Origin of the sequence: Pseudoalteromonas sp. SG45-1 (assembly GCF_014164135.1) — a bacterium.
GTDB lineage: Bacteria > Pseudomonadota > Gammaproteobacteria > Enterobacterales > Alteromonadaceae > Pseudoalteromonas > Pseudoalteromonas distincta.
The window spans coordinates 1-115,343 of sequence record NZ_JACJEP010000008.1; the positions used below are offsets into that span (position 1 = coordinate 1).

At 38.3% G+C, this 115,343-nt stretch carries 101 protein-coding genes and 1 pseudogene (1 of these 102 running past the window's edge); 28 read left to right on the forward strand and 74 right to left on the reverse strand.

Annotation, left to right across the window (positions count from 1 at the left end):
- The 5 genes and pseudogenes from H5117_RS08955 to H5117_RS20855 form a co-directional block, all read right to left on the reverse strand.
- Positions 1–581 (reverse strand): immunity 49 family protein (locus H5117_RS08955; RefSeq protein WP_182737296.1); only part of this gene is annotated, 581 nt, incomplete at its 3' end.
- 15 nt (positions 582–596) lie between these two features.
- Positions 597–1,544 (reverse strand): hypothetical protein, encoded by a 948-nt coding sequence (locus tag H5117_RS08960; protein ID WP_182737299.1) that lies wholly within the window; start codon positions 1,542–1,544, stop codon positions 597–599.
- Positions 1,541–1,807: an RHS repeat-associated core domain-containing protein gene (locus H5117_RS20845; protein WP_310737166.1), complete on the reverse strand. Its 267-nt coding sequence runs from the start codon at positions 1,805–1,807 to the stop codon at positions 1,541–1,543. The genes H5117_RS08960 and H5117_RS20845 overlap by 4 nt, the downstream gene beginning before the upstream one ends.
- 6 nt (positions 1,808–1,813) lie before the next feature.
- Positions 1,814–1,921: pseudogene (locus H5117_RS20850) on the reverse strand (hypothetical protein); the annotation flags it as partial.
- Positions 1,922–1,942: 21 nt separating this feature from the next.
- Positions 1,943–2,518: a hypothetical protein gene (locus H5117_RS20855; protein ID WP_220491778.1), complete on the reverse strand. Its 576-nt coding sequence runs from the start codon at positions 2,516–2,518 to the stop codon at positions 1,943–1,945.
- A gap of 987 nt (positions 2,519–3,505) precedes the next feature.
- Between H5117_RS20855 and H5117_RS08970 the strand changes: the two genes are divergently transcribed.
- The 3 genes from H5117_RS08970 (at position 3,506) to gloA (ending at position 5,450) form a co-directional block, all read left to right on the forward strand.
- On the forward strand, positions 3,506–4,285 hold the full coding sequence (locus H5117_RS08970) for a hypothetical protein (RefSeq protein WP_182737301.1): 780 nt from the start codon (positions 3,506–3,508) through the stop codon (positions 4,283–4,285).
- A 19-nt stretch (positions 4,286–4,304) separates the two neighbouring features.
- Positions 4,305–4,790 (forward strand): hypothetical protein, encoded by a 486-nt coding sequence (locus H5117_RS08975; protein WP_182695688.1) that lies wholly within the window; start codon positions 4,305–4,307, stop codon positions 4,788–4,790.
- 132 nt (positions 4,791–4,922) lie between these two features.
- Positions 4,923–5,450 (forward strand): lactoylglutathione lyase, encoded by a 528-nt coding sequence (gene gloA, locus H5117_RS08980; protein ID WP_182695687.1) that lies wholly within the window; start codon positions 4,923–4,925, stop codon positions 5,448–5,450.
- 110 nt (positions 5,451–5,560) lie between these two features.
- Here gloA and H5117_RS08985 read toward each other — a convergent pair whose 3' ends face one another.
- From H5117_RS08985 to bioB, 7 genes are all read right to left on the reverse strand, one after another.
- Positions 5,561–5,794, reverse strand: a complete 234-nt coding sequence (locus H5117_RS08985; protein WP_259395086.1) for a hypothetical protein — start codon at positions 5,792–5,794, stop codon at positions 5,561–5,563.
- A 198-nt stretch (positions 5,795–5,992) separates the two neighbouring features.
- Positions 5,993–6,856, reverse strand: a complete 864-nt coding sequence (gene htpX, locus H5117_RS08990) for a protease HtpX (protein WP_033031868.1) — start codon at positions 6,854–6,856, stop codon at positions 5,993–5,995.
- 212 nt (positions 6,857–7,068) lie between these two features.
- The gene (locus H5117_RS08995) at positions 7,069–8,652 is read right to left on the reverse strand and encodes an FAD-dependent oxidoreductase (protein WP_182719840.1); all 1,584 of its coding nucleotides are present in this window, start codon (positions 8,650–8,652) and stop codon (positions 7,069–7,071) included.
- A 122-nt stretch (positions 8,653–8,774) separates the two neighbouring features.
- Positions 8,775–9,458: a dethiobiotin synthase gene (gene bioD / locus H5117_RS09000; RefSeq protein WP_182737303.1), complete on the reverse strand. Its 684-nt coding sequence runs from the start codon at positions 9,456–9,458 to the stop codon at positions 8,775–8,777.
- An 86-nt stretch (positions 9,459–9,544) separates the two neighbouring features.
- Positions 9,545–10,423: a methyltransferase domain-containing protein gene (locus tag H5117_RS09005; protein ID WP_182737305.1), complete on the reverse strand. Its 879-nt coding sequence runs from the start codon at positions 10,421–10,423 to the stop codon at positions 9,545–9,547.
- A complete protein-coding gene (locus H5117_RS09010) occupies positions 10,420–11,571 on the reverse strand; it encodes an 8-amino-7-oxononanoate synthase (RefSeq protein WP_182737307.1) in 1,152 nt (383 codons plus the stop codon). Before H5117_RS09010 ends, H5117_RS09005 begins: the two co-directional genes overlap by 4 nt.
- Positions 11,572–11,581: 10 nt before the next feature.
- The gene (gene bioB / locus H5117_RS09015) at positions 11,582–12,622 is read right to left on the reverse strand and encodes a biotin synthase BioB (protein WP_002961242.1); all 1,041 of its coding nucleotides are present in this window, start codon (positions 12,620–12,622) and stop codon (positions 11,582–11,584) included.
- Between the two features lie 94 nt (positions 12,623–12,716).
- On the opposite strand from bioB, the gene bioA reads away from it, so the two are divergent.
- The 6 genes from bioA to H5117_RS09045 all read left to right on the forward strand — a co-directional run bounded on the left by bioA (position 12,717) and on the right by H5117_RS09045 (position 19,238).
- Positions 12,717–14,018, forward strand: coding sequence for an adenosylmethionine--8-amino-7-oxononanoate transaminase (gene bioA, locus H5117_RS09020; protein WP_182737310.1), 1,302 nt, complete (start codon positions 12,717–12,719; stop codon positions 14,016–14,018).
- 171 nt (positions 14,019–14,189) lie between these two features.
- Complete coding sequence (locus H5117_RS09025; RefSeq protein ID WP_002961238.1) at positions 14,190–15,002, forward strand: hypothetical protein; 813 nt, start codon at positions 14,190–14,192, stop codon at positions 15,000–15,002.
- Entirely contained in the window at positions 15,003–16,043 is a 1,041-nt protein-coding gene (locus tag H5117_RS09030) for an extracellular solute-binding protein (RefSeq protein ID WP_024606722.1), read from the forward strand. It abuts the gene before it with no gap.
- Positions 16,043–17,542, forward strand: coding sequence for an iron ABC transporter permease (locus H5117_RS09035; protein ID WP_024597048.1), 1,500 nt, complete (start codon positions 16,043–16,045; stop codon positions 17,540–17,542). Before H5117_RS09030 ends, H5117_RS09035 begins: the two co-directional genes overlap by 1 nt.
- A gap of 14 nt (positions 17,543–17,556) precedes the next feature.
- Positions 17,557–18,573 carry an ABC transporter ATP-binding protein gene (locus H5117_RS09040; protein ID WP_024604310.1) on the forward strand — a complete coding sequence of 339 codons (1,017 nt, stop codon included), beginning with the start codon at positions 17,557–17,559 and terminating at the stop codon, positions 18,571–18,573.
- Positions 18,574–18,608: 35 nt separating this feature from the next.
- Positions 18,609–19,238 (forward strand): Vat family streptogramin A O-acetyltransferase, encoded by a 630-nt coding sequence (locus H5117_RS09045; RefSeq protein ID WP_024604311.1) that lies wholly within the window; start codon positions 18,609–18,611, stop codon positions 19,236–19,238.
- Positions 19,239–19,242: 4 nt separating this feature from the next.
- Here H5117_RS09045 and H5117_RS09050 read toward each other — a convergent pair whose 3' ends face one another.
- Positions 19,243–19,677, reverse strand: a complete 435-nt coding sequence (locus tag H5117_RS09050) for an ATP-binding protein (RefSeq protein WP_002961231.1) — start codon at positions 19,675–19,677, stop codon at positions 19,243–19,245.
- A 297-nt stretch (positions 19,678–19,974) separates the two neighbouring features.
- Between H5117_RS09050 and asnS the strand changes: the two genes are divergently transcribed.
- On the forward strand, positions 19,975–21,372 hold the full coding sequence (asnS, locus tag H5117_RS09055) for an asparagine--tRNA ligase (protein WP_024596826.1): 1,398 nt from the start codon (positions 19,975–19,977) through the stop codon (positions 21,370–21,372).
- A 139-nt stretch (positions 21,373–21,511) separates the two neighbouring features.
- On the opposite strand, the gene H5117_RS09060 is transcribed toward asnS, so the two are convergent.
- Positions 21,512–22,438, reverse strand: coding sequence for an electron transfer flavoprotein subunit alpha/FixB family protein (locus tag H5117_RS09060; protein ID WP_182737312.1), 927 nt, complete (start codon positions 22,436–22,438; stop codon positions 21,512–21,514).
- Positions 22,439–23,188, reverse strand: coding sequence for an electron transfer flavoprotein subunit beta/FixA family protein (locus H5117_RS09065; RefSeq protein WP_154903072.1), 750 nt, complete (start codon positions 23,186–23,188; stop codon positions 22,439–22,441).
- A gap of 221 nt (positions 23,189–23,409) precedes the next feature.
- Here H5117_RS09065 and H5117_RS09070 point away from each other — a divergent pair, with 221 nt between their 5' ends.
- From H5117_RS09070 to H5117_RS09095, 6 genes are all read left to right on the forward strand, one after another.
- Positions 23,410–25,056, forward strand: a complete 1,647-nt coding sequence (locus tag H5117_RS09070) for an electron transfer flavoprotein-ubiquinone oxidoreductase (protein ID WP_182737314.1) — start codon at positions 23,410–23,412, stop codon at positions 25,054–25,056.
- A 132-nt stretch (positions 25,057–25,188) separates the two neighbouring features.
- Positions 25,189–25,653, forward strand: a complete 465-nt coding sequence (locus H5117_RS09075; RefSeq protein WP_002961226.1) for an acyl-CoA thioesterase — start codon at positions 25,189–25,191, stop codon at positions 25,651–25,653.
- Positions 25,654–25,912: 259 nt separating this feature from the next.
- Positions 25,913–26,482: an outer membrane beta-barrel protein gene (locus tag H5117_RS09080; protein ID WP_002961225.1), complete on the forward strand. Its 570-nt coding sequence runs from the start codon at positions 25,913–25,915 to the stop codon at positions 26,480–26,482.
- A 286-nt stretch (positions 26,483–26,768) separates the two neighbouring features.
- Positions 26,769–27,473: a tRNA (N6-threonylcarbamoyladenosine(37)-N6)-methyltransferase TrmO gene (gene tsaA, locus H5117_RS09085; RefSeq protein WP_182737317.1), complete on the forward strand. Its 705-nt coding sequence runs from the start codon at positions 26,769–26,771 to the stop codon at positions 27,471–27,473.
- Between the two features lie 89 nt (positions 27,474–27,562).
- Positions 27,563–29,287 carry a proline--tRNA ligase gene (locus H5117_RS09090; RefSeq protein ID WP_182715517.1) on the forward strand — a complete coding sequence of 575 codons (1,725 nt, stop codon included), beginning with the start codon at positions 27,563–27,565 and terminating at the stop codon, positions 29,285–29,287.
- A gap of 217 nt (positions 29,288–29,504) precedes the next feature.
- On the forward strand, positions 29,505–30,350 hold the full coding sequence (locus H5117_RS09095) for a UDP-2,3-diacylglucosamine diphosphatase (protein ID WP_024596856.1): 846 nt from the start codon (positions 29,505–29,507) through the stop codon (positions 30,348–30,350).
- Positions 30,351–30,369: 19 nt separating this feature from the next.
- Here H5117_RS09095 and H5117_RS09100 read toward each other — a convergent pair whose 3' ends face one another.
- The 15 genes from H5117_RS09100 to H5117_RS09170 form a co-directional block, all read right to left on the reverse strand.
- Positions 30,370–33,429, reverse strand: coding sequence for an ATP-binding protein (locus tag H5117_RS09100; RefSeq protein WP_259404303.1), 3,060 nt, complete (start codon positions 33,427–33,429; stop codon positions 30,370–30,372).
- Positions 33,430–33,612: 183 nt separating this feature from the next.
- Positions 33,613–33,825, reverse strand: coding sequence for a hypothetical protein (locus tag H5117_RS09105; protein WP_010552728.1), 213 nt, complete (start codon positions 33,823–33,825; stop codon positions 33,613–33,615).
- Positions 33,822–34,616, reverse strand: coding sequence for a hypothetical protein (locus tag H5117_RS09110; protein WP_182737319.1), 795 nt, complete (start codon positions 34,614–34,616; stop codon positions 33,822–33,824). The genes H5117_RS09105 and H5117_RS09110 overlap by 4 nt, the downstream gene beginning before the upstream one ends.
- A gap of 88 nt (positions 34,617–34,704) precedes the next feature.
- A complete protein-coding gene (locus H5117_RS09115; protein ID WP_182737321.1) occupies positions 34,705–35,868 on the reverse strand; it encodes a hypothetical protein in 1,164 nt (387 codons plus the stop codon).
- An 80-nt stretch (positions 35,869–35,948) separates the two neighbouring features.
- Positions 35,949–36,386, reverse strand: a complete 438-nt coding sequence (locus H5117_RS09120) for a hypothetical protein (RefSeq protein WP_182737323.1) — start codon at positions 36,384–36,386, stop codon at positions 35,949–35,951.
- Positions 36,383–36,802, reverse strand: coding sequence for a hypothetical protein (locus H5117_RS09125; RefSeq protein ID WP_182737325.1), 420 nt, complete (start codon positions 36,800–36,802; stop codon positions 36,383–36,385). Before H5117_RS09125 ends, H5117_RS09120 begins: the two co-directional genes overlap by 4 nt.
- Before the next feature lie 20 nt (positions 36,803–36,822).
- Positions 36,823–38,877: a hypothetical protein gene (locus H5117_RS09130; RefSeq protein WP_182737327.1), complete on the reverse strand. Its 2,055-nt coding sequence runs from the start codon at positions 38,875–38,877 to the stop codon at positions 36,823–36,825.
- 125 nt (positions 38,878–39,002) lie between these two features.
- On the reverse strand, positions 39,003–40,037 hold the full coding sequence (locus H5117_RS09135; RefSeq protein WP_182737329.1) for a hypothetical protein: 1,035 nt from the start codon (positions 40,035–40,037) through the stop codon (positions 39,003–39,005).
- Positions 40,038–40,167: 130 nt separating this feature from the next.
- A complete protein-coding gene (locus H5117_RS09140; RefSeq protein ID WP_182737331.1) occupies positions 40,168–40,860 on the reverse strand; it encodes a hypothetical protein in 693 nt (230 codons plus the stop codon).
- Positions 40,861–40,899: 39 nt separating this feature from the next.
- Complete coding sequence (locus H5117_RS09145) at positions 40,900–41,523, reverse strand: hypothetical protein (protein ID WP_182737334.1); 624 nt, start codon at positions 41,521–41,523, stop codon at positions 40,900–40,902.
- A gap of 313 nt (positions 41,524–41,836) precedes the next feature.
- Positions 41,837–42,262, reverse strand: coding sequence for a hypothetical protein (locus H5117_RS09150; RefSeq protein WP_182737336.1), 426 nt, complete (start codon positions 42,260–42,262; stop codon positions 41,837–41,839).
- A 64-nt stretch (positions 42,263–42,326) separates the two neighbouring features.
- The gene (locus H5117_RS09155; protein WP_182737339.1) at positions 42,327–44,330 is read right to left on the reverse strand and encodes an IPT/TIG domain-containing protein; all 2,004 of its coding nucleotides are present in this window, start codon (positions 44,328–44,330) and stop codon (positions 42,327–42,329) included.
- A 139-nt stretch (positions 44,331–44,469) separates the two neighbouring features.
- Entirely contained in the window at positions 44,470–45,678 is a 1,209-nt protein-coding gene (locus H5117_RS09160; protein WP_182737461.1) for an ABC transporter permease, read from the reverse strand.
- The gene (locus tag H5117_RS09165) at positions 45,671–46,459 is read right to left on the reverse strand and encodes an ABC transporter ATP-binding protein (protein WP_024596859.1); all 789 of its coding nucleotides are present in this window, start codon (positions 46,457–46,459) and stop codon (positions 45,671–45,673) included. The genes H5117_RS09160 and H5117_RS09165 overlap by 8 nt, the downstream gene beginning before the upstream one ends.
- Complete coding sequence (locus H5117_RS09170) at positions 46,456–47,268, reverse strand: DUF3025 domain-containing protein (protein WP_182737342.1); 813 nt, start codon at positions 47,266–47,268, stop codon at positions 46,456–46,458. The genes H5117_RS09165 and H5117_RS09170 overlap by 4 nt, the downstream gene beginning before the upstream one ends.
- A 113-nt stretch (positions 47,269–47,381) precedes the next feature.
- On the opposite strand from H5117_RS09170, the gene H5117_RS09175 reads away from it, so the two are divergent.
- Both H5117_RS09175 and H5117_RS09180 read left to right on the forward strand, forming a co-directional pair.
- Positions 47,382–49,007 carry a M28 family metallopeptidase gene (locus H5117_RS09175; protein WP_182737345.1) on the forward strand — a complete coding sequence of 542 codons (1,626 nt, stop codon included), beginning with the start codon at positions 47,382–47,384 and terminating at the stop codon, positions 49,005–49,007.
- Positions 49,008–49,133: 126 nt separating this feature from the next.
- Positions 49,134–50,303 carry a putative manganese transporter gene (locus H5117_RS09180; protein ID WP_182737348.1) on the forward strand — a complete coding sequence of 390 codons (1,170 nt, stop codon included), beginning with the start codon at positions 49,134–49,136 and terminating at the stop codon, positions 50,301–50,303.
- Positions 50,304–50,364: 61 nt separating this feature from the next.
- On the opposite strand, the gene H5117_RS09185 is transcribed toward H5117_RS09180, so the two are convergent.
- The 7 genes from H5117_RS09185 to seqA form a co-directional block, all read right to left on the reverse strand.
- Entirely contained in the window at positions 50,365–50,730 is a 366-nt protein-coding gene (locus H5117_RS09185) for a DUF805 domain-containing protein (RefSeq protein ID WP_182737351.1), read from the reverse strand.
- Between the two features lie 415 nt (positions 50,731–51,145).
- Positions 51,146–52,732 (reverse strand): dihydrolipoyllysine-residue acetyltransferase, encoded by a 1,587-nt coding sequence (locus H5117_RS09190; protein ID WP_182737355.1) that lies wholly within the window; start codon positions 52,730–52,732, stop codon positions 51,146–51,148.
- Positions 52,733–52,740: 8 nt separating this feature from the next.
- Complete coding sequence (locus H5117_RS09195) at positions 52,741–53,718, reverse strand: alpha-ketoacid dehydrogenase subunit beta (RefSeq protein ID WP_182737358.1); 978 nt, start codon at positions 53,716–53,718, stop codon at positions 52,741–52,743.
- Positions 53,718–54,932 (reverse strand): thiamine pyrophosphate-dependent dehydrogenase E1 component subunit alpha, encoded by a 1,215-nt coding sequence (locus tag H5117_RS09200; RefSeq protein ID WP_182737360.1) that lies wholly within the window; start codon positions 54,930–54,932, stop codon positions 53,718–53,720. The genes H5117_RS09195 and H5117_RS09200 overlap by 1 nt, the downstream gene beginning before the upstream one ends.
- A 265-nt stretch (positions 54,933–55,197) precedes the next feature.
- Entirely contained in the window at positions 55,198–56,250 is a 1,053-nt protein-coding gene (astE, locus tag H5117_RS09205; RefSeq protein ID WP_182737362.1) for a succinylglutamate desuccinylase, read from the reverse strand.
- A gap of 120 nt (positions 56,251–56,370) precedes the next feature.
- Positions 56,371–58,008, reverse strand: coding sequence for a phosphoglucomutase (alpha-D-glucose-1,6-bisphosphate-dependent) (gene pgm, locus H5117_RS09210; protein WP_182737364.1), 1,638 nt, complete (start codon positions 58,006–58,008; stop codon positions 56,371–56,373).
- Positions 58,009–58,017: 9 nt separating this feature from the next.
- Positions 58,018–58,614 carry a replication initiation negative regulator SeqA gene (gene seqA, locus H5117_RS09215; RefSeq protein ID WP_182711206.1) on the reverse strand — a complete coding sequence of 199 codons (597 nt, stop codon included), beginning with the start codon at positions 58,612–58,614 and terminating at the stop codon, positions 58,018–58,020.
- Positions 58,615–58,834: 220 nt separating this feature from the next.
- Here seqA and H5117_RS09220 point away from each other — a divergent pair, with 220 nt between their 5' ends.
- The 5 genes from H5117_RS09220 (at position 58,835) to fur (ending at position 61,372) form a co-directional block, all read left to right on the forward strand.
- Positions 58,835–59,602 carry an alpha/beta fold hydrolase gene (locus H5117_RS09220; RefSeq protein ID WP_182737366.1) on the forward strand — a complete coding sequence of 256 codons (768 nt, stop codon included), beginning with the start codon at positions 58,835–58,837 and terminating at the stop codon, positions 59,600–59,602.
- A 95-nt stretch (positions 59,603–59,697) separates the two neighbouring features.
- Positions 59,698–59,919, forward strand: coding sequence for a DUF2788 domain-containing protein (locus H5117_RS09225; protein WP_002962930.1), 222 nt, complete (start codon positions 59,698–59,700; stop codon positions 59,917–59,919).
- 2 nt (positions 59,920–59,921) lie between these two features.
- Positions 59,922–60,200, forward strand: a complete 279-nt coding sequence (gene ybfE, locus H5117_RS09230) for a LexA regulated protein (RefSeq protein WP_002962928.1) — start codon at positions 59,922–59,924, stop codon at positions 60,198–60,200.
- Positions 60,201–60,214: 14 nt separating this feature from the next.
- Entirely contained in the window at positions 60,215–60,742 is a 528-nt protein-coding gene (fldA, locus tag H5117_RS09235) for a flavodoxin FldA (RefSeq protein ID WP_007586856.1), read from the forward strand.
- Between the two features lie 186 nt (positions 60,743–60,928).
- On the forward strand, positions 60,929–61,372 hold the full coding sequence (fur, locus tag H5117_RS09240) for a ferric iron uptake transcriptional regulator (protein WP_182737368.1): 444 nt from the start codon (positions 60,929–60,931) through the stop codon (positions 61,370–61,372).
- A 110-nt stretch (positions 61,373–61,482) separates the two neighbouring features.
- Here fur and glnS read toward each other — a convergent pair whose 3' ends face one another.
- The gene (gene glnS / locus H5117_RS09245; protein WP_182737371.1) at positions 61,483–63,141 is read right to left on the reverse strand and encodes a glutamine--tRNA ligase; all 1,659 of its coding nucleotides are present in this window, start codon (positions 63,139–63,141) and stop codon (positions 61,483–61,485) included.
- Between the two features lie 218 nt (positions 63,142–63,359).
- On the opposite strand from glnS, the gene H5117_RS09250 reads away from it, so the two are divergent.
- The gene (locus H5117_RS09250) at positions 63,360–64,430 is read left to right on the forward strand and encodes a DUF3083 family protein (protein ID WP_182737373.1); all 1,071 of its coding nucleotides are present in this window, start codon (positions 63,360–63,362) and stop codon (positions 64,428–64,430) included.
- 58 nt (positions 64,431–64,488) lie between these two features.
- Here H5117_RS09250 and sucD read toward each other — a convergent pair whose 3' ends face one another.
- From sucD to sdhC, 8 genes are all read right to left on the reverse strand, one after another.
- Positions 64,489–65,361 carry a succinate--CoA ligase subunit alpha gene (sucD, locus tag H5117_RS09255; RefSeq protein WP_002961811.1) on the reverse strand — a complete coding sequence of 291 codons (873 nt, stop codon included), beginning with the start codon at positions 65,359–65,361 and terminating at the stop codon, positions 64,489–64,491.
- A complete protein-coding gene (gene sucC / locus H5117_RS09260) occupies positions 65,361–66,527 on the reverse strand; it encodes an ADP-forming succinate--CoA ligase subunit beta (RefSeq protein ID WP_002961809.1) in 1,167 nt (388 codons plus the stop codon). The genes sucD and sucC overlap by 1 nt, the downstream gene beginning before the upstream one ends.
- A gap of 177 nt (positions 66,528–66,704) precedes the next feature.
- Positions 66,705–68,222 (reverse strand): 2-oxoglutarate dehydrogenase complex dihydrolipoyllysine-residue succinyltransferase, encoded by a 1,518-nt coding sequence (gene odhB, locus H5117_RS09265; protein ID WP_039487977.1) that lies wholly within the window; start codon positions 68,220–68,222, stop codon positions 66,705–66,707.
- Between the two features lie 3 nt (positions 68,223–68,225).
- The gene (gene sucA, locus H5117_RS09270) at positions 68,226–71,045 is read right to left on the reverse strand and encodes a 2-oxoglutarate dehydrogenase E1 component (RefSeq protein ID WP_033021680.1); all 2,820 of its coding nucleotides are present in this window, start codon (positions 71,043–71,045) and stop codon (positions 68,226–68,228) included.
- A 91-nt stretch (positions 71,046–71,136) separates the two neighbouring features.
- Entirely contained in the window at positions 71,137–71,853 is a 717-nt protein-coding gene (locus tag H5117_RS09275) for a succinate dehydrogenase iron-sulfur subunit (protein WP_002961804.1), read from the reverse strand.
- Between the two features lie 10 nt (positions 71,854–71,863).
- Complete coding sequence (sdhA, locus tag H5117_RS09280) at positions 71,864–73,636, reverse strand: succinate dehydrogenase flavoprotein subunit (RefSeq protein ID WP_002961801.1); 1,773 nt, start codon at positions 73,634–73,636, stop codon at positions 71,864–71,866.
- On the reverse strand, positions 73,637–73,984 hold the full coding sequence (sdhD, locus tag H5117_RS09285; protein WP_002961798.1) for a succinate dehydrogenase, hydrophobic membrane anchor protein: 348 nt from the start codon (positions 73,982–73,984) through the stop codon (positions 73,637–73,639).
- The gene (sdhC, locus tag H5117_RS09290) at positions 73,975–74,352 is read right to left on the reverse strand and encodes a succinate dehydrogenase, cytochrome b556 subunit (protein WP_122975019.1); all 378 of its coding nucleotides are present in this window, start codon (positions 74,350–74,352) and stop codon (positions 73,975–73,977) included. The genes sdhD and sdhC overlap by 10 nt, the downstream gene beginning before the upstream one ends.
- A gap of 420 nt (positions 74,353–74,772) precedes the next feature.
- On the opposite strand from sdhC, the gene H5117_RS09295 reads away from it, so the two are divergent.
- The 3 genes from H5117_RS09295 to H5117_RS09305 all read left to right on the forward strand — a co-directional run bounded on the left by H5117_RS09295 (position 74,773) and on the right by H5117_RS09305 (position 77,850).
- A complete protein-coding gene (locus H5117_RS09295; RefSeq protein WP_002961796.1) occupies positions 74,773–76,059 on the forward strand; it encodes a citrate synthase in 1,287 nt (428 codons plus the stop codon).
- Positions 76,060–76,173: 114 nt separating this feature from the next.
- On the forward strand, positions 76,174–77,400 hold the full coding sequence (locus H5117_RS09300; protein ID WP_182737376.1) for a SufS family cysteine desulfurase: 1,227 nt from the start codon (positions 76,174–76,176) through the stop codon (positions 77,398–77,400).
- A gap of 33 nt (positions 77,401–77,433) precedes the next feature.
- Positions 77,434–77,850: a SufE family protein gene (locus tag H5117_RS09305; RefSeq protein WP_182671593.1), complete on the forward strand. Its 417-nt coding sequence runs from the start codon at positions 77,434–77,436 to the stop codon at positions 77,848–77,850.
- Between the two features lie 6 nt (positions 77,851–77,856).
- On the opposite strand, the gene tcdA is transcribed toward H5117_RS09305, so the two are convergent.
- From tcdA to H5117_RS09340, 7 genes are read right to left on the reverse strand one after another with little or no spacing between them, the layout of a single operon-like run.
- Positions 77,857–78,654: a tRNA cyclic N6-threonylcarbamoyladenosine(37) synthase TcdA gene (tcdA, locus tag H5117_RS09310; protein ID WP_182737378.1), complete on the reverse strand. Its 798-nt coding sequence runs from the start codon at positions 78,652–78,654 to the stop codon at positions 77,857–77,859.
- Entirely contained in the window at positions 78,655–79,335 is a 681-nt protein-coding gene (locus tag H5117_RS09315) for a TIGR01621 family pseudouridine synthase (protein ID WP_182737380.1), read from the reverse strand.
- Positions 79,332–80,093 carry a 3-deoxy-manno-octulosonate cytidylyltransferase gene (kdsB, locus tag H5117_RS09320; protein ID WP_002961791.1) on the reverse strand — a complete coding sequence of 254 codons (762 nt, stop codon included), beginning with the start codon at positions 80,091–80,093 and terminating at the stop codon, positions 79,332–79,334. The genes H5117_RS09315 and kdsB overlap by 4 nt, the downstream gene beginning before the upstream one ends.
- Positions 80,081–80,278 (reverse strand): Trm112 family protein, encoded by a 198-nt coding sequence (locus tag H5117_RS09325; protein WP_182681254.1) that lies wholly within the window; start codon positions 80,276–80,278, stop codon positions 80,081–80,083. Before H5117_RS09325 ends, kdsB begins: the two co-directional genes overlap by 13 nt.
- A complete protein-coding gene (lpxK, locus tag H5117_RS09330) occupies positions 80,268–81,248 on the reverse strand; it encodes a tetraacyldisaccharide 4'-kinase (protein WP_182694183.1) in 981 nt (326 codons plus the stop codon). The genes H5117_RS09325 and lpxK overlap by 11 nt, the downstream gene beginning before the upstream one ends.
- Positions 81,245–82,990, reverse strand: a complete 1,746-nt coding sequence (gene msbA, locus H5117_RS09335; protein WP_182715531.1) for a lipid A export permease/ATP-binding protein MsbA — start codon at positions 82,988–82,990, stop codon at positions 81,245–81,247. The genes lpxK and msbA overlap by 4 nt, the downstream gene beginning before the upstream one ends.
- A gap of 60 nt (positions 82,991–83,050) precedes the next feature.
- On the reverse strand, positions 83,051–85,318 hold the full coding sequence (locus tag H5117_RS09340) for a DNA internalization-related competence protein ComEC/Rec2 (protein ID WP_182737382.1): 2,268 nt from the start codon (positions 85,316–85,318) through the stop codon (positions 83,051–83,053).
- Here H5117_RS09340 and H5117_RS09345 point away from each other — a divergent pair.
- A complete protein-coding gene (locus H5117_RS09345) occupies positions 85,298–85,804 on the forward strand; it encodes a DUF2062 domain-containing protein (RefSeq protein ID WP_024595571.1) in 507 nt (168 codons plus the stop codon). The two genes, H5117_RS09340 and H5117_RS09345, sit on opposite strands and share 21 nt — an antisense overlap.
- A 102-nt stretch (positions 85,805–85,906) precedes the next feature.
- Here H5117_RS09345 and H5117_RS09350 read toward each other — a convergent pair whose 3' ends face one another.
- From H5117_RS09350 to H5117_RS09450, 21 genes are all read right to left on the reverse strand, one after another.
- Complete coding sequence (locus tag H5117_RS09350; protein ID WP_182695654.1) at positions 85,907–87,664, reverse strand: DUF3466 family protein; 1,758 nt, start codon at positions 87,662–87,664, stop codon at positions 85,907–85,909.
- A gap of 11 nt (positions 87,665–87,675) precedes the next feature.
- On the reverse strand, positions 87,676–89,589 hold the full coding sequence (locus H5117_RS09355; protein ID WP_024595573.1) for an ABC transporter ATP-binding protein: 1,914 nt from the start codon (positions 89,587–89,589) through the stop codon (positions 87,676–87,678).
- 15 nt (positions 89,590–89,604) lie between these two features.
- A complete protein-coding gene (locus H5117_RS09360; protein ID WP_002961779.1) occupies positions 89,605–89,844 on the reverse strand; it encodes a glutaredoxin family protein in 240 nt (79 codons plus the stop codon).
- Complete coding sequence (gene rlmKL, locus H5117_RS09365; protein WP_182737393.1) at positions 89,837–91,954, reverse strand: bifunctional 23S rRNA (guanine(2069)-N(7))-methyltransferase RlmK/23S rRNA (guanine(2445)-N(2))-methyltransferase RlmL; 2,118 nt, start codon at positions 91,952–91,954, stop codon at positions 89,837–89,839. The genes H5117_RS09360 and rlmKL overlap by 8 nt, the downstream gene beginning before the upstream one ends.
- A gap of 91 nt (positions 91,955–92,045) precedes the next feature.
- Positions 92,046–92,576 (reverse strand): cell division protein ZapC domain-containing protein, encoded by a 531-nt coding sequence (locus H5117_RS09370; RefSeq protein WP_182692355.1) that lies wholly within the window; start codon positions 92,574–92,576, stop codon positions 92,046–92,048.
- Positions 92,577–92,693: 117 nt separating this feature from the next.
- Positions 92,694–93,704 carry a quinone-dependent dihydroorotate dehydrogenase gene (pyrD, locus tag H5117_RS09375; protein ID WP_165743190.1) on the reverse strand — a complete coding sequence of 337 codons (1,011 nt, stop codon included), beginning with the start codon at positions 93,702–93,704 and terminating at the stop codon, positions 92,694–92,696.
- A gap of 120 nt (positions 93,705–93,824) precedes the next feature.
- Entirely contained in the window at positions 93,825–98,666 is a 4,842-nt protein-coding gene (locus H5117_RS09380) for an NAD-glutamate dehydrogenase (protein WP_182737395.1), read from the reverse strand.
- A gap of 208 nt (positions 98,667–98,874) precedes the next feature.
- Positions 98,875–101,196: an RND family transporter gene (locus tag H5117_RS09385; RefSeq protein WP_165723487.1), complete on the reverse strand. Its 2,322-nt coding sequence runs from the start codon at positions 101,194–101,196 to the stop codon at positions 98,875–98,877.
- Positions 101,196–102,191 carry a YCF48-related protein gene (locus tag H5117_RS09390; protein WP_182692351.1) on the reverse strand — a complete coding sequence of 332 codons (996 nt, stop codon included), beginning with the start codon at positions 102,189–102,191 and terminating at the stop codon, positions 101,196–101,198. The genes H5117_RS09385 and H5117_RS09390 overlap by 1 nt, the downstream gene beginning before the upstream one ends.
- Before the next feature lie 126 nt (positions 102,192–102,317).
- Positions 102,318–103,682: a DUF1329 domain-containing protein gene (locus H5117_RS09395; RefSeq protein ID WP_165721954.1), complete on the reverse strand. Its 1,365-nt coding sequence runs from the start codon at positions 103,680–103,682 to the stop codon at positions 102,318–102,320.
- Between the two features lie 13 nt (positions 103,683–103,695).
- A complete protein-coding gene (locus tag H5117_RS09400; protein WP_154903039.1) occupies positions 103,696–105,795 on the reverse strand; it encodes a DUF1302 domain-containing protein in 2,100 nt (699 codons plus the stop codon).
- 252 nt (positions 105,796–106,047) lie between these two features.
- Positions 106,048–106,269, reverse strand: a complete 222-nt coding sequence (locus H5117_RS09405; RefSeq protein ID WP_010552655.1) for a DUF2835 family protein — start codon at positions 106,267–106,269, stop codon at positions 106,048–106,050.
- Entirely contained in the window at positions 106,270–108,864 is a 2,595-nt protein-coding gene (gene pepN, locus H5117_RS09410; protein ID WP_182737397.1) for an aminopeptidase N, read from the reverse strand.
- A gap of 47 nt (positions 108,865–108,911) precedes the next feature.
- Positions 108,912–110,375 carry a Na+/H+ antiporter NhaC gene (nhaC, locus tag H5117_RS09415; RefSeq protein WP_002961908.1) on the reverse strand — a complete coding sequence of 488 codons (1,464 nt, stop codon included), beginning with the start codon at positions 110,373–110,375 and terminating at the stop codon, positions 108,912–108,914.
- Between the two features lie 181 nt (positions 110,376–110,556).
- A complete protein-coding gene (gene prc, locus H5117_RS09420) occupies positions 110,557–112,581 on the reverse strand; it encodes a carboxy terminal-processing peptidase (RefSeq protein WP_154903037.1) in 2,025 nt (674 codons plus the stop codon).
- A 26-nt stretch (positions 112,582–112,607) separates the two neighbouring features.
- Positions 112,608–113,258 (reverse strand): RNA chaperone ProQ, encoded by a 651-nt coding sequence (gene proQ / locus H5117_RS09425; protein ID WP_002961909.1) that lies wholly within the window; start codon positions 113,256–113,258, stop codon positions 112,608–112,610.
- Positions 113,259–113,273: 15 nt separating this feature from the next.
- The gene (locus H5117_RS09430; RefSeq protein ID WP_002961910.1) at positions 113,274–113,552 is read right to left on the reverse strand and encodes a hypothetical protein; all 279 of its coding nucleotides are present in this window, start codon (positions 113,550–113,552) and stop codon (positions 113,274–113,276) included.
- Positions 113,552–114,010: a GAF domain-containing protein gene (locus tag H5117_RS09435; protein WP_002961911.1), complete on the reverse strand. Its 459-nt coding sequence runs from the start codon at positions 114,008–114,010 to the stop codon at positions 113,552–113,554. Before H5117_RS09435 ends, H5117_RS09430 begins: the two co-directional genes overlap by 1 nt.
- A 128-nt stretch (positions 114,011–114,138) precedes the next feature.
- Positions 114,139–114,519, reverse strand: a complete 381-nt coding sequence (locus H5117_RS09440) for a hypothetical protein (RefSeq protein WP_182737399.1) — start codon at positions 114,517–114,519, stop codon at positions 114,139–114,141.
- A 173-nt stretch (positions 114,520–114,692) separates the two neighbouring features.
- On the reverse strand, positions 114,693–114,941 hold the full coding sequence (locus tag H5117_RS09445) for a hypothetical protein (protein ID WP_182737401.1): 249 nt from the start codon (positions 114,939–114,941) through the stop codon (positions 114,693–114,695).
- Between the two features lie 13 nt (positions 114,942–114,954).
- On the reverse strand, positions 114,955–115,343 hold the 3' end of the coding sequence (locus H5117_RS09450) for a CPBP family intramembrane glutamic endopeptidase (RefSeq protein WP_182737403.1). It continues 424 nt past the right edge of the window; only the last 389 of its 813 coding nucleotides appear in the window; its start codon lies off the right edge, out of view — the gene reads right to left on this strand; its stop codon occupies positions 114,955–114,957.

A 115,343-nucleotide genomic window follows, 5' to 3' on the forward strand; every position in this document is an offset into this window, starting at 1 on the left:
CAGTCATCATTTTGCTTAACAGCCATTCCCATACACTCGTCAAGCAATTTTGGGTAATCGGCTTGATGATGGTGATAAGCTTGAAATACTTCAACGAGCTTATAAGAAACGGGGCCTGCTTGTGTCGCACTTTGTTTCATCGTTTCTACAGGGAAATTTGCCAAGCTATCCATACTTTCAGTATCGCGAGTAATGACCGCTAAAAAATAGGCATCAAGCCATTCTGATGGCGCTGCATAACCAGCTTCTAACATACCTTTACCATTCCATGTCACTTCAGGTAAATCATATATTTTAAAAGTTTGCTCTTGCTCGGGTGTTTCTGCAAGTTTGAGGAACGCGGCGTACATTTTTGATGCATAACGTAGCCCTGTTGCAGATTCTTTTTCTATCTCGGGGGTTTGAACTTCCCAAGTGAGCCAGCTGGATATATTAATATAAAGCCCAGAGAATCTTATTAAGTTACCTTTTTTCTTAATCAGATTTTCTGAAATTTTTTTTCTTCTTTTCTGTAGAGGTTCTAACCATTCATCTACAGACACTTGTTTTAAATTAGGCTTATATGCTCTTTCAATTTTCATTTATTAACCTACTAATTATAATAATTCGATATCAAACTCTGAAATTTCCACTTCACCGACTACAGAACCACCGTCAGTTTTAATAATAGGAGTTTTAATATGTAAATATTTTATGTTGTTGTCGCTCTCTATAGCTACTTCGATTGCATTAGCCGCTTTCTTATCTGTTGTATTTGGTGAAGCTTTAGCCATGTTTTTAGTAATGGCTTCTGCATACTTCGTTGTACCTTGCTGATAATATTCATCACCTATTTTCATTTTACCTAATGGACTACTGCCCCCCTTGGCTTCAACAATAATTACATCACCATTGGCATTATGATAAACCATATCAAAGTTACCCTTTTCCGATGTGGAACTATCTAAGCTCGTTGGGTGAATGCGAGTATAACCAGGGTACTGTATTTTAATCGCTGCATCAGCAGCCTTTTCACCAATTTTGGCTGATTCATTGTTAATCTTTGGTATTTGGTCGTTATAACTTTTTGTTTCTTCTGGTGAAGTTTTTGCCTTGTGCTTATCACGCTCATCCATTTCTGTATCATGAGTATCTACATGCTTTTTCAAATGCACTGGAAGAGAAGAAACAACCTTTTTACTGCCTGCCTTTTTAGTTGCTTTATTAAGTTTTAACTCATTCTCAGTCAGCGTTCCTGTTTCACGAGACCATTCTTGATTTACCACTTTGCCATCAATAACATGCCCACCAACAAACTGTTCAATGCTCATCGTAGTTTCAATCACTTTATCGCCCACTTCTCGTGTTAAAGTAATTTTACCGTTATCAACATCCATAGATTCGATACTGTATTCATGCTCTAATCTGTTTTCACCATTAGGTCTTGTTACTTTAATATTACCCGTTCTGGCATCTGCTGGAGAACTGTCTTCAGCAATTTTTAATATTTTGTCTTTTGTTGCTGGGTCAACGATGTCGCCTATCATCTTAGAAAGCTTTTTCACACCCTCTTTACACAATAACCCCATTGGTCCACCCAATTTACCGGATTAGGCGCATATTGATAGTGGTTTATCCCACCCACTAACCCTATTGGATCTTGATTTATAGAGCGCTGTTGTTTGGGGCTGTAGTAGCGGTTGTAATGTAAGCCACTCTCTTCATCTAAATACTGACCCTGAAAACGGATTGGCTGAGTAAAAGTATTTGTAGTGCTTACCTCTGACTCTACGTAACCATAAACATCGGCTTGGTTTTCCCATACCACTTCTGCTTTGTTGTTGGTTACAAAACGTGGGGTGTTAAGCTGGTCTAGGTGGTAATAATAAACTTCGCCTTGTTTAATCAGCGCGACTGGGTGAAATTGATTTGGCAGGTTAATATACCAGGTATATTCACCGTGTTAGTATTCACCAATTAACTGGTCGTTATCCCAAATGTAGTCAATTTTACCCTGCTCAGTGTGCTTGGCGATACGACGCCCTAGTGGGTCGTAGTCGTATTGGGTAAGCGTGCCGTTGTTGTTAAAACAGCTTAACTGGTTAAACGCGTTGTATTCACGACGGGTTTTAATGCCTTTGCCGGTTTCGCGTATTTGGTTACCAAACTCGTCGTAGTAAAAGTCGCTGTCGCCAAAGTGTGTTAGGCGGTCGGCGTCGGTGGCACTGTTTATTGTGGTGTTGTTAGTGCCTTCATTGTTTGCTACTGAGTCAGCGTTGCTACTATTTTTACTACTATTTTCACTACTATTTTCACTACTATTTGCTGCTAACTCATTGTATTCGCTATGGGTGGCGCGCGTTAAATCAATAGAAGAGCTGGCTGTATACTCGTTGCTGGCTGCATCATGTTCTATCCCCTGCTCGCCTGTATCTCTAAGGTCTGCATCGCTTGTGTTTGATTTAACTGTTTGGCTTTGTGGGTTACCAAAGCTATCCCACTGATAGTGTGTGATTTTATTGTTCTGCTCGCCTGCCAATGTTTGTTGTATTAACTGGCCGAGGCTGTTGTATTCAAAATTGATATTCTGGCTGCTTACGCCTTCATTTTTGCGGGCAATAAGCTGGTTTACACTGTCGTAGTTGTACGTACAGGTATCAAATAATGTTTGCGATGGATGTGTAAGCTGCTGCTGCGTTAAGCGGTTAAATACATCAAACTGTTGAGTAAGAGTTATGCTGTTACCAAACTGCTGGGTTTTAATATTGCCTTGGCTGTCGTAGCTTAATGTTACAAGCGGCTTTGCGAGCTCAATCTCTTTGCTATTGGTTTGCAGTAAGTTAATACTGCTTAGCTGGCCAAACTGGTTGTAGCTGTATTTAAGCGTTGTTGAGTCTGGCAGCGTAAGGGTTTGCCTTCTGCCGTATTCGTCGTAGCTGTACTTTAGGGTATGCGCTTGTTGCTGGTTATTAACTTGCTCGGCGCACAGTAGCCTGCCGCCTTTATCAAAGCGTTGTTTAAGTGTTGATTGCGCATTATGTGCACGCGCAATTTTACCTTGCTTTGTGTAGCTGTAGTAATTGGCGTTATTAACGATATGTGAGTCGCTTGCAAGGCTTGCATGCTGCGCAGTTACGCGGCCAAGGCTGTCGCGCTCTATTTTTACATGGCGTTTATTGCTTTGCGTTACTGAGGCTAAGCGGTTACAGGATAGTGAGGTTAATTTTGTATGTTGACTGCTTACGTCTTCGCTTTTTTATGTTAAGAGCTGTTTTCACTTAGGGAATCACTAGAAGTAAATAATCCTCGTGTCAGTAGTTTAAGCTCTTGCTAAACTGATAAGGTGAAATAGATAAGTCAGTTTAAATAGCGACCACTTATTGCTTTTTTACACTAATTATGAATGTAAATAATATTAATAAAATCTATTACTGTAAATTTTGACGCAAATAAAAGAGTGCAGTATAGTACTGCTAAATTACTGGATGTAATATTTTATTTAATATTTACCTTAAAGGACTAAAACATGAAATTACCACTAATTTTATCTGCTTTTTTGTTATCTACCAACGTATTATCTGCCACCGAAACATCCAAAGTTTATTACAGTTATGACTCAGAGCGTGAAGCACAGCTATTCATTGTACCTAATGAAAAACAAGATACATACTATGTTAACTACCGAGGATTCGAGCATCACTTCGATGAGCAGACTTTATTATATAAAAGGTTCAAAAACGATATTGGAGAAGGCTATTACCTAAAACTAATTGGCATGCCTAATGTTAATTTTAGAAACGATAAAGACCAAACAATAATATCTGGCACTCTAGTTTCTTATTCAAATGTATATTTAGACGATGGTACTGTAACTAAAGTTATTTATCAGGGCTCTATAGACAAAGCTAAAGAAAGAAGAATTATTGAAAAATACAAAGAACGACAATTTGAAACCTTTAGCAAAATTGAAGCTAAAAAGTTGTATAAAAAACATTTAAAAAGCCTTAATGAAAAGTGTGGTACGCAAATTGTCCTTGATGTCGCTTGGTCTAACTTTGGCAAAAACAATTTGAAGACTACCCCATCTAAACTTTCAGCTTATTTACAATCATTAGAAAAAGTATGTTTAATTGACAATGATTATGCCTTAGCAGTAAAAGATATAAAAAGTGTTAAGGTTTTACCATCGAGCACTCCCGATACTCAAAGTGCAGAGTTAAATAAAAGCGAACTCACGATTCAATTAGGTAACCAGGTAGAGAATCTGCCTGAAGTTAGTTATGAAGCAATATATAATATTTTTTAAACACTAAAAGGAAGAAGTTATGAAACAAAAAATTTTAGCCGGACTTATTATTGCTGTTTTCAGCTCATCTGCTTATGCATCTATCAAAGACAAAAAAGCAATTAGAGCTGCAGATGCAAGTATTGCAGAAGAAGTTGCAAAAGTTAAAGCTTCTTGTGGAAACGCTAAATTAGATGTAAATGTTGATTGGGATGACTTTAAGAAAATGGCTGCTGCTAATGAAGCTAAGCTTGCTGATGATAGATACCAAAGCCAATGGATTATGTCTCATGCGGGTCAACGCACAGTAGCTGTTTTAGAGGCTGTTTCTGAAATATGTAAAGATGATGCTGATTATAAAGAAGAGTTAGCACTGTTGACAAAGGTTACTGTTTCAGCAAAACAAGATTTTAAAGATTCAAAGAGTGAGTTTTCACTTGATGATACTGTTTTAAAAGTTAAATCAGGTCATAAAATGACAAGACGAGCATCTGACTTTACTAAAAGTATCAAAGAATTATACTAATAGTTTAATATGACTATTGATATGGGCCAGCTATAAGCTGGCTTTTTTATAATATTTACTTTATGTGGGTTAATAAAATTTTTAAGTGTATTAGAATATATTGATGTAATACCAATCATTAAAAGGATCACCATGTCTAACTATAACGAATCTCCAGAACAAGTTGAACAGGCCACTCAGGGCTTTGTTATGCAACAAACTATGTTACGTATTAAAGATCCAAAGCCGTCGCTTGAATTTTACCAAAATGTATTAGGTATGAAGCTGTTAGGTAAGTATGATTTTCCTGGTATGAAGTTTACGCTTTACTTTTTAGGCTACGAGCAAGAATTACCACAAGGTGATGATAAAACTAAAGCAGAATGGGTGTTTCGTCGCCCTGCGCTAATTGAGTTAACCCATAACTGGGGCACTGAAAGCGACGACAGCTTTGAGGGCTACCACAGTGGTAACCAAGAACCTAAAGGATTTGGCCATATTGGTATTAGCGTACCGGATGTTTACGAAGCCTGTGAGCGCTTTGTAAAATACGATGTTGAGTTTGTTAAAAAACCAGATGATGGCTCAATGAAAGGCTTAGCATTTATTAAAGACCCTGACGGCTACTGGATTGAAATACTATCTGCCGAAGGAATTACTGAGATTATTCTTTCTCAGTAATCACTGTTTATATCAGAAAACCAGCTTAAAGTTGGTTTTCTTAATTATTTTTACTCACTAATTTGACACTTTAAATAGCTTTAAATAACTACAACAAGTAATTTATAAGCCTAGGCATCGGTTATTGTTACTTGGCAATTGTTATAACTGGCCGCTTGTTTTTGCGCAATATCTCTTACTCTAAAGTTTGTTGAGTCATTAGGAAGTATAATTAGGTCTTCGTCGGTTATTGATAGCGTATCGACTAGCGTGTTTTGATCTGTTAAAAAATCGACCTTAAACTTTATATTTTTAAAGGTGAAGTTTGATTCGTTTTTTACCTGCCCTATGCATGTAACATACAATGCATCGTTTTCATTTTTAGTGTTAATTTGGCTTACATTAGCGATTAAGTTTTTTTGTGCTAGCTTAAAAAAGTAACGATTTTATAACGCAATACAAATAACTGTATATAAATACAGTGCGTGCGATTTTAGCATTTTAACGTAAACATAAAAAAGCCAGCGGTTAAGCTGGCTTAGAATATTTACTAACTTACATAGTTACTTGCCTAGTGCGTCTATTCGCGCATCAAGCGGTGGGTGCGATGAAAACAGCTCAGCAACACCTTTGCCACTTGCAATACCAAAAGCCATCATTGAGCCTTCTAATTGCGAAGGATGGTTTTGCTTTAATCGCTCAAGGGCGGAACGCATTTTGTCAGCACCAACTAATTTTGCTGCGCCGCTGTCGGCTGCAAATTCACGTTTACGGCTGTAACTTGCAACCACTATGCTTGCTAGCACGCCAAATAATACTTGGAATAACATATCGAATAAGAAGTATGTCCAGCTACTGCCGCCCTCTTCTTCATCGCTATTAATAAAGTTATCTACAATGCCTGCCAGTACTTTTGCGGCAAATATTACAAAGGTATTTACCACGCCTTGTATTAGCGTAAGCGTTACCATGTCGCCGTTAGCCACGTGCGATACTTCGTGGGCGAGCACGGCTTCGGCCTGATCTTTGGTCATGTTGTGCATTAAGCCTGTGCTTACTGCCACTAACGAGTTGTTTTTACTTGGGCCCGTTGCAAACGCGTTCATTTCTGGGCTGTCGTAAATAGCCACTTCTGGCATTTTGATACCTGCTTTTTGTGCTTGCGCAGATACCGTTTGTACAAGCCAATGTTCGGTTTCGTTTCGAGGCTGCGTAATTACGTGCGCGCCTGTTGATTTTTTAGCGATCCATTTCGACATAAATAACGAAATAAACGATCCACCAAAACCAAATACTGTGGCTATAAGTAAAATTCCGCCAAGGCTACGATGGCTTAAGCCCAGCGCACTCATTATTATTGAAAGCACTACACCTAATACCAACATAACCGCTAGGTTAGTTAATAAAAACAAAAATATACGTTTCATATTGTCCTCACAAAAATAGGTTTGATCACCGAACATAAAATTAAATTAGGTTAAAGCAACCACTGCGTCATGACACACTATGTCATAACGTTAGCGCTATTCTGTGACAAACTATGTCATAACACAAGTGTTATTTATGTGTTTATTGATAATTTTTTTAGGAAGAGTTTTACAGCAAATTTAAGACTAAAGTTTCTTTATAAATCAGCTTATTACAAGCTGTTATTAAGCTCTGCCATATCAATCGGAAAACCACGCTCGTGTGCCAATATGCGTGCAACTTCGTCAATTTTTTCGCCGCTATTATGTTTAAGGTACGACCATTGGTGGGTACTTCGGTGATGATTTACAGCAGGATCGCTACTTATTATTCCTAATTTTATAAACTCACCCACTATTTGATCTGCCGCTATTAACGTTGACGATGCTTTAACATTTTCGGCCCGTGCGTAACTAATATGCGAATATAAACTTACATCGGCTACGCGCAAAGTGTCGTCATCCCCTGGGATTTGTTGCCCGCCATACAAGGCATTATTTTGTTTATTAGCAGTTTTAAACGCAGGGACAAACTCGGCTACATAATCAATTGCTGTTTGGGTACGTGTTTGCAATGCTGCTTTGTCCCAGCCATCTTTAATATAATGCAGGTATTTATTGGGAAGTTTAGGTTGTGCGCTCATTGGCGTGGCATCAGCTAACCCATCATTAAACAATGTAATGTTGTTAGTCATGCCATGTATTTGAAAGTATCCGTTAGGGTAAGGGGTTAGCTGCGCCATACCTTCTGGCGTACCTCGGTTACCATAAATAATTATTTCGGGTATTTGCCCACCAGCACCTTGCCAATGAGTAATGTAAGAGGCTTTAAATTCGACCATGCGTTTTACATCTACCCCAACGAGGTCGTCAATAATACCGGTTTGAAAACCACACGCATTAATTAGGTAATCTACCTCAATGGTTTGTGAATCGGCTTGTGTATTGGTTGAATTATCAGGTTGTTCATCAAGGCTTGGCTCTGATTGATACCCAATGCGCCACTTAAGTGTTTGCTTATCATTATTGGTATTTATAACTGGCGATACATTTTTAACACTGGTGCTTGTTAAAACATGAGCGTGTTTGTACTGTGCAAGTGCTAGTTGTGCACTGGCCGATAAACGAAATATATTCCAACCATATTCTTGTGCAACAATTAGCGGAAACTTTAGCTTGTCTAAATCTAAATGCTTAGCAACGGGTATCATCCACTCATCTAACGACGTGGGCTTGGCTACTTGTTTTTGCTTGGCAAGCTTTAGCATTTGCTCATAACTATATAACTGATAATAATGCTCTGGCTCGCCTAATACTTTATTAGCGCTATCTTGCTCAACAAGCTCGCTATAGGCTTTTACTAATTTATTTAAACGCGGAAATAAATCTTCCGGTGAGTCGTCATCGCGTTTAGGCACTGCAAATACTGTGGGGCGAACATCGATGGTGTAAGGATAAAGGCGCGCAATATCTATACATTGCTTGAGTAAATCTATGCAGTCTTCGTCGGGTATTTCACGATATAAGTTGCCACCCGCATGCAAATGGCACATTGGAGGGCCATCAATTAACGACTTTTTCTTTTCAAGCACATAAGTTTCTAGCCCTAACGCAGCAAGTCTAATGGCTATTGTGGCGCCAGCTGTGCCTCCACCTATTATACCTACGCGTTTTTTAGGTAAGCCATAGTTTAGTGCTTTTGGCTCAGCGCTTACGTGCGCATCTGGGGCGTAGTTTTCAATAAATGGGTGCGTCATATAGTCGTTATGTCCTTAGTAACATTGTCTTTAAAGCAAGCTATGTATTTATAAACGTTTATATGTGTACTAAGGTTGACTATTTCAAGATTTACCTAAAAAAGTAAATCTTTTTAAACCACTTAAGTGTTTATAGATAACGCACTAAGCAAGCTTTTGTATATTTGTAACTTAGGCGTTTGCTGGCTGTATGGGCTTATGGCAAGTATTGGAAACGGTAAACGTGCTTTTAGTGAGTCAAGGTTTGCTTGGTACTCGTCCATGTTTTTATCTACTTGGTTTGCAATCCAGCCAACGCAGTTTATTCCCATACTTTGCATATGCGCAGCGGTTAGTAATGCATGATTTAAGCAACCTAGCTTCATGCCAACAACGAGTATTACCGGCATTTTTTCTGCTTTAACCCAGTCGTATAAATAATCGTTTTTATTAATAGGTAATGCCCAACCACCAGCGCCTTCGGTAAGTATAATGTCAGCGCCCTGTTGTTTTACGTTTTTATAAGCATCACTTAGTTTATCTACAGTAATACTCACTCCAACTTTCTCAGCGGCTATGTGAGGTGCAATAGGCGGTGCAAACGCAAACGGATTTACTACGTCGTATTTAGCGCTCACTGTTGCGCTTTCCATTAGTATAAGGGCATCGGCGTTTACTAGTTGATCGAACGCCATTTCGCAGCCAGCAGCAAGGGGTTTAAAGCCAATGGCTTGTTTTTTATGTTGGGCAAGTAATTTTAATAGCAAACTGGTAACGTGGGTTTTTCCGGCATCGGTGTCGGTGCCTGTTATAAAAAATTCTTTCATGCGTTGCCTTATGATCTGAATCTAAGTTTGGTTTAATTTTAAGTTTTAACTTAAGCAATTAATCGCTTTTTTGTAATGGCTTTTTTCTAATGGCTTTTTTCTAATGATAACAGCACCACATGATAAGACACACATGCTTTATTATTTATAAGCGGATACGCACTGCATACTTTTTGTAGCGCCGATTTGGTAAGTAACCCTTGGCGCGTATTGGTATGATTTTGCGTTGTTGCGCCAATGGCTTTAATAGAGGCAATAGCTTTTAAAGGTGCTGTGTATTCATCGGTATAAATACGTTTTTTAGCGCTGTTAATAGTAAATCCTGCATTTTGGACTGATTGGTTTATATACAGTTCACTATTAAAGGTATTTATGTGGCTGTTTGAATCAAGCGCTGCAAAAGCTGTTTTTATTTCATTTAGTGAGCCCTCTACCAAAGTGCTTATGTACGCCTGCCCGCCTGGTTTTAATATGCTGTAAAGTGATTGCATTAAAGCCGAAAAATTAGCAGACCACTGCACTGCAAAGTTACTGTAAATAACATCAACACTGTTTGCTTGTAGCGGTAAGTTATCCATATCGGCGCATATTTTGGGTGTGGTTAAATCACTACTTTGCAGCATGTTTAAGCTCAAATCCATGGCAATAACGCTTGCAAACATACTTTGTAAGGTATGCGTATTAACAAGCGGGCCTGCGCCTAAATCAACACAAAGCTTATTTTTATTAAAGCCTGGTTTTATGAGTGAAAATAGATCGCTCGCAGCATGTTTTTGTACATTTGCATGGGTGTTATAACTCGCCGCCGCTTTTGAAAACTTACTTTGTGTAGACTTTTTAAGCTCCTTGTTTAGCTCTCGATTTGGCTCCTTATTTAATTCTTTATTTGAATCGCTACTCACTAGGCACGGTTTTACAAGTTGTGTTTGCACTAAATCTGTTTTTAATACTGGCTGAGCAGTCATGCTATTGCACCAACTAAATGCTTAACTAAGTGCGTTATGTCTTGCTCGGTATGTGCGGCGGTTAAAGTAATGCGTAAACGTGAGGTGTTATGTGCAACCGTCGGCGGTCTAATTGCAGTGAGCCAAATACCCTGTTGTTTAAGTTTATCTGCCGCTTGTAACGTTTGCTCAGCACAACCTAATACAATGGGCTGTATGGCTGTATTTGATTCCATTACTGCAATATTATGGGTTTTAGTGAGTTGCTTAAATAATGCAATATTGGCATGTAGCTTATCGCGTTTATCATTGGCTGTTTTTATGTTTTTAATACGCGCAAGAGTGTGACTTGCCATAAGCGGCGACATGGCGGTTGAATACGTGTAATCGCGATTAAACTGCAGCATGTAATCAATAAACTGTTTACTTCCTAATACACACGCGCCACTACTAGCCACTGCTTTACCAAAAGTAATGACTAATATATCTGGCAGCGTTTGAGTAATAAACGCTTCGCAACTGCCTAAGCCTGTTTTACCTAATACACCAAAACCGTGTGCGTCATCAATCATTAGCCATGCGTTATGCTGTTTTGCAAGTGCGAGTAATTCTTTAAGAGGCGCGGTATCGCCATCCATCGAAAATACGCCTTCGCTTATAATTAGCTTGTTTTGCGCTTTTGATTTTTCGAGCCGTGAACGTAAATGATTCATGTCGTTGTGATTAAAACGCACTAATGCCGCGTTTGAGTGCATAGCACCGTCAATCAAGCTTGCATGATTTAACTTATCTTGAAAAATAGCGCTGTTTTGCGCAGCGGCTTTATCTTGAAACAACGCTTTAATTACGCTGCTATTAGCGCTAAACCCTGAGTTAAATAGCATTGCTGCGCCATAACCAAATTGCTCACATAAGTATTGTTCAAGCGCTTTTTGCTGGGCCTGATAACCCGTAACCAATGCTGAGCTGTGACTCCCTAATGCGTGGGAGTCATTAAGATTAACAGCCACATCACCAAAGCCTAAGTAGTCGTTACTGGCAAAGTTAAGGTAGGTTTTATTATTAACCGTTATGGTGCGCGCTGTAGCGTGATGTACTACGTGGCGTTTACGAAGTAACGCACCTTGCTGGCGAGCCTGCAGATGCGTATTTATAAAATCAAAAGGCATTGATATAAGCCTACGCTTCGTAAAACAATTCAGAGGTTGCTTTGTCGGCTACTTGCGATGAAAGCGAGGCTTCAACTGCTTCGTCTGAATAGTCGTGACGTTTTTCTGGGTTCATACCTAATTTTTTAATTAGGTTCATATCGGCATCAGCGTCTGGGTTTTCGGTGGTAAGGAGTTTATCACCATAAAATATTGAGTTAGCGCCTGCAAAAAAGCACATCGATTGCATTTGCTCGTTCATGGCGTTACGCCCTGCCGATAAACGTACATAACTGTGTGGCATCATAATGCGCGCTGTTGCTATGGTACGTATAAATTCAAAGTGATCTAAATCGTCTACGTTTTCAAGCGGAGTGCCTTTAACTTTAACGAGCATATTAATAGGCACACTTTCTGGCTGTTGTGGCAAATTAGCTAGTTGCATAAGTAATCCAAAACGGTCGCTTGCTTGCTCACCCATACCGACTATTCCGCCCGAGCATACTTTCATACCGGCATCGCGTACGTGGTCAATGGTATTTAATCTATCTTGAAAAGTACGGGTTGAAATAATTTGCTCGTAATACTCAGGTGACGTGTCAAGGTTATGGTTGTAGTAATCAAGCCCTGCGTCTCTAAGCTCATGGGCTTTTTCGTTTGTGAGTTTACCTAGCGTCATACAGGTTTCTAACCCTAGCTCTTTTACTTCTTTAACCATTTGCGAAATGTATGGCATGTCTCTGTCTTTTGGATCTGACCATGCAGCCCCCATACAAAAACGGGTAGCGCCTTTTTGTTTTGCAAGGCGTGCTTGCTCTACTACTTTTTCTACTTCTATTAAGCGTTCGCGTTCTAAATCTGTTCGGTAATGCCCCGACTGCGGACAGTACTTACAGTCTTCTGGGCAAGCGCCTGTTTTAATTGATAACAACGTAGAAATTTGCACTTCATTTGGGTTGAAGTTAGCACGGTGAACCGATGCGGCTTTAAAAAGTAAATCGTTAAATGGCATTTCAAATAATGCTTTAACTTCAGCGTGGGTCCAATCGTGACGAACAGGTGCAAGTTCCATAATACTCTCTTATTTTTTTCTCAGCGGTGATATTGGCTTAGTCTACGAGTTGAAGTACCATTGTCAACGAAGCCCACCAAGTTAAAGTTTACATATGATTAAAAAGAATACGATTGACCTTGATTTTGATCGTGAGCACATTTGGCACCCATATACATCGATGACTAAGCCAATTCCGGTATACCCTGTTACACATGCTAATCAAAATATTATTCACCTCGAAACTGGCGAGCAATTAATCGATGGCATGGCCTCGTGGTGGAGCGCAATACATGGCTATAACAACCCTGTTATAAATAACGCCATGATTGAGCAAATCAACTGTATGAGCCACATTATGTTTGGCGGTATTACGCATAACAGCGCGGTAGAGCTGTGCAAAAAAATAGTAAATATAACGCCGCCTAGTTTAACTAAAGTGTTTTTAGCCGACAGCGGATCGGTAAGTGTTGAAGTAGCAATAAAAATGGCGCTGCAATATTGGTTAAGCCAAGGCATTACAACAAAACAAAAATTAATGACGCCTTACAAGGGCTACCATGGCGACACCTTTGCAGCCATGAGCGTATGCGACCCAGTTAATTCAATGCATAGTTTATATTCAGGCTTTTTACCTGAACACGTTTTTGTGCCTGCACCGGTTAGTCAATTTGGGTTCGAGTTTAACCAAACTGAAGCCCAAGAGCTTGAAGAATACTTTAAAGCAAACCACAGCCAAGTAGCCGCCTTTATCATTGAGCCTATTGTACAAAACGCAGGTGGTATGAACTTTTATCACCCTGATTATTTAGCCTGCGTGCGTAAATTATGCACCCAATATAACGTACTGCTAATTTGCGACGAAATTGCCACAGGCTTTGGCCGTACAGGTAAATTATTTGCTGTAGAGCACGCCAATATAGAACCCGATATAATGTGTATTGGTAAAGCATTAACCGGCGGTTCAATGACGCTATCGGCCACTATCACTAGCGATAAAATAGCCATTGGCATAAGCGAAGGTGAAGCCGGTGTTTTAATGCACGGCCCTACGTTTATGGGTAACCCGCTTGCCTGTGCAGCGGCCTGCGCAAGTATTGATTTATTACTTAAGCAAAACTGGCAACAACGAATAAAGCAGCTAAACACCCAGCTACAACAACTTAATAAATGCAGTGAACTAGATGCGGTTGCCAATGTGCGTACCTTAGGAGCAATAGGCGTTGTTGAACTGAACGAGGCTGCGGGCAATGTTGATGTTGCTAAAATTCAGGCTTATTTTGTAGAGCAAGGTGTATGGATACGCCCATTCGGTAAACTAATTTACCTTATGCCACCGTATATAAGTGACGACACAAGTATAAAAACACTGTGTGATGCCATTTATAATGCCATTAAAGGCAAGCATTACGCTTAATAGTCGGTCTCAATAACTAATCCTAATACAGGTTATAGCGCTATTTGCTGTAACCTACCGCTACATTTAGTGTTTTTATCTATTAAGCGAGTTTGTAGTTATTGATCTCGTTAACCATTAGCTATATGATAATGTCTATCATTTACAATTACCTTTTTGGACTTCTTTGCTATGAAATTACTATTTAAACCAGCCAAAACTTTAGGTGCAAGCCTTTTACTAGCCTCGGCGTTTATGGCTCAACCAGTATTAGCTAACGGCCCTATTGGCGAGCATGTTAATCATCTTCAAGCTAACCTTAAAAGTTACGCAGAAGAAGTAGAATGGATGGTAGGCAAAGTTGATACCATGGTAAGCGACTACGATACTAAAGGCGCAAAATCTGTAAAAACTGATGATTTAATTGAATATTGGGAATCAGTTAAGTTTCACAGCGCAATAGAAACTAACTTTGTACCAGTATACGCTTCTATTTGGCAGGGTCTTTATGGCGTAAAAATGGCCATTGATAATAAAGAGCCTGCTGAGGAAGTTCGTAAACAGCAAAAAGCGATGAACATAGCCTTGTGGCAAGGCCTTGGGGCTGTTAAGCTTGCTGCAAAATTCCAGCAAAAAGGCTTGTTAGACACTGTAAAAGCAACCGCTACAACTCAAATGACACAAAGTGCCACAATTGATGAAATTAAGCACAAATTAGACCGTGTAGTAGCAAAATTTGCTGAGCGTTTACGAGACGAAGCAACTGAAATTGTTCACGATACTTATCTGCACCTGTTTGAAGGCGTTGAAGGTACACTTATTGAACAAGATGCAAAACTAGTTGAAGTGCTGGAAAAAGACTTTAACGTAACACTGCCACAAGCCATTAAAAACAGCAAAAGCGTAGACGAAGTACGCGATGTGATCAGTGATATGCAAACAAAATTAGACCGCGCTAAGGTTTTAATAGAAAAAGCCGAAAAAGCACGTAAGGATGTATTTTAAGTGAAGCGTAGGACCTTTATTCAAGGCCTAGCTGCGTTAGGGGTGGTTGGCTCATTGCCACTGCCTCTTTCTCGTGCGCTAGCCGCTGATATAGCAAACCCTGTTTCTGTTGACGATTTACCAAAGCTTAAAGGCGAGTTAACGCTTTATTTAGGCCGAGGCGAAGGTGGTTTGTATGAAAACGTATTACAAGCAATCCAGAAAAAAAATCCAGACTTTAAACTCGGTATACGCCGAGGTCCTACTGCTGCTTTAGCAAATACCATTGTTGCAGAAGCTAAAGCTGGCGTTCGCCGCGCTGATTTATTTTGGGCAGTTGATTCAGGCGCAATTGGTTTAGTAACCGATGCTGGCCTTGCACAACCTATCCCAGGTGATTTATCTGCTCAGTTACAACCACAATTTAGATATAAAGAGTGGGCACCTGTAACTGGCCGTATTCGTACATTGCCATATAACACGTCGCGTTTGACTAAAGATCAAATTCCAACAAGTATTATGGAAATTGCCGACAGCGATTTAAGTATTGGCTGGGCGCCCGCCTACGCTTCTTTTCAATCGTTTGTAACCGCAATGCGAATCTTAGAAGGCGATGACAAAACCGCTAAGTGGCTTAAAAAGATTCAAAAACGTGCTAAAACATACGCCGGCGAGCTAGGTGTTGTTATGGGCGTTGAACGCGGTGAAGTTGATATTGGTTTTGCTAATCACTATTACACTTTGCGTTTAAAATCAGGTAAACCTAATGCCAAGCTAGATTTAGCATTTACACAAAATGATGCGGGCTGTTTAGTTAATGCATCGGGTGTATTAGCGCTTAACGACGATCCGCTTGCAACTAACTTTATGCGTTACTTACTAAGTAAAGAAGTACAAGGTTACTTAGCCAGTGAAGCGTACGAAATTCCGTTAGTAAATGGTATTACCCAACCTGAGGGTTTACCGTCACTTGCTAATATTTCTCCACCTAAAGTAGATTTAACACAGCTAGCTGATTTACGCCCTACTATAGATTTGATGCGAAGCAGCGGCGTATTGTAATGAAAATACCTGCCTCTTATCCAATGGCGCTGCTTGCAGCGCTTGTTGCGCTTACCCCTGTTTATGTATTAATTGTGCTTGCAAGCGATGCGAGCTCAGTGTTTGACACCCACAACCTGCAAATTTTAGGTAACACGTTATCGTTAATGGGTTTAACGGTACTTGGGTCTATTTTAATTGGTGTGCCACTGGCGTTTATTAGCGCGTATGTGCATTTACCATTTAAAAAGCTCTGGCTGGTTGTATTTGCAGCCCCACTGGCAATTCCCAGTTATATTGGCGCATTTACACTTTATGCTGCTTTTGGCCCCGGTGGCGAAATAAATACCTTAACAGGAATAGAAACACCATCAATGTATGGCCTAACAGGTGCCGCCATTGTAATGACGCTTTATACTTTCCCGTTTGTAATGATGACAACTCGCTCATCCCTACTTAGCCTTGATGCGAGTATGGTTAATGCAGCACGAACGCTGGGCATGTCGATGACGCAAAGTATATTTAAAGTGATATTACCGCGCGTAGTTAACGGTATTGCAGCAGGCTCTTTGTTAGTCGCGCTTTATACGTTATCAGACTTTGGCACGCCGGCAATGATGCGCTTAGATACCTTTACCCGCGTAATTTACGTTGAATACAACGCCTTTGCGTTAGGGCGAGCTGCCATGCTTTCACTTCAACTGATGGTTATTGTCGGTTTTTTACTTTTAGTTGAATCACAAATAAAAACAGCGCCTGAGCGCCATGGTCGCCCGTTAATTTTATTTCCAAGTAAAGTACAATTAAGTGCGATGTTTGTTACGTTTGCGCCTGTTTTACTACTCGCTATTGGCTTGCCTTTGGCTATATTTTCGCTTTGGTTAGCTCGCGATGGTTTTAGCTCATTTGATTTTAATATTGCATGGAACTCAACGTATGCATCGGGTATTGCGGCAATTGTAGCCGTTATCGTTGCTATCCCCGTTGCACATGCTGCACTGAGTGGAAAAGCGGGTCGTATAATGGAGCGTGTTACTTACTTTGGTTTTGGTATTCCAGGTATAGTAATGGGCACAGCGCTTGTTTACGGTGGTTTGCAGTTGCCGTTTTTATATCAAACACTGGGATTGCTTATTATTGCTTACATGCTGCGATTTTTACCACTTGCTGTAGGCTCTGTTAGAACAAGCACCGAACACTTAGACCCAAGCTTAGTGAAGTCTGCGCGCGTATTAGGGGCAAGCCCACGTGAAGTATTTACTCGCATAACACTACCTTTAACTATGCGCGGTATTATTGCCGGTGCAGCACTGGTGTTTTTAGAGTCAATGCGTGAACTCGAAGCCACGCTATTACTTGGTCCTACAGGGTTTGAAACCCTCTCTACTTATTTATGGCGTGTATACGAAGCGGGCTATTTTGGTCGCGCCGCTATTCCTGGATTATTGTTAGTAGTGATATCTGCCTGCGGGTTAGCTATTATGATGTCTGGCGAAAAACGCAACCAGTTTGAACATTAAGGATTTAAGAAACAATGCTATCTGTAAGTCAGTTGTCTATAGATTATGGCAGTAACCGCGTAGTAAGCGATTTAAACTTTTCGCTGGGTGAAAACGAAATCCTTATGCTTGTAGGGCCAACAGGTTGTGGTAAAAGTACAATTTTACAAGCCCTTGCTGGCCTTATACCTATTAGCGAAGGCGAAATAAACACAGGTAAATGGCGCGCTACACCCAAATTAACAATACCTCCTGAAAAACGCAGTGTAGGCATGGTATTTCAAGATTTTGCGTTATTTCCGCACTTAACCGTACAGCAAAACATTTGCTTTAGATTAAAAGATACAGCCCCTGCTGAGTATTGGATAAACCTACTTGGGTTGAGCGATTTTAGAGACAAAAAACCAGCAACGCTTTCTGGCGGACAAAAGCAGCGCGTTGCACTTGCGCGTACCCTTGCCCACCAACCTGACTTTGTATTACTTGATGAGCCGCTTTCAAACTTAGATGCCGCTCTTAAAGACATGCTTCGTTGGGATATTAGAAACGCACTTAAAGCCGCTGGCGTACCGGCGATTTGGGTAACACATGACCAAGAAGAAGCACTCTCAGTTGGCGATCGTGTTGGTGTGCTTAAAGGCGGTAAAATTCAGCAAATCGATACACCCGAGCGCTGCTTTAGTACCCCAAACAATCGCTTTGTAGCACGTTTTTTAGGTGAAGCCAGCTTTATTAGCGGCCAATTTAGCCAAGGACAAGCCACTACCTCAATTGGTAATGCGCCAGCTCATGGCGTTGACTGTGAAAGTGGCGACGTTGATGTACTACTACGCCCTGACGATGTATTGCTTGTACAAAGCAGTGTTGGTAATAACGGCGAAGTGATTTGGGTACGCTTTGAAGGTGGCAGCCGCTTGTGCGCTGTAAAACTTGCGTGTTCTACGGTGGTAACTAGCCGAGTAAGCCATGAAGTTGTGGTAAACCCAGGCGACGAAGTGCATGTATCACTAAGCACATCGCACCCACTAGCCGTTTATAAATCTATAGATTAATATCTATACCTAACTCAAAGTTAAGAGGAAACCCCATGAACGGACCAAACCCCAATAATCCTTCACCAATGGAAGGTTTTCCTCAAGTAGGTTTTTTAAAAAACTATATTACTTCTATCAATATTGAAGTAGGCGATTATACATATTATGACGATCCTGATGGCCCTGAGAATTTTGAAAAAAATGTGCTTTACCATTTCGATTTTATTGGGGATCGTCTGATCATAGGTAAGTTTTGTGCGATAGCTAAAGACGTTACTTTTATAATGAATGGCGCTAACCATCAAACTTCTGGATTTTCTACTTATCCATTTTTTATATTTGGTAATGGCTGGGAAAAATTTGTACCAAAATCAAATGATTTACCCTTTAAAGGCAATACAGAAATTGGTCATGATGTTTGGATTGGTTATAACGCTACAATTATGCCCGGGGTAAAAATTGGCAGCGGCGCTATTATTGCCAGTAAATCAGTTGTTACCTGCGATGTACCTGCTTATAGCGTTGTAGGTGGAAATCCCGCTAAAGTGATAAAAACCAGATTTGACGATAAAACAATAAATACGCTGCTAGATATAGCTTGGTGGGATTGGAGCAATGAAAAAATCACTGCTCATTTAGATGCCATTACACAATGCGATATAAAAGCCTTATCTAATCTCTAAGTGATTACCACTCAAACATGTAGGCCATTTTACTTATAGTTTTTAGCGGCACATTATGTGAGTTTCGTTTAGCGTATAGGTGCTGCATAGCTTTGTCTTTTACTTCACCCACTATCACTTCTTTTACTTGATAACCTAAAGCAACGGCAGCTTGAGAGTAAGCTATAAATTCCCACTTTTTAATATTGGTGTTATCTACAATCACCAATGGAATGCCTTGAGCAAGTGCATTTATAAAGCGCGCCAAATTTAAATTATGAAATTGTGGTAACTTAAATTTATCAAAATGATATTCGCCCTGCTCATTATTAAAGTAATCATCAGTTGAGCAAATTAGATACTGACTTTCGTCGGCTCCACCTAATTCGTCAGCAAGGCTTTGCGCGTAGTAAGACTTACCACTTCCTGGTAGTCCTCGTAAAATAAAAACTTGTTTCATAGCATCGATTTTTTAAGGGTGAATAAATATTAATTTAGTTTGGATGTTAATAATGCCACAAAATCATTAAATTTCAGAGCAACAAATCATAATAGTGGCAATTAAACTCTAAAAACTGTTTAAAAATAAACCGCATGCATAAAAACTTTTAAAGAGTTGCCCACAATAGTTTTTTTATTTAACTTTACTAGGTAAGATACAGGGTTCAAGTGCAGCGCCGTTTATGTGCAATTTATGCCCGAGTGTTGCGCACAGTTAAAATAAAATAGTTAGGCAACTTATATCATTGGAGTGAAGATGAGCCATTTAGCGATTTCAGAGCTATTAAAAGGCAATGTTGCGGTAGACAGCCAAGTAACAATTAAAGGCTGGATCCGTACTCGCCGCGATTCAAAAGCAGGAATTTCATTTTTAGCCGTTCATGACGGTTCGTGTTTTGATCCTATTCAAGCGGTAGTTCCTAATTCACTGAATAATTATGATGAAGTTACTAGCTTAACAGCCGGTTGTTCTGTGTCGGTTACTGGTGTTTTAGTTCAATCTGCTGGCCAAGGTCAATCTTACGAAATTCAAGCTAACTCAGTGACTGTATTAGGTTGGGTAGAGAACCCAGATTCATACCCAATGTCGGCAAAACGCCACAGCATTGAGTACTTACGTGAGCACGCTCACCTTCGCCCTCGTACAAATATGATTGGCGCGGTAACTCGTGTACGCAACTGTTTAGCACAAGCTATTCACCGTTTTTACCACGAGCAAGGCTTTTACTGGATCAGCACGCCAATCATTACGGCAAGTGACTGTGAAGGTGCTGGCGAAATGTTCCGTGTATCAACGCTTGATATGCAAAACTTACCACTTACAGACAAAGGCGAAGTTGATTACAGCGAAGATTTCTTCGGTAAAGAAGCATTCCTTACTGTATCTGGTCAGTTAAATGGCGAAACTTACGCGTCTGCAATGTCAAAAATTTATACATTTGGCCCTACATTCCGCGCAGAGAATTCAAATACATCTCGACACCTTGCAGAATTTTGGATGGTAGAGCCTGAAGTAGCGTTTGCAGATTTAGAAGACATAGCAAAACTTGCTGAAAACATGCTTAAGTATGTGTTTAAAGCCGTACTTGAAGAGCGCCGTGATGACATGGAATTTTTTGCACAACGTGTAGAAAAAACCGCAATTACGCGTTTAGAAGAATTTGTAGATAAAGACTTTGCACAAGTTGACTACACAGACGCTGTAGAAATCCTTAAAAACTGTGGCAAAAAGTTTGAGTACGCTGTTGAATGGGGCGTAGATTTACAGTCTGAGCACGAGCGTTACTTAGCTGAAGAGCACTTTAAAGCACCGGTAGTTATTAAAAACTACCCACGTGATATTAAAGCATTCTACATGCGCCAAAACGAAGACGGTAAAACCGTTGCCGCAATGGACGTTGTAGCACCTGGTATTGGTGAGATCATTGGTGGTTCACAACGTGAGGAACGCCTTGATGTGCTTGATGCACGCTTAGAAGAAATGGGCTTAAACAAAGAAGATTACAGCTGGTACCGCGATTTACGTAAATACGGTAGCGTGCCACATTCAGGCTTTGGTTTAGGCTTTGAACGCTTAGTTGCTTATGTAACAGGTATGGGCAACGTACGTGACGTTATTGCCTTCCCTCGTACTAAAGGCAGCGCAACTTACTAATACTAAGTTAGCCGTTTATAAATACTAAAAACCAGCCAATTGGCTGGTTTTTTTGTGTCTTTAATTTACCGAATAAAAAAGCCGCAGCACTCAAAGAGCACCACGGCTTTCAACCAGAATAAGTTTGTTTAGTTAAAGACTATAAAGCACTCTCTAACTGTGGCAGTACTTCAAATAAATCTGCCACTAAACCGTAGTCAGCTACCTGAAAAATAGGTGCGTCAGGGTCTTTATTAATCGCGACGATTACTTTTGAGTCTTTCATACCCGCTAAATGCTGAATAGCACCGCTAATACCTACTGCAATGTATAAATTAGGCGCTACAATTTTACCTGTTTGCCCTACTTGCATGTCGTTAGGTACAAAGCCTGCATCAACAGCTGCACGCGATGCACCAATAGCTGCACCTAGTTTATCGGCAATACCATTAAGTAATGCAAAGTTTTCGCCGTTTTGCATACCGCGACCACCCGATATAACGACAGTGGCAGCCGTGAGCTCAGGGCGTTCTGATTCTGTTTGTTCAACACTTACAAAGCTGCTTAACTGCGAATCTGATACTGTATCTACATTTGTTATAGCAACAGCTGATTGCTCACCTTGTAAATCAAAGCTACTGGCACGTACGGTAATTACTTTTTTACTGTCGAGTGATTTAACCGTGGCGATTGCATTACCTGCATAAATAGGTCGTTTAAATGTATCTGTGTCCACTACTGCGATAATTTCAGAAATTTGCGCAACATCTAATAGCGCGGCAACGCGTGGCATAAAGTTTTTGCCTGTTGTCGTTGCACTTGCAACAATGTGGCTGTAGTCATCGCTAAGCGATAAAACTAAATCGCTCATGCTCTCAGCTAACTGATGTTCATAAACGCTATTATCAGCAACTAAAACATTAGCTACGCCATCAATGCTGGCCACTTGTGAGCTCATTGCGCTTAAGTTGTTACCTGCAATTAGTACATCAATAGGAAAACCCATTTTTACTGCGGCGTTAATAGTTTTTGAGGTTTCTGGTTTTAAGGCACCGTTGTCGTGCTCTGCAATTACGAGTGTTTTCATTTAAATCACCTTTGCCTCTGTTTTTAATTTTTCTACAAGCTGCGCTACGTCTTCTACAATAATTCCTGCGGTGCGTTTAGCTGGCTCTTCTACACTTATTAATTGCATACGCGGTGTTAAATCAACACCAAGCGAATCTGCTGCTATTACTTCAAGCGGCTTACGTTTGGCTTTCATAATATTTGGCAGTGATGCATAGCGAGGCTCATTTAAGCGTAAATCAGTTGTAACAACTGCCGGTAAATTAAGTGCTACCGTTTGCAGCCCGCCATCAACTTCGCGTGTTACGTTTACTTTGCCATTTTCAATAACTACTTTTGATGCAAATGTACCCTGCCCGCGATTAGTTAATGCAGCAAGCATTTGACCTGTTTGATTATTATCTGAGTCAATTGACTGCTTACCTAAAATGACAAGTTCAGGCGTTTCTTGCTCTACAATTTTAGCGAGTAGTTTTGCAATATGAAGTGACTCGAGCTTTTCATCGGTTTCGATGTGAATGGATTTGTCAGCGCCCAATGCTAATGCTGTGCGTAATTGTTCTTGTGATGCTTTTGGACCAATAGTTACGGCAACCACTTCAGTGGCGGTACCGGCTTCTTTAAGGCGAATTGCTTCTTCTATAGCAATCTCACAAAACGGGTTCATTGCCATTTTAACGTTGGTTAAATCAACGTCGCTGTTATCACTTTTAACGCGTGCTTTTACGTTGTAATCAATCACTCTTTTTATTGGTACGAGAACTTTCATAGGAACTCCATAATTATTTAAACCTACAAGGTAACGTGCACGTCAACCTATTTATTTTATGAAATTAGACTACTTCCTGTTGACGTAAACGTCAACCTAAAATAACCTTTAACTATTCACAGTCTGTAACGTTTAATTTGCAAGGTTATAAATAGGCTGTACACCTTATTTAAATGCGTAGTAAACATTCAAATAAGTCCGTCATAGATAAAGAGGTTATTATGGTCGAACGTGAAACCATGGAATTTGATGTAGTAATTGTTGGTGCAGGCCCTGCTGGGCTTTCAAGTGCAATTAAACTCGCGCAATTAGCACAAGAAAAACAACAAGAGTGCATGATTTGCGTAGTCGAAAAAGGTTCTGAAGTAGGTGCACATGTACTCTCTGGTGCTGTTTTTGAAACCAGAGCTTTGGATGAACTACTACCTAATTGGCAAGAGCTTGGCGCACCGGTTACAACCAAAGTAACTAATGATGAAATTTATTGGTTTAATAACGAGCAAAAAGCGACATCAATCCCCCACTTTGCTACACCAAAAACATTTCATAATGATGGTAACTTCATTGTATCTATGGGCAATGTATGTCGATGGCTTGCAGAGCAAGCTGAAAGCTTAGGCGTAGAGATATTTCCAGGATTTAGCGCACACTCTTTAATAATTGAAGATGAAGCAGTAAAAGGCATTATTACTGGCGATATGGGTGTAGACAAAGATGGTAATGAAAAAGACGGTTACATGCCAGGCATGGAGCTTCGTGCAAAATACACTATTTTTGCCGAAGGTTGCCGAGGTCATTTAGGTAAACAACTAATCAATGAGTTTGCACTTGATGCAGATTCATCGCCGCAGCATTACGGTTTAGGCTTTAAAGAAATCTGGCAAATAGATGAAAGTAAACATGAGCTTGGCAAGGTAGTTCATGGTACAGGTTGGCCACTTAGCGGCGATACTAATGGTGGTGCATTTATGTATCACAGTGAAAACAATCAAGTTGTTGTTGGTTTAATTGTTGATTTAAATTACTCAAACCCACATTTGAGCCCGTTTGATGAGTTTCAGCGAATGAAGCACCATCCAGTATTTAAAAACGTACTTGAAGGCGCTGAACGTATTGCTTACGGTGCGCGTGCTATTGCTAAAGGTGGCTTGCATTCATTACCAAAAATGCATTTTGCTGGTGGTTTACTTGTAGGGTGTGATGCAGGCACTCTTAATTTTGCAAAAATTAAAGGTAATCACACTGCAATGAAATCGGGAATGATTGCCGCTGAGGTTATTTTTGAAGCATTGCAAAATGAGTTAGCAAATACCGATTTAACTCATTATCAAACTGCGTTTGAGCAATCGTGGGCATATAAAGAGCTATATCAATCTCGTAACTTTGGCCCTGCTATGCACAAACTCGGTAAATTTTTAGGTGGTGCGTACAATACGCTTGATCTAAACATCTTTAATGGCGCTTTACCCTTTACGTTTAAAGATAATACGCCCGATCACTCTACCCTTGTTGATGCTAACGCCGCTGACAAAATTGCATATCCAAAACCAGATGGACACCTTAGCTTTGATAAACTCTCAAGTGTATTTTTATCAAATACTAACCACGAAGAATCACAGCCGTGTCATTTAAAGCTTAAAGATGCGTCAATTCCTATTAATGTAAATTTAGTCAAATTTGATGAACCCGCACAACGTTATTGCCCAGCAGGCGTTTACGAAGTACAAGAAATTGCAGGCAATAAAGAGTTTGTTATTAATGCCCAAAACTGTGTGCACTGTAAAACCTGCGATATTAAAGATCCAAGCCAAAACATTACATGGGTAACACCTGAAGGTGCAGGTGGGCCAAACTATCCTAATATGTAACTAAATTATGCGCTGTATAGCTATATAACTACGTTTTTTACATATAAATTATAAACATATCCTAAATTGCAGGGGCTTCGGCCCCTTTTTTACGTTATGCTAATAGTAGTTTTAATAATAAGAGTGTTATTTATGCCGTCGTCAAAAGTTATTTTTCGTTTTTTAGCAGAGCCTACTGATGTTAATTTTGGTGGTAAAGTTCATGGTGGGGCCGTCATGAAGTGGATTGACCAAGCAGGTTATGCGTGCGCTGCAGGTTGGAGTGGTCATTACTGCGTAACTGTTTCGGTTGCGGGTGTTAAATTTAGACGCCCTATTTTAGTGGGTCAAATAGTCGAAGTAGAAGCTAAAATTGCCCATACGGGTAGAAGTAGCATGCAAATATTTATTCAAGTTAGGTGTGGCGATCCAAAAACGCAAAATATGGTTGAAACAAACCATTGTGTTATCAGCTTTATTGCAATGGATGAAACGGGCTACCCAATAGAAGTGCCTTCGTTTAAAGCAGTGACAGATGAAGACATTAAATTAGAAAATTACGCTATAAAAATGAAAGAAATAGCAATTGAAACAGAAAACTTACTTCACGAAGTCTAATTAGTAATTTGAATAAAGTAAGGCTATGTAAAAAACTCATTATACTTTGTAAAACATACAACTTATTTTAGAGTACACGATTACACAAAAGTTCACTTTGATTATAAAACACGCTAAACAATGCAAAAACCAATACAAAAGAACTAATTGTGGCGTGTTTTTAATCCATTTTAATATTGGCACGCTCGCTGCAAGTAGATAATTGAAGTTTGATTAATGAAATCAAGCATTTGATTATTTTTTGTAAAGGAGCTATTCAATGATTAAAACACTTTCTCTTTCAGCTATTGCACTAGCAACACTGGGTTTTAACTCTGCAGCACACGCTGACATTTCTGATTTCGATTCTCCACGTATTTATACTGGTATCGGTTACGGTCAATATTCTTTTGAATTTGAAGACAGTGACAACGACACTGACTTTGACGACGATGCACAAATGCTTAAAGGCTATATTGGTACTCAGTTTAACGAATACCTAAGCTTAGAACTTGCTTATCAAAACTTTGATGAAGTAAGTGATATAGACAGCAAAGCTGAAATTGATGGCGTATCGCTTGCCGCACGTTTGGGCTACCCAATAACAGAGAGCTTTTCTGTATATGCAAAAGGCGGTTGGCTTGAGTGGGATGCAGATTACACACAAGATTTACCAGTAGGTGGTGTAACAGCTTCTACAGATGGTGGTGATGCATTTTACGGTGCGGGTATTGAATACGCACTTACAACAAATGTACAGTTTCGTTTAGAGTACGAACGCTACAAACTTGATGACGATATTGATCCAGACATGGATGTAGCATCTGTATCAGTTCAATACATGTTTTAATTAATCTTTAACATGTTTGAAAAGGGTAAGCTTATTAGCTTGCCCTTTTTTGTTTTAGGTCCTTTTTAAATATATTAATACAAAATATAAACCACTCAGTCTAATAATTGATTTTAAACTAGATGGTCTATATGAATAATTTTTAACGAAGTAAGTGCGCTATTTAATGCGCTTGAATAATCATATTTTTAATAAAATTGGTATACGCAATAAACTTACTTACACTAATGCCATAAATACTAAATGCAGGTAGAATAGCGCTCTATTTTATTTGTACCCGAGTACTATGAGCGATTATACCATTTCGGCTATTGGCCACATTGAATCTCCTTATAAACAAAAGTTTGCAATACCTAGGCAGCCTCGTTTAGTGCCACAAGCTAAGGCAAAACTTATTTTTGCACCTGATTTTAATCGCGAAGAGTTTATACGTGGTTTAGATGAATTTACTCATATTTGGTTGTTATTTCGTTTTCATGAAACGGCCGATAAAGGTTATTCTGCTATGGTGCGCCCACCTCGTTTAGGTGGGAATGAGCGAAAAGGTGTATTTGCTACCCGGGCTACATTTAGACCAAACGCGATTGGTATGAGCGCAGTAAAACTTGAAGGTATTGAATATAAAAACGGACAACTTAGTTTATTACTCGCTGGCATTGATTTACTTGATGGCACACCCATTATCGATATTAAACCGTACTTACCCTATTCAGATGCAATGCTTGACGCCAGTGCTGGCTTTGCAGATACACGCCCAGAAACACAAATGACGGTTGAATTTAGCCCTCAGGCAATTGAGTTTGTTAATGCGCAAACACAATACCCAGATTTACATGATTTTATAGCTAATGTTTTAAAACAAGATCCCCGCCCTGCCTATAAAAAACAAAAAGACGGCGAGCAAAGCTATGGTATGACTTTGTACAATTATAATATTCGCTGGCAAGTCAATGGCGAGCATAACGTAGTAACAAACATAGAAAAAAACTAAATAACTCACTTAGCGCTTTAGTGTAAAAGCATCCGCTGTTAAACTTAAGCTCTATTAAAAGAACATAATTACTCTATTTCGGAAAAAACATGCGTACAAGCCAATATATACTCGCAACACTTAAAGAAACGCCATCAGATGCTGAAATCGTATCGCATCAGTTAATGCTTAGAGCCGGTATGATCCGTCGCGTCGCTTCGGGTTTATACACTTGGTTACCCTCTGGTTTACGTGTGCTACGTAAAGTAGAAAACATTGTACGCGAAGAGATGGACAAAGCAGGTGCTATTGAAATGCTAATGCCTGTAATTCAACCCGCTGATTTGTGGGAAGAGTCTGGCCGTTGGAATGAATTTGGTCCTGAGCTTATGCGCTTCACAGACCGTCATAACCGTACGTTTGCACTTGGTCCAACACACGAAGAAGTAATAACTGATTTCGTACGTAAAGAAATAAGCAGCTACAAGCAGTTACCAGTTACTTTATATCAAGTACAAACTAAAGTACGCGACGAACGCCGCCCTCGCTTTGGTGTGATGCGAGCTCGTGAATTTACAATGAAAGATGCCTACTCTTTTCACTTAAGTGAAGAATGTTTAGATGCGACTTATCAAGCAATGCATAAAGCATACTGTAACATTTTTGAGCGTTTAGGCCTTGATTACCGCCCTGTACTTGCTGATACTGGGTCTATTGGTGGTAGCCTATCGCACGAGTTTCATGTACTTGCTGAGTCGGGCGAAGATGCCATTGCATTTAGTGATGGCAGTGATTACGCAGCTAATATTGAAAAAGCAGAAGCACTAGCGCCAAACGATCCACGCCCAGAAGCAAGTAAAGAGTTAAAAGCATTCCCTACTCCTGACGCTAAAACAATTAATGAGCTTAAAAAGCATTACGGTGTAAAACCTCATCGTGGTGTTAAAACCTTAATTGTTTACGGTGCACCTGATGAAAACGATGTACGTGGTTTAGTGGCGCTTGTACTTCGTGGCGATCATGATTTAAATGAATTAAAAGCTGAAAAGCACCCATTAGTAGACTCTCCGCTTGAAATGGCAACAGAGGCAGATATTGTTGCTGCTATTGGTGCAAAACCTGGTTCATTAGGCCCTGTGGGCTTATCTATGCCTATTATTGTTGATAGAGCCGCTAATATCCTTGCTGATTTTGTTGCCGGTGCTAATAAAGACGACGAGCATTACAGTGGTATTAACTGGGATCGTGACGTAACTGATTACGAAGTTGCTGATATTCGTAATATTGTTGAAGGCGATATGAGCCCATGTGGCCAAGGCGTTTTACAAATAAAACGCGGTATTGAAGTAGGTCATATATTCCAACTTGGCACTAAATACTCAGAAGCAATGAAAGCGGGAGTATTAAACGAAGGTGGTAAAAACCAAACCATGACCATGGGTTGTTACGGTATTGGTGTTTCACGTATTGTTGCAGCTGCTATTGAACAAAACAACGATCAATACGGGATCATTTGGCCAAAATCAATCGCGCCATTCGATTTAGCGATTGTTCCAATGAACATGCACAAATCGCATCGTATTCCTGATATTGCAAATAACCTTTACCAGGGTTTAAAAGATGCAGGTCTTGATGTGTTATTTGATGACCGTAAAGAACGCCCTGGTGTTATGTTTAATGACATGGAGCTAATTGGTGTACCTTACACGCTTGTAATTGGTGAGCGTAACCTTGACGAGAATAAAGTTGAGCTTAAAAACCGCCGCACCGGTGAAAAGCTAATGATTGATATTGATACAGCAATTGATGCAATTAAAGCGGCTGTTAAAGGTTAATAACACGCACGCTCAAAATAAACTAAAAGGCCGCATTTAAAATGCGGCCTTTTTTATGCGTAATAATAGCTGCTCAAAGACTCACCTTTCGTAGCTTTATAGAAATCTTTTAATTACGTGCCTTGGTATAAATTGTCATGGAGGCTTCGCTAAAGTGTCTCATAAGTGTCATTAGATTTATCTACAGTGTTTAATTATTACACTATGGATGACGGGCATGACAAACAATCAACTGCGTAAAAAACAACATTATCCAGCCATTTGGATATCTGATGTTCATTTAGGTTACAAAGATTGTAAAGCTGATTACTTACTTGATTTTTTAAACTCGGTAGAATCTGACACACTTTATTTAGTGGGTGATATTATTGACTTATGGTCAATGAAGCGACAGTTTTATTGGCACCCTTCTCATTATGAAGTATTAAACTGCATACAAACAAAAGCAGCTAGCGGTACACGTGTCATTTATATTCCCGGTAATCATGATGAAGCGTTTAGAAACTATATAAATCAAACATTATTTGGTGTTGAAATCCACCAGCAGTTTATTCACACCACTAAAGCTAATAAACGGTTTTTACTTATACACGGCGACGACTTTGATTCAGCGACTCGTTATAACAAACTTGTTAGTATTGCGGGGGATGCAGGATACGACTTTTTATTATTTTTAAATCGCTGGACCAATCGTATACGTAAAATATTTGGTGGTAACTACTACTCGCTTGCATCGTGGATAAAAGCTCGGGTACACAAAGCTCGAGAAGCGATTAGTGCCTTTGAAGATGCCGCAGTTCATGAAGCTAAAAAACAAAACGTAGACGGTATTATTTGTGGACACATTCACCATCCCAAAATTAAAGTGGATGACGGTATTATGTACTGTAACGATGGTGATTGGATTGAGAGCTGTACTGCGCTTGTAGAGCAGCAAGATGGAAAGATAGAATTACTACATTGGTCAGATACACAATTTATACTCGATAGCGCAGACATAGCTATTCTTAACACGCCTTTAAATACGTCAACAAATACCAAACCAAAAAAATCAGCTGCTTAGCAGCTGATTTTCAAAACGATTAACTTAACCAAGTAATTAGCTTGTCTTTTAAAGTTTGTGGTTTAATTGGTTTAGTAATGTAGTCGTTCATTCCAGCAGCTAAACAACGCTCTCTATCACCTTCCATCGCACTCGCTGTCATAGCGATAATCGGTATGTGAGTATAATCTACCCCTGCCTTACTATTTCTAATTTCACTTGTGGTATCGTAGCCATTTAAATTGGGCATTTGGCAATCCATTAATATAACATCAAAAGCTTGCTCTTCGTTTTCTCTCAGTGCTTCTAAGGCTTCTATACCGTCTGACGCACAAGTGATTTTTACTTTAGTACGTTTTAATATTGCCTTAGCTACTTCAATGTTTATCATATTATCGTCAACTAATAATACATGATACGCAGATAGGTCAGGCTCTACTTGTTCCTCTTCCAAGCCTTTAGGTGGCGCTATAATACAGTCACTACTAGCACCAAATAAGCTGGCTAACTTATAGCTAAATTGATCTTGAGTGAGTGGTTTATTTAAAATATGGCTGCCTTCAGGTAATACCGTTTTGATTGGCTTATCTGTCACCATATCTCGTAAAATTAAAACATACTTTTTATTAAACTGTTTACAGTAATCAATTAACGCATCAATTTGAGGATGCTCATCATCAATTAATAATAAATCAGCTTCAAACTCTTTGTGCTCACTAAAATAGTCAAGTCGTACAATGTTTTCTGCTTTTACTTTGCAGGTTAATAACAATAAGTCGCACACGTTTTTGTAAACGTTATCGCGCGCTATTAATGCCGCTACGTTAATACTTGTAGCAAGCTCAATACCTGTGTTTAGTTTTTTCTCTTGTGCTACATGTAGCTCAACCGTTGCGGTAAAGGTACTACCCGCGCCCTTTTTACTTATAACCGTAATATTACCACCCATTAACTGAGCAAGTTTTTTACATATAGATAAACCTAAGCCTGTACCACCAAAATGGCGGGTCGTACTTGAATCTTCTTGTGTAAATACTTCAAATAGTTTGTCTATGTTTTCAGGCGCTATACCAATTCCGGTATCTTTTATTGTAAAGCTCATTAATAACTTTGAGTCAGTAATGTACTTAGAGCCAACAGTTAAACTTACTTCACCTCTATGAGTAAATTTAAACGCATTATTAACTAGGTTAATTAAAATTTGTTTAAGTCGATGGCTGTCGCCAATAACCATTCTGTCTACTACATCTTTAGTATCTAAAAATACTTCAAGACCCTTTCGTTGCCCTTGTAACGCTAAAGAGCTAATCATATCGCTACATACTGTAACAACATCAAATGTATGATTATCAATATCAAGCTTACCAGCTTCTATTTTAGAAAAATCAAGGATATCGTTTATCAAATTCATTAGTGAATTAGCACTGCTATTTGCTAGTTTTAAATAATGGTATTGTTGTTCGGTTAAGCCATCTTCTTTGAGCATTTCAAGCATACCCAAAACGCCATTCATCGGTGTGCGTATTTCGTGAGAGATATTTGCTACAAAGTCACTTTTTGCATGGCTTGCTGCTAATGCTTGGTCAATTGCACGTTCTAGTTCAATGGTCCTTTGTGAAACCTTTAGCTCCAGAGTACTGTTTAACGCTTCGAGCTCTGATTGCGTATTTTTTAATGAGCTAATATTTCTTAAAATAGCCGCTACCTGATAACGGTTAGTATATACGTCAAAAATACTACTAAGCGTGATAGAAAAGTATTGTTTGTTGCCATAACCATCTGTGTAGATAGCTTCAAACGGCATTTTTGAACCGTTTGTAATAGTCTCTTGAATACAATTAGTGTCTGCGTTGTTTAAATTAAACAGCGAGACAAAATCAGGATTAGTGCCTGTAATTGAACTACCAAAAACCTCTTTAGCGGTATTATTAAAGTGAACAATTTCGCCGTTTTGCTCAATTGTAAAAATAGCATCCAAAGAATTTTCTATTACTTTATTGTTTTGCTCTTTTAGAGAATTAATTAACAGCTTACGGTTTATAAAACGTTGGTATAAAAAAGCAATAACTAAAAATATGCTAAAAAATACCACTAACATTGCAATAAAGTTTTGACGTCTCTCATTCACCTTTGCAAACAATGTTTTTGTATCAACACTTACACCAAGCTCTAAAGGTAGCATGGCTATATCACCCTCAATCGAAATTCGTTTTTTTAAAGTGTAAGCCACTGGATAATTACTTATTGGTAAAGTGCCTTGCTCTGTCATGGTGGTTGCAGTAGAGAATTCTTCAGACCATGTTTTAGTTTTATTAAATTCAAAACGGAATCGAAGTTGAGGGTTTGGATGATATAAAAATTCACCTTCATTATTCATAAGGTAAATCTGCGTCCCTTGTGGAGATTCAACTGTTAAATCTTCAAGTAATTTATCCGCGAAGTAATTAGTAACTAATATTGCAAATATTTTATTATTTTCATCAAAAACAGGCTTAGCAACACGAAAAGTGCTTATATAAGGTTCTTGTATCTGTCCATTTTCACGGTTGTAGTTAATTGGAGAAATATAGACACTTTTCTTATCAAGCATGCTTGCTTTGATTATGTAATCGCGTTGACCTTTTTTTTGTAATTGCAGACCTTGCAGTCGATTAATCTCTCCAAGTTGATTTCGGTCAACTCTAACAATCTCTTGCCCACCATCTTCGAGCATAATATAGCGAGCTTGCAAAATACTGTCATCGGTCTGCATAAAACCAGTAAAAATACTTGCTAAGCGCTCTTGCCAAACATCTATTGGCGTACCGAGAACAGGATCAATTAGTTTATTTTCTTTAGCGCGGGTAATGCCTTGTATTGGTGGTGTAGCATCTAAAAAACGAATGGCGGTAACACTGTCTTTAAGATGTTTTTTTAATGAATAGCTCTTTGTTTCAAGTTCACGCTTTAATTCTATTTGAGCTGAATTATAAACATCACTTCTTACTTTTTGATCGAACATGTATAGAGAAGGCAAAGCTATAAGAACAAATATTGTTGTTGCAACGAGCATTAATTTATTATTTTTTGTTACATTCAACAAAATATTTCTTTTTAACATTTACCTTCACCATAAATTTTTATTGTTATTAGTATAGAGCATTATAGGAATAATTGGACCATCTAACTAATCAGTTATCCTTATTAATTCTAATGTTTTTACATAATTAAGTACTAATGTACTACCTAAAAAGCTGCATTTGCAAAAGGTTAATTCAAATTAACAAACGTTGGACCTAAAGGACTATTTAGGAATGCTCTGATTGTTCAGACCTTCTTTCACAACAAATATGACTATAACCATGCAGAAAATAAACCCTCCTCCTATACAGATATAGTTGATTATTGGATTAGACTCAGTATCAAGAGTCATTGCTAAGAGCCCATAACTCAAAAGCATTAAACCAATAAGTGACGCAGCCATTAATCTAATAAGTTTTTTTGTGGTTTTTTTCATTCTATTACTCCTTGTTCCCTAGCAATACTCTCTAAATTCTTCAAAAATTGAACCGATTCATTAGTTATGTCTTTAATCATAAACTGAGGCTCTATTTCAACTTCGCTTTCATCTATTTCACTGTTACTAACAGTCTTTAAAAAAACAGCTTTGCCTTCATTATGCAATGATATTTCTGTCGGTATTTGATTTGTTTCGTACTTAAATTTACGCATAAAATCTATTAAAGGCACATCTAAAAAACCAACAAACGTTTTTCCAAAATAAGTATCTTCTCGTGCTCGTTTTAAAAGCCAAGTATATTCAGCAGATGATAGAAATTGGTTTGGGAATGAGCTCGTTTTTACTGTTTGGATTTTTTCATCATCAAAATACCCTATAAATATGTTTTCTCCTTCATTTTCGTAAGCGATATAATTATTAGGGTCGTTTTTAGGATCTAAGCTCATTTCATAAATTTGTTCTTTAGTAAACCCTGGCGCGTGTTTCATCATATCAGTAAAAGCTTTATCACTATTTTCTTTATTTAAAGCATAATCTAATCTGTATGCGATATTTTTTTGATGATCTAAAATATATTGACCATCATCTTTAATAGTCATTTCTGTAAAGGTTTTATTTGGCAAAACATAGTCTGTACGGAGGTATTTATCGGTGACTTTTATTTTAATGTATGCAAAATGATTTAACTCTTTAGTGACTTGATAATTAAGTGTTAGGTTATTTTGTGCGTGTGCATAACCACACAAACTTGCGGTAAGAACGACTATAAATTTAAATATATTTTTCAAAACTTTATCCTTAAAAGTTAGCAACCTAAAAACGGCGTGACCACGCTGCATTGAACTGTAATCAGCGCCTATACAAAAGTACCTATCATTAAGTAGATATAATTTTTGGCAGGCTCATAACAAGTATAATGAGTATAAACAAAAAAACGAATAGCCCTACGTGAAGTTTAAATGGGTAAACCATTTGGCTTGTTCTGTCTAACGATACTGGATATTTATATTTTAATAATGAAAACACAAGTGTTTTACTATCAACACTCCAATGAGACAGTGGGATACTCTGCCCCTTTGTTGTATTAAATACTAGTGAGATTAAATGCGACCTTTTAGTTGTTCTTCCAATTGCTCCTTCAACTGAGTCGTAATCGTAATTCCACTTAGCCTCAATGCTAATAATATCCTGCTTAGTTAATGTACGCGGTTTTTGATCGGTAAATAATAATGCAGGTAAATAAAGCTCATCATCGTTTATGATAATGGAGCTTAAGGGCGCTGTTTTTATAAAATAGTATTTATTACAAACAATAACCCTAGCGAAGTAATAACTTGCATAAGTTATTACTAAAAATGCAAAAGAAGGTTTCCAGTTTTGTGATGAGAACGCAATAAATAGCGAAAGCAAAGCAAAACACACAACAATGAAATGAACTAAGTTTTTCTTACTATCAGGGAGTGGTAGCGCGCATCTAAGTATAGGAATATTATTTTTAGCCTCAGCATTACCTAAAATAGTATTTTGTGGGAATATTTTTGAAAATTTGTTTACTGTTGCTGAGTTTGTTTTTTCAGCCTCGGCCTCTTCACGTTTAGCAGTATAAACGCGCTCAACGGTTGAAAGCTTATTCACTAATAGCTGCGCTTGTTTGTCTTGCTTGAAACACCTAAACGTATAAGTGCTCAATTTGCCTTGTGCTGAGGTGTAATTGATATCTATGATATTTACAGCTTTATCTGCTCTAAACGATATTGTGTTTATACTGTTTGTATCAATGGAGTGGTGACTATACGTAAAGATTTCTTTCTTAAAAAAATAAGCCCCCAACTTTATATCTATTTGATTATTGTGTTCATCAGACTTTAACCGATGTTGAAACATCAAAAGCACAATAATTAATAAAACGTCAAGCCCATCGCTTGTATCAAAAATAAAGCCTTGGCTTAAAACACCTAGTACAAGGCCTGCTACAGTTAGCCAAATGAATAGCCATTTAATCGTTTCTAATAGTGATTTTAATATAATTGAATTAGCCAAAATTCCCTCTTTGAATAAAAAAGTATGCTTAGTTACATACTCTCATAATATATAAATACTTAAAGTAGTCGAAAAGCTAATTAACTAGACGCAACAATGATTATCCAACCGTCAGCTTTTGTTTTTTCAAAAGCGCAACCCGAAGAGTAACTACGTTTATCACCTGATTTAGCTTCAATCCTAACGGATGCATTTTTTTTAGGTGCTTTAGTAGATATTTTAATAGAGCTAATCTCAAAATTAGGATCTTGTGCATACTCCTGAAACTTCTCAGCTTCTTTACTCAAATATGCAATAGCTCGTTTTTTTTCGTCTTCCGTATCTTTAAAATGCTTTGGTACAAAAGACATCAAAGTATCAATGTTTTTATCCGCTTTTGCTTGTCTAAACTCTTCGCATTTTTTTATAAATAATGGATCTTGATTATCCTTGGCAGGAAAATTTACGTTAGATTCATCAGCAAAAGCTGCTGTGCTTAAAAATATGATGCTAGAAAGCGCTATTAATTGTGATTTCATTTCAAATCCTTTGTTAACGGAACAAATATGGAGGACGTTGTGTAAATATTAAGCTTTTCCTCATCTACACTGATTGCTGTGGCATCCATAGTAAAATTAAATCCACCATCAGCCTCTGTCCAAGTAAAACTACTAACGTCAGGTGCTTGAGCAAATAACTTTCGTTTATTATTAAAACAAGAAACTCCCTGTAACATTTTTTGTTGATCTTCTACATGCCAAAAGTCGTTACCTGGTTTAGAGAGGTATATATAACAACCACGCTCTAGACCTTCAACACTGACTTTATAATTTAACAGTCCAATATCGGGATTTAGTTCGACAGAACCTTCAATAACATCATTAACTGAATATGAGTCTACACACCCTTGCAAAACTAATGAACAGAGCAATACACACATTGTTTTTTTTAACATAACGTTCCTTTTATATACTCTTAATTATTATTTTTACGTTCACTTTTTAGCTTTTTATATAAATCATCTGCCACTGCTGTGGCCTTCCCAATAATGTTATAAGAGTCATCTTTTAAAAATGCGTCAAGCGACTCTTTCCGCAAATTTTCTTCGTACCAATCTTTAAACGCTTTGTATGATGCTAAATCACTTATTTTATTTTTTAATTGCGGCACGTCGTCAACTTTATTTTGATACACAAAAGCACGTAAAACAAAAGATTTAAGCGTACTATCAACACTTAGCTCTATTTGGCTATCATCGGCTATGTAACTTTGGAATAATCGAATGCCGTCTTTGTAATAAAGAGAAATATAATCAGTGGTTGAGCTTATTTGTACCTGTTTGTTATTAAAAGCATTAATGCCATAAAACTCTCCGTCTAAATTATCTACATAAAAAGGTCCCTTAATATGTAAGTAATCAGGCATTACAACCTTTAGCGATATAACTTGTTCTTTTTTGATACTTGAGTAGTTACTTTCACCATATACATTTTGTAAGCTCAACCAGCCTGTACCAACATCGCTAGGTACAATAAAACTAGCATTAGTATCATTTATATAATCCAACTGTATTGTTGGGCCATCTGCAAAAACTAATGAAGTTCCACTTTCTAAATTTGCACCAGTTATTAATACTTTATCGCCTTCGACTACATTTCTAGTCGGAATGCCTGTAATAAGTGGTGTTTTTGGATGCAGTAATGTGGCATCAATACTGTTGGTTTTATAGCCATCTATAGCTAGAAAAAATGTAATGGGTTCTCCGCCCAACGCTACCTTTGGATAATTAGGTATAACAAATTCAATTTTATTCTCTGATGTAATCGTCACTGGTAAATTAACGACTGGCTGTTTGTCATCCCCTTTTAACATTACCAAATGTGCCGCATCACCTTTTAGGTTTTCTGCATTTAAATTAGCAGGGAAAAACGGCCTAACTTTGTTAATAAATACTGCTTCGTCACTATGAGAATATGTTGCAGAGCTAATGACTGGGGTATTTGATGGGTATAAGTTATTTATACCAATTAGTTTTTCTAGTGGCTGCGGATCATTTTCATCAAACAAAAAGTCGCCATCGTCGTCAGTATCTAAAAAATTAGGAATGCCATCACCATCAAGATCATAACGGATAAATTCAACTAAGTTTAATTCATCTGAATCTAAAACTGCATTATTGTCACTATCTAGGTCTACAAAGGCTGGTTTTTTATCGTCATCTAAATCGTAGGTTGATTCTATATCATCAGTAATGCCATCATCATCACTGTCTAAATCATGCCAGTTTGGAGTACCATCACTGTCGACATCATGACTATAGCTAAAGTTAGCTGTATAAATATGGTACTCATTTCCATCTGGTATTTTATCATCATCTGTATGTTGCCCGAGGTGGTTCATTCCTAAAGCAAGCTCTTTGTTTGTAGGGACTGCGTCTTTGTCAATATCAATAAATGCATGTACTGTATACGTAAAGCTATCTGCTCCTAAGTTGTTTCTATCAGTAATACTTAAATTATATTCACCCGCTTGCTTAGGTGAGAAAGTAATAGCTTGACCGACTTTACCAACGTGCTTAATGTTTGTTGGTATAGAAGAAATAACATCGCCATTATTATTAATGATGGTTAAAGACGGTGTGAAACGCTTATTATCTTTAAAAAGTATTAACGTCACTGATAAGTCTTCAAATAGCATTAAGCTGGGGATATTAAATTTAAAATCATCTATATCTACATTTTTATCAATAACCCCCGCAGCTTTAAAAGGTATATTCCCAACTGGGTTTGCTTGGCCAACGTTGTTATTAAACTCTTGTTCTTGAACAACCGACATTGTGGTTTTATCGGCATCAAACGGATAGTCATCCTGCTCATCAAGCACGCCATCACCGTCTTCATCTTTGTTTTGCCACGTGCCTACAGGTGGTGGCGATTGGATTGTTTTTGCTTGGATGTGTGATGTATACGTTAGCGAGCTAAAAGCGCTGCTTACGCTCAATAGCGAGAAGTAAATAAGGGGTAGTTTCAAGAATCCATCCTTGTTGGTTAATCCATTAAAGTATTTATTATTTGCCTAAAGTTTATTCTTTTTAGTTAATTAGGACATCGTACCTAAATTAATACAGCCATTCAAGCTTACACATCTATAGCCACCTATGTATCGATAGATTTTGCAAACCAATCATGTATGGCGATACTGTATTTTCTTGGTAAGTTGTAACCTAAACAAATCGCGCCAGATTTAGTTAACAGGTAAGTCCTTCGCGCGACTTTGGCAGCGCCCCAAACATCGTTTAACTTTATAATATTATTTTTGGCCCCAGTAGCTTTAACTATTAAAGCGCCATTGCTTACGCTAAACCGCTTACGGCCCATAACTAATGTACTTAAATACCCCCCAAGCACAATGAGTATTACTGATAAAACTGACTGTAGAGCGGCTGGTAAATATTGAGCTCCTACAAGGTCTGCATGATTAAATAAAAACCAAATAGTAAATAATGTAAACAACCAAATTAGCATTAATAGCGAGCAAAATTGCGGGGATGTTACGGGTCTGGCAGTTATTATTAACTCACCACCGTTACTTTGTTTAAAGTAACGGTCATTAGGAATATCAGCTGACTCTGTGCTTTTAGTTTTTAAACCATCAATACTTAATTTATGCCTACGATTTCCAGCAACTAGCGCCAAATCAGTGTCAAAATGCGCCTCTAAAAAAGCAGCTGATTTTAAAATATCTGAAAGTGTCGCAATGTTCATTGTGAGCTCTGGATAACTAAAAAACTTCATTGAAAAATGCTCTAGTACTGGCTTTTCTGTATCAAAAAATTTTTCAAACTCACCAGTTGTAAAGCCACTTACTTCAACCAGAGATAACTGTGAATTAATAATATGTTTTTTTTTAGTAACAAAGCCAAGCCAAGAGCGTGTACTCACAATATCTTTATTTTTAGCGCTTAGTATTACTTTATTGACTTTCAATACCGGCGTGCACAGCACCAAACCCAATAAAATTATTATACTGGACCAAACTAGCTCGCCTGTTTCATATATACCTATAACACTAATATAAATTAGCCATGCGCCTAAGCATATTAACAAAAAGTGAAATATAACCCCTGAGACTCCGCCATTATCTGTAAATATTAGCTGCTCATTGCTTTGTTTTTGTAATTTATAACTCATTAATACACCAATACGACAAATGACTTTTCATGATAAAAAAGGAAGGTTAAGCCTACCTTATTGAGTTTAAGGTTTTTGACCTAAATACCAACGGCCAATTTAACTAAGTTAAAGTAACAATTAACGCTTATTAAGCTAAGTATGTTTGCATAATTATTATGCTTGTAAGTACTGTTAAAAACAGCGCTACAAACATAATTGCAATAGCCTTTATAAGAGGTGGGAACAAATAAGATACTTCAACAGCTGTTCTTTTGACCATTACTTCTATTATTTCAGGCAGCATAAAAAGGTTTATTCGATTAATACTCAGCGTGTCTTTATTAGTAAATAAAAATGTAGCATGAGTAAAAAATGGGAGTTTAATATTTTCATGGCGACTAACCGTTCCACGAATACGCTTTACTATGGTGTAATCAAACTTACCCACGGTTACCTCTTCAATATCCCGATAGTAAAACTTTTTATTTACACTACCAGTGCCTTTAAATTCAAAATAGTCTTGATACAGAATAATTGATTGTTTGTTGCCACGTTTAAAAAACAAAACTGCAATTAAAATAGCAAAGTAAAAGCCGATAAAATAAAGTACAACATATTCAGGCCTATTATTAGTATCGTACACCCTACCTTCACTTATAAAAAAACAGGTTAATAAAAACCCAACAATGTAAGCTACTACACTGTGTAGGTAGACTTGCTTTTTAGTGAAGTTTTTTAATAAAGGGTACGTTGTTAAATCGGCCTTACTATCTTTCTCAAGGCGTTCATCCGCGCTATATGAGTTAGTAAATCGCCTAAATTTGTTACACAAAAAGTCCATAAAGCCTCTTTTATAAAATCAAAGTTCCCCTTTGACGGATTAGATAAAAAATAAAAAAATCATTAAGAAGAAAGTAATTAACAATAAAAAATACAGTGGGAATTTTGTAATTAATGAAGTTTTGAAATCAATACTTACACCATGCTTCTCTTTTAACCAATCTACAAATTCAGGAAGCTGTAATATCGATAAGCGATTAAAAACCTGTTTTTTATTGTTCTGGTATTCAATTACTGCCCCGGTAATAATTTTAAAATCAGTACTTTTAGTCGGAAATATTTTTACCGTTACTTTAACCGGTTTGGTTAATTCAATGGGTTCTACACTGCCTGTGTGTTTATCTACGGTTAAATCTTTGGCACATTTAATACTGTTATTAACCCATATAACAAAGCGGATTGTGTTTATGAGTAATAAATTTAAAACTATTGATTGGATCAGTTGTGGAGATGAATAAGTGGGATACTTGTTCGGTGTAAGGTCTATGCCAATTAACCCAAGAATAACAGCAACAAGTGTATTAATTACAAAAAATATCAACCACTGTTTTGTTGTTTTTTGTGGCCAGCGCCCCGTATTTTTTAGTTTATAATTATCATTATGTGCAAAAACTGGCATGTTTTTTACATTATTGTAAATAGAGTACGAGAGTGAGTCTTTCACGTTTAAAAGTTCCTTCTTTTTTGTGTATTGCGGTACGCCCAAAAGCTATTTAGTAAACCAATTTACAATGATTATTCAAACTCTACAGGTCCAACAGTTCTTGCTTCATAACTTACACCATGATCCGCCACTAATTCACCATGAAAATTAAACGTGGCTTTATTTTCGCCAAGAATCTTAAGCGCTCAAATTAAGTACTTTATTAAACTCCAGCATGTTATTGTTTTTTTATTGTTATTTTTCTCGCCGTTGGAAAATCACACAATTAAATTGTTCTTGTACAATAAGCTATGTGCTTAATATAAGAAACTGATTAAAGACTAGTTTTATACCACTGATTAGTTTCTTTATCTAAGCCATAGTCACAGAGAAAATGGGAACTTCCTGTTTCTATGTTTAAAAACCCAATTTCAACTTGAACTTTTGTTTCAATGTTAAATAAAAAGTCTTTATCTTTTTCATCTATCAACATAAACAATGTACGTTCGTAATCAGCTGTTTTAATCGAATCATCATATCTAGCTGCTTTTTTTAGAAACTTCTTTTTCATATATGAAAATGAATTAGCCTTATTTACAGCTTTAACCTTTGGATGAAAATCTTCTATATAGGAATCGAAATCCTTATTTACAATCTTCATAGCATTGTCGTAGCACATTTTAGTAATTAAATCTTTATCCAACTCAGCATAAGCAAGGTTAGATAATAAAAAAAATGGTAAAAATTTATAGAGTTTCATAATTATCCTTAACTAAGTTTTGGTTTTTACTGTTTGAAAATAAATAACTTATTGATGCTGCTTATCAGTTTGATATTGAGTCTTTTGAACTCGCTATTGCTTTATTTAAAAGTGAGCGGTACTTGGCTGAATTATCATCAATATAACGAGGGTTACTTAAATTTGCTTCAATAAAGTTGGCAAATACTTTAACGTCTTCGTTAGAACTAAGCGCGTTAAACTCTTCTTTCCAATTAATTTGTTCTATATTGTTACCTAAAGCACCGCTATACCATACAGAAGATGCTGCTATATGAATTAGCGTAATCAAAATATTTTTATCTGATTGAAAAACCATAGTATTAATAAATTCATAGGGCTCTTTGTTCTCGTCAATATAAAGCGCCATAACAACATCACTATCACCGCCAAAAATATAATTAACGTTTAAATCATCACCAAGCTGCTCTTCTTGATTTATCGGTGATTTTAGAGAGGCAACTAATAATGATGCTAATACCTTATTGGGTATGTTCAATTGGCTGTAATCTAAAAGTACTTCATCACCAATTTTAACTGTGACTGTATTACTTGTACCATAAGTTGTTTTGGCTGTTAATTTAGCTTGAGAACTGACGCCGTCAGGAACAACAAAGGTCAACTTTTCGGTATTTATAATTGAAGGTTTAGTTTTTATATTATCAATAAAAACAAGCGTATCATCAGAAAAATGTTGTCCCGATAGACTTACGGTGTCACCCACCGAATAGTAATCAAGTTCTGGTTTTAATATTAATGGAAGGTTACGGTTTGATTTAATCACATTAATTGAGTTGGAACGTTTACCCTTAGCAAAAAAATACATAGATTGGGTATGCTCAGGCAGCACAAAGGGAACATCTTGCAATGATGATACTTTTTTATTGATAGGTGGTAAATTATTAGTTCGTTTGAATACGAGTATGCCCTCGGTTTCAAGTCCTCTACCCTTTACTTTGTGCGTCCCATTCTCTACAAAAAGCCCATTATACGACTGGCCCTTAAAAATATAATTTATAGTGCTTATTTCTTTATAATCAGCTTCGCCAGGGAAAGTTGAATCAATTATTTTTAAATGTTCAGAGTCATTTCCATCAAGTAACCCGTCGTTATCGTCATCAACATCGGCGTAATTTGGTACTCTGTCACCGTCAGTATCTGCGGGAAAAGAAGTAAGAATATCCTTAACTTCATTTTTGTCGACATTGCCATTGCCATCTGAGTCAAGATCTACAAAGTTACCCAAACCATCTTGATCTTGATCTGAAATGCCTTCTATTTTATCTGGTATTCCGTCTGCATCACTATCGTCATCCAACCAATTAGGAATACCATCCAAGTCAACATCGTGTGAATATGTATTACCATCTAAATAAACATAAAATTCTGTACCGTCAAAAATTCTATCTCTATCTGAGTCTATATCGTCAACAATTAAGCCAAAAGCAGACTCTAGACCATCATCTATGTAATCTATATCTACATCAAAAAAGAGTTTTGCTTTATATGTAAAATCAGTATCCCCTCGCGCATCATCATCAGTAATAGCTAAGTAATAAGTATCTGCAGTAGGAAGCGTAAAATTAGCTGCGGCTCCAATATTTCCAATAGCAGTAAAATTTGATTTAATTTTTTCTACCGACGAACCTTCTGAATTGAGGATAAAAATGTTTGGTCTGAAAATTGTGTTTGTAGTATTGAGTACAACAGATACACGCTCAGCCTTATTTGTTGTGAATTTAAATAAATCTAAATCAGCTGTATGCTGCACTAGACCTGAAACAAAGTATGGGATCTCTGAAGTCAGATTATCTGCTTTGGCTAAATTGTCGTTTAACTCCGTTTCTTGATAATACTTCGCTTTAACTAAGTTTGCATCAAACGGATAATCGTCCTGCTCATCAGGCACACCATCGCCGTCTTCATCTTTGTTTTGCCACGTGCCTACAGGTGGTGGCGATTGGATTGCTTTTGCCGGAGTTGTATAACTTAACAAGCTGAAAGCGCTGCTTACGCTCAATAGTGAGAAGTAAATAAGGGGTATTTTCAAGAATCCATCCTTGTTTTTTTAATCCGTAGTTCAGCTCATAAATCTAAACTATTTAATGACTTAATACAAACTGCTTTGAAACAAATAGCTTAGAAACAAAAAAGCACCACTACAGCGGTGCTTTTTATAATTAACAATTTTATCTAAAAAGAACGTCTTCTCTATTAAACCACTTAACACAAAATGCCAATAGTCCAGCAGCAATGATTGCAGTGGCTAAAAATATTAAGCCTACAAATGTGTAATCAACAGTCCCTTTTACTATTTCTTTAATTGCTAATGCTACGTTTGTAACAGGAATGAATGCTGTTTTAGCAGTGAGTTCCATATTTGGCATGATTGAAATAATAATCGGGAAAAATACGCCCATACTAAGTGGTGCCATATAATTTTGTGCTTCTTTAAACGTGCGAGCATAGATAGATATAGCCAGAGCTAAGGCCGAAAATATAGCTGCAACAGGTAGTAATAGTACAAATATCATTAGTAAATCGGTAACTGCTAATGTACTAAATGCGGCTTTAATAAAATCAAGATCGGCAAATGCGAGCGCCAATGCTATCCAGCAGCCCATACTTAAGACGGTTATGGTTGTGGAGGCAATGGATGTAGTTAACAAGGTTATAAATTTACCAAGCACCAACTCTGTACGCGTAATAGGTGTAAGTAGGAGTGTTTCTAGCGTGCCGCGTTCTTTTTCGCCAGCGCCTAAATCAATAGCGGGATAAGTTGCCCCCATCAATACTAATGGAATAAGTAAATAAGGTAAAAACCCGCCAATTTTTTCGCCAAGGTTTTCACGTTTATCGGCTGTATCTACTTTTATGACTTCAATTGGATTAATAATAGATTTTTGAACAGACTCTTCAATACCAAAACTGATTAGCTTTTGAGTTTGCAGCACGTCACTGTATTCTTTTGCGAGCTCTTTAACGCGTTCGAATAAAAAGTTGATAGATTTTGAATCGTTAAAAACAACCTGCCACTGGCTTTGTTTTCCATCGTCCAATGTTTGCACAGCATGACTTGGTAAATAAATACCCATATCAATATCGCCAGCGATTACACCTGCTTTAAGCTCATCTATATTGTTAAAGGTTTTATCCCCTTTATAAAGCTCAAAACTTTTGTGATAAAACACTTTATCTGTAAACTCTTGTGCGTAGTCACCGTTGATAATCGCGTAAGTGTTTACTTTTTGCTCAGCGTCCATTGCAGCTTGCGAGCTTATAAATGCCATTACGGCAAACAATAACGGAAATATAGCAACAGGGAGCGCGACTACAAATAATAGCGTTTTTTTATCGCGTAATAACTCTCTTAATTCCTTTTTAAATACCTCAAACATCATGTTTCTCCGTTAATATATTCATAAACGCTTGGTTAAGCTCATCACTATTACCTGCTTGTTTAAACTCTTCTACTGTCCCGTCAAAACAGCTAATACCTTCGTTAATTACAGCGACACGGTCACATAAAAGAGCTACTTCATCTAGATGATGGGTTGAGAAAATAACAGGCGTCCCTTGCGCCTTTAAACCTTTGATAAATTTAATAACGGTTTGTGTTGTCATTATATCAAGACCCGTTGTTGGCTCATCAAGTACCACAACTGCTGGGCGATGAACAACTGCACGCGCTATATTTGCTTTTTGCTTCATACCTGTTGAAAGGTTTTCTGCCCGTTTATCTACAAATTTGTGCATGTCTAGCAATGTAAATAGCTCATCACAACGCGATGCAATATCGCTTTTGTTCATGCCATGAAGCTTTGCAAAATACTCTATGTTTTCTTTTACAGTTAAGCGGCCATACAAACCCGTAGAGCCTGATAAAAATCCAATAGACTTACGGCCCAGTAGCGGTTTTTTTACAATATCGTTTCCGGCAATCGTTATTGAGCCTTCATCGGGCTTTAACGCGGTTGAAATCATTCTCAGTGTCGTCGTTTTACCCGCACCATTTGGGCCGAGCAATCCAAGTACCTCACCTTTAGCGCAACTAAAACTAACGTCTCGTACTGAGTGAAAGTAGTCTTTATCTTCACGAGGATCGATGTCGTCTATTTTATTTTTTTTGTGATCTTTAGTTAGCTTAAATTTCTTTTTAAGCCCAGCAACTTCTATCATGTTCGCATCCTTCGTTTCGCTCTAAAATAATCTGTATTGTTGTAAAAAGAGTCATCTTTGTTTTCGTCATGCCAGCCTGGCACACCTAATAAAGGCAGTGGTGAAAGCTTTTTGTTATCGGCTAAGCAGTTATCTGTATCAATCATCTCATAAAGGGCTTGGTCAAGGTACTGGTATTGAGTTACTAAATCTTTACAAAATATTTCATTCGGTACACAAACAAATAACGCTTTACCCGTTAAACCTATATAAGGCTTTGTTAGCATTTCATAATTAGCATGACCAAACATAAAAGGTTTTATTGTTTTACCCCACTCATGTTTGTGTTCAACGAATGCAGTTTTCCATTGGTGATCGCAAAGCCACTGCTGCCATTTACTCTCACTTATAGCTAATACAACACCACACTCATCAAAAAGCGTTAGTGCATTACGATGCTTAGTACGCTGTTGCAGTCCATGCTCAGCTATATCTTGCACATGTCTATGGTTTATTAACGCTTTGGTTTTTGGAAATAAACACCATATAAACCCACCAAATAAGTCATGCCAATTTTCACTTCGTGTAGGTACAACACCCGTTTCAAAAATTACTTGCTCGTAATACCGCTCGCCAAAGTCTACCTTTGCATCATCTTCAAAAGTAATAGGAATACTATTCTCATTAATAGCAGTTAAAAATGGAGAAAACCACTGCGGCGCCGGCCAATCTGTTAGTTCGTTAACTTTAAATAGCTCACGTAAATGCGCAAATGCACCTGTTTCTAAACTATTGATTTGCCACTGCTCGGGGGGAGTAAAACGCTTCATTTAAACCTTTAACAATTTATGCCTATAATTTACGAGAAGTTTACCGCAAAAACTGGTTCTACTTAATAGAAGTTAATATACTAATCACAACTTAAAACAAAAAAAGAGCTGACATGAAACATTATTTCTCTCTCACACTCCTCGCTACTGCTGTTTTAGCAGGTTGCGCAACAACAAGTATTACACCTACTGATGTAACAAATGGTTATAACAGTATTCAAGCTGATGAATTGGCTATACATGTAAAAGTACTCGCATCGGATGAGTTTGGTGGCCGTGCTCCTTCATCACCTGGCGAAAAGCTAACGCTTGATTATTTAACTGCGCAGTTTAAAGCTTTAGGCTTAAAACCAGGTAATGGCGACAGCTACTTACAAGAAGTTCCACTTGTGTCGCTTGAGGCTGATGCAAACATGGTATTAAGTATTGGTGGTAAAGACTATCAATATAAAAAAGATATGGTTATGGGTAGCAGCCGCATTAGCGCACAAGAAGGCATAGAAAATTCTGAACTTGTTTTTGTGGGCTACGGCGTTAATGCACCTGAATACAATTGGAATGATTACGAAGGATTAGACATTAAAGGTAAAACGGTTGTAATGCTGGTTAACGATCCGGGCTTTGCAACAAAAGACCCTACTTTATTTACTGGCGACGCGATGACTTATTACGGTCGTTGGACATACAAATATGAAGAAGCAAGTCGACAAGGTGCAGCTGGAGCAATTATTATTCATGAAACAGCACCTGCGTCATACCCATGGTCAGTAGTTGAAAACTCGTGGAGCGGTGAGCAGTTTGGTTTTCAAAAAGAAAACAACAATATGGACCGCGTAGCCGTTGAAGGCTGGATTACAACTGACGTAGCAAAAGAGCTTTTTACTAAAGCAGGTCTAGATTTTGATACCGTTAAAACAAATGCTGCTAAAGGTGCTTACCATGTTGATATGGGCGATTTAACTGCTTCTGTTAATGTTAAAAACACGATTAAAAAATCAGTGTCGTATAACTTTATCGCTACGTTACCAGGAAGCGAGCAACCAGATGAGCATGTTATTTACTCGGCGCATTGGGATCACTTAGGTACAGATAAAACACGTAAAGGCGATCAAATTTACAACGGTGCTCACGACAACGCAACGGGTACCGCTGGGCTTATTGAAGTAGCTGAAGCCTTTACTAAATTACCTAAGCATCCTAGCCGCTCAATGACATTTTTAGCGGTAACTGCTGAAGAGCAAGGCTTACTAGGTTCTAAATACTATGCAGCTAACCCAGTGATTGCAGCTAATAAAACAGTCGCTAACATAAACATGGATAGCTTAAATTTATTAGGCAAAGTAAAAGACATGAATGTGGTCGGTATTGGTAAGTCACAAATGGATGAGTTTTTAGCAACTGCAGCTAAAGAGCAAGGCAGAACAATATCAGGCGATCCTAAACCATCATCTGGTGGCTATTACCGCTCTGATCACTTTGCATTTGCTAATATGGGGATTCCAGCCATGTACGCAGGTGGCGGCACAGTCGCAGCTGACGAAGTGACAGCTAATTACCGTAAACGCATGAGTTTAGTACTTCGCGGTTGTTATCATCAACCGTGTGATCGTTACCGTGACGAATGGGATTTATCGGGTGCTGTTCAAGACTTACAATTGTTTTATAAAGTAGGTTTTGATATTTCGGAGCAAGAGCAATGGCCAACGTGGAATGCAAACTCAGAATTTCAGCGTAAGTAGCCCTATTTGAGTTTACTTATCGAAAAATTCAAAGTGAGTAATCGATTTAAATAGATGCAAATGATATTGATTATCATTTAATTAAAATATACAGTGTTACTAAGTTTATTTAATTGGTAACACTGTATGATTTTACTCTCTCAAATAGGATTTATTACGCCCGCTTCTAAACGCTTTGTTAGCCAAAATAAACGTTTATTATTACCACTTTTTTTGCTGGTATGCTTAGCTGTGCCATCATTTCGTGAAATTACAATAACAGCACTAAGCGATGCTTTTTTTCAAGTTAGCGTATTTGTTGCTGCTACATTATTAATTTATTACTACGCCATAGAGCATTTACCTCAATTAGAGCTTAGTTATTTAAGTGCTAAATCGCCGGTATTAGAAATATTTTTTGCTGCCGTTTTAGGTGCCCTTCCTGGATGTGGTGGTGCAATAATAGTGGTTACCCAGTTTACAAAAGGCCAAGCAAGTTTTGGGGCTATTGTTGCTGTTTTAACAGCTACAATGGGAGATGCCGCATTTTTACTCCTTGCCACTCGCCCTACTGAAGGTTTAACCATAATGGCCATTGGCTTAGTAGTAGGCGCGCTTTGTGGTGTTATAGTAAACGCCCTTCATGCAAAAGACTTTTTACGCCCAACAAAGCAAGAACAAAAACACCAAGTTAAAGTATTGCCAACTAGTATAATTAAAATAAGCAAACCCGTTTGGATGTTCGCTATTATTCCAAGCCTCATTATTGCTTTTTTAATTGCATTTAATGTCGACTTTGATCAATTTGGAAAATACACAGGCACAAGTATTAGTATTTTTGGTGCTGCAATGGCGTTATTTACTGTAACTATATGGGCGTATTCTTCTAAAGGTGAAAGCTATAAAGAAGTAACCTCAGAAGACGATGAATATAATCCACCTTCTAAAATTATTAAAGTACTTCAAGACACACACTTTGTGACCGCATGGGTAGTGGCATCGTTTATGTTGTTTGAGATTTTAGTAAATATTGCAGGGCTTGATTTAAAAAACTGGTTTGCACATTATGCTTATTTGGCGCCACTTATTGCTGTGGTGATTGGTTTTTTACCCGGTTGTGGTCCGCAAATAATTGTTACTACGTTATATATTCAGGGGATCATTCCATTTAGCGCATTAACTGCTAATGCAATATCTAACGATGGTGATGCGTTATTTCCTGCAATTGCAATGGCACCTAAAGCGGCTGTAATTGCGACTGTGTATACATCTATTCCTGCTTTGGCCGTTGGCTATGGCCTTTACTTTTTAAGTTAAAATTACCATAAACAAAAAAGCTCAGCTATTGCTGAGCTTTTAGGATGTTAACTTATTTTATTTATACGGCTGCTGGCTCTGCAGCTAGTTCTTTTGGATTTGGGCCATAATCGTTCTCACCTTCATGTGAGTTTTGTGCAAGAAAAACAATTAAAACAATCCAACCAATTACTGGCACTAACCAAAGTAACTGCCACCAGCCTGAACGACCAGTATCATGAAGGCGACGTGCGCCAGCACTTAAGCCAGGAATTAATAGCGCTAAGCTATAAATAGTGCCAATGAACATTGTACCTAGTACACCATCAATCGCATTACAAACTACCGAAAAAATGAAGTTAAATAATACAAAAATCCAATATGCTTTACGACGATTACGGCCTGAAAAATCCGCGTAGCTGCGAAGCGCGTTCATATAATGTTCCATGACATTTCCTTAGTGTTATTTTTTTATATTCCCTAACGGGGTTAACTTTATTACTTTTTAGTAACACTTGTATCTTAAATAAAAACAGACTCATTTAAAACAAAAAACCGGCAAATTGCTGGTTTTTTATTAGGGCGTGTTGACCTTTGCGGATTGAAATTTGTTCAATCTAGGGGCGATTTAATCGCGGCGCGAGGTTTGTAACCTAGTGGGCTAAGTAAAAACCGAGCAACAAAGAGTTTATCGCCCCTAGGCAAAACGCGAAGGGCAGCGCATGTTTGGCATTTATGCTGCGTTATCGCCTATTTATGGGGAGTAACCAAACTTCATAGGCTCTGGCTTGCCTAAAAACCAAACATACTGCTGTAAATTCAACCATCAAAGATCAACACGCCCTAGTTAAACAATTATATTATTAACTCATTGCCATCATCATTGCCGAAGGATTTTCTAAGTACGATTTCCATAGGTTATTAAAGCGTGCAATAGTGCCGCCATCAATAACACGATGATCGCCAGACCAACTTACTTGCATTATCGCTTTACTCACAACCTGCCCACTTTCGTCAAAACGCGGTAAGTGCTGCAGTTTACCAAGCGCAACAATAGCTACTTCTGGTTTATTAATTATAGGGGTCGCAATAGTGCCGCCAATCGCACCAATGTTAGAGATACTAATTGTCCCACCTTTTAAATCATCAGGTGCAACACGCCCTTCTCGCGCAGAATGAGTTAAGCGGGTTAAATCACTTGCCACATCAACAATGCTCTTACTCTGGCACGACTTAATATTAGGCACTAACAAGCCAATTTTTGAATCAACTGCTATACCAATATTATGATCGTTATAATAGGAAAGCTCTGAGCAATCATCATTCACTTTTGAATTAAGTACAGGGTACTCTTTCATTGCTAGCGAGAGTGCTTTTACAAAAAATGGCATCATGGTGAGCTTTACGCCTTGTGCTTTGTACTGCTCTTTTAAGGAGCTGCGCAAAGCTATAAGCTGTGTTAAGTCTATTTCATCACTAAACGTAAAGTGCGGAATAGTTGAAACCGATGCCACCATTTGCTTGGCCATGGCCGCTTTAATGCCTTTAATTTGCTCTACTCGTACACCACCGCTTTGATTCTGTGTTTGGTTTTGTACTGCACTTTGAGAAGCATCGCTATTAAGCGGTGAAGTATCAATAGTATTTGGCACTTCGCCTTTTACAAACTCTTCAATATCTTGCTTGTAAATACGTCCATTTTTTCCACTACCTGGTACGCACGTTAAATCAACATCTAGCTCACGTGCTTTACGACGAACTGCAGGCGACGCCACCGCTTTTTGATTGATAACCTTTGCAGCTTGCTGCGTTTTAACAGAGGCAACTTTTTCAGCAACGGCATTAGTTTGAGCCTTTACGACCGCTTGGTTTATATCAACATTTGGCTTTACTGCACTGCCTGCAATTGTCATTTGAAACAACGGGCTATGTACTTTTGCTATTTCACCTTTTTGGTAATATAGTTTTTTTACTGTGCCTGTATATTTTGCCGGAATTTGTACTAATGCTTTGTCGGTCATTACGTCACAAACCGCTTGGTCTTCTTCTATTTCATCGCCTTCTGCGACTAACCAATCAACAATCTCACATTCAACAATACCTTCACCAATATCAGGGAGTATAAAGTCTTCAACTACATCAGATGCATTGTTATTAGTTTGATTTTCAGCTTGAACAGGCTCTTCTACTACTTCATTACTCGTACTATCACCAGTTACATCCATAGCAAATAAAGGAGCATGTACTTTAGCAATTTCACCTTTTTGATAATATAGCTTTGAAATAATGCCATCATGCACTGCTGGAATTTGTACTAATGCTTTGTCTGTCATTACATCACAAATTGGCTGGTCCTCAGATACGGTATCGCCTTCTTGAACTAGCCACTCAACAACTTCGCATTCAACAATGCCTTCACCAATATCGGGTAATATAAAATCTTTCGCCATGGTAACCCCTAAAAATCCATTGATTGTTTAATTGCAGCCAACACTTTTAGTGCGTCCGGTACGTATTCTTTTTCAAGTGCCAACGGGTATGGTGTATCTAGACCACATACACGTAAAATTGGCGACTCTAAATGCAAGAAACACTCTTGTTGTATTGTTGCTGCTATCTCGGCACCAAAGCCATTAGTTATAGGCGCTTCATGGCTCACGATTAAACGGCCGGTTTTAATAACCGATTTAGCAATCGTTTCAACATCCCATGGTAAAATACTACGAAGATCTATTACTTCACAGCTTATACCTTGCTCGCTTGCTTGCTTTGCTGCCTCTTCAATAATCTCCATTTGAGCACCCCACGCTAAAAGCGTAATATCGGTACCCTCTTGTACTGCTTCAGCCGTGCCTAATTCAATACTATAATCTTCTTCTGGCACTTCGCCTGTTGATGCACGATATAAACGCTTAGGCTCAAAAAATATGACAGGGTTATCATCTTTAATAGAGGCACGTAATAAACCCTTAGCTTGATAAGGGTTACGCGGTACAACCACTTTTAAGCCCGGTGTATGTGCAAAATAAGCTTCGGGTGATTGCGAGTGATATAAGCCACCAGCAATACCACCGCCATAAGGCGTACGAATAGTTAAGTTACCTACATTAAATTCATTACCACTGCGATAACGAAATTTAGCGGCTTCATTTACTATTTGATCAAACGCTGGGAAAATATAATCAGCAAATTGAATTTCTGCTAATGCAGGCGCACCAAATGCCGCTAAACCATTAGCAAAGCCTAAAATACCTTGTTCGGTTAAAGGCGTATTAAAAACGCGATGCTTACCGTACTTTTCTTGCAAGCCTGATGTTGCTCTAAATACACCACCGAAGTAACCAACATCTTCGCCAAAAATACAGGCTTGAGGGTGTTCGTTCATCGTAATATCGAGGGCAGAGTTAATTGCGTGGAGCATGTTCATTTTAGCCATTACTTAATTCTCCCTGCAGTTACTGGGTAAGCATCTGGATGCTGTTTTATATGTTCTTTTAATTGCTCGTACTGACGTTGCAATAATGGAATTGGTGTATCGTAAACGTCAGATACCAATTCTTCTAAAGCCGGCTTGGCAACAACTTCAGCACGCTTAAGCGCTGCTAAAATTTCTTCACGAATCGACTCTTTTGCTTTTATGTCGTCTTCTTCGTTTAACCAATCTTGCTTGACCAACCATTTTCTAAATTTATCAATAGGACAGATTTGATTATTTGCCTCTTCATCTTTAGAGCGATAACCACTGGGATCGTCTGATGTAGAATGCGCGCCTAATCGATAAGCAATCGATTCAATAAGTACAGGCTCACCTTGTGTTGAGGCTATTTCGCGTGCTTTTTTGGTCGCTGTATACACAGCAAGTGCATCTGTGCCATCAACACGAATTGTTTTAATACCATAACCTACACCACGCGACGCAATACCATCGCCTTTAAACTGTTCATCAGCAGGGGTAGATATGGCATAGCCGTTATTACGTGCAAAAAATATAACCGGCGCTTTGTGAACAGCCGCCATATTTAAGCCCGCATGAAAGTCACCTTCTGATGCAGCACCTTCACCAAAGTAACAAATAGTCACGTTATCAATTGTGCTTGCAAGCTCACCTGTTTTAGCGTCGATATGCTTTATTTTTTGACCATATGCATAACCTGTTGCCTGTGGTATTTGCGTACCCAGTGGCGATGAAATCGTCATGTAGTTTAGCGCTTTAGAGCCATAATGGATTGGCATTTGGCGACCTTTACCTAAATCCAATTCATTTGAGAACATTTGGTTCATAAATTGATCGAGTGTAAAACCACGATAATGTAGTGCAGCTTGTTCACGATATTGAGCCATGATCATATCGTCTTGATCAAGAGCAGCAGCAGAGGCTGTAACTGCGGCTTCTTCGCCTAGGCATTGCATATAAAAACTAACACGACCTTGGCGCTGCGCGCCTTGCATACGTTCATCTAACAAACGTATAAAACGCATTGTTTCATATAACTTAATAGCGGTATGTTTTGAAATATCAGGTGCGGTTGCACTAGGATGAATGTCGCCGTCCTCAGTTAAAATACTAAGGGTTGGAATATTAAGTGCTTGGCCATCAATAAATTCAAGCTCGTGGTTAATATTCAGCGATACGTTATTTGGATTACTCATAACCTACCTTCTTTTGTTGTCGGTAAAACAGTGCCCCTTTAAATTATTATTGTGGGTGATTGTTGCTGGTTAAACTTTGCAACATCTGCACTATCTTTAATTAAAGCTGCCAACACTTTACGTTAACGTAAAGTGTTATTCAACACATCTGGGACGAAACAAAAGCAAATACAGGTTAAATAAGTGGCAAGTTAACGATACGGTTACTTTAATTAATAGTAATCATATAGTTAACTTGAAGCCAGTAGTGGTCTGATGAGTTTAATTAGACGAAATTGCTATCAATATCCATTGGAATAACAGTAAGCAGTGCTCTTTGGCCTAATGCTACGCTCGCATTTGGAAATATAATAGCCTCACCTTCAACGTCAGCGTAAATCGCTGTATCACCGTCGGTTGCAAGTAGTTCACCTTTCGCAAAGCCAGTAAAGTTCTCAGCATCATCAGAAAAAGGGAAACTAAAATCATCCTTTGTTCTATTAATTGTGCGGTGCACTGCAAATAACTCAAACTCACTTGCATTAAAATCAGGGTATTTAACTTCATTTTGGCTAATTAATGCAGTTAATGTTTGCTTTGTTTTTTCAAAGCGGGCCATATCATTTTGGCCAAATGGCTTAACCTGACCCAGCTCTACCGTAAACGAGTCTGCACCATGAACAAACGACGAATAATAGCTAAACGTTGTTGCGGGTGATTTCATCATAAGTACGGTATTTACACCACAGCTCAATAAAAATTGTAACTGTGACTTTTTCCATGGCTTACCATGTAAAAATGGATACACAGCAAATTTTTCGTTTTTAGAGCCTCTAATTGCAGTGTGTAAGTCGTAATGACATCGGCTACTGCCTTGCTGGCCACGGGCATAAAAGTCACTTACGTATTGCTCAAGCTTTGAAGCGCGGTTTCGTTCATTATTCATTGGTACACCTTCAACTGTATGGTAACCATTAAATAATCTATTTAAGTTTTCTTCTACAAAACGCAGGCCAATATTAATTGATTGTGGATTACCATAAATAAATAAAACACGCTGTTTAAGGACTAGCTCACCTTTTATAATTTGTTTAATGAGCGCATCACAAATTTCAATTGGCGCAGTTTCGTTACCGTGTACAGCGCTTGAATAAATTACATCTTTGCTTGTTTTAACAGCAGGTTGAAACTCTATTACGCCGGTATCGTGTATATTTACACAAGTTCCATTATCTAAAACAAATTCACCTGCATCTAAATGCCATTCGTTATTACGGCTAAGGGTTAAAAAATCGCCCGTTTGTTTTAATTCATTTAAGTAAGATGGATTGGCTGACATGTAATAAGCCCTTTAAAAATAATGTGAGAGTAAACTCTTATGCATACATATGCACAAGTTAGAGGTATAGAAACAAAAACGGCTGAATAAATCAGCCGTTTTAAAATAGTTTAAGCAGTGTTAGCTGATCACAGAATCGACTAACTTTTTAGCTTCTTTTTCAAGTAACGCTAAATGCTCTTCACCTTTAAATGATTCAAGGTATATTTTATAAATATCTTCAGTACCTGATGGACGCGCTGCAAACCAGCCATTTTCAGTGACCACTTTTAAACCACCAATTGCCGCATCGTTACCTGGTGCATGAGTCAGTTTTTGCAAAATAGGTTCGCCAGCAAGTGTATCTGCTTTAACATCAGAAGCACTCAATGCTTTTAAACGTGACTTTTGGCCGCTTGAGGCCGGTGCATCAAGGCGTTTATAAATTGGAGAACCAAACTCTTGTTCTAGTTCTTTATAAAGCGCTGATGGAGTTTTACCTGTTACTGCAAGTATTTCTGCAGCGAGTAGTCCCATAATAAAGCCGTCTTTATCTGTACACCATACAGAGCCATCAAAACGTAAGAATGCAGCACCTGCGCTTTCTTCGCCACCAAATGCAAGCTTGCCTTTGCTTAAGCCTTCAACAAACCATTTAAAGCCTACGGGTACTTCTTTTACTTTACGATTATTGCGCGCTGCTACTTTATCGATCATAGAGCTAGAAACCAGTGTTTTACCAATCTCTACTGTTTCACTCCAATCACGGTGTTTAAGTAAGTAATCAATTGCCACTGCTAAAAAGTGGTTTGGATTCATTAAACCATCTGGCGTTACAATACCGTGGCGATCGTAGTCAGGGTCGTTACCAATAGACACATCAAAATCATCTTTTAATGCAATAAGGTTCGCCATTGAATAAGGTGATGAACAATCCATACGAATTTTGCCGTCTTTATCAAGTGGCATAAAAGCAAAACGTGGATCAACAACATCATTAACGACGGTTAAATCTAAATTATATTTTTTAGCAATAACAGGCCAAAAATTAATACCTGAACCACCTAGTGGATCAATACCAATTTTGATACCTGCATCGCTAATGGCTTTTAAATTAACGATATTTGCTAAATCATCAATATAAGGAGTCATTAAATCTTCGTATCGAATAAAGCCTGAACGTGAAGCTTTAGCGAATGGGAATAGCTCAACTTCAACCAAGTCTTCTAATAAAAGTTGATTTGCTCTGTCTTCAATCCATTTAGTAACGTCGGTATCAGCAGGTCCGCCATTAGGTGGATTGTATTTAAAGCCACCATCTTCAGGAGGGTTATGCGAAGGCGTAACAACAATCCCGTCTGCAAGCTCATTTGGGTGCAGCTTGTTATGGCTAACTATGGCGTGGCTGATAACTGGCGTTGGTGTAAAGTCACCGTTTTCTTGCGTTATCACTTGCACTTCGTTAGCAACTAAAACTTCAATAGCTGAATTAAATGCAGCCTCACTCAGTGCGTGTGTGTCTTTACCTAAAAATAACGGACCAAAAATATCATTTTGTTTTCTATAATCACAAATAGCCTGAGTAATCGCTAAAATGTGTGACTCGTTAAATTTAACATCGTAAGAACAACCACGGTGGCCTGATGTACCAAAAGCAACACAATGCTCTGGATTTTGTTCAAGATCAGGTTCGTTTAAGTAATACGCAGATACTAATTTAGGTACGTTAACCAGTGCTGATTGTGGAGCAGTTTTGCCTGCGCCTGAGTGAATAGCCATTATATTTCCTTACAGGTAATCGCGAATTTTTTCAGCTTGCTCTGCACTATATCCAAGGCAAAGAGCAACTTCATGAAGCATCATTTTTTTACGCGTTGTATTAGAATTTGTCATAACCCAATATTCACTATCAGTTATGTTTTTAGGGTTCATACTACTACCGCTATTTACTAAGGCTTCTTTACTAGTAGCAAAGTAAACACGGTCACGCCCTTTAATATCTAGTACAGCCGAAAAATCAGTTTTATGTGTGCGGTAAAATGCACTTAAAATAAACAAAAAGCGCCCAACAACACCCTTCTGCATTGCCAGCTCTTCTTTATTTAATACATTAAAAACATTATCGCTTTTTTGCTTCACGGGTGCGTGAGCTACAGGCGTTTGTTTTTTTGCAGTCTCAGCAGCAGGTAGCTCTGAGCTTTTTAATGTGGCGGTAGACGTAGTCGCAGTTTGATTATTTTGAGTTAGTTCTACGTTTGCGGTTTGAATTTTTTCGCCGCTCAGATTTAATAAACGACGTAAAATAGTGGATGCACTTTCACCAATACTTTGCGTATTGCTTGCAATATACTGATATAACTCGTCGTCTATGTCGATTTGTTTCATGTTCTTCCTGTCATTACGGGTCACATTTTTTTCTCCCGTGTGATTATACCCAAACCAATCAGAAATGCGAGTTACAACAAGCACTCCCGTAAACATATTAATATTTACTAGATTGTTGTTGATTTAACAAACAAAAGCCCAATTTAATAAATAGTCGCTGTATTTTTTGCTTTTTAGAGCAATGCTCGGCAAACTATGGCGAAATTTTCAGGAGGCGTGTATGCAGTTAAATTACAAGCAACAAGGGCAAGGCCCTAATGTTATCTTGATCCACGGACTTTTTGGATCATTAGAAAACCTAAATGTAATCGCAAAACCATTAAGTGAACACTTTAATGTTATTAACGTTGATTTACGCAACCACGGGCTTTCTCCTCATAGTGATGAAATGAACTACCCTGCAATGGCTCAAGATATTGTTGAGTTATTAGCACATTTAAACATAGATAAAGCTCATTTAGTTGGACATTCTATGGGTGGGAAAGTCGCAATGGAATTAGCACTAACACACCCTGAACTGGTAAATAAATTGGTTGTACTTGATATCGCACCTGTTAGTTACCCTTCTCGCCACACAAAAATATTACAAGCATTAAAAGCAGTTTCAACGCAGTCAATAGACGATAGAAAGCAAGCTGATGCAATTATGCAGCCTTATATTGAAGAGCTGGGGGTTCGACAGTTTTTACTTAAAAGCCTCGCTAAAAATGAAGAAGGTCATTTTGCATGGCGATTTAACCTAAATGTGCTTGATGAAAAATATTCAACAATTACGTCCAATGTTAATGAAAACAATTCTTGTTTATGTGATACTCTTTTCATTAAAGGTAATGATTCTGACTATATATTGCCCGAGCATCGTACTGCAATTACAGCACGCTTTAAAAACACCAAGGCTAAAATTATTCATGGCGCAGGTCATTGGCTTCATGCTCAAAAGCCTCTTGCTGTTAATAAAGCGATAAATGACTTTTTAACTGCGGTTTAAAGCAATTTTAATCGCGTGTTTTTGATTCAGCGCACTAAATATATGAATATTTATATGCTATAGTACGCGCCGTTTAATTTAAAGGTTATACGTTGATGGTCAGTCAGTTAATTAACGAATTTGATACCCTAGGGTTGTATTTTGGCTTAGCCGGTATTTTCATATTCATCGGCATGGCAATTAAAGACGTACTAAAAAGTGGCAATGTGCCAAAGTTCGGACAATACATTGTTTGGGGCGTGCTCTTTTTAGGTTGTTCAGGCTTTATTGCTAAAGGGCTTATTCAAGTATTTTGGCAAGGCGCAGGTGTAGGTTAAGCATGGCGAAGTCAGAAACAGATAGAACTACACTCGATTTATTTGAATACGAAAAACGCCCAGGCAGACCTAAAACCAATCCCCTTTCTCGGGATATGCAGTTAAAGGTAAATAAACGTAATCAAATAAAAAGAGATAAAGCACGTGGTTTAAAGCGTGTTGAATTTAAAGTTTCATCGCAGTTATATCAAGCATTGAGTGATATGGCAGATGCACAAAATATTAGCCGCAGTGCGCTGATTGAAACGATTTTACAAGAAAGATTGGCTATTGATACATAAAAGGTTTTAAATCCATGGCAAGTGTAGGCATTTTTTTCGGAAGTGACACAGGTAACACAGAACACGTAGCAAAAATGATCCAAAAAGAATTGGGTAAAAAGCTAGTGGCTGTTCATGATATTGCAAAAAGCTCTAAAGAAGAGATTGCTGAATTTGATTTAATCTTATTCGGTATCCCTACTTGGTACTACGGTGAAGCTCAATGTGACTGGGATGACTTTTTTCCAGAACTTGAGGAAGTAGACTTTGAAGGTAAACTTGTTGCTATTTTTGGTTGTGGTGACCAAGAAGATTACGCTGAGTACTTTTTAGATGCAATGGGCATGATCAACGATATTGTTACTGAACGTGGCGCTATTGTTGTGGGCCATTGGCCAAGTGAAAGCTATGACTTTGAAGCGTCTAAAGGTATGGCTGATGATAAGCACTTTGTAGGTTTGGGTATCGACGAAGACCGTCAACCAGAGCTTACAGAACAACGTGTTAAAGCATGGTCTGCTCAAGTATATGAAGAAATGTGTTTAAGTGAATTAGCTGACTAATTTACTGCATATATCGCTAGCTGTTTAAATAATTATCAAACAGTTAGCGTTTTAAGCTTTAGTGGCAATATATATCAATTGTTCTTTGCACTTAACGCTTAGGCACGTTATCCTGTTTGTTGCTAATGTGTCGTGTACATCTTTGCAAGATGTCTAGTATAACCAAATAAAATTGAGACAGATTTAATGACTGATCATAACTTGGAACTTAAAAAAGCCGGTTTAAAAGTAACTTTACCGCGTATTAAAATATTAGAGATTTTACAATCTCCAGATAACCAACACATCAGTGCTGAAGATGTTTACAAAATTCTTTTGGATCTAGGTGAAGAAATTGGTCTTGCAACTGTATACCGCGTACTTAACCAATTTGATGATGCGGGTATTGTAAGCCGTCATCACTTTGAAGGCGGAAAATCAGTATTTGAACTTTCTGGAAGCACTCACCACGATCATTTAGTATGTTTGAAATGTGGCAAAGTGGTAGAGTTTGAAGATGAGATGATTGAACGTCGTCAACTTGAAATTGCTGAAGAAAATGGTATTACTCTTACAAATCATTCTTTGTATTTATACGGTGAGTGTAATGATAAAGCAGCGTGTAAAGAGTTTAGCGACGCTAACAGCTAATATCGCTTTTAAACGCAATAAAAAAACCTGCTAAGTGCAGGTTTTTTTGTGCCTAAAAGACGATAATATTGAATATACCCAGTAAATCCTGGGTATATTTTAAGTATTACTTATTGAGTTTTAGACCATGAATCGCGAAGACCCACGGTTTGATTAAATACAACGTTCTCTGATTTAGAATCACGAGAGAAATAACCTGTACGCTCAAACTGAAAGCCCTGATCTGCTTGCGAGTTAGCAAGCGATGGTTCTAATTTAGCATTAGGTAAAACAACCAGTGACTCCGGGTTTAGCGTAGTTTCAAATTCCTCTGCAGCTGCTGGATTTGGTACGCTAAACAAACGGTCGTATAAACGAACTTCTGCAGTAATAGACTCTGGTGCTGAAACCCAATGAATAACACCTTTTACTTTACGACCATCACTTGGGTTTTTACCAAGTGTTTCGCTGTCGTAAGTACAGAAGATAGTTGTGATTTCGCCATTTTCGTCTTTTTCAACACGCTGCGCTTTAATAACATAAGCACCACGTAAGCGTACTTCTTTATCAAGTACTAAACGTTTGAATTTGTTATTCGCTTCTTCTTTAAAGTCTTCTCGTTCAATATAGATTTCACGAGTAAATGGAACATCACGACGCCCCATTTCTTCTTTATTTGGGTGATTAGCCACTGATAAAGTTTCAACTTTATCTGCATCGTAGTTTTCAATAACGATTTTAACAGGATCGAGTACAGCCATTGCACGTGGTGCATTTTCGTTTAAGTCTTCACGGATACAGGCTTCAAGCATGCCCATTTCAACCATATTCTCTTGTTTTGTTACACCAATACGCAAACAAAATTCACGAATTGAACCTGGTGTATAACCACGACGACGTAAACCTGCAATAGTAGGCATACGAGGGTCATCCCACCCTTCTACATAGTTATTTACTACTAAATCATTTAGCTTACGCTTTGACATAATAGTGTATTCAAGATTTAAGCGCGAAAACTCAATTTGTTGCGGGTGACACTCTAAACTAATGTTATCAAGTACCCAGTCGTATAAACGACGGTTATCTTGAAACTCTAATGTACATAATGAATGTGTAATACCTTCAAGCGCATCAGAAATACAATGAGTGAAGTCATACATTGGGTAAATGCACCACTTGTCAGCTGTTTGGTGATGATGAGCAAAACGTACACGGTAAATAATTGGATCGCGAAGCACCATAAATGAGCTTGCCATATCAATTTTAGCACGCAGTACACATTCACCTTCTTTGAATTCGCCAGCGCGCATTTTTTCAAATAACGCTAGGTTTTCTTCAACTGAAGTATCTCTATAAGGACTGTTTTTACCTGGCTCTTTTAATGTACCACGGTACTGTCGTGCTTCGTCTGCAGTTAAAAAACAAACGTACGCTAAGCCTTTTTCAATAAGCTCTACTGCGTAACCATATAAAGTATCAAAATAGTTAGAAGAATACTTTATGTCGCCATCCCAATTAAAGCCTAACCACTGTACATCCTCTTTAATAGAGTTAACGTAGTTAATGTCTTCTTTTTCAGGGTTTGTATCGTCAAAACGTAGGTTACATAAACCGTTGTAGTCTTTTGCGATACCAAAATTCAAACAAATTGATTTGGCATGGCCAATATGTAAAAAACCATTTGGCTCAGGTGGAAAACGTGTATGCGTTGTCGCATGTTTGCCACTTGCTAAGTCTTCATCAATTCGGGTTCTAATAAAGTTACTTGGGCGATTCTCAATTTCCGCCATAGGAGTGTGATCCTCTAAATATTACGTAATAACAAAACTAATGCATTATTACAAAAACATACACTAACATACAGCAATAGATTAAGGTTTATTTTAGATATTGATTAACTTTAATCCACTTGTTCAATTGTTTATGAATAAAATTTGTTTTAACGCAACATTTAGGTCATCAAAGCCAATTATAGTAGCTAAATAACCTACTTTATAAGGATTCTAAGATGGCGACACTTAATCAACACCGTGTATATATTCCAACTAATGCACGCGCTAACCACTATTTATTGGCTGAAATAATACCCAACGAAGCATTTTATAATAGCTTTAGCACTATAAACTGTTGCTACGAGCGTATTGCGCGTCAATTATTTGCATGTTGTGATGAGTATGAACTGCATAATGTACATTTATTAGCAAACGATAAACTACCGGTTGTACGCTTTCATGATGAGTCATATCAACTAGAAACCGACAAGCAGATGTTGTTTTTTTATAACCCTCGTTATCACGAGGCACATAAAATTTATTACTCACCAGATATAAAAAGTAAGAAAATACGTTTCTTGTTTTTAGCCACGGGTGAAGACTTACGTGCAAACTCAGCTTTGTTTCACAATAGAGTGCAAAAAGTATTAAACTTACTCCAAGAACAGTTATTTATAAATCAGCCCCAATTTAAACTTCGCGATCACCAACATCTAACTTACGATTTATTTGCTAAAGATAAGGGAAATAAAGAGAGTTATGGATATAAACTCAGAAGCCTCTACCCTCGTTATCAATCAAGGCAATGTAATATTCCTAGTGACTATGCTGAAATGACTTACGCAACATTTACCATTGCGGTTTCTCGGGCCATCAAAACACAGTTTCAAACAATGGTGAACAATAACGATGTGGAAAAGTTTTATGATTACTTTGCAGATAGTTTTAAACGCGCATGTGAACAAAACAAACTAACACACGGTGCAATGGTAGCTAATGGCGCAATACCCATTGTCCGAAACAGTAAAATAGATAAAAATGAAGGTAATACAGAGTTACAAAAGTTGAGTTTTGATGTTGAATCAAATGAAAATCAAATTAAGTATTTTTATGAAACAACAAAATTAGTAGAAACACTACATTTTGTTATTGTCGCAACGCAGCAGGATAAACATGAAATTGGTTATGGCCGCTTTATGAACCAAGTAGAGAAAACAATTCATGCATTATGTAACGAGCTGGCCATAAATAAGCAACGACAAGATTTGTCTGTACGCTTTTTTCAGCATATTAGTTATCCGTTCTAAATTTACCTCAATAACAAAAAGGCCCGCATAAGCGGGCCTTTTCAGAGGAAACAAGCAATTACCAGCCTGTTTTCTCTTTAAGTGCTTTACCGATTTCAGCAAGTGAACGTACAGTTTTTACGCCCGCAGCTTCTAATGCAGCAAATTTCTCATCAGCAGTACCTTTACCGCCTGCGATGATTGCGCCAGCGTGACCCATACGCTTACCTTCTGGTGCAGTAACACCAGCAATGTAAGATACTACAGGTTTAGTTACGTTAGCTTTGATGTACTCTGCAGCTTCTTCTTCTGCAGTACCACCAATTTCACCAATCATTACGATTGCTTCAGTTTGTGGATCTTTTTCGAACATTTCTAGAACGTCGATAAAGTTAGTACCTGGGATTGGATCACCACCAATACCAACACACGTAGACTGACCAAAACCAGCATCAGTAGTTTGCTTAACCGCTTCGTACGTTAAAGTACCAGAGCGAGAAACAATACCTACTTTACCAGGTTTATGGATGTGACCAGGCATGATACCAATCTTAGTCTCACCAGGAGTAATAACACCTGGACAGTTAGGACCGATCATACGAGTACCTGTTTGATCTAGTTTAACTTTAACGTCAACCATATCAAGCGTAGGGATACCTTCAGTGATACAAACAATCAGCTCGATGCCAGCATCGATAGCTTCTAAGATTGCATCTTTACAGAAAGGAGCTGGTACGTAGATAACTGAAGCAGTTGCGCCAGTTTCTTGAACAGCATCACGAACTGTGTTGAATACAGGAAGACCAAGGTGCGTTTGACCGCCTTTACCTGGGCTTACACCACCAACCATTTGTGTACCGTACTCAAGCGCTTGCTCTGAGTGGAAAGTACCTTGGCCACCAGTGAAACCTTGACAGATAACTTTTGTATCTTTATTGATTAATACAGACATTATTTGCCCTCCGCAGCAGCAACAACTTTCTCAGCAGCGTCTGTTAGTGATTCAGCAGCAATGATATCTAGACCTGAGTTCTTAAGAACTTCACGACCTAATTCAGCATTAGTACCTTCTAAACGTACAACTACAGGTACATTTACGCCAACTTCTTTAACTGCGCCAATGATACCTTCAGCAATCATGTCACAACGTACAATACCGCCAAAGATGTTTACTAAAACAGCTTTAACATTATCGTCAGAAAGGATGATTTTGAATGCTTCAGAAACACGTTCTTTAGTCGCGCCGCCGCCAACATCTAGGAAGTTAGCCGGTTTGCCGCCGTGTAGGTTTACGATGTCCATAGTACCCATTGCTAGGCCTGCACCGTTAACCATACAACCAACATTGCCATCTAGCGCAACGTAGTTAAGCTCGAAGCTTGCTGCGTGTGCTTCACGTGCATCTTCTTGAGATGGATCGTGGAACTCACGGATTTTAGGTTGACGGTAAAGTGCATTACCATCAATACCGATTTTTCCGTCAAGACAGTGAAGGTTACCTTCGTCTGTAATTACTAACGGGTTGATCTCAAGTAGTGCGAAATCAAAATCAGTAAACATGTTACCAAGACCCATAAAGATCTTAACAAACTGCTTCATTTGTACTGGGTTAAGACCCAATTTAAAGCCTAGTTCACGTGCTTGGTAAGCTTGAGGACCCACTAATGGATCAATTTCAGCTTTGTGGATAAGCTCTGGTGTTTCTTCTGCAACAGTTTCAATTTCAACGCCGCCTTCAGTAGACGCCATGAAAACTACTTTGCGAGATGCACGGTCAACTACTGCACCTAGGTACAATTCGTTAGCAATGTCAGTACAGCTTTCAACTAAAATTTTAGCTACTGGCTGACCTTTCTCGTCTGTTTGGTAAGTAACTAGGTTTTTACCCAACCAGTTAGCTGCAAACGCTTTTACTTCGTCGATAGTTTTTACTAGCTTTACACCGCCAGCTTTACCACGTCCACCTGCGTGAACCTGAGTTTTAACAACCCACATATCACCGCCGATTTTTTCAGCAGCTGCTGCAGCTTCTTCAGGTGTATCGCAAGCGAAACCCTGAGAAACTGGTAAACCATATTCGGCAAAAAGTTGTTTTGCCTGATACTCATGCAAATTCATGATGCTTTATCCAATTTTTTATACTAAAAGAGCTGAATATTTTTTCAAATAAACAACTATCCCAAATTGCGCACCTAGTATAGATCCCAAGGCTTAACATGAAAACCCCAGTAAGACCAAAGGCGCAAAAAAAAAGCTGTGAATGTTCATTCACAGCTTACATTTCATACAACTAGATTAAACATCTAGCAATAAGCGAGTTGGATCTTCAAGTAACTCTTTAATAGTCACTAAGAAACCAACTGATTCTTTACCATCAATGATACGGTGGTCATAAGAAAGAGCTAAATACATCATAGGAAGTATTTCTACTTTACCATTTACAGCCATCGGACGGTCTTGGATTTTATGCATACCCAAAATTGAAGACTGTGGCAAGTTAATGATAGGTGTAGATAGTAATGAACCAAATACGCCGCCATTAGTAATAGTGAAATTACCACCGGTCATATCTGCAAGCGTTAGCTTACCATCACGACCTTTAAGTGCTAATTCGCGAATACCCTTTTCGATTTCAGCAACAGATAGTTTGTCACAATCTTTAAGTACTGGAGTAACTAAACCACGTGGAGTAGATACTGCAATGCTGATATCAAAATAGTTATGGTAAACAATATCGTCACCATCAATTGATGCATTAACATCTGGGAAGCGTTTAAGTGCTTCAGTTACCGCTTTCACGTAGAAAGACATGAAACCTAAACGAATGCCATGACGCTTTTCAAATACTTCTTGGTACTGCTTACGAAGGCTCATGATTGGTTCCATGTTCACTTCGTTGAATGTTGTTAACATTGCAGTTGAATTTTTAGCTTCAAGAAGACGTGTAGCAATAGTTTTACGCAAGCGAGTCATAGGAACACGTTTTTGAGTACGATCGCCCATCGGTGCTGCAGGAGCAGAAGCTTCTGCTTTTTTAGCCGCTGGCGCTGGTGCTTTTAAGAACGTATCAACGTCTTCTTTAGTTACGCGGCCATTTTTACCCGTGCCGTTAATTTTAGAAGCGTCTAAGCCTTTCTCAGCAATTAAACGACGAACTGATGGTGTTAACACATCTGAACTTTCGCTAGAATCTGCTGCTGGCGTTTCGTCTGCTTTTGCAGCTGGAGCCGCTGGTGCACCGCCTGCTTTAACCGAACCAATTACTTGCTCGCCTAGTACAGTATCGCCTTCGTTGTGAATGATATCACCCATGATGCCATCTTCTTGAGCTACTACTTCAAGAACAACTTTATCTGTTTCAATATCTACCAAGTTTTGGTCGCGTGTTACTGCGTCACCTGGTTGTACATGCCATGTAGCAATTGTTGCGTCTGCAACTGATTCTGGAAGTACAGGTACTTTAATGTCCACTTCTTTACCTTCTGATGCTGGTGCTGATTGCGCCGCTGGCGCGTCTTCTGATTTAGCTGGTGCTGATTCTTCTTTAGATGAACCTTCACTTGCTGGCGCTGCATCAGCATCACCAAGTAAACCCATAACTTGATCGCCAAGTACGGTTGCACCTTCTTCTTGTGATATTTCTGTAATTACACCGTCATGCTGTGCAACAACTTCTAAAACCACTTTATCTGTTTCAATGTCTACTAAGTTTTGATCGCGAGTTACTTTGTCGCCAACACTTACATGCCATGTAGCAACGGTAGCATCTGCAACCGACTCAGGAAGAACAGGAACTTTAATTTCTGTGCTCATTGCTTATCCTTTATTTTCTATAGTAAGCGCGTCGGCAACGAGCGCTTGTTGTTCTTTAGTATGTACTGACATGTAACCACACGCTGGTGATGCAGACGCTTTACGTCCTGCATATTTTAATTTAGCACCTTGTGGGATTGCATCAATAAAGTGATGTTGTGAACAATACCATGCACCTTGGTTTTGTGGCTCTTCTTGACACCATACAAAATCAGTTACGTGTTGGTAACGCTCCATAATTGTTTGCATTTCGTCATGTGGGAACGGATATAACTGCTCAACACGAACAATAGCAATATTATCTTGCTCTAGCTTACGACGCTCTTGTAATAGTTCGTAATAAACTTTACCACTACAAAATACAACGCGTTCAACTTTCTCAGGGTTAATATCATCAACTTCGTCGATCATATTATGGAAAACACCATGCGATAGCTCTTCAAGCGATGAAGTTGCAAGAGGATGACGAAGCAACGACTTAGGCGTCATAACAATCAACGGACGACGTAGTGGTCGAACTGATTGACGACGAAGCATAGCGTAAACTTGTGCAGGAGTAGATGGAACACATACTTGCATGTTGTGATCAGCACATAGTTGTAGGAAACGCTCTAAACGAGCTGAACTATGTTCTGGACCTTGTCCTTCGTAGCCATGTGGTAACAAAATTGTAAGACCACATAAACGGCCCCATTTTTGCTCACCAGAACTTAGGAACTGGTCAAATACAACTTGTGCACCGTTGGCGAAATCACCAAACTGTGCTTCCCAAAGTACTAATGAAGTAGGCTCTGCAGTTGCATAACCGTATTCAAAAGCAACAACAGCTTCTTCAGATAAAACAGAGTCAAATACTTCAAAAGTACCTTGATCTTCGCTTAAGTGCTGTAGAGGTGTATAAGTAGCGCCGTCTGATTGACTGTGAACAACAGCATGACGATGGAAGAATGTACCACGCCCAGAATCCTGACCAGTTAAACGAATGTCAGTGCCTTCAGTTGCAATTGTTGCATAAGCAAGTGTTTCTGCCATACCCCAATCTAGAGGTTTCTCACCAGAAGCCATTAGTTTACGGTCGTCATAGATCTTTTTAACGCGTGACTGTGCTTTATATTGCTCTGGGTAAGAAGCGATTTTCTCACCGAGTGCTTTGAGCTCTTCAACAGGTACGCTGGCATCGTAATCAACATCCCATTCATGGCCAACATACTTTGCCCAATCTGAAGAATGCGATGTCTCTGGTTGTATTTCTGAAACAACACAGTTGCCTTCGTCTAATGCATTACGGTACTCATCAGCAAGTGCTTTTATTTCTTGTTCAGAAAAAGAGCCTTCAGCTATAAGTTGATCTGCGTAAATTAAGCGTGGAACTGGGTGCTTTTTAATTTTTTGGTACATAACAGGCTGAGTTGCATTAGGCTCATCAGCTTCATTGTGACCATGGCGACGGTAACATACTAAATCGATTACTACGTCACGTTTAAACTGGTTTCTGAAATCAAGTGCAATTTGAGTAACAAATGCAACTGCTTCAGGGTCATCAGAGTTAACATGGAAGATAGGTGACTGAACCATTTTAGCAATGTCAGTACAGTAATCTGTAGAGCGTACATCGTCTTGTTTTGATGTAGTAAAACCAACTTGGTTATTTACAACAATACGAATACTACCACCACAACTAAACGCGTTAGTTTGTGATAAGTTAAACGTTTCTTGTACAACACCTTGGCCTGTAACCGCAGAATCACCATGAATTGTAATTGGTAAAGCTTTAATACCAGAACTGTCACCTAAGCGATCAAGACGAGCACGTACTGAGCCCATAACAACTGGATTTACAATTTCAAGATGAGACGGGTTAAACGCAAGCGCCATATGAACATTGCCACCTTTAGTAGCAAAGTCAGATGAATAACCCATGTGGTATTTAACATCGCCAGAACTTAATGTTTCTTTATGTTTACCAGCAAACTCATCAAATAATTCTGATGGATTTTTACCAAGTACATTTACAAGAACATTTAAACGACCACGGTGAGCCATACCAATAACAGCTTCTTGTTGGCCGCTTTCACCTGCGCGGTGAATAAGCTCTTTTAACATTGGAACTAGCGCATCGCCACCTTCAAGTGAGAAACGCTTAGCACCTGGGAACTTAGCCCCTAAATATTTTTCAAGTCCGTCAGCAGCAGTTAATCCTTTTAGGATACGCAGCTTTTCGTCTTTTTCGAATTTTGGCCTAGACTGGACAGATTCTAAACGCTGTTGTAACCAACGCTTTTCCTCTGTTGATGTGATGTGCATATACTCAGCGCCAATTGAACCACAATATGTAGTTTTTAGTGCTTGGTATAGTTCACCTAAAGGCATAGTATCGCGGCCTACAGCAAACGATCCTACGTTAAACTCGCGGTCAAAATCACTTGAAGATAAGTCGTGGTACTCTAGCTCTAAATCTCGTACACGCTCTCGTTGCCAAATACCTAATGGATCTAGGTTTGCATTTTGGTGTCCACGAAAACGGAAAGCATTAATAAGTTGTAGAACTTTAACCTGTTTAAGGTCACCGCCACTACCCTCTGCTACCACTACTTCTCTATGCTTGTTTTTTGCAAGCTGTGCAAACTGCGTTCGAACTTCTGAATGTTTTACTTCAACATCCACACCATCAACTTTAGGTAATTGTTCGAACACTTCTCGCCATTCATCTGGCACAGAAGTCGCATCGTCTAAATACGCTTCATAAAGCTCTTCTACATAAGCAACGTTGCCGCCGTTTAAATGTGAAGATTCTAGCCATGCCTTCATCACACCTTCGTGCATTTATAAGCCCTTTTCTTTAGCGCAGAAATTAATAGTTATCATAACAAGATGGCTAATAATCTGTATTAGCCATCTTACGTTTACTAAGTAATCAAACCGCTCGGTTTAATAACATAGATTTGATTTGCCCAATTGCTTTAGTCGGGTTAAGACCCTTAGGACAAACGCTAACACAGTTCATGATACTGTGGCAACGGAACACACTGAACGCATCGTCTAAATCCGCTAAACGTTCTTCAGTTGCTGTATCTCGGCTATCAGCTAAGAAACGGTAAGCGTGAAGAAGGCCTGCTGGACCAATGAACTTGTCTGGATTCCACCAGAACGAAGGACACGATGTCGAACAACATGCACACAAAATACACTCATATAGCCCATCTAATTTATCACGTTCTTCAATAGATTGAAGACGCTCGCCTGCTGCAGGCTGATCATTAATTAAATAAGGTTTAACTTTTTCGTACTGAGTGTAGAACTGACTCATGTCAATAACAAGGTCACGAACCACAGGTAAGCCTGGTAATGGACGTACTACAATTTTACCTTTGCCATTTTTTTGTAGCGTAGATAAAGGAGTAATACATGCTAAACCATTTTTACCATTCATGTTAACACCATCAGATCCACACACACCTTCACGGCATGAACGACGAAAAGATAGTGTAGGATCTTGTTCTTTTAAAAGAATAAGTGCATCTAACACCATCATGTCGTGACCTTCCTCTGTTTGCAAGGTGTATTCTTGCATACGAGGAGCGTTGTCAACATCTGGATTATAACGATAAACTGAAAATTGTACTTGTGCCATCGTCTATCTCCTAGTAAACACGTGCTTTAGGTGGGAAAGCTTCACGCGTTTTAGGCGCATAGTTTACATCACGCTTACTCATTTCATCCGTTACAGGATTGAATACTGAGTGACATAACCAGTTTTCGTCATCACGATCTGGGTAGTCAAAGCGAGAATGTGCACCACGGCTTTCTGTACGGAAGTTTGCAGCTACTGCAGTTGAGTAAGCTGTTTCCATTAAGTTATCTAGTTCAAGACATTCGATACGCTGCGTATTGAAGTCTGATGATTTATCATCAAGACGAGCATGTTGCAGACGTTCACGAATTTCTTTAAGTTCTTGAAGACCTGAAGCCATTGAATCGCCTTCACGGAATACCGAGAAGTTAAGCTGCATACATTGCTGTAGGTCTTTTTTGATTTGAACTGGATCTTCACCTTGGCCAGCCGTTGAATTTTCCCAACGGTTGTAACGTGCAAGAGACGCTTCTAAATCTGACTCTGAAGCCGCTTTTGATACTTCAACATCTTTAAGGTATTTACCTAAGAAGTTACCAGCAGCACGGCCAAATACAACTAAATCTAGTAATGAGTTACCACCTAGGCGGTTTGCACCGTGTACAGATACACATGCAATCTCACCAACAGCAAATAAACCTTCAACTACTTTTTCGTTGCCTTGAGCATCGATTTGTAGTGCTTGTCCATTTACGTTAGTAGGAACACCACCCATCATATAATGACAAGTAGGAATTACTGGAATTGGCTCTTTAGCTGGATCAACGTGAGCGAAAGTTTTAGCTAGGTCACATACGCCAGGAAGACGTAGGTTAAGCGTTTCTTCACCTAAATGGTCAAGTTTCAGCTTGATATGAGGACCCCAAGGACCATCACAACCACGACCTTCACGGATTTCAGTCATCATTGAACGCGCAACAACATCGCGAGACGCTAAGTCTTTTGCATTTGGTGCGTAACGTTCCATGAAGCGCTCGCCATCTTTATTTAAAAGATAACCGCCTTCACCACGACAACCTTCAGTTACTAGCGTACCAGCACCTGCAATACCCGTTGGGTGGAACTGCCACATTTCCATGTCTTGCATAGAAATACCAGCGCGTGTTGCCATACCAACACCGTCACCGGTGTTAATGTGAGCATTTGTTGTTGATGCGAATATACGACCTGCACCACCAGTGGCTAATACAACTGCTTTAGATTTGAAGAAAGTGATTTCACCTGTTTCAATCTCAATTGCTGTACACCCTACTACATCGCCATTGTCGTTTTTAACTAAGTCAAGTGCATACCACTCAGAGAATACATTTGTTTTGTTTTTAACGTTTTGTTGATATAGAAGATGAAGTAAAGCATGACCAGTACGGTCAGCTGCAGCAGCAGTACGTGCGGCTTGTTCACCACCAAAGTTTTTCGATTGACCACCGAAAGGACGTTGGTAAACACGGCCATTTTCAAAACGAGAAAATGGTAGTCCCATGTTTTCTAATTCAGTAATAGCTTCTGGGCCAGTTTGACACATGTATTCAATAGCGTCTTGGTCACCGATAAAATCGGAACCCTTAACGGTATCGTACATATGCCATTCCCAGTTGTCTTCGTGTGAATTACCAAGCGCTACTGTAATACCACCTTGAGCAGATACAGTGTGTGAGCGCGTTGGAAATACTTTAGATATTAATGCACACGTTTTGCCAGATTCTGTAATTGCTAAAGCAGCGCGCATACCAGCACCACCTGCACCAATTACTACGGCGTCAAATTCACGAACAGAATATTTCACTTAAACACCCCATAATACGATTAGACCAATAGCTACGTAAGCAACGGCCATTAGGTTTAAAACAAAACCTAAAACAGCACGCAACTTCGAACACTTAACATAGTCTGTAAGAACTTGCCAAAGGCCAATGCGGGTATGAACCATAATGCAAATAAGGGTAATTAAAGTAAACCCTTTCATTGCTAGGTTAGAGAAGAGGCCTGTCCAGGCTTCGAAAGTGACTTCTGGCGTCGCTAAAAAATAGCCGATAATAAAAATCGCGTACGCGCTGATTATTAATGCCGTGGTACGTAAAGATACGAAATCTTGTACACCATCACGTTTTAGAGTTGCTTGATTTAAAACCATATCCACACCCCTGCCAATACGGCAAACACAACACCAAGAGCCATTGATACTTTAGCGCTGAGGTTACCTGATTCAAGTTCTTCCCAATGTCCCATATCCATAATCATATGACGGATGCCACCAATAAGGTGATAACCTAATACAGAAACAGTGCCCCAAGCTATAAATTTGGCAATGAATCCGTTAAACAGACCCTTGACGAATTCAAAACCTTCAGCTGAAGAGAGAGACTCAGACCAAGCCCAAATGACAAACGTTAAAGCAAAAAACAATGCAACACCGGTGACGCGGTGAAAAATTGAAGCTTTAGCCGTTGCCGGCATAGATATAGTTGTTAGATCTAGATTTACAGGTCTTTGCTTTTTCACAGTTACTTGCCCATCTTTGCTCACAGTGGAGCTCATCTACTTGTTTTTCTAAAAACCCACCAAATATTATTGATGGAACTATAAGAATAAACGTATCAAAATAGTTAAAGTTCACAAAACAGTAAATTTTAAGCTGTTAAGAATATGTTTACCCAAATACAATACGGTTTAAAACCACCGTTAGTATATATACCCACAGGACTTTTTACAATTCTTGTTTATTTAGAGATGTTTGCGAATTAGCCAATAGTATTATATTTAATTAATACCGAATATTTATTATACATATATGCATAATGTTTATAAAAATTGACTTTAACCCCCTCTTTCACGTTAAAATGCGAAGATGTGCTTAAAACAGATTTCAGAACTTTAAAATCTAAAAATCAGAATAGATATCTTAATAGGAGATACATAGCGATGGCAGATAAAAAAGCCACAGTCCATATTGATGGACTAGATCCAATCGAACTTCCAATTTATCAAGGCACTGCTGGCCAAGATGTAATCGACGTACGTACGTTAGGTTCACATGGTCACTTTACTTATGACCCAGGTTTCATGTCGACTGGTTCTTGTGAATCTGCAATCACCTATATTGATGGTGGTAAAGGTGTACTACTTCACCGTGGTTACCCAATTGAGCAATTAGCTGAAGATTCTAACTATATTGAGCTTTGCTACTTACTTTTAAATGGTGAGTTACCTTCTAAAGAACAATATGAAGTTTTTAAGAATGAAATCACTACAAGCACTATGCTTGACGAGAAGATTGCTAACTTTTTCCAAGGTTTCCGCTTTGACGCTCACCCAATGGCAATGCTTTGTGGCGTAGTGGGTGCATTATCATCTTTTTATCATGAAGATCTTGATATTACTGATGCAGAACAACGTAAAACAAGTGCAGTTAAGCTAGTTGCTAAGTTACCAACTATTGCTGCAATGGCCTATAAAACAAACATCGGCCAACCGTTTGTATACCCACGTAACGATTTAAGCTACGCAGAAAACTTCTTACACATGATGTTCTCTGTGCCTGCTGAAGAATATAAAGTTAATCCTGTAACTGCTAAAGCTATGGATAAAATCTTTATGCTTCATGCAGATCATGAGCAAAATGCATCGACTTCAACAGTTCGTCTTGCTGGTTCATCAGGTGCTAACCCGTATGCATGTATTGCAGCTGGTATTGCTTCTTTATGGGGACCTGCTCACGGCGGCGCTAACGAAGCATGTTTAAACATGTTAGAAGAGATTGGCTCTGTGGACCGTATTGATGAATACGTTGCTAAAGCTAAAGACAAAGCTGACCCATTCCGCCTTATGGGCTTTGGTCACCGCGTTTACAAAAACTTCGACCCACGTGCTACAGTAATGCGTCAGACGTGTCATGAAGTTTTAGCTGAGCTAAATATCCAAGATCCACTTCTTGATATTGCTATGAAGCTTGAGCAAATTGCCCTTGAAGACCCGTACTTTGTAGAGAAGAAACTATACCCTAACGTAGATTTCTACTCTGGTATTATCTTAAAAGCGATTGGTATTCCAACAAGCATGTTCACTGTAATTTTTGCAATGGCACGTACTGTTGGTTGGATCACTCACTGGGATGAGATGCTATCTCAACCTGGTCATAAGATCAGCCGTCCTCGCCAAATGTATACTGGTTACACTCAACGTGATTACGTATCAACTGACAAGCGTTAATTGACGCTGGTTAGTTTAAAAGGCCGCATTTTGCGGCCTTTTTTATTAACAGCACTTGAGAATTATCATAAACCGATTACAATCCCTGCCTTAAAAACACTATGTAGATGAGCTATGCCTACTTTAAAGTTTGATATAAATAAAATTAGAAAAGACTTCCCGACATTAAATCAAACAATAAACGGCTGCCCGCTTGTTTATTTAGACTCAGCAGCAACCTCACAAAAGCCTCAATCAGTTATAGATACAATTACTGAGTTTTATACGTCTCAAAATGCAAATGTACACCGTGGACGCCATACACTTAGCGAACAGGCCACTTATTCTTATGAACAAGTCCGGGATAAAACTGCAAGGTTTTTTAATGTCTTAAGTAAAGAGATTGTATGGACTAAAGGTGCTACAGAAGCCATAAATTTGGTCGCTAACGGCTTAAAAAAGCGTTTAGATGAAAGTCATACCATAATAATATCTCCGCTTGAGCATCACGCAAACATAGTGCCTTGGCAACTAGTAAGCCAACAGACGGGAGCTAAATTAGTCTCTCTGCCGCTTAATAGTAATGGCACGCTAAACACCCAACAATGCTGTGAATTTATAAAAGAAACAAAACCTGCCTTATTAGCTATTACACAAGCATCGAACACACTGGGTAATATCACTGATTTAAAGCCACTAATTGTAGCTGCAAAAGAGGTGAATTCGCTTGTTTTAGTGGACGGAGCCCAAGGTGCACTGCATTTAAAACCCGATTTACGTGAATTAAACTGTGACTTTTATGTTTGCTCAAGCCATAAAATGCTCGGTCCAACAGGCTTAGGTGTACTTTATGGCCAATATGAAGAGCTAAATACGCTAGATATTTACCAATCCGGCGGTGAAATGATCGATAAAGTTTACTTAACTCATAGCACTTATCGCCCTGCGCCTGCAAAATTTGAAACTGGCACACCAAATATTTCTGGAGTTTTAGGCTTTGGTGCCGCATTAGACTATTTAAATAAATTAGATCACGTGCAAATACAGCAATATGAACAAGAATTGTTTAGTTACGCGGCACAAAAATTGGTAAAGGTGGATGGCATTACCATATTCAGCAACCTATCTGACAATATTGGTACACTCTGTTTTAATTTTAAAGATGAACATCCTTATGATTTGGCAACTTTACTTGACGGATATGGGGTTGCAGTCAGAAGTGGACACCATTGTACGCAACCATTAATGACACATTTAGGGCTTAATGGAACGTTAAGAGCGAGTTTTTCTTTTTATAATACCTACAAAGATGTAGATATATTCATTGATTCACTTAAAAAATGTATCGCTTTATTAGATTGAACGCCAGTTTAATAGAATTAATTAGGATAACTCATGACAAATACGTTTAAAAAAGTCACAGAATCTATAAAAAATGCGACCGCTTGGCAGCAAAAATATCGTGAGATAATGCTTTTAGGAAAAACGTTACCGGCTTTAGCTGATGTTTTGAAAACTGATGATGCACTTGTACCAGGCTGTGAAAGCAAAGTATGGATGTTCGTTGAATTTGACTTAACCGAAAATACACTTGTTGTAATAGGTGACTCTGATACTCGTATAGTAAAAGGATTATTAGCCATTATTTTAGCGCTTTACAACGGGCTTACACCAGAACAGGTAGTGAATAAAAATGCGTATGAAGAATTTGAAAAGCTCGGCCTTATAAGCCACTTAAGCGCATCACGTGGTAATGGTATTAAAGCCATGGTTGAAAAAATTCAAACCATGGCACAACACAAGCTTAGTTAACGAAAACTAAGCTTGTGAGCGTTGTTTTTTATCTAGATATTTACGCACCGCTTTTGCAGCAACAAAAAAACCAAAGCTTCCTGTGATCATAGTCACAGAGCCAAAACCATTATTACAGTCCATATTCATTGTGCCATCAGCACTTTGCTTAGCATGACATACGCTGCCACCGCTTCCTGGGTAAAGCAATTGCTCTGTTGAGTAAACACAATCAATATTAAACTTACGTTTAGGATTATTACTAAAATTATATTGCTTGCGCAAAATATAGCGCACCTTTGCAAGTAATGGGTCTTGCGTAGTTTTAGCTACATCACCAAAAGTTATTTGGCTAGGATCTGTTTGCCCGCCAGCACCACCAGTTGTAATTATAGGTAGTTTATTACGTTTACAGTGAGCAATTAATGCTGCTTTTTCTTTAACTGCATCAATACAATCAATTACATAATCAAAACCTTGAATATGCTCTTGAATATTATCAAGCGTAATAAAGTCATCTATTACACTAATTTGGCATTCTGGGTTAATAAGCTCGCAGCGCGCTTTCATTGCATCGACTTTAGCTTGACCAATAGTGCCCGTTAACGCATGAATTTGCCTATTTACGTTAGTGGCGCAAATATCATCCAAATCTATAAGTGTTATTTTACCAACACCAGTACGCGCAAGTGCTTCTGCTGTCCAGCTTCCTACACCACCAATACCTACTACACAAAAATGTGCTTCTTGAAGCCAATCAAACTGTTGATGACCATATAAACGTTTAATACCACCAAAACGTATATCTGTAACTTTTTCGCTCATTTACCAATCCAGTTGCCATGGCGATTGCCATGCTTGAAAATCTTGATGTTTAATTAACGCCAAATACTCATCACCACTATCGGGTAATAAAGTTAGCTGTATTTGTTCACCTTGCCATAAAAAGCTTAACGCATATGCATGTAAATAGGTACGATTAGAAGGCGCGCCTGAATACATTGCATCGCCTAAAATAGCTGCGCCCACACTTTTTAGTGCCACTCTTAGTTGATGTGTTTTGCCAGAGTAAGGTTTTAAAATATACCCTCTAAATCCTGGCTTATAACTCAGAGAATAGAATCGGGTGATTGCAGGGTTAAGTGTACTCGTTAGTAACTTAAACGAGCCACGGCGAGACTTAGCCATATCGCCTTTTATCCACCCCTGCTTCTTTTTTGGTTTAGTATCACTAATCGCTAAATAAAATTTATTAATCGCATGCTCAGTAAACATAACAGTAAAGGCGGCTGCAGCGGATTTGTTTCGCGCTAAAATAATCAGCCCTGATGTCACTTTATCTAAACGATGAACGGCATAAAGCTTTTGCAATAATTGTTGTTCGGCTAAAACAACAAAGCCGGGTCCCTCTTCAGAATGAAAATTAAGACCCGCTGGCTTTTCTAAAATATAAAAGTCGTTATGTGTATAAACAACTTTTAATATCTTACTTACTTGCTCACTCACACGTTTTTACTTTTAATATGCGCTATCACTTTAGCTAAGTCATCAGGCGTATCTACACCTGCATGAGGGGCTATTTGAGCTTGTTCTATTTTAATTTTATAACCGTGATACAAAACACGTAACTGCTCAAGTGATTCAAGTAATTCTAGTGGTGATACACTCAGCTCTATGTATTGTTTAATAAAACCCGCTCTGTACGCATAAATACCTACATGGCGTTGAAACGGGGCTAAATTAAGGGCAGTGCTATCACCCATCATCGTATTTCTATCAAACGGTATACTTGCACGAGAGAAATACAGGGCATTTTTATTTATATCGCTAACCACTTTAACGGCATTAGGATTAAATACTTCATCACGTTCTTCAATAGCAACACTTAACGTTGCCATTGGTGCTGTTGAATCACTTAATAGTGCAGCAACTTGAGATACGTTTTCTGGTGCAAGTAATGGCTCATCGCCTTGTACATTAACCACAATTGTATTGCTATCAAGTTTAAGCAAATCAACCACTTCAGCTAATCGTTCAGTACCCGACTGGTGATCTTCACGCGTCATTACTACATCATTAGTAAACATACTTACTGCATCAAATACTTTTTGATGATCGGTTGCTATAACTACTTTACTAGCACCTGATAAACATGCTTTTTCGTAAACGTGTTGAACCATTGGCTTGCCACAAATATCAGCAAGCGGTTTACCTGGTAGTCGGGTCGATGCAAAACGAGCAGGAATTACAACTACGAATTCCACTTTTCAACCTCTTCTAAAGATAACTCACGTGCTTCATTTTCAAGTAATACTGGAATATCGTCTTGAACAGGATAAGCAAGCTTAGCTGCTGTGCTAATTAGTTCGTTGTTGTCTCTATCAAAGCGTAATTTTCCCTTACAAACAGGGCACGCAATTATCTCGAGTAATTTTGTATCAAAGGCCATTGAGTATTCCTTTTTCTTTTAATATTGAATTTAATGTGTTTATTACGCTATCGGTAGGTTGTGCATCTACTGGTAAATAATACCAATTAGGCTTTGCAAAGGACTTACATTTAACGGCATCTTTTTCGGTCATTATAATGCAATCATCACCAAATTGGGCAAAATCATCTACTGTATAAGCATAATGATCTCTAAAATGATGAGTCGATAATAACGTAATATCTTGTGCTTCTAATGAGTTTTCAAACCGTTTAGGGTTCCCAATTGCACTTATTGCATGTGCTTCACTTACGTTACTTTTTGCATAATCGCTTGAGTTAACTAAGCGAAGATTACTTACTTGTAATGTGTAGCTATTATTAGCCTCACCACCATTTTCAATTACTATATCGACACTTTGCAAACGTTTAGTTGTTTCACGAAGTGGCCCTGCTGGCATAACAAAGCCATTACCAAAACGACGCTCATTATCAACAATACAACACTCAATGCTACGAGGCATTTTATAATGCTGCATTCCATCATCAGAAATAATAACATCGAGTGTATAATTATTTTCTAATAAATCGATATTGTGTTGTCTATTAGGCCCAACCGCTATTGGGCACTTTAAACGATGGTATAAAAGTACGGGCTCATCTCCAGCCTGCTGAGCATCTACAAGCTCAGTAACTAACAGCGGGTAATTTTTTGATTGCCCACCATATCCTCTACTAATAATTCCCACTGATAAACCTTGCTGTGTTAAATGACCATACAGCCACAAAACAAAAGGCGTTTTACCATTACCGCCAACACTTATATTGCCAACTACAATTACAGGCGTTTTGCACTCAAAAGGTTTAAGTATTTTAGCGCTGTATAAGTATTTTCGAAATGACGATACAACCCAAAACAAAGCACTTAATGGTAATAACAGTAAAGTAATTAGACCAAATGGTTTATACCAGCTTTGTTCTATTTTACTCACGCCTGATCACCAAACTGCATTTTGCAAAGGGCTGAATAAGTACCGTCATTTGCTAATAAACTATTGTGATCGCCACTTTCTATTACACGACCATTATCAATAACATAGATTCGGTCACTGTTTTCGATAGTAGATAAGCGATGCGCAATAACAATTGAGGTTTTATCTTTCATTAGCGTTTCTAATGCTTGCTGAATAAGCTTTTCAGATTCGGTATCAAGTGCTGATGTAGCCTCGTCTAAAATCAAAATAGGTGCGTCTTTTAATATTGCACGTGCTATCGCTATACGCTGGCGTTGACCGCCGGAGAGCATTACACCATTTTCACCTACCATGGTGTTTAATTGCTCTGGCAGGTCTTTAACAAACTCCCAAACATGCGCTTGTTTAGCAACTTGCTCTAATTCTTCCTCAGACACATCATGCTTTATGCCATAACAAATATTGTTAGCAATCGTATCGTTAAATAACACGACCTGCTGAGACACTAAAGCAAATTGGCGACGCAAATCTGTTAATTTATAATCCTGCAGGGCTATACCATCAAGTAATATTTCACTCGGTAACTCTAAGTCATAGTAGCGTGGTAATAAATTAGAAATTGTTGATTTACCCGAGCCTGAGCGCCCAACTAAGGCAATACTTTCACCCGCTTTAATCGTTAGCGACAAATCGTTTAATACGGCTTCATCTTTTGTTGGGTACTTAAAGGTTACATTTTTAACTTCAATTACCCCTTTAACTTTATCGACTGAAACGGTGCCAGTATCTTTTTCCATTTCTTCATCTAAAACTAAAAATATACTTTGAGCTGCAGAGATACCACGCTGCATATCGCTATTAACATTGGCGAGTTGTTTTAGCGGTCGCAATAGCATCATCATTGAGGCAATCAATGCCATGAAGTCACCTGAGGTAATCGTATCAATCATTGATGGAAGAGATACAGCCCATAAAATAACAGCCATGGCACTGGCAGCTAGTATTTGAATAATTGATACACTTAAAGCTTTTGTCGCATCCATTTTAATGCGCTGCTGGCGATTATGATTATTAATCTTTGAGAAATGGTTTATTTCTTGGTCTTGTCCGCCAAATCCATGAATAACTTTATGTCCGCTAAGCATTTGTTCAGAGCTACGTGTAACCTGCCCCATAGCTGATTGAATACTTTTAGAAATATGGCGAAAACGTTTCGATACAACCGCTACAATAATGGCAACGAGAGGGATGATGACTAAAAATATAAGTGAGAGCTTCCAACTGGTATAAAACATTACACCAAGTAAAAAGACAACAAAGGCCCCTTCACGTACAACAATAAGTAACGCTTTAGTAATTGCTTGTTGAACTTGCTCTGTATCAAAAGTGATTTTTGAAATTAAATCGCCTGTAGAGTTTTTGTCATGAAAAGAAACGGGTAAATGCAATATGTGCTCAAATAACTCTTGGCGTAAAGAGCGTACAACTTGAGAGCCCACATAACTTAAACAGTACGAAGACATAAAGTTAAAAACACCACGCCCCAGTACTAACGCGATAACTACAAAAGGAGCGTACTTTAAAACTTCTGTATTTCGCTGGTTTAAACCTTGATCAATAAACGGCTTCATTAATTGAATGAATAAAGCATCCATTGCTGAATAGCCTATCATCCCAACAATTGCGATAAAAGCGACGCTTTTGTATGCGCCAACATACGAGACAAGACGTTTATAAATTTGTGCAGTACTTTGATCCATAACACTCTCTAAATACAGTAACTCCCTGTATTGTATCCTTCGATGAGATAAAACTAAACGTCAATCTTTGATAAACCAATAACTTTCCTGCCCTCTTGCTGTTTCTATGACCAAATTGTTTGAGTAGAATTTAATACTAATTTGTCCTTCAACGCCTGTTGTAAATTGCTCGGCGCTTATTGCTTTGTAACGCTCGACAACAACGGGCTTGGGAAATTCCCACTGTCCTTTATAAGCACTTGAATGAATCACAACTTTAGGGCCAACATAACTAATAAAATTAACACTTGAGGATGTATCACTGCCATGATGCGGGCTTAACATGACTGTACTTTTCAACGATGTATTATTAGCTAATAATGAGGCTTCACGGGATTTTGATATATCACCTGTAAATAACACACTATAAGTATTACTCGATACTCTAACAACGCATGAATCGTCGTTTTCATTTCCATACCCTATAGTGCTAAAGCTTTCTACTCTTAAACCGACAAAATCAACACTTTGGACTTCACACACATTAAGTGTATTTTCAGGATGAAATTGCTTTAATGTTTCCCCAAATCCAGCTTCAATAAAATGCTGTATTCCTCCAGCGTGATCGCTGTCTTCATGACTTAGAATCGCTGTTTTTACTGTGAAATTATTTGCTTTTATATAAGGCAATAAAATACTTCGCGTACGGCTAAAACGATTAAAATAACTTGGACCAAAATCATAGATAAGCACTTGGTTATCTTTTTCAATTAATGCCATGAGACCATGCCCAACATCAAACACATGAAGCTGCCAGTTAGGCTTTTCTTTTAGAAGATTATTCAATAAAAGTACTGTTAAAGGAATGAAAGAGAGCAATTTATAGGGGAGGAAGTAAATCATCAACATAGTAATATAGGTAAAAATGACGAATATTAACTCGATTCTTCCTGTTGTCAGCCATCTTAACGACTCGGGTATTTCATAAAGTAATTTAAATAACGCATATAACCCTGTATCAAACAAATGTATTAAATTACCTATATCTAAAAAAGTACTCAGTAATGTAAAAACAATCAAAAATGGCAAAATAATGAGGGAAAGAAACGGTATCGCAATTAAGTTAATGACTAGGCCCGCAATACTTACGCCATTAAAAAAATAAAGTGAAAGTGGTAATAAACCGATAAACAATGCTACTTGAATAACAAATAACGCAATAATTTTGTTTTTGATTCGTGTATTTAATATTGGTAATTTATTAATAACAGTAAAAATTATAGCGACCGCTAAAAATGAAAAATACAGACCTGGATTAAGTAAATTAAATGGGTTAACAGCAAGCACTATTACCAAGGCAAATAAAATACTCCGCCATCGCAGCGGCTGCTTAGCAAGAAAATAAAGTAACAAATAACAACCCAGCATAATTAGTGCTCGCGTTGCTGATACTAAAAAGTCACTTAAATATACGTAAACTAATGCAGCTATAAAACCGAACGAACTGTAGTAAAGTGTAAGGTTAAATGATTGACCAATTGAAAAGTTTATTTTCGTACAGATAAATCGAATGAATAAATAACCAAAGCTAAAAATCAAACCAATATGTAAACCCGATATAGCCAGTAAATGACTTAACCCAAGTGATTGCATTAATTGTTTATCTGTATAGCTCATTAACGATTTATCACCACTGAGTAATGCATAATAGAGCCACTGCAATCTTGTATTTGTATAGGTATTTTTAATGAAGTTTTGATAATCTAGTACGATGCTTTGTTTATCGCTGTGTATTATATTAAGCTCTTTATTGAGAACTTTGCCTTTAAATAATATTCTATTTATAAATGCATAACGTTCAGTATCAAACACATTAAAATTTTTATTACTGCGAAAATATTTTAAATGGATTAATGCAGAGAATTCATCCCCGACTGTAAAAGGCTGTGCAGAATTAACACTGAGCATTGCTTTGGGTGCTCTAAAATTCGAAAAGCTACTCCCATCTAATGCCACTATTTTGGCTTTGATATACTGAGGTTTTTTATCAGAAATAATCTCTTCAACAACTAATGTAGAATCAAGTGCATACTTTTCGTTCGGTTTTGGTATTTCAAAACTATAAAAAAGGTAAAAATGCATACCAACAAAGCAAATTGCACAAATAAAGCCTAACAATACGTTTAAAAACGGCTTAAAATAAGCGCTCACTATTACAATGAAAATTGTGAAGACTGTAAATTCGAGAGTTTGATAATAAAACACGGTTGCTACACAGCCAATTACAAACCCAAGACTTATCCACACTGATGTAAATGGTTGCTTTAAATGGCTAAAAAAACGATCCAAAGATTTTTACCTGATCCAAATAAAATTAGACATCATAAATCACTAAAAATATTTGGACGACTTTTGCAAGACGCAAATCTTTGGCATTTAAATAGACGTTCAGCTCGAGGGGCCTTCGCGGTCGGGTTATTTTTTGCTTTCATCCCTGTTCCTTTTCAAATGGTTTTAGCCGCAGCAGGTGCTATATTATTTAGGGTTAATTTACCCATATCAGTTGCTTTAGTATGGCTTACGAATCCATTAACCATGCCACCTATCTTTTATGGCTCATACTTAGTGGGTACGTTAATACTTAATCAGCCAGAACAACACTTTGTATTTGAAGCAAGTTGGTCTTGGTTTTTAGAAAGTATAGAAACAATTGGTCCTGCATTTTTATTAGGTTCATTAGTATGTGCTTCTATTGCATCAATTATAGGATATTTTGGTATTGATATAATTTGGCGCCGCTCTGTGAAAAAAGCATGGTTATCACGAAATAATTAGTGGCGTTAAAGCTAAATAATCGCTGCAATTCTAATCTAATAAAATATTATAGACGAAAAAAAACCAACTTTATCAAGTTGGTTTTTTTATAATCAATAAACTTTAAAAGCGAAATACACGCCTTAAGCCAACCAGTGGTAATAACAATAATGTATACCAAGGGAAGCTAGCAGAGTTACGCTCATAAACTTCAGCTTCTACTGGAGCACAGCTTTCTACTTCACCATTTGCAATTGGCGTTAGTTTAACTGCTATTGCAATACTCTCATATTCAATTTCACCATTAATATCAGTTACTACACCGCCTAATGAATCTAGCTTTTCAACTGTTTTAGTCGCAGTACCAAATATTTCATTATTTTCGTTGATAGCAGTCGCTTCAACCATAGTATAAGCGTAATCAGTTTCACCGTCGGTGTCATAGCAAGGCAGTAAATCGTTTAGATTAGTGATTTTGTCTTCACCAATTTTGTAAATAAAGGCCTCTTTGAGTCGCGAGCTATCAGAAACACCCACTTCCCCTTCACCTACAATATAACCTTGGTTGTTTATATCGTTACCGTAAGAACTTGAGCTTGAAAAGTAATCAGTAGGGAAAACCGTACTACCCGTTGCTATATCATGGTAAAAGAATTTATTACGAAGAGTACCTTCAATACGTTTAGTTGCATAACCTGTAATTACATCGTTATCATTAATAGCAATTGATTTACCAGACTGCCAGTCATCTTCTTGATTAATAAAATCAACAACCGCACCGTCTTTAAAATAAACTGGCATTGTAAGAATTGTATCGTCATTTTTGTAATAACGTGTATTCGATGAACCTACAATTGTCCCGTTGCTGTTCACTGCTAAAGCAGTACTTGTAAATGCATCATCTTCCGCTTCACCTTCATCAGGTGTCAGTGCCATACCAAGCTCTTCAACAGACGTGATATTAAGTGATTCATCAAGTTCCCATTTAACAGCGCGCTTATTAAATAAGCCTCGTGTAATATTTGAATTTAACAAGTTGATACATACTGACGTAGGTTCGTCTTCATTATCACAGTTATCATCAATATTATCTTGTCTGTCATCTGGAATGCTTGTAGACATATTACCTACAACGGTATAACCACTGTTAGTTTTAACAATATCGTTAGCGCGGCTTGTGCCACCGTATTCATTAAACTCAGGCTCTAACTCAACACTTACACTGCCATCAGCGCTTATTACAATCCCACGTTCTATAAATTCATGAGTAAACCACGTTTCTGCATCATCTTCGCCATCAGGTGTAAAAGATACTTTATCGTATGGGGCGCTACCCCAACCGACTGTAACGCCATCTTCACTTACTGCATTTAAAAGATTGACAGTAGAACGAGTTAATCCATCATAATCAACAGAAGCTATATCAAAAATCGGTTGTTCAGTAATCTCTGATTCGTTAAATTTAATCCCAACTAAAGAACTCATTTTTTGATATTCAAAGTTAGACGGAATTCCTAAATTCGAATTTGCCAAAAAACTAACCATAAAAGCATGAGCATCAGGATTAGTGCTTACGGCATCATTATTTTCAATGTCATCAAGTGTGAAAGTAATTTCTTTATCACTTAATTCATATGCTGCTTCTGTGCTGTCGTAAGCACTTTCAATAACATTTTCAGTAAAATCTATATAGCTTGTATCAATAGGTAAATTGTATAAACCATTTGCGAAACCAATAATATGCCCGCTTTCGCTTACATCTGTTACATAAGAATATTTAGCGTCTTCAAGAGTCCCTAATTCACTTAACTGGTACGTCGCACTTGTTGCTGAAGTGCTTAATGTCGCTAAAATACTGGCAGCGAGTAATTTATATTTCATTTTAGTCCTTACTACTGATTCTGTAATTCTTCAAGTTCTTCCCAGCGCTCAAGGGCAGCTTCAAGGTCAGACTCAAGTTGTGCTAAATGGTTCAATGCTTTAGTTGTTACATCACTCTCTTGTTTAAAAAAGTTTGCGTCACTCACTACAGCTTGTTGAGCTTCAATTTCAGCTTCTAGTTTTTCCATTTTATTCGGTAGTTGCTCTAATTCAAGTTTTAATTTGTAAGAGAGTTTATTTGTCTTAGCTGCTGGTTTTGCAGCTGGAGCGGCTACTTTTTCAACTTTTTTTACTGGTTGTTGCTGAATTTTTTTTTCTTGTTCAGCTAAGTAACCTACATAAGCTTCATAGTCGCTATAACCACCGACGATATCTGTTACTTTACCATTGCCTTCAAATGCCCATACACTAGAACATGTATTATCAATAAATTCTCGGTCATGGCTTACAATCAGCACTGTACCTTGATATTGATTAATAATGTCCTCTAGTAACTCTAACGTTTCAATGTCCAAGTCATTCGTTGGCTCATCGAGAACAAGTATATTAGATGGTTTTAAAAACAGTTTAGCTAATAGCAGTCTATTTTTTTCACCACCAGAGAGTGCTTTAACCGGGGTTCGAGCGCGTGCTGGAGGGAATAAAAAGTCTTGCAGGTAACCTAAAACATGGCGTGAACGACCGCCCATCATCACTTCTTGTTTACCTTCGGCAACGTTATCTTGAACAGTTGCTTCTTCGTCAAGTTTTTCACGGTATTGGTCAAAGTAAGCAAACTCTAAATTAACACCTTGCTTAGTAATACCACTATCAGGTTTTAAATCACCAAACATTAGTTTTAATAGTGTTGTTTTACCAATACCATTTGGGCCTACTAGGCCAATTCTGTCGCCACGCATTACAAGTGTCGAAAAATCATCAGCAATAACTTTGTCTTTAAATGCATGGCAAAGGTTCTTAGCTTCAAATACCAACTTACCTGAGCGATCAGCTGTTTCAATATTAAAGTCAGTTTTTCCAACTTGATCAACACGTTGCTTGCGCTCATTACGTAGCTGTTTTAGCTCTCGAACGCGCCCTTCGTTACGCGTTCTTCGCGCTTTAACACCTTGGCGAATCCACGTTTCTTCTTCAGCTAAACGCTTATCAAACAATGCATTTTGCGCTTCTTCTACTTTTAAATCATGCGCTTTTTGCTCTAGATAAGTCGCGTAATCACCTGGGTACGAAATAAGTTTACCGCGATCTAAATCTAAAATACGCGTAGCAACAGCGCGAATAAACGCACGGTCATGCGATATAAATACAATGCCGCCTTTAAATTCTTTTAAAAACTGTTCAAGCCACATTACACTAGCCATATCTAAATGGTTTGTTGGCTCATCTAGTAATAATAAGTCAGGCTCACTTACAAGTGCACGCGCAAGTGCTACTTTACGTAACCAGCCACCAGAAAGGGACTCAAGTTTAGCCTCTGGTGTTAATTCTAATTGTGTCAAAACTAATTGAATTCGGCTATCAAAACGCCAACCATCAGCGGCTTCAAGTTGGTTTGATAAACGTTCAAGTTTATTTAATAACTTATCAGTACATTGTGTTTGCAGTTCGTTGCTAACATGATGAAAATCAATGAGTAGGTTAGCGATTTCTGGCATACCCTGTGCCACGTAATCAAATACAGTTCCGCTTGCACCTTTTGGTGGATCTTGCTCTAAACGAGAAATTCGAATACCACCAAGCTGATTTATTTCACCGTCATCTAAAACAACTTGTCCATCGAGCACTTTTAATAACGTTGACTTACCCGCGCCATTTCGACCAACTACACACACTCTTTCGCCACTTTCTATAACGGCGTCTGCTTTGTTAAGCAAAGCATGTGTACCAAAAGCAAGTTGTGCTTTTAAAATTCTTATTAAATCCATAGTTCTTATTTGCTCTTATTCTGCTTGTGCTAAAAATTCGCGCACAGAGTGTAAAGTAAAAGGCCAATATAATTTCTCGCCTTTTTCACTTTTTAATACAGGAATAGTAATTTGATACTCAGCAATAAGCTGCTCATCAGTCATAATATCGATTAGTAATAACTCACTGTTGTCATTTAGTACATCAGTGATAAGTTGCTCAGCCTGTTCGCACAAGTGGCAACCATCAGTATGATATAAAATCCATTTAGCCATGCGTAATTAGCCAGCTATTATGGATTTTTTTATTACGTTTGAAGTCTGGTGATAGCGTTTTATCTGAGATATTAACGGCTTTTAAACCTAAACCAATCAGGCCAACTTCATCCATTACAAAACCACGTTTGTTATTAGAGAAAATCAAAGTACCTGATGGACTTAAGATCTTTTTAACCCACGTTAATAATTTAATGTGATCACTTTGCACATCAAACGCGTCTTTCATACGTTTTGAGTTTGAGAACGTTGGAGGGTCTAAAAATATCAAATCATATTGTGCTGTCGCATGCTCTAACCACTTTAAACAATCTGCTTGTTCAAAACGGTAACGTGTATTACTGATATTGTTTAAATCGAAGTTATCTTGGCCCCATTTTATATAGGTTTTAGATAAATCAACTGTTGTAATTGCTTTAGCGCCACCAAGTGCAGCATGCACAGAGGCTGTACCTGTGTATGCAAACAAGTTTAAAAAGCGCTTATCTTTCGCATTTTCTTGAATATAACGACGCATTAAACGGTGATCTAAAAACAAACCTGTGTCTAAGTAGTCAAATAAATTAACTTTAAACTTAGCACCAAACTCTTCAACTACCATAGTTCGGTTTTGTTTAGACATGGCCGTATACTGCTCTTCGCCCTTTTGCTTTTTACGCACTTTTACAGCAATATTTTCAGGTGAGATATCAAGTTGTTGCGAAGTCAACGTTATTACGTCTTGCAGGCGTTTTTCTGATGTTTTTTCATCAATTTCTTTAGGCGCTGCATATTCAAAAATAACCGCAGAATCACCGTAAATATCTACAGCAACATTGTACTCAGGGATATCCGCTTCATAAACACGATAAGCGTCTACTTTATTTTGTTTAAGCCAGTTTTTTAAGCCTTGCTTATTCTTTTTCAATCGATTTGCGAATGACGTAGAGCCCTCAAAATTAAGCGCTTTTTTATCATCGGTAGTCAAACTTACTTGCTTATCATCTAATTGATATAAGTTAAGTTCAACATCAAGTGGGCCATTTTTAAACTTATAACGCTTAAGGCGCACAAGTTTTAAAAGTTTAAATAAGCTCTCGTCCATACCTAGTAAGGCAAGTTTCCAATGATTAAAGTGCTTTTTAAAGCCAACACCTAAATTACGGTGTAAATCAACAAGCTCAGCCATAGAACCAATACGCTCACCGTATGGTAAGTTTGAGATTACAACACCCGGTAATTTGGCAACAGCAGTAAGTTTAGTTGCATCGCTTTGCTTAAACTTAATAACATCATCAAGCTCAGCACGTTTGGCATTATCAATCGCTTTATTTAAAACTTGTTCATCGTAATCGTGGCCAATTAACCACAATTTAGGATCGGTAATGTTAGCAAGTAACTCTTCTTTAAGTTCTTTAAACTTAGCGGCTCTAAAACTGGGTAAACGCTCAAAAGCAAAGCCTTCACGAAATAATCCCGGTGCTTCGTTTCGTGCCATCCCAGCCGCTTCGATTAAAATAGTACCCGCACCACAACATGGATCGAATAAAGGTTGTTTTACATTATCAAGCCAACCACTTCGTTTAATTAATGCAGCCGCTAAATGTTCTTTAATTGGTGCTTTACCTTGACCTTGACGGTAACCACGTTCAGACAAACGAGGGCCCGAATAGTCAATATACATAGAAACGCCGTAACGATTTAATCGTGCAACAACACGCACATTTGCATCTTGCTTATCAACGTTAGGACGCTGCTCGTATAAATCATTAAAGTAGTCAACAATCGCATCTTTTATTACAAGACCCGAAAATTGTGTGTTTTTTAATGAGTCATTGGTACCGTTGAAGTCGACAGCGAATGTTTGAGTTGGTCCAAACCACTCTTGCCAAGGTTGCGAGCGAGCAAAATTATACAGGCTATTCTTGTCATCTACGCCTTCTTTTTCTTCAATAAGCATAAGCACACGCGTTGCAAAACGACTTGATAAACAAACCTTTTGCGCCAGTAATGAGTCAGCCTCAAAACGAACAGAACCAACAGTTTGCTTAGACACAGTTGCGCCAAGTTCTGTTAGTTCATCAACCAATAAATTTTCGATTCCGATAGAAGTAAGTGCGATAAATTGCAAAGTAATAACCCTTAATAGCTAATTGCGCAGGATTATAACATAGGTTGGGCTACAAACACGCCATAAAGACACGCTTAAGACTTAAATTTGGTTAGGCGGTTTGACTTTGATATTGCTGATTTAGGATGGGGTGTACTCGATTATTCAAAATACGGATTACTTCAAATTGCGCTAAAGATAAGTTTTCGTCTAATTTAAAGGTTTCGCTTAAATTTAAGCAAATAGATGCATCAGGGCAATGCTCTACAATTAAAAAATCGCCAGTCTGCGTTTTAGATATTAATTTAACTATTGCTTCTACACTTGGCTCTGTTCCAGTGTACTCTTCAAAAAACCAGCTTTTTGATAAAACGGGTTTTAAGTGATATTTAACAGCGGTTGCATTTAGCGATATTTGACAAATTTGAGCAGCAGACCACAATTCAAACCCATCTAAATAGTTATAAACTTGTTCATAAAATGCAGCATCTTCTAGACTAAAACGTGGATTTTTAAAAACAGAATCGGTGAGTTGTCTTAACTTATAGGGCGTACATAATTGCATGTCGTCATTTAAATCAAGTAACAAACGATTTTTATTAGGACAAGTAATCCACTGCCATTGCTTTGATGCTTGTAACATTTACTCCTCCTTGGGTATGTTGAATAATTATTGCTCACAGTATAACCGCTTTTGACCACTTTTAAAATGCTTGCTTAGAACATTTATCGAACGATCAAAAGCTTAGATAACTGATCCTTATAAGCCGTTAACGATCGACTTTACCAATTGTGGACCTTTGTAGATGAACCCAGTATAAACCTGGACTAAATTTGCGCCTGCATCGAACTTTTCTTTTGCTGATTGCGCATCATCTATTCCGCCTACTCCGATAATTGGTAACTTACCTTGTGTTAAGCGTTTCAATTCACTCACTACCTCTGTAGAACGCATTCTAACTGGGTGACCTGATAAACCGCCGGCTTCTTCTGCATATAGCTGGCCCATAACTGCAGCTCGCTCAAGCGTGGTGTTGGTGGCAATTACACCATCGATTTTATTATTTAAAAGTGACTCACTTACTTGCTCTATTTGAATTTGATCTAGATCCGGTGCAATTTTTACAAGCATAGGCACTTGTTTATTGTGCTTTGCAACTAAATCTAGCTGTTCGTTTTTAAGACTTTGCAGTAAATCATCAAGTGCAGCACCATATTGCAAATCACGCAAGCCAGGTGTATTTGGTGATGAAATATTTACCGTAATATATGAGGCATGTTCAAATACTTTACGCATACAATGAATATAGTCATCTTTACCTTGTTCATTTGGCGTATCTTTATTTTTACCAATATTAATACCGAGTATGCCGCTGTATTTTGCTGCTTTTACATTTGCAACTAAGTTATCAACGCCTTTATTATTAAAACCCATACGGTTAATAATAGCGTTTGATTCTGGCAACCTAAAAATACGAGGTTTATCATTACCAGCTTGAGCACGCGGCGTAATAGTGCCAACTTCAATAAAACCAAAGCCCATTTGGCTGAATGCATCAATACATTCCGCATTTTTATCAAGGCCAGCTGCTAGCCCTACAGGGTTTTTAAATTTCAGACCCAAAAAGTCGACTGGCTTATCAGAAATATTTTGCGACCAAGCTAAATTTAAAGGTGTATTGGTAAAACGACGAAGATTATTAAGTGCAAACTCATGCGCCCACTCCGCATCACGGGTAAACATAAAACGGCGAGCTAAATCATAAAACATCAATATAATCCTCTTTTTAAATTTTAGACAAAAAAATACCTCAGACAAGGCTGAGGTATTGTATAACAATTTTAACAATCAGTTATTTATTTACTAAACAATTAACTGATTAAAGCTAAATTATTTTCCTGACGTATCACAATTGTGGCTTAACAACATAAGTTCACGAAGTGCAACCGAGAACTTAGCAAAGTCGTGGCTTTGTGATGTTTTAAACTCAGCCAGCATTTGTTTCCAGCGTTGAAGTAATGAATCTTGGCTATCCATCCACTCGTCTATTTGACTATCAACATCGCTCTCATCACCTTCAAAGCTATTTAATACAACTTCAGATAACGTACGTTGCTGCCAATCAAGCTCTTCTCGATAAGACGAGCGAGCAAGTGCTTGCCAATGATTTGCTACTGGTTGCTTAGTTATTTGCTCTAAGAACCAATGCAGACCCATTCTTGCACCTAGTTTAAAGTAAGTATTGGACACCATCGAAATACTCTTACCTGAACTATTCGCAACTTCTGCTAAATCCATCACAGAGAATAAGCTTGATAAAGAAACAATACGATTAGCTATATCTGTTGGAACGCCCGCGTCAATTAACTTATTGGCCTCAATTACAATACGATCATTTTCTTTTTCAATCATATACGTATTTAAGTTATCGCTTAAATCTTTAAAGGTTGGCGCAAAGAATTCAATTCCTTGTTCAATAGTTTGTGACTTATTACGGTGACGTAAGAACCAACGCGTTGCACGGCGCACAGTACGACGAAGTTGGTAAAGCATTTCAGTTTGAACTGCTGCTGGTATTTTATTATCAAGTGCACTAATAGAAGACCATGTTTCACGCATTTCAAATATTTCGCTAGCAATTGAGTAACACATTGCTATCTCAGCTTCATTAGCACCAGTTTCTTCATGCATACGTACCATGAAGTTTAAACCCATATCGTTAACGATACTGTTAGCAAGTTTAGTTGCAATAATTTCTTTACGAAGTGGGTGGTTGTTCATCGCATCGTTAAACTTCTCACGCAATGGACGTGGGAATGACTTAACAAGCAATTGGCGATAGTAAGGGTTTTCAGTAATTTCATCACTTACTAAAGACTCTTTTAATACCATTTTTGCGTAAGACACTAGCACTGAAAGCTCAGGACGAGTTAAGTCTTTACCTGCAGCGGCGCGTTCTGCCAATTCTTCATCACTTGGAATAAATTCGATAGCACGGTTTAACTTGCCTTCTTTTTCAAGCGCATGAATAAAGCGAATCTTTTCTTTGAGCGTTGAAGTTCCTTTAGACTGTGTAATTGAAATAGTATGTGTTTGACGGTAACAGTCTTTTAATACTAATTCAGAAACTTCATCTGTCATTGAGTAAAGTAGCTCATCACGTTGTTTACGTGTTAGGTCACCTTCAGCGACTAAGCCATTAAGTAAAATCTTAATGTTAACTTCGTTATCTGAACAGGCAACACCCCCTACGTTATCAATGAAGTCAGTATTAACACGACCACCTTTAGCTGCAAATTCAACACGACCTAATTGCGTTGCACCTAAGTTACCGCCCTCACCTATTATTTTAGCGCCTAAATCTCTACCATTGATACGTAGTGCATCGTTTGCACGATCCCCTACATCGGCATCAGTTTCTTTAGAGTGTTTAATGTATGTACCAATACCGCCATTCCACAGTAAATCAAACTCCATCATTAATGAGGCTTTCATTAACTCATTTGGTGTCATACTAGCTTTTTTAGTGCCCAACATTTTTTTCATTTCTGGGCTAAGCGTAATTGATTTAGCTGCACGAGAGAACACACCGCCACCGGCAGAAATTAGCTCTTTATTGTAATCTTCCCAAGAAGAACGCGGCATATTAAATAAACGTTCGCGTTCAGGGTAAGATGTAGCAGCATCTGGATTAGGGTCAACAAAAATGTGCATATGGTTAAAGGCAACTTGTAGACGAATATGCTTAGATAACAGCATACCATTACCAAATACATCGCCTGCCATATCGCCAATTGCTACTACTGTAAAATCGGTAGATTGACAATCAATATCCATTTCACGGAAATGTCGTTTAACTGACTCCCATGCGCCTTTTGCTGTGATACCCATTTTCTTATGGTCATAACCAACCGAGCCACCAGATGCAAATGCATCACCTAGCCAGAAATTGTATTCGTTAGCAATGCCATTTGCGATATCAGAGAAAGTAGCAGTTCCTTTATCCGCTGCAACTACTAGGTAAGCATCATCTTCATCGTGACGAACAACATCGCGCGCTGGTACTATTTCACCACGCTCAATATTATCAGTAATATCTAAAAGACCACGGATAAAGATTTTATAACACTCTTGGCCTTCTTTAATAAACGCTTCACGCTCAGTCGGTAGTTGTTTACATACAAAGCCACCTTTAGAACCTACAGGTACGATTACAGTATTTTTAACTTGTTGTGCTTTAACTAAGCCAAGTACTTCAGTACGGAAGTCTTCACGACGGTCGGACCAACGCAGACCACCACGTGCTACTTTGCCGTAACGTAAATGCACGCCTTCTACGCGCGGAGAATAAACAAAAATTTCAAACGCAGGTAAAGGAAGTGGTACATCAGGAATTAAGCTAGGTTGTATTTTAAACGACACATAAGACTTAAACTGTCCGGCATCGTCTTTTTGGAAATAGTTAGTACGCAGCGTCGCAACAATCATATCAACGTATAAACGTATAATACGGTCATCATCAAGGTTTGCTACATTTTCAAGCTCTAAATAAATTTGCGTGCTTAGCTTTTCAAGTGTTTTAGCACTTGCAGGGCTTTTAACTGAGAACTTTTTAGCAAACAAGTTAACAATTTGCGCTGCGATATTTGGATAATTTGCAAATGTACTTTCTATGTAGCTTTGTGAGAAAGTTACACCAATTTGACGCATGTACTTAGCGTACGCACGTAAGATAGATGCTTCGCGGCCTGTTAGGCCACCCATTAACACTAAACGGTTAAAACCATCGTTTTCAAGACGGTTGCCCCAAACATTTGTTAATGCAGCACGAAAACGTGCTGAGATTTTATCAAAATCTGCCATCCCTTTGCTGTCAATAAGCATCGAGAAGTCCATGATCCAGTTGATACGACCATCGCTAGTTTTAACTGAATATGGTGTTTCACCAACAACACGAAGGCCAAAGTTTTCAAGCATTGGCATAACATCAGATAAGTGAATCGGCTCATCTTTATGGAATAAGCTTAATCGTACAATATTGCTGTTTGCTTCTTCTTGAGGACGATAAAACAGCATTTCTAGTTTGTTTTCATCGCTAAGTAGTTCTAACTTTTCAATATCAACAACCGCAGCACTTGGAAGCACTTCATCTTTGTATGAGCGTGCAAACGCGTTACAGTATTTACGATTTAAATCGTTACCACGAGCTTCACCCGCAGACTCTAAAAGTGCAGATTGAAGTTTATCTTCCCACGTACGTGCAGCTTCTACTAAATTGTTTTCGATGTCTTTCACGTTATATTCGATCTTGTTGTCGGTCACACGAACGGTGTAATGAGTACGCGCCAGTGTTGACTCAGAGAAATAAGTAGTAAATTCAACTTTATCGTCAGAATTAAATGCATTAGCTAATATATCTTGCGTTTCACGACGAAGAGCCGTGTTATAACGCTCGCGAGGTACATAAACCATACAAGATAAAAAACGACCATACGCATCTTTACGTACAAACAAGCGACACATATCGCGCTCTTGTACTTGTAACACACCCATAGCAACTTCAAGTAGCTCACCTTCGCGCGCTTGAACTAGCTCATCACGTGGGTAGGTTTCTAAAATATTTAAAACAGCTTTGTAAGCGTGAGTACCTTTAGCAAAATCACACATTTCCATAATGCGATTAATTTTACTTTTTAACACAGGTACATCAGTAGCACTGTTATTGTAAAAGCTTGATGAAAATAAACCGATAAAGCGGTCTTCACCAATTACATTGCCTTCATCGTCAAAACGCTTAATGCCTACATAATCGATGTAAGCTGGACGATGAACACGAGAAACAGAGTTAGTTTTTGTTAAAATCAGTAGGTTGCTGCTACGAGCTTCTTGACGTGCAACTTCAGGTAATTCTGATAATAAGCGAGTGTGTTCTTCAGTTGAGTTTTTCATCAAGCCTAGGCTTGTATCCATTTTACCTTTTAGTTGGTAATCACCTTGAACTGGGCTTAACTCATATTCACGGTAACCCATTAGGGTAAAATTATCTTTAGCTAACCAATCTAAAAACTCAGTTGTTTCTGAAACTTCATCTTTACTTTTATTATGATGACGATTAGGTAACTCTTTAGTAACTGCAATCAATTTTTTACGGATTGGTTGCCAATCATCAACAGCAACTGATACATCAACTAGCACAGACTCTAATTCTTTTTTGAAAGACTCAATCACAGAAGAATCTGTTTGACGGTCAATTTCAATAAAAAATACTGTTTTAGTAGATGAAGATTCTTGCTCTGCTTTTAAATTTGATAATCCAGAAATTTTAGTGTTTTCATCACGCTTAATTTTTAATGGGCAGTGAAGTAATAAGTGAGAGGCGATATTTTCACGAGTCATGGCCATACGAACAGAATCAACTAAGAACGGCATATCTTTAGTGATAATTTCAACGATTGTATGTGATGACTGCCAGCCATCTTTTGCCACTTCTGGATTGAAAACGCGGATAACTGCGTCGTCAGTAGTATTTTTTTCTAGCGAGTTCCAAAGGCTTAATGCTGCGCCATATAGGTCACTATCGTTGCGGTTTGCCAAATCCTCTTTAGACATATTGCTGTACAAGGCTTTGGCGAATTTCTCAACGAGTAACACATTATCAGCGCGAACTTTTTTCTGGATCAGTTTACAGACATTATCTAGGATAACCGAGGCTTGGCCTTCATTTCGTGTCATTGTATGTTCCTTAATCTATTACTGCTAAAAGCAGAATATTTGTACAGCGTATTATTAGCGTGGAGTCAGTTAAATTCTAACCCTTTTACAGCTAATAAACAGCCTTTTCGATGAAAACATTTTAAGCATTTCAGCTATTTGGTCATCTATTCACAAAATATAGATATAAATGGCCATTACTGGCCATTTAGGAGCAAAAGTATTCACATTATTTTTTCTGGTCAGTCCAGAGAAGGCTACCAATTGCAGGTAATAACAACACTGCACCTAACATATTCACTAAAAACATGAAGGTTAATAGTATACCCATATCAACTTGGAATTTAAGATCTGAGAATATCCAAGTGCTCACACCAATAGCTAATGTAATACCAGTAAATAGAACCGCGCTGCCACGCTCAACAAGCGCATTTCGATAAGCAACACTAAGCGGTACGTTTTGCTTAAGCTGCCCCATCATCGACGACAGTATATAAATACCGTAATCAACACCAATACCTACACCTAATGCAATTACAGGTAAAGTAGAAACTGTTAAGCCTATTTCCAGCTGTACCATAAGTGCTTGGGCAAGGGTTGATACAATATAAAGCGGTAATACCACGGCTACTGTTGCTTTTACGCTTCTAAAGCTCATTAAACATAAAATAATAACGGCACCATAAACGTAAAGCATCATGGGTATTTGTGCTTCTGATACAGACTCATTAGTAGCTGCCATTACGCCCACAGGTCCTGACGCTAATTTAAATGCTAGTTTTTCAGTGCCCTCTTCTTGTGCAAATTGCTTAACACTCTTAATTACGGTATCGATAGTTTGTGCTTTATGATCATCTAAGAATATAATCACTGGCATAACTGAACAATCACCGTTAAGTAAGCCTGTACTAGTTTCAACTCGAGACGTTGACTGTACTAAGCTTGCTGAATTTCGTGGCAAACTCTGCCATTTTAAATTGCCTTCGTTGTAGCCCGCGTTAACCGATTGAGCTACAGAGCTCAAACTTACAGCAGACTGCACACCGGCCACATTCTCAACTTTGTATTGAAAACGGCTTATACGCTCCATCACATCATGCTCAGTACATGCTGCAGGATACGCCTCTACAATTACTTTTAAAATATCAGACGAGATAGTGTACTTATCCGAAATTAAAAACGTGTCTTGGTTATAACGGGCATCTTGATGCAGAGATGGCGCGCCTGCGTGTAAGTCACCTATACGCATTTTATCTGCTTGCCAGTAGCCTAGAGCAAATAAAACAAGGGTAAAACCGATAATCATTTTAGCGATTTTAGGATCGGTTGCTTTTACTAAAATGTCTCTGATCTTATCAAGTATATTAGGCTTCTCAGCATCACCAGATTGAATATGTACACTGTTTTCAAAGTTCATGTACGACGCCCAAACTGGCAGCAAAATTAAATTTGTAAATATAATTACTGCCACACCTAAACTCGCTGTAATAGCAAGTTCGCGGATAATACCAATATCAATAGTAAGTAATGTTAAAAAGCCTACGGTATCTGAAAGCAGTGCAATACCACCAGGTATTAATAAAGCCCTGAAACTTGACTGACAACAAATTCGCGTGCTTTTTCCTTCACCTACTGTTTTGCCAATAGCATTAATCATCTGCACACCATGGCTTACACCTATAGCAAAGACTAAAAACGGCACCAAAATAGACATAGGGTCTAGTCCAAACCCTAAACTTGAAAGCAGGCCTAATTGCCAAATAACGGCAATAATAGAACACGCGATAGGCAAAATAGTTAGCTTTAAACTGCCACAAAATAGCCAAACCATAATAAAGGTAAAGGCGATAGCAATGGCAAAAAATACGACTACCCCTTTTGCGCCTTCAGCTATATCACCAGCCATTTTTGCAAAGCCAATAATATGAATACTTACTTTGTCTGTACTTAAAGGCTCTCTTAAATCACTTTCTAGTTTTTGTGCAAAAGCTAATGTGTCTAATTTTTGTTGTGTTTGGGGATCTGTTTCTAAAAGTTGAGCCGTTACCATTGCACACGAGTAATCGCTGGCAATCATACGCCCTACAACTTTTGCTTTTTCAATGTTTTCCTTTACTACACCTAATCCACGCGTATCAGCTTTAAAGTTTGCAGGAATAATTGGACCACCGGCAAAGCCATCTTCTACTACTTCTACAAAGCGAGCACTAGGTGAAAATATAGAATTCACTAAAGGACGATTTACACCAGGAATAAAATAAAGCTGATCGTGAACCGCTTTTAATTGAGTAAAAAATTCTGGATTAAATATATCTCCGCTGTCGTCACATACTGAAATTAAAATACTGTTTGCACCACCAAACTGTTTTTCATGTTTAGTGTATACCTTCATGTAATCGTGATTTAACGGGATATTTTTATTAAACGATGCATCAAGTTGAATTTGAGTCGCTTTAAATACAAGTAAACAGGTTATAAGTGCAAAACTTATAAGCATAATTAAGCGATGTCTAAAAATCGCCTTTTCAATAAAATCGAGTAACTTATGCATTAAGGGGTTAACTCCTTCACTTTAATGCCATCTTCTGTAGCCATGATCAATCTGTTATCTAAAATTACACCATCAAGAATCGCTTTACCGTCAGCAAGCTGCTCATGGGTGAGTAACCCATCTTGAAGATGAAAAATAACGCCACTATTAGCGAGCATGAGCCATTGTTTGTTATTATAATTAATGATGTTGTTAATCGTCGCTGTTTTAACATTTTCAAAATGCTGCCACTGCTTTTCGCCACTTTGCTTTGCAAAAACATTACCTCGTAGCCCCGCCACAATTTCTTGAGTGCTATCAGAGGCAACTGCAAAGAATGAACCGGGATAAACTTCTTCTATTCTTTGCCAAGTTTGACCATCGTCAATGCTTCTGGCCATTAAACCCATTTCACCAACGAGCATTAATCCATTGTCTGTTTTTTCTATACGATTAAAGTGCGGTAAGATAGAAGCAGTTTCCGCTTCGTATCCTTGTGGGTCATTTTCTTTTAAATCGTTTAAGTAATCACGATCATCACTAAAAAGTAGCGAATCTAAAAAGCGTTTTTGCCAATGTTGACCACCGTCTGCAGTTTGATAAAACATGCCATATGCGCCCACTGCAAAACCTTTTAAGTCATCTTCAAATAAAATATCTAAACATGGTTTGTCTAATTCAGGTAATGCTTGTTGTAGCTGCCAATTAACGCCACCGTCAGTAGTATTTATGATTGTTGCATCGTGGCCACACGCCCATCCATTATTTTCGTTACTAAAATCAACGGCAGTTAAGAGCACTTGAGTTGGAACTAGCTCAGCTTGTTGCCATGAATCACCCGATGTACTTTTAATAACAGTACCGTGTTTACCAACAGCAATTAAGCCATTACCCGTGTTAGTTATATCAGTGAGTAAGGTTTTAGCTGCATTTGTTGCACTGATTGCATAGTTAGGGGCTTCTTGTGCAACACTCGCACCGCTTATTATCAGGCTGGCATATACCAAATACTTCATAAATTTTAATCGCCTTGTACGAGAGAGTTGTTTGTCTTTTTACTAGGGAGTGCGTTGCGCGCTGTAAGACAAACGCGATGAGAAAGGAAAAGGCACTTAACATATTGTTAAGTGCCTAGTTTAATACTATCTACCTGCGCGACGTAAAGCGCTTGAAGTAAATTCGTTATCGTTAAACGACTGTGAAAAATCGTACATTTTTTCTTGGTTATCTAAACCAATTGCTAAATAACGACGAGAATTCAAATCATGATAAACCTCAAGAGTACTCCACTGTGTAGGAACTTCGTAATAGTTAAGGCCATAAGCCATGGCTACACGGTAAAGTTGGTCGCGGTTATCATAAATATCAGTTACCTGTACTTGCCAGCTATCTTCATCAATGTAAAACACACGCTTTTTATAGATATGGCGTGTATCATCTTTTAAGTTAGCTTCAACAACCCAAACACGATGTTTTTCGTAACGTGTATGTTCTGGGTTAATATGGCCAGGCATTAAAATATCATCGTACTCTAGCTTGTCGCTATGAAGTTTATAGCTGTTGTAAGGTATGTATAACTCTTGCTTACCCTTTAGCGTCCAGTTGTAACGATTTGGTGAGCCATTAAACATATCAAAATCATCGGTAGTGCGCAGGCTATCTGCAGCTGTGCCTGGTGCATCATATGCAACATTAGGTGCACGACGAACACGACGTTGCCCCGAGTTATAAGTCCATGCTTGGCGCGGCGTTAATATTTGGTCCATTGTTTCATGAACTAATAATGCAGTACCCGCTAAACGTGCAGGCTCTGTAACGCTTTGTTTAAACTTAAACAAAATGTTTGAGTCTTGTAGCTCTGCAGGTGTTGCGCTTGGGTCTGAGTATTTAACTAATAGCTGCTCATCAAAACCAACATAGTTGTAAGAGCCAGATGCAGTCGGTGCAGCTTGACCACCAAAGCGCTCAATAGACTGGCCACGGTAACGTAATAAGTGATTCCAAATTGCCTCTAAACCTGTTTTAGGAATAGGGAAAGGAATACCTATCGCGGTATTTTTAATACCGTTACCGCCTTCGATTAATTCAGCAGTCGGTGCAAACTTTTTAGTCGCGTCATAAACAAACTGAGGGTACGAAGCTGAGCGGCGTGTTTCATACACTGGCATTTTAAATGTGTCTGGGTATGCTTCAAATAAAGCAATTTGACCCGGACTTAAATTGGCTTTGTACTTTTCAATATTACTTTTATCGATAGTGAAAAGCACTTTATCAGCTGTAAATGGGTCAAGATGATGCATACCAGCTTCATAACCTGCAGGCGCTGTTGTAATTCCATTATTCCACGCTGGAATAGAACCATCAGCATTCGCAGCTTTTTCTGCACCCATTGGCGTTAAGTTTTGACCTAATTGAGCAACTTCATCAGCGTTTAATTTAGCCAAGGCTGCGCTGCTTGCAAACAAACTACAAAATGCTGTAGCGATGAGGGTAGGTTTTTTAATCATAGTAATGTTACCCCTAAATAGAATATTTTAAGTTAAAAGAAACGTAATCGCGGTCTGAGAATGTATTAACACCGCCACCGCCCCAAAACGAGTTATAGCTCACATCAAGTGACCACGCATTTTGGTAGTTAAAGTTCATCGTAGCACCTAAAGATTTACGATCTTCGATAAATAAGAACATAGGATCTGGTGTATTACCGTTTACGTCATGAGAAAATACAAAACGTGGTGAAAAGTTAATACCTTTGTAAAAGTTGAAGTAATCGCCTTTCGCAATTAGGCGGTAACCCCAAGACGATGCTGTAGCGAATGATTTCTCTTCAGCGCCATTTGATAGACCAAGTTGCAATGTTGAATAATCAGTAGTACCTGGGCCTGTTATTGTGCCACTACGGCCAGTGCCTGATACATTTAAACGCATTTCGTCATAGCCAGGCATATCGTGAATTTTAACTACACCCACTTCACCAACTACAGCCCAGCTATCAGCACCTAATGAAGGACCAAATAAATGTGTTGCTGTAAATTGAATTTGTGATGTATCACGTTCAATGTAGCCTTTGGCAACTTCACCTGCACCAACTGAGCTTACCGCATCGCCTATACTCATTTGCGAAATACCCGCAAAATCAGGACGAATACCAGCAACCGCCAATTGCTCAGGCATAGCTGTGTAAAGTAACTCTACGTCATCAATTTGTAGCGGTTCATCTTGGCGAAAAGCAAATTCACCCGCGAAGGCTGTTTCGCCAATAGTCGTATTAAAACTTAAACCATATAACTTAATATCTTCAGGGTACTCGTTTTCAGCTTTAGAAAAAGCAGTTAAATCAGCAACATTATCTGACGTGATTTCTGTTGTCATGATCATCGCTAAATCTTGGGCAATTGCAGCTTGTGAAAAGTTTGATACGCGACCAGATATAAGCGGACGACGGCTATGATAATTCACGTGATAGAGTGCAATTTCAGTATCATTAAATTCAGGTAAAAATACACCTAAACGTAAACCATACTGACCGCCATCTTCAGGCTCTGTTTTACCATTATCTCCTTTACCTTTTAAAGCAACTTTAGTTGGGTATGCAAGATACATTTGAGCTAATAAAGCACTTCCTTCTGCACTTGAAGGATCAATACCTTGTGCTGCTGCGGCCAATGCAAAATCAGATGTTAAGTTATTCAAGCTATCTGTTAAAAAAGCAACATCAATATCAGGATTAGACGTAAAACCTAATTGAACATTCTGCTGATAACCATTTTCTGCTGCAAAGTCATTAGTCGAAAAATACGTACCAGCTGCGGGTAAACGCGTTTCTTGCCATTGGTATTGGTAGAAACCTTCAAGGGTAATGTTGTCAGTAATGCCAAGCGATGCCCAAAGCATGCCTACAGGTATGAATGCTTCTTTAAGCTCAGCACCTGGCGCTTTCAATCGGTCTATATCAACTGGGTTTACGTTAATACCATGAGATATAAGTGTACTCTCACCCCAGTTAACTACTTGTTGACCTAAACGGACAGATAAAGGGTTATTACCATCATTTAAATCAAAATCAGCCCACACAAACGCATCTAATAAACGAATATCTGCACAACTTTGCGCTTTAGTGTCTTTATCATCACACGGATCAACCCCCTGCCCTGATGTAGGATTTGAATATGCATGATAGCCATCCATCAACGCAAAGTCATAAAAATACATGAAGCGAGTGAACAAACCGTAGTTATCTTTATTTATTGAAAGGTCGTGTGTTCCCTTCAAAAGTTTTGAAAATGAGTCACCACTGTCAAAATTTAAATTACCAGCATCACCATTATTTGAATAAGAGCCAGGTTGAGCCCATACATCTTGAGATGAGTAAATAGTGTTGTTTAGCGCAGGGTTGTAACCTGTCCAATCAAATGCCGGATTGTTACTTTTACCAATTAGGCTAAAGTCTCTGTCTTCTACGCGAACACTTTGCCCATATGAAAAGGTTGAATCGAAGGTAATGTCAAAACCTCCAGCTTCAAATGTTACAGCTTGTGTACTTGCTGCAGATAAACCTAAGCTAGCGGCTGCTATGCCTATAGCGATTCTATTTTTAACAAAAAGCGATCTTCTTATCATTTTGGTTCCCCCCTGTCGCGGGTCATTTTGTGTGATCAAGTTATTGTTTTTAGTGTAATCATAACGATAGAAGCGAATCAGTGAAATTACAAATACTCGCTCTAATCTTCCGTATACTTTATATTTTGGTTGACGCTTACGTATTGGTAAGACGTCGTACCAGATAATTTATACACGCAATTTAACAATAGGACAAATTGAAATTAACAAAAATACAATATTTTTATGTATATATAACATAAAAACCGAGTGTCAGGCCACTCGCTCTAGGCGGATAAACTTGTTTTCGGGGGTTAATAAGAGTCTAAAACGGCCACGTACACCTAAACTTGAAATGAAGGGCCTCAAATGTGTAGCAGCAAAACGAATCGTTTTACCGCCATCTTCTACAACTTGTAAAGAGCTAAAACGGCCATGGTAGTAATCCATGCACTCGTTATAGCTCAATCTTAAGGTAAAATAATACTCAATCATTTATGCGAGCGCTTTTTCAACCTTTTCATACAAATCAGCACTTAGCCCATCTAGATTAGCTAAGCGTTGTAATTGCAGTTTCATTGCTTGAGAGCGAACATCATCGTAACGCTTCCATGACATGAACGGTGTTAGCATACGAGACGCATTTTGTGGATTAATTGCATTAAGTTTTATTAACAAGTCACCTAATAACGTATAGCCTTGGGCATCTGAGCGATGAAATTGTGCTGTATTAAAGTGACTAAAGCTTCCTACAAGTGCACGTACACGGTTCGGGTTTGAAAAATCAAAACACGGATGTTCGTAAAGTGCCTTAATATTATCTATAGCTTTATTGCCTGACTGCATAGCTTGCAGTGCAAACCACTTATCCATCACTAAAACGTCATGGCGCCATTGACTATCAAAATGACTCAAAAGCTCATCTTGTATAGGGTGGGATGCTTTTACCACTGCGCTTAGTGCACCAAGTACATTGGTCATGTTAGTCGAACTTGCGGCTTCTTTAATAAAGCCTACAGCCTCTGGCTTTTGAGTTTTAGCCAAATAATGCAAGCATATTTGTTTTAAAGCGCGCTTAGCAACGGAGCTTGCACTTATACTGCCATCATCTTCAAGAGATTCGTAACAAGCAAGCAGTTCATCAGCAAGTTCGTCAGCAATTTGTTGCTCAAACTTTTCTGTTATTTCAATAATCTCATCTACAGGTATTACTTCAAATTCAGCGGCTAATGTATCAAAACTTGGCAGTTTAAACAGCTCTGCAATTAAGGCTAAATCGCCCTCTTTGGTGTTTATAAGTACACGTAGCGCATTTATAGTTTCACTGCTTAACACGCTATTAGTTGTGTCGGTAATCTGAGATTTAATCGCTTTAATAAATAGCTGCTGTTGTGCATCCCAACGTGAAAAATCACTGCGTGCAAAACGCATAATATGTAATAGTTCGGGCTCTGTTGTTTGCTGATTTAAAATACAAGGTGCAGAAAAATCTTCGAGTAAAACCGCAACAGGCTTTTCTAAGATATTATCAAAGCTAAATGTTTGAGTCGTACTTGTTACATCAAGCACATGATCTAGTTTCTTACCATTATATTGCGGAGCAATACTTTTCCCATTCGCATCAAGTAGTTCAATAGCAAAAGGTATATGAAGTGGTTTATTGTCTGGCTGATTGTCCGGTGCTGCTTGTTCTATTGTCAATGTATACGTATTTGAACTGCTATCAAAATGTTGTATTGCATTTAAGCGCGGTGTACCCGATTGGCTATACCACAGCTTAAATTGCTCTAAATTAACACCTGATGCATCGCTCATTGCACTGACAAAGTCATCACATGTTACTGCTTGCCCATCGTGGCGCTCAAAGTAAAGTGTCATCCCTTTTTGAAAATTAGTTTCACCCAGTAACGTGTGCATCATACGGATAACTTCAGCACCTTTATCGTATACTGTTACAGTATAAAAGTTATTCATTTCAATAACTTTTTCAGGACGAATTGGATGCGCCATAGGGCCTGCATCTTCGCTAAACTGATGCGTACGCATTACTTTAACTGCATCAATTCGGTTAAGTGCACGAGAGCCTAAATCACTACTAAACTCTTGGTCTCTAAATACGGTTAACCCTTCTTTTAGCGATAACTGAAACCAATCTCTACAAGTAACTCGGTTACCTGTCCAGTTATGAAAGTACTCATGCCCTACAATGGATTCAATCGTATGGTAGTCTTTGTCTGTCGCTGTTTCTTGATTAGCTAATACACATTTACTATTAAAAACGTTTAGCCCTTTATTTTCCATCGCGCCCATGTTGAAAAAATCGACGGCTACAATCATATAAATATCAAGGTCATACTCTAAATTAAAGCGTTCTTCATCCCATTGCATTGCTTTTTTAAGTGAAGCAATGGCATGAGGTGTTTTAGATAAATTACCCTTATCAACAAATAATGCTAACTCTACGTCTTTGCCGCTTTTAGTCGTGTAAGTATCTTTCAAAACATCAAAATCGCCCGCTACAAGTGCAAATAAATAGCTCGGCTTTTTAAATGGGTCTTGCCATTTCACAAAATGACGACCATCTGATGTTTCACCGCTATCTACTTGATTACCATTAGAAAGAAGTTGTAGATACTTTTTATCCGCAATAATAGTTACATCAAACGTGGCAAGTACGTCAGGGCGATCCATGTAATAGGTGATTTTTCTAAACCCCTGCGCTTCGCACTGTGTGCAATACGCACCGCCCGATAAATATAAACCTTCTAAAGAAGTATTTGTCTCAGGTGATATCTCGGTCACAATACTTAATTGGCAACTATCCGGTAGGTTATTAATTATTAGCTGCTCACCGACAATTTCATAATCCGTTATATCAACTGTATCAACAGATAAAGACAGTAAACTCAAATCAATACCATCAAGCACTAAAGGTGCTTTTTTATCACCAACTCGGGTAAGTGTTAGTAAAGAGCTTACTTTGGTTGATAAAGGCTGTAAGTCAAATGTTAGCTCTGTGTGGTCAATTAGAAAGTCAGGAGCTTTATAGTCTTTAAGATATTGTGCTTGAGGTTTACTTGATTCAGTCATAGATACTCCAAAGCAGCTCCTTTTCAGTTAAAAGGAGCTGCTTAAAATTAGGCAGATTGTTTTGGCTTAATACGTAAAATTTTAATGCCTAAGTAGGCATAAACAACCGCTAAAACAGGGTTAATTAAGTTAAAGAAAGCGTAGAGTGCATAATCAAAAGGGTTTATAAGTAAAACGCTTTGCATGTATGCGCCACACGTATTCCATGGAATTAGTGGGCTAGTAATTGTACCGCCATCTTCCAATGTACGAGATAAGTTAACAGGCTTCAAACCACGTTTTTCGTATTCATCTTTAAACATACGTCCCGGTACAACAATCGCTATATATTGATCGGCCGCTATTACGTTAGTTCCTATACACGTAGCTATTGTCGCCGCAATTAACGACCCCGTGCTTTTAGCTATTTTAAGTATACTTTTTACGAAAATATCCAAAAGACCTGTTTTTTCCATAATGGCACCAAACATCAGTGCAGTCATAATCAGCCATGTAGTTGTAAGCATACCAGCCATACCGCCACCGCTGAGTAAGGAATCCATCTTATCATCGCCGGTACTTATGCTAAAACCATCAAAGAAAGTAGTCCAAACAAGTTTGAAGTAGCCAACTAGCTGTCCTTGAGAAACATCAATTTGGCTAGCAATTAGATCAGACTGAAACAACATAGCCCAAACAGCGCCCACAACAGCACCAATTGAGATAGCAGGAAATGCTGGCATTTTTTTAATAGCTAAAACTAAAAGTACGATTAACGGGATCAGCATTTCAAAACCAATATTAAAGTTTTGCTGTAAAATAGCCGTTATTTCATCAATGCGCCCTGCTTCGCTTGAAGCTGTTGCATTAAAGCCCATGAATATAAATATAATTAGTGCAATTACAAAACTCGGTACTGTCGTCCACAGCATATGTTGAATATGCTCAAACAAATCAGCGCCAACAACTGCTGGTGCTAGATTGGTTGTTTCTGACAGCGGGCTTAGCTTATCACCAAAGTACGCGCCAGATATAACTGCACCTGCGGTTACTGTTTGCTCAAGTCCAAGACCCGTAGCAACACCCAATAAAGCAACACCTATCGTAGCAGCCGTGGTCCAAGAACTACCAATACTCATTGCTACAATGCCACAAATTAAACAACTCGCTGCATAGAACCAACTTGGATTTATAACTTGTAAGCCATAATAAATTAGAGTTGGTACAGTCCCAGAAAGTAGCCAAGTACCAATTAATGCACCTACCATAAGTAAAATTAAAATAGCACCAAGTGAAAGCGTTATGCCTTCGATCATAGCTTGTTCTAATTTTTTCCATGTGTAACCGTTTTTAAGACCAATTAAAGCCGCTGCAAAAGTGGCAAATAAAAGTGCTATTTGGTTAGGACCGGATGAAGAGTTGTCACCGAATAAGTATACAGCCGCGCCAAGTAAACAGATTAATACAGAGATAGGAATTAATGCATCAAAAAACGAGGCAGGCTTGATTGGTTTATCTTCCAATGGCTTCAAAATAGAGACTCCTACACACACTTGCTGTGTGTTTAATTATTATTTTTAGCACGTAAAGCGCATTAATTGAGCGTCATTAATCCAGCTCAACTTTATGTAATCGAAGATTATAACAATTTAGTAAATTTTAGGTAGTAAAAAAGGCGCCAATGCGCCTTTTTTACAGAGGTAAAACCAGTTATTACTTTTTAGCTATACGACCATAATTAATATAATCTTGAGTAATTAATGCAGCCTCTTCCAAAAATGGGTCAAGCTCTTCAATTACTTCTGGTATATCGTCTAAGTTTTCTACCGGATCTTTACCTAAACGCTTAAGACGTTCGTTAGTACGTACAAGTGCACGTGCTTCACCTTCATCTTTTTCTTTAATACGGTCTGCTTCAACTAAAGAGATAGTTTTACGGTCTTTCTCTTCGTTGTATAAGGTAATGTCATTAAATACATAACCAAATTCTGGCTCTGATTTAATTCGTACTTCGTGTTGTTTTTCAAGGTACGTAATAATAGGTGTTAAATTACCTAGTTTTTTATATTTCGCTTTAACAATGCTGTCCCAAGGAAGTGCATTATCTTGCTTACTTTCGCCCCACTGTGCAGGATCAATTGCTGATGGAAACGAAATATCAGGGATAACACCTTTATGTTGCGTGCTACCACCGTTAATACGATAAAACTTAGCAATAGTATACTGTACACTGCCTAGCGCATTATCGTATAGGTCATAAGCACGGCCTAAGCCTTTGTGCTGCTGTACAGTACCCTTACCAAATGTTTGCTCACCAATAATTACAGCGCGACCGTAATCTTGCATTGCTGCTGCGAATATTTCAGAAGCAGATGCACTGTAACGATCAACTAACACAGTTAAAGGGCCGTCATAGTAAGTTATACCATCACGATCTTTTTGCTCTTCTATACGGTTATTTAAGGTATGAATTTGAACAACTGGGCCCTGGTCAAAAAATAAACCTGACAATTGTGTTGCTTCATATAATGAACCACCACCATTTTGGCGCAAGTCGATAATAATACCATCAACCTTTTCTTCTTTAAGCTTAGCAAGTTCTACTTTTACATCTTTCGAAAGATTATTGTAAAAGCCAGGAATTTCAATCACCCCAATTTTACTTGTTAAATCAGAATATTTTGCTTCAAATACTTCTGATTTAGCCGCTCTATCTTCAAGTCTGATTTTATCGCGAGTGATTTCTACAACTTTCGGAGCGCCGTGAGCATCAACACCTTTTAAATACTGTAGACGTACTTTAGTCCCTTTAGGACCTTTAATTAAATCAACTACGTCATCTAAACGCCAGCCAATTACATCTACAAACTCTTCGCCATCTTGAGCAACACCAATAATGCGATCATCAGCTTTAATTTGATCTGTTTTATCTGCAGGGCCTCCCGGCACTAAGCTGCGAATAACAGTGTAATCTTCATCAGGGCTTAATACGGCACCAATGCCCTCAAGCTCTAAGTCCATATCCATTTTGAATTGCTCTGCACGACGTGGCGATAAATAAGACGTATGCGCCTCAATACTGCGTGCTAGCGAATTCATAACAATTTGAAAAGCATCTTCTGAATTTGATTGTACTAAACGTTTTTCTGCATTTTTGTAGCGTTTGGTCAGCACTTCTTTAATGCCTTCCCAATCTTTACCCGTCATTTTTAAACGCAGTGCGTCGTACTTTACACGCTCACGCCAAATTTCATCAAGCTCAGCTTGTGACGCAGGCCATGCTGAATCTTCACGGTCAAAAAAGTATTCATCTTCTTTATCAAACGTCATCTCTTTTTCAAGCAGAGTAAGTGAATACTCGTAACGTTCAAAACGGCGTTTAAGACTTAAGTTAAAAATATCAAACGTAAAGTCTAATTTACCGGTAGTAATAGCGTTATCAAAGTCATCACGATATTGCTCAAATGAGGCGATATCGCTGGCTAAGAAAACGCTTTTATTAAAATCAAGGGATTCGATATAACGATCGTACACTTTACTAGAAAGCTCATCGTTAAATCGAACCGGTGTATAGTGTGAACGAGCAAATAAGCTAGCCACTCGTTTGCTAGCAGTACCATGTTGACTCTCTTGCTTGAGCTGGGGTAAATCGTCAATAGTGACGGCTTCTACAGCAGCAAATAATGAACCTGAAAACAGGGCAGCAACTAACGGAATGAGCGTAAACTTTTTACTCATACACAACTCCTTAATTTATTTACAACTTAAACAATGTATAAGCTGTCAGCTTTGGTTTTAACTTGCATACCTGTTACTAACTCAACATGAACATCATCTTTGTTCACTTCAGTTATTACTGCATTTACAAGTGCTTGGCCAAGTTTAACCTTAACCTTATTATTAACCTTGACCTCAGTTGCTGGCAAAGGTTCAATTTTTCCTGAACGCTTAGCCGGCGCTGCTTTAGCAGGTTTGTTAGCTGCAGGAGCGTTTTTATCGCCTGGTTTGCTAGCATGAGCTGGTTTTTTCTTGAAAGATTTAGAATCTGAATCTTGGCGAGGACGCTGTTGTTTTTTGCGTTTAGCCATTTTAGCGCGGCTTTCTTCCAATGCTTTTTGTGCATGGTCGATATGCTCTTGCTCAACTTTTTCACCTTGATTACCATCAAGATCAATACGAAACTCTGACTTGGTCACAGCTTCTAAATAACGCCAGTTAGACGTGTATTTTCTAAGCGCTTGACGAACTTGAGTCTTACTTACTTTTTCAGACCCTTCAATACGCTCAGCAATATCTTTAAAAATACCTACTTTAAGCGGCTTGATGCCATCTTTTTGTTTAAAACATTGTGGGAATTCTTGATATAAAAATTCCAACACTTCATTAATATCTTTTAGCTTGTTTGTGGTTTCCATTTTAGAACCTATTTTTCACATCTTTTCATCAAGGGACGAATCGACGTAGTGTGTTACCCAGTCGACCAACTCTTCGAAATCGGCTTCTATAACAGCCATATCACCTCGAAGGTGTTCCCAAATACCATTAATTGTTTCATCAATAAATTCACATTCTGAATCATCTGGAAGACGATCCCATGCAATATGAATCAAATCATTGAGCGTTTCCGCTACATGTTCTTCTTCGCCTTCCCAGTCGCCAACATCTTGTACAGCAAATAGGTAGTCTTGAACATTTAGCAAATCTTTCATTACAAGCTCGCCTCTAAGCATTTTACTAATGCTTCTAGACCGGCTTTATCGTCAGCATCAAATCGACCAATACTCGGACTATCAATGTCTAGTACAGCAAATACTTTACCATGTTTCATGATAGGTACAACTACTTCAGAATTAGACGCTGCATCACAGGCTATGTGGCCGTCAAAAGCGTGAACATCTTCAATTAATTGTGTTTCTACGGTTGCCGCAGCAGTTCCGCATACACCTTTTCCTACTGGAATACGAATGCATGCAGGGTTACCTTGAAACGGACCAAGTACTAATTCAGTAGGAGAATCCATAAAGTAAAAGCCCGCCCAATTTACATCCTCTAAAGAGGTAAATAACAGCGCGCTTATGTTTGCCATATTGGCAATTACATTGGATTCACCAGCTATCAGCGATTCAGTTTGCTTAACTAATGACTGGTAAAAATCGTGCTTTTGCATACCAAACTACTTCTTATTAAACATACAGTAGCTAAAGGTACTCTTTGTCGTGAAAAATTGGAACCTTTTGGAGGTAAAAAAAAGGAAATCACACCGTTTATCAGTGCGCTTGGTTAATAATGCTGCGATTATTTTTTTGCCGCTTTACGAAGACCAAACAAAAACAGCCCTGCAGCGAATGCTGACATTACACTATTGATCAAAAATATCTCGCCAGTTGTGGCACTTAATAAGTAACTAAATATCGCTCCGCCTAGTAATCCAAGAGTTAATACCCCTGAATAATTAACTTTAGAATACTTAAACATGAGTAAATACCCAGGCACAACAAAAGCAGCCATTGTTAAGCCTACTATGTGTGCATTTGATATAGCAGTCATTAATAAGGTAAGAAATATTGATACAAACTCGCCTTCAAGCGTAAGTGAGTAATAAACACCAAGTAAACTGCCTACAATAACAGGCGATAATAACGAAAGCCCTACGCTTTTTGCTAGCTGATGTTTCATTTAAAATCCTTAATACACAAATCTAAATTCTATGTATAAAGCATGCACCAAGATCTAAAGGTTAGAAACAGAGACTATGGTCGTAATTTATGATTAAAAATAAACCTTATTGCAGTTTGAGCCTATTACTTTATTAATAGGCTCATAAGTTTGGGTCACACTTATCAAAATGTTTATAACTTAGCTATTTTATTTGATAACTCAAAATGGCTAGATGTTACTATTTCCTCAAGCACTGCCACCCTTTTGCTCAACATCGCTGTTTGTTCCTCTAATTTTGTTATCTTGTTATTATTATTTAGTCCTTTAAATTTTGCGTGCGCTGCCATTGTTGTAGTTTTATAGGTGAAATAACGTTTAGTAATAGTAAGAATCAAAAAGGGTGAGCTAAATATAATTATTACAATAAATAATTCTAGCATGGTCGTTTCCCACTCAGTTTAAGTTAGCTTGTTGCGTGTAAAGGCCATTTTTAGTGCATTGAAATAATTTTGATAATGTAACTTCGCGCTGCTTTCCTCGTCGAATTAGCATCTCAACATACACAATACTTAACACAATGGCTGTTGCTTTAAATAAGTTACCTTGTAGATCACCTACTGCGCCACCCGACATACCAAATATTCCGTAAGCTGCATTCATAAAAATATGCATCCACATAGGAAACCAAATACGATAACCACATTCACAATATAACCACGCAAACCATGTACCTGCTACAGTAGTGATTGCAACCGCCATCAAAGCAGAAATCGCATCATTGCCTTGATAAATATGGCCCAGACCAAATATTACTGAATTAATTAATGCCGCAGGCACAAAGC

Coding starts and splice junctions, on each gene's coding strand:
- H5117_RS09035 (WP_024597048.1), top strand. CDS start 16,043: ATGAAAATACCTGCCTCTTATCCAATGGCGCTGCTTGCAGCGCTTGTT.
- H5117_RS09195 (WP_182737358.1), bottom strand. CDS start 53,718: ATGGCTAAAATGAACATGCTCCACGCAATTAACTCTGCCCTCGATATT.
- tsaA (WP_182737317.1), top strand. CDS start 26,769: ATGAGCGATTATACCATTTCGGCTATTGGCCACATTGAATCTCCTTAT.
- H5117_RS09175 (WP_182737345.1), top strand. CDS start 47,382: ATGAAACATTATTTCTCTCTCACACTCCTCGCTACTGCTGTTTTAGCA.
- H5117_RS09440 (WP_182737399.1), bottom strand. CDS start 114,519: ATGAAACATCAGCTAGCAAAAAGCGTAGGGCTTTCGTTATTATCGCCT.
- H5117_RS09355 (WP_024595573.1), bottom strand. CDS start 89,589: ATGGATTTAATAAGAATTTTAAAAGCACAACTTGCTTTTGGTACACAT.
- H5117_RS09170 (WP_182737342.1), bottom strand. CDS start 47,268: ATGAAGCGTTTTACTCCCCCCGAGCAGTGGCAAATCAATAGTTTAGAA.
- ybfE (WP_002962928.1), top strand. CDS start 59,922: ATGGCGAAGTCAGAAACAGATAGAACTACACTCGATTTATTTGAATAC.
- bioB (WP_002961242.1), bottom strand. CDS start 12,622: ATGGAACTTGCACCTGTTCGTCACGATTGGACCCACGCTGAAGTTAAA.
- H5117_RS09100 (WP_259404303.1), bottom strand. CDS start 33,429: ATGTTAAAAAGAAATATTTTGTTGAATGTAACAAAAAATAATAAATTA.
- H5117_RS09075 (WP_002961226.1), top strand. CDS start 25,189: ATGCCGTCGTCAAAAGTTATTTTTCGTTTTTTAGCAGAGCCTACTGAT.
- H5117_RS09445 (WP_182737401.1), bottom strand. CDS start 114,941: ATGCTAGAATTATTTATTGTAATAATTATATTTAGCTCACCCTTTTTG.
- H5117_RS09275 (WP_002961804.1), bottom strand. CDS start 71,853: ATGGCACAAGTACAATTTTCAGTTTATCGTTATAATCCAGATGTTGAC.
- proQ (WP_002961909.1), bottom strand. CDS start 113,258: ATGGAAACCACAAACAAGCTAAAAGATATTAATGAAGTGTTGGAATTT.
- tcdA (WP_182737378.1), bottom strand. CDS start 78,654: ATGAGCGAAAAAGTTACAGATATACGTTTTGGTGGTATTAAACGTTTA.
- bioD (WP_182737303.1), bottom strand. CDS start 9,458: ATGAAAGAATTTTTTATAACAGGCACCGACACCGATGCCGGAAAAACC.
- pyrD (WP_165743190.1), bottom strand. CDS start 93,704: ATGTTTTATGATTTAGCTCGCCGTTTTATGTTTACCCGTGATGCGGAG.
- H5117_RS09070 (WP_182737314.1), top strand. CDS start 23,410: ATGGTCGAACGTGAAACCATGGAATTTGATGTAGTAATTGTTGGTGCA.
- msbA (WP_182715531.1), bottom strand. CDS start 82,990: ATGGATCAAAGTACTGCACAAATTTATAAACGTCTTGTCTCGTATGTT.
- fldA (WP_007586856.1), top strand. CDS start 60,215: ATGGCAAGTGTAGGCATTTTTTTCGGAAGTGACACAGGTAACACAGAA.
- H5117_RS09060 (WP_182737312.1), bottom strand. CDS start 22,438: ATGAAAACACTCGTAATTGCAGAGCACGACAACGGTGCCTTAAAACCA.
- H5117_RS09140 (WP_182737331.1), bottom strand. CDS start 40,860: ATGGACTTTTTGTGTAACAAATTTAGGCGATTTACTAACTCATATAGC.
- H5117_RS09160 (WP_182737461.1), bottom strand. CDS start 45,678: ATGTTTGAGGTATTTAAAAAGGAATTAAGAGAGTTATTACGCGATAAA.
- H5117_RS09080 (WP_002961225.1), top strand. CDS start 25,913: ATGATTAAAACACTTTCTCTTTCAGCTATTGCACTAGCAACACTGGGT.
- fur (WP_182737368.1), top strand. CDS start 60,929: ATGACTGATCATAACTTGGAACTTAAAAAAGCCGGTTTAAAAGTAACT.
- H5117_RS09185 (WP_182737351.1), bottom strand. CDS start 50,730: ATGGAACATTATATGAACGCGCTTCGCAGCTACGCGGATTTTTCAGGC.
- H5117_RS09430 (WP_002961910.1), bottom strand. CDS start 113,552: ATGAAAGATTTGCTAAATGTTCAAGACTACCTATTTGCTGTACAAGAT.
- H5117_RS09125 (WP_182737325.1), bottom strand. CDS start 36,802: ATGTTAAAAAAAACAATGTGTGTATTGCTCTGTTCATTAGTTTTGCAA.
- H5117_RS09040 (WP_024604310.1), top strand. CDS start 17,557: ATGCTATCTGTAAGTCAGTTGTCTATAGATTATGGCAGTAACCGCGTA.
- H5117_RS09095 (WP_024596856.1), top strand. CDS start 29,505: ATGACAAACAATCAACTGCGTAAAAAACAACATTATCCAGCCATTTGG.
- H5117_RS09360 (WP_002961779.1), bottom strand. CDS start 89,844: ATGGCTAAATGGATTTTATATCATACTGATGGTTGCCACTTGTGCGAA.
- H5117_RS09305 (WP_182671593.1), top strand. CDS start 77,434: ATGACAAATACGTTTAAAAAAGTCACAGAATCTATAAAAAATGCGACC.
- H5117_RS08995 (WP_182719840.1), bottom strand. CDS start 8,652: ATGACGCACCCATTTATTGAAAACTACGCCCCAGATGCGCACGTAAGC.
- sucC (WP_002961809.1), bottom strand. CDS start 66,527: ATGAATTTGCATGAGTATCAGGCAAAACAACTTTTTGCCGAATATGGT.
- H5117_RS09395 (WP_165721954.1), bottom strand. CDS start 103,682: ATGATTAAAAAACCTACCCTCATCGCTACAGCATTTTGTAGTTTGTTT.
- odhB (WP_039487977.1), bottom strand. CDS start 68,222: ATGAGCACAGAAATTAAAGTTCCTGTTCTTCCTGAGTCGGTTGCAGAT.
- H5117_RS09350 (WP_182695654.1), bottom strand. CDS start 87,664: ATGAAATATAAATTACTCGCTGCCAGTATTTTAGCGACATTAAGCACT.
- H5117_RS08970 (WP_182737301.1), top strand. CDS start 3,506: ATGAAATTACCACTAATTTTATCTGCTTTTTTGTTATCTACCAACGTA.
- sucD (WP_002961811.1), bottom strand. CDS start 65,361: ATGTCTGTATTAATCAATAAAGATACAAAAGTTATCTGTCAAGGTTTC.
- H5117_RS09165 (WP_024596859.1), bottom strand. CDS start 46,459: ATGATAGAAGTTGCTGGGCTTAAAAAGAAATTTAAGCTAACTAAAGAT.
- H5117_RS09010 (WP_182737307.1), bottom strand. CDS start 11,571: ATGCCTTTTGATTTTATAAATACGCATCTGCAGGCTCGCCAGCAAGGT.
- H5117_RS09400 (WP_154903039.1), bottom strand. CDS start 105,795: ATGATAAGAAGATCGCTTTTTGTTAAAAATAGAATCGCTATAGGCATA.
- H5117_RS09295 (WP_002961796.1), top strand. CDS start 74,773: ATGGCAGATAAAAAAGCCACAGTCCATATTGATGGACTAGATCCAATC.
- H5117_RS09225 (WP_002962930.1), top strand. CDS start 59,698: ATGGTCAGTCAGTTAATTAACGAATTTGATACCCTAGGGTTGTATTTT.
- asnS (WP_024596826.1), top strand. CDS start 19,975: ATGAGCCATTTAGCGATTTCAGAGCTATTAAAAGGCAATGTTGCGGTA.
- gloA (WP_182695687.1), top strand. CDS start 4,923: ATGTCTAACTATAACGAATCTCCAGAACAAGTTGAACAGGCCACTCAG.
- seqA (WP_182711206.1), bottom strand. CDS start 58,614: ATGAAACAAATCGACATAGACGACGAGTTATATCAGTATATTGCAAGC.
- H5117_RS09150 (WP_182737336.1), bottom strand. CDS start 42,262: ATGAAACTCTATAAATTTTTACCATTTTTTTTATTATCTAACCTTGCT.
- sucA (WP_033021680.1), bottom strand. CDS start 71,045: ATGCACGAAGGTGTGATGAAGGCATGGCTAGAATCTTCACATTTAAAC.
- bioA (WP_182737310.1), top strand. CDS start 12,717: ATGATTAAAAAGAATACGATTGACCTTGATTTTGATCGTGAGCACATT.
- pepN (WP_182737397.1), bottom strand. CDS start 108,864: ATGACTGAATCAAGTAAACCTCAAGCACAATATCTTAAAGACTATAAA.
- H5117_RS09385 (WP_165723487.1), bottom strand. CDS start 101,196: ATGCATAAGTTACTCGATTTTATTGAAAAGGCGATTTTTAGACATCGC.
- astE (WP_182737362.1), bottom strand. CDS start 56,250: ATGTCAGCCAATCCATCTTACTTAAATGAATTAAAACAAACGGGCGAT.
- H5117_RS09390 (WP_182692351.1), bottom strand. CDS start 102,191: ATGAAGTATTTGGTATATGCCAGCCTGATAATAAGCGGTGCGAGTGTT.
- H5117_RS09220 (WP_182737366.1), top strand. CDS start 58,835: ATGCAGTTAAATTACAAGCAACAAGGGCAAGGCCCTAATGTTATCTTG.
- H5117_RS09025 (WP_002961238.1), top strand. CDS start 14,190: ATGAAATTACTATTTAAACCAGCCAAAACTTTAGGTGCAAGCCTTTTA.
- H5117_RS09135 (WP_182737329.1), bottom strand. CDS start 40,037: ATGAGTTATAAATTACAAAAACAAAGCAATGAGCAGCTAATATTTACA.
- H5117_RS09050 (WP_002961231.1), bottom strand. CDS start 19,677: ATGAAACAAGTTTTTATTTTACGAGGACTACCAGGAAGTGGTAAGTCT.
- H5117_RS09345 (WP_024595571.1), top strand. CDS start 85,298: ATGGCTAAAAAAACGATCCAAAGATTTTTACCTGATCCAAATAAAATT.
- H5117_RS09325 (WP_182681254.1), bottom strand. CDS start 80,278: ATGGCCTTTGATACAAAATTACTCGAGATAATTGCGTGCCCTGTTTGT.
- H5117_RS09190 (WP_182737355.1), bottom strand. CDS start 52,732: ATGGCGAAAGATTTTATATTACCCGATATTGGTGAAGGCATTGTTGAA.
- H5117_RS09105 (WP_010552728.1), bottom strand. CDS start 33,825: ATGAAAAAAACCACAAAAAAACTTATTAGATTAATGGCTGCGTCACTT.
- H5117_RS09405 (WP_010552655.1), bottom strand. CDS start 106,269: ATGATTGAGTATTATTTTACCTTAAGATTGAGCTATAACGAGTGCATG.
- H5117_RS09300 (WP_182737376.1), top strand. CDS start 76,174: ATGCCTACTTTAAAGTTTGATATAAATAAAATTAGAAAAGACTTCCCG.
- prc (WP_154903037.1), bottom strand. CDS start 112,581: ATGAGTAAAAAGTTTACGCTCATTCCGTTAGTTGCTGCCCTGTTTTCA.
- H5117_RS09065 (WP_154903072.1), bottom strand. CDS start 23,188: ATGAAAGTTCTCGTACCAATAAAAAGAGTGATTGATTACAACGTAAAA.
- H5117_RS09120 (WP_182737323.1), bottom strand. CDS start 36,386: ATGAAATCACAATTAATAGCGCTTTCTAGCATCATATTTTTAAGCACA.
- glnS (WP_182737371.1), bottom strand. CDS start 63,141: ATGGCGGAAATTGAGAATCGCCCAAGTAACTTTATTAGAACCCGAATT.
- pgm (WP_182737364.1), bottom strand. CDS start 58,008: ATGGCTATTCACTCAGGCGCAGGCAAAACTGCTCCACAATCAGCACTG.
- sdhD (WP_002961798.1), bottom strand. CDS start 73,984: ATGGTTTTAAATCAAGCAACTCTAAAACGTGATGGTGTACAAGATTTC.
- H5117_RS08975 (WP_182695688.1), top strand. CDS start 4,305: ATGAAACAAAAAATTTTAGCCGGACTTATTATTGCTGTTTTCAGCTCA.
- htpX (WP_033031868.1), bottom strand. CDS start 6,856: ATGAAACGTATATTTTTGTTTTTATTAACTAACCTAGCGGTTATGTTG.
- H5117_RS09180 (WP_182737348.1), top strand. CDS start 49,134: ATGATTTTACTCTCTCAAATAGGATTTATTACGCCCGCTTCTAAACGC.
- H5117_RS09200 (WP_182737360.1), bottom strand. CDS start 54,932: ATGAGTAATCCAAATAACGTATCGCTGAATATTAACCACGAGCTTGAA.
- H5117_RS09250 (WP_182737373.1), top strand. CDS start 63,360: ATGGCGACACTTAATCAACACCGTGTATATATTCCAACTAATGCACGC.
- H5117_RS09380 (WP_182737395.1), bottom strand. CDS start 98,666: ATGACACGAAATGAAGGCCAAGCCTCGGTTATCCTAGATAATGTCTGT.
- H5117_RS09005 (WP_182737305.1), bottom strand. CDS start 10,423: ATGACTGCTCAGCCAGTATTAAAAACAGATTTAGTGCAAACACAACTT.
- H5117_RS09435 (WP_002961911.1), bottom strand. CDS start 114,010: ATGCAAAAGCACGATTTTTACCAGTCATTAGTTAAGCAAACTGAATCG.
- H5117_RS09370 (WP_182692355.1), bottom strand. CDS start 92,576: ATGTTACAAGCATCAAAGCAATGGCAGTGGATTACTTGTCCTAATAAA.
- H5117_RS09045 (WP_024604311.1), top strand. CDS start 18,609: ATGAACGGACCAAACCCCAATAATCCTTCACCAATGGAAGGTTTTCCT.
- H5117_RS09090 (WP_182715517.1), top strand. CDS start 27,563: ATGCGTACAAGCCAATATATACTCGCAACACTTAAAGAAACGCCATCA.